Source organism: Xylophilus sp. (assembly GCA_009914555.1).
Classification (GTDB): domain Bacteria; phylum Pseudomonadota; class Gammaproteobacteria; order Burkholderiales; family Burkholderiaceae_C; genus WNDY01.
The window spans coordinates 1-112,073 of record WNDY01000004.1 but is presented as its reverse complement, the minus strand read 5'-3'; the positions used below and the strand labels follow the sequence as shown (position 1 = coordinate 112,073).

The window sequence follows — 112,073 nt, the reverse complement described above, 5'->3', positions numbered from 1 at the left end:
GGAAGGTGCAGTGGAAGCCCGAATGGTCCATCATGTTGCGCCCGACCTGGTCCGACGAATTGGCGATGCCGCGCGGGTTGGCCGCGTTGGCCGCCAGCAGCAGCAGCCGCGGCGTCTCCACGCCGTTGCAGGCCAGCACGAACATGCGCCCCCGGGCTTGGTGCGACTGCCGCCGGGCGTCGTACCAGTGCACGGCCGTCACGCGGTTGCCGGCGTCGGTGTCGAGCCTGTAGACCACCGCCTGGGCCAGCACCTTGGCCCCCTTCTCCTCGGCGTACTGCACATGGTGGATGCCGTTGTACATCGCGCCGATGGGGCAGATCGGCTGGCAGTTGTTGTTGCCGCAGCAGGTGGGCCGGCCGCGCCAGGGCCGCGTGCTGCGGCCCTGCGGAATCGGCACCGAGCGGTAGCCGTGCGGATTGACGATCTCGGCCACGCGCCGGTCGCCATGGTTCCACGGCACCATGTCCATCGGGTACGGCCTGCTGCGCTCGGCAGGCGACTGCAGCGCCGGGTCGTTCGGCCCGGCCACGCCCATTTCCTCCTCGGCGCGGCAGTAATAGGGCTCCAGTTCTTCGTAGCTGATCGGCCAGTCGCGCCCCACACCATAGGTGGAGCGCATCTTCAGGTCCACCGGCAGATGGCGCCAGCAGGATGCGGCCCAGTGCCAGGTGGTGCCGCCCACCGCACGCAGGTAGCCCTGCTGGAAGCCCGCGCCGTCCGGCCCCGACAGGCCGACGTAGTTGTTCTTGGGAAAGTAGAGCGGCGCCGGCGCCAGCGGCGACTGCGGATACAACCCCTGGTAATCGGAGCCGAGCCGGTTCTCGAAAGGCATGTTGCGCCAGTTCTCGACCACCTGGCCGCGGTCCAGGCGCAGCCCGTAATCGAGCATGAGCACCGCATGGCCGGCGCCTGCCAGCTGGTCGGCGATCATCGCGCCGACCACACCGGTGCCGACGATCACCACGTCGGCCTGCGCGTCGCCGTTGGCGTCGAACGTCACTGCGCGAGCGCCTGCCTTGCCTGCTGCCACGGTGTCACCTCTGCCTTGCGGCGGTCATGGGCGGGTTGAATTCTTCGGTTCGGGAATGCCGGTGGTCGCCGGCGGCGGCGCCTTGGACACCTCCGGCGCGGAGACGCCGGCCTCGGGCGGCGCCTTCGTCCACCACTGCGGACCGTAGTTGCAATAGGTGGGCACCACCTGGCCGTCCGCGACGGTGCGGTACATCAGCGCCTCGGCATACGACACCACGGCGGCATCCTTGCCGGCGCCTACCGTGCCCGTGTACCAGGCCGACACCACGGCCAGCGCCAGATCGCGCAGCCCCGCGTCGCCCGCGGCCGCGAGCAGCGCTGCGGCAGCAGGCAGCGGCTGCGTCCCGCCGGGCCCGGTCAGCGTGGCAAGGTGGTCGTCGAAGGCGGGGAATTGCCGCCGCAGCGCCGCCTCGATGCGCGCGCCGGTGACCGCATCGAGGTCGGCATGCTCGGTGATGCCCTGGGAGAAGCGCATGAACCTCGGCGATACCTCCCGAGTCGGCCATCCCGTCGCCGGGGCGGCCTGCGATGGCGTCTGGGCGATGCCTGCGGCCAGCGTTGCGCGCCACAGCGGAGTGCTCCACCACCGGCCCGTGGCGAGCACGGCCACGCCGGCCAGAAGCCGGCGGCGGTTGGCCGACGAAGGAGAGGGTTTGCGGGGCATTCTCGTTCTGTGCAAACGACAGCAGGGAGCATCCCCGCCGGCAGCCACCAGACGATCGGCGCCTGCCTGCACGCCTGCGGGCCGGGCCGGTTCCCTTGTCGATGTAGGACGGCGCGGATTCGCGCCGGCGTGCCGCGCGGCGAAAAGCAGCGTCGGAGGAAGCGGCGCGGCCAGCCGGCCCCGCCGCAGACCGGCTTCCTTCTTCTCTTCAGTAGATGGCGGGTTCGCCGGACGACGGCCTGCCGGCAGTCCGCAGGAAGTCCATGTCGCAGCCCTGGTCGGCCTGCAGGATGTGCTCGGTGAACATCGCGCCGTAGCCGCGTTCGAAGCGCGCCGGCGGTGCCTGCCAGCGGGCGCGGCGGCGCGCGATCTCCTCGTCGCTCACCGCCCAGTGGATGCGCCGGCCCGGCACGTCCACCGTGATGGTGTCGCCGGTCTCGACGAGCGCAAGGTTGCCGCCGACGAAGGCCTCGGGCGCGACGTGCAGCACGCAGGCGCCGTAGCTGGTGCCGCTCATGCGCGCATCGCTGATGCGCAGCATGTCGCGCACGCCCTGCTTCACCAGCTTCAGCGGCACCGGGACCATGCCCCACTCGGGCATGCCCGGCCCGCTCCGGGGGCCGGCGTTGCGCAGCACGATGACGTGGTCCTCGGTCACGTCGGCCTCGGGATCGTCGAGCATCGTTTTGAGGCTCGGATAGTCGTCGAACACCAGCGCCGGGCCGCTGTGGCGCAGGAACTTCTCGCTCATGGCGCTGGGCTTGATGACGCAGCCGTCGGGCGCGAGGTTGCCGCGCAGCACGGCCAGCGAGCCTTCGGCATAGACCGGCCGGTCCAGCGGCCGGATCACCTCGTCGTTGTAGACCGTGGCTGCCGCGATGTTCTGGCCGATGGTGGTGCCGGCCACGGTGCGCTCGTCCAGGTGCAGGTGCGGCGCCAGGCGCTGCATCAGCGCCGGCAGGCCGCCGGCGTAGTGGAAGTCCTCCATCAGATAGGCGCTGGTGCCGTTGGGCCGGATGTTGGCGATCACCGGCACCTCGCGGCTGAAGCGGTCGAAGTCCTCCAGCCCCACGTCGTAGCGCCCGGCGCGGCGGGCCATGGCGATCACGTGGATGATGGCGTTGGTCGAGCAGCCCATCGCCATCGCGACCGTGATGGCGTTGAGAAACGCGTTGCGGGTCTGGATGGCGGCCGGGCGCAGGTCCTCGCGCACCAGCGCCACGATGCGCCGGCCGGCCTCGGCGCTCAGGCGCTGGTGGCCGGCATCGACCGCCGGCACGCTCGAAGCGCCGGGCAGCGCCATGCCCAGCGCTTCGGCGATCGCGGTCATGGTGCTGGCCGTGCCCATGGTCATGCACGTGCCGGGGCTGCGCGCGATGCCGCTGATGACCGCGTCCCAGGCTTCCTCGGTCAGGATGCCGGCGCGCCGGTCGTCCCAGTGCTTGAAGGCGTCCGAGCCCGAGCCGAGCGTGGCGCCGCGCGCATTGCCGCGCAGCATCGGCCCGGCCGGCAGGAAGATCGCCGGCACGTCGGCGCTGGTGGCGCCGAGCAGCATGGCCGGCGTGGTCTTGTCGCAGCCGCCCATGAGCACCACGCCGTCGACCGGATAGCAGCGGATCATCTCCTCCACTTCCATCGCCATCAGGTTGCGGTAGAGCAGGGCGGAGGGTTTGACCAGCGCGTCGTTGAGCGACATGGTCGGCATCTCCAGCGGAAAGCCGCCGGCCTGCAGCACGCCGCGCTTGACGTCTTCCACGCGCTGGCGGAAGTGCATGTGGCAGGGGTTGTATTCCGACCAGCTGTTCATGATCGCGATGACCGGCTTGCCTTCCCAGTCGGCGCGGTCGTAGCCCATCTGCATGATGCGGCTGCGGTGGTTGAAGGTGCGGAAGTCGTTGTTGTCCAGCCAGCGCTGGCTGCGCAGTCGTGCGGGTGGGGCCATGTCTCGTTCCTTGTCGTGGGGATGAAAATGGATCAGGGGGTATGGGCCGCTGGTGCTTTCCATGCAACGACTGCCTGGAGCAGCCCCCGGGTGTATCCGAGCGCGAAGGACATGAAGCGTTCGCGGCCCTCGTCGATGTCGCTGACCGGCACGTGGTCGGGGCACAGCGGGCCGCGGTAGCCGCCGCGCTAGTAGGCGCGCAGGGCTTCGAGCATGTCCACGTCGCCCTCGTCGGGGAAGACCTCCTGGAAGTCGAGGTAGCCGCCGCGGATGTTGCGGAAGTGGACCATGAAGATCCGGCCGGTGGATGCGAACTCCTCGATCACCGGGACCATGTGGCGGCCCGGCTCGCGGAACATCTCGGCCACCGTGCCCTGGCAGAAGTTCAGACCGTGGTTCGGGCTGGACGACAGCGCGAGGAAGCGGCGGATGCCGTCGGCCGAGCCGACCACGTGCTCGATGCCGTTGAGCCCGCCGACGGGGTAGGCCGGGTCGTGCGGATGGCAGGCCAGGCGCACGCCGGCGGCATCGGCCGCCGGGACAAGGCCTTCGACCAGGAACTCGATCGCGTTCCACCCGGCCTGCGCGGTCACCGGAGGCACCTCGCGCGCCATCTTCTGGCCGCACAGCGCGGCCGATGCGCTGCCGCCCTCGTCCTGGTTGCTCGGGTAGCCGACGCCCCAGTACGAATGCTTGCGGTCGTCCTCGGGCCGGTACTCGGCATGGACGAAGCTGGAGTTGCGCGCGCCGCCGCGGCCCGGCTTGAGCGCGGTGCGGGTGATGCCCACCATCTGCACGTTGTACTTGAGGCAGGTGATGCCGGCGTCGGCCGCCTTGCGGATGTTGTCGGCCAGCACGTCGCGCTGGCGGCGCGCGCTGTCGATGTCGACCAGCGAGTCGAGCAGGATGGAGCCGACGTCGAGCGCGAAGACGTCGATCTTCAGGCCGAAGCCTTCGACCCATCGGCGGTAGTCGCGCAGCCTGGCGGCGTCCCAGGCGGTCACGCCGCCCTGGGCCGACACCAGTTCGGTGCCGCGGTTGTCGAGCACGACGTGCTCGACGCCCAGCTGGGTGGAGAGTCGCAGCCGGCGTTCATCGGGGTTGAGGAGTTGTTCGCTGATGTACACGGGCGATGTTTCGGGACATGTCGATGGACACGTGTCCATTATGGAGGCCGCGGCACCGGCGGCAAGCCGGGAAGCGCCGGCCCGGCCGCCTGCTGCGCCACAATTCCCACGGGCTGGAACAACCCGGGACCGCATGGCGCCCCTTCGGCCCGCGGCTTTCCGCCAGCGCCTACCGTTCGACCCGCCATGCCTTCCAACCCTTCTTCCGGCCGCGTCCGCATGAGCGACGTGGCCCGCGCCGCCGGCGTGGCCCGCGTCACCGTCTCGCGGGTGCTCAGCGACCCCGGCAGCGTGGCGCCCGAGACCCGCGCGGCGGTCCTCGCGGCCGTAGCGCGCCTGGGCTACGTGCCCAACCTCAACGCCGGCACGCTGGCGTCGAGCCGCTCGCGCATCGTCGGCGCGATCCTGCCCACGCTCTCCAATGCCTGGTTCGCCGAGACGGTCGACGGGCTGTCGGTCGCGCTGTCGCAGGCCGGCTACCAGTTGCTCGTCGGCCAGACCCGCTACGACGACGCGGAAGAGGAGCGGCTGGTCGGCGCCTTCGTCGGCCGCCGCGTCGAGGCCATGGTGCTGGTCGGCACGACGCATGCGCCGGCCGTGTGCGAACGGCTGCGGCGGGCCGCCGTGCCGGTCGTCGAATGCTGGGACCTGAGCGATGCGCCGATCGACATGGTGGTCGGCTTCTCCAACCGCGCCGCCGGCATGGCCGTGGGCCGCCACCTGTGGGCGCGCGGCTGCCGGCAGCTGGCCTTCGTCGGCTCGGAGGAGGGCCGCTCGCGCCAGCGGCTGCAGGGCCTGCGCGAGGCGGTCCGGGCCGAGGGCGGCGATGGCGAGGCGGTAGCGGTGCACCTGGTGCAGCCGCCGTCCTCCATCGCCGACGGTGCCGGTGCGGTCGCGCAGTTGCTCGCCGGGCGGCCCGGCATCGACGGGGTCTTCTGCAGCAACGACACGCTGGCGCTGGGCGTGCTGGACGCCTGCCGCCGCCAGGGCCGGGCGGTGCCCGACCGGCTGGCCGTGGTCGGCTTCTCGGACCTGCCGGTGGCGGCTGTCGCCGTGCCGGCGCTGACCACCGTACGGGTCAACGCCCGGGCGCTGGGCGAGCGCGCCGGCGAACTGCTGCGCGCGCGCCTGCTCGACGGCGGCGCCGCCGCGCCGGCGCCGCAGGTGCACGACCTGGGGTTCGAACTCGTGGTGCGCGAGAGCGCCTGAGCTAGATGGCCAGCTCGAACAGCCGCCCCGACAGCGGCGCATTGGCCAGCGCATCCAGCGCCACCGGCTGGCGCGCCGAGGTCACGTAGAGCCGCCGGCCGTCCGCACCGCCGACCTCCACGCCGGTGGGGCAGGGCACGGGCAGGCCGATCACGCCGTCGAGGCTGCCGTCGGCGGTGATGCGCACCACGCTCCAGCCGTCCTGCAGCGCGGTCCAGATGCCGCCTTCGGCGTCGAAGGCCAGGCCGGCGATGCGGCCCGAGCCCTTGGGCACGGTGGCGAGGCGCCGCACCGCCGTGCTGCCGGGGCGCAGCAACAGGATGCTGCCGGAGGCCGGGGCCGCGGCATAGAGCGTTTCTTCCGCCGCGTTCCAGCGCAGGCAGGAGGCGGGCTCGGCCAGCCGCCACTGCCCCTCCAGCCCCTCCTCCGGGCTCCAGGGGCCGATGGCGCTGCCGCCGTCGGGCGTGGCCGCTGCGATCCAGACGCGGCTGCCGCCGGCATCGGCGCAGACGGCCTGGACCGTGCCGTCGAACCAGCCTTCCACCGGCGCGGGAGACGCCGCGCCGCGCGGGTCGACCGTCGCCCGCCACGCCCTGGTCGTGCACCAGCCAGATGCCGCCGTCGGGCCGCGGCAGTAGCCCGGTGATCGGCCGCTCGGCCAGCGCCAGCTGCCGGTCGGCGCCGCCTTCGTCGCAGCCATGCAGCGACGGGGCGAGCGCGTCGGCCCAGAACACAGCGTGCGCCGCCGCGGGCACCAGTGCGGATGCGCGCCGTGGAAGGCCCACTGGCCCGGCACGGCCTGCACCACGGCATCGCCGTCCACCGGGCGGCTGGCCTGCAGCTGCGGGCCCACGCGCCGGGCGGCCTCGGCCACCTCGGGGCCCAGCAGCTCGACGCGCTCGGGCGTGAGCCGCCAGGCCGGGCCGGCCACGCTGATGGCGCCGCGCACGCGGCCCGCCGTGTCCACCACCGGCGCGCCGACACAGCCCACGCCGACCACGATCTCCTCGTCGTCAATCGGATAGCCGCGCGCGGCGGTGATCTTGAGCTCGGCCTGCAGGCGGCGGCGGTCGGCGATGGTGTGCTGCGTCAGCGGCTTGGGCGTGACGTCGCGCACGATGGCGTCGCGCTCGGCCGGGTCGAGCGCCGACAGGATCGCCTTGCCCTGGCTGGTGCAGTAGACCGGTTTGCGCTGGCCCAGCACCGCGTTGCTGCGCAGGCTGTGCGCGCCGTCGCAGCGCTCCAGGCTCACCACCTCGGCGCCGTCGAGCGCGGTCAGGTACGAGGTCTCGCCGGTCAGGTCGCGCAGCTCCAGCGCGGCGGCGGCCATCAGGTCTGGCATGGTGTAGACCTGGCCCGCCATCTCGAAGCGGCGGAACCCCAGGCAGTACACCCGCCGCAGCGAGTCGCGGCGCACCATGCCGCGGTCCACCAGCGTGGCCAGCAGCCGGTAGGCGGTGGTGCGCGGGATGGCCAGCCGTTCGGCCAGCGCGCTCTGGCTCAGGCCGTGCGGCTCCGAGCCGATGGCGTCGAGGATGTTGAAGGCTTTTTCCAGCGTGTGGCTGCTGTCGCTGGCGCGCGCGGCCGCTGCGGGGCGGGCGGAGGGGGTGTGCATGGCTTTGTCCCGGATATTGGGACTCGCATGGCGCGAGCCCGAGGGCCGCATTTTGATTTCGGAGCGTTTGAAATAGCATGCCTCTCGGTGTTGCGCATGGATATTCACGCCGCCGAAATCCCACTTCCCGGGAATACCTGATGGCCCCCGATGGTCCTGCTACCGCACCTCTGTCCCCTTCACTTCAGCTATTGCCATGACCGCCTCCCCGAACGCCCCGCTCAAGGCGATTCCCCAGCGCGCTCATGCGCCCTTCGTGCCGGATTCGGTGCTCGACCGCCTGGCCCGGGTGACCAGCGGCTCGCTGACCGCGCAGCTCTACACCAAGGGCTTCCGCCAGCCGGTGCTGCATGGCCTGAAGCCGCTCAACAGGAAGATCAAGCCCTTCGCCGGCCGGGCCTACACCATGCGCTTCATCCCGGCGCGCGAGGACGTCGACGTCTACGGCAACCTGACCGTCGAGCCCTCGGCCGACAACCTGCAATGGGTCGGCGTCGAGCAGCTCGAACCGGGCCATGTGCTGGTGATCGACAGCAATAAGGACGGCCGCGCCGCATCGAAGGGCAACATGCTCATCACCCGCATGATGATGCGCGGCGCCCGCGGCGTGGTGACTGACGGCAGCTTCCGCGACGGCACCGAACTGGCCGCGATGGACTTCCCCGTCTGGTCCACCGGCGTCACCGCGACCACCCGCCTGTCGTACCACCATGTGGCCGACCTGAACGTGCCGATCGGCTGCGCCGGCGTGGCCGTCTACCCGGGCGACGTGATCCACGGCGACGGCGACAACATCACCGTGGTGCCGGCGCACCTGGCTGAGGAAATGGCCGACCTGTGCGAAAAGCGCGACGACATCAAGGACTACCTCGCCCTGCGCGTGCAGACCGGCGAGGCGCTCTGGGGCCTGTACCCGCCGAGCGACGCCACGCGCCAGCAGTACAAGGACTGGGTGGCCGCCGGCCGCCCCCCGATCGCCCCGGCGAAGCCCGCCGGTTCGCACTGAACGCCCCCTCCGTCCGCAGGAGCCCTCATGAGCATCACCGACCACACTCGCCTACTAAGAGGCGCTGATCCGCCGCTACTTCGCCGCCTGCAACGCCGCCGACTACCAGGCGCTGGTCGACAGCTTCACGCCCGACGCGGTGCACTACTTCCCGACCGGCCTGCCCGAGGTGCCCTGGCGCGGCGCCGACACCATCGCCAGGAAGTTGATCTGGTGCGTCGAGACGCTGAGCTCGCAGTGGACCATCGAGCGCATCGTGGTCAGCCATGACAAGCCTGAGGCGGTGATCGAGTGGACCCACTGGAAGAACAAGTCCGGCACCGCGCTGCGCGGCGCCGAGTGGTACGAGTTCCGCGACGGCCGCATCGCCGAGATCCGCGCCTACTACGTGTCGCCGGCCGACAAGTCGGTCGCGATCAACGAGCTGGTGGACTTCGACTACGCCGGCCGCAACTTCCACCTCAAGAGCGAGTGAGCGATGGCCATCGATAGCAGCAACAGCAGCAGCCCGGCCGTGGCCGGCCGCATTCGCCACGTCGTGCTGTTCCGCCGCAAGCCGGACGTGCCAAAGAACGAGGCGCTGGAGAAGTCGCTGGCCGACCGCATGACCGCGCTCGGCGCGCAGATCCCGGCCATCCGCGCCTGGCTGGTGGCAGCCAACGAGCTGGTGCGCCCGATCAGCTGGGACTACGTGCTCGAATCGGAAGTGGACGACGCCAAGGCGCTCGACGCGTACCTGTTCCACCCGCTGCACCAGGCGCTGATCGCCGACCTGAAGCCGTACTTCGAATGGGCGGCCGTGGATTACACGACCTGATGGCCGCACGCCGTATCCATGGGGTATAAGCCCACAGTGCTTTGCAATCAAACGCACTGTAGGTATACCCTAATTGATGTCTTTTCTCCCATGCGGCGGGACAGACCAGAGGACTGCACTGCGAACTGGTGCAAACCCGATGTCCAGGGTGCAAAGGGCTGTTCTAAGGTGGCGGCGCTACCACGCCACCACCTGCGGCGCCGATGTGCGTCCGGGCTTGAAGAAAGGAGGCTTTCCATGCAACGTACGCTTCGGGCCGCAGCGGCGGCGGCCGTCGCTGCGGCCTGTCTGGCCGCACAGGCCGGCACCTTCGTCTACGTGTCCAATGCCGAGGACGGCACGATCTCCGGCTACCAGATCGACGGCGCAGCCGGCTGCCTGCTGCCGCTGGCCACCACGACCGCTGGCGCCCTGGTGATGCCGCTGGCGCTCAGTCCCAACGGCCGCTATCTCTATGCGGCGGTGCGGTCGCAGCCGTACTCGGCGGTCAGCTACCGCATCGATGCGCGCACGGGCGCGCTCGACCGCCTGGCCACGGCCTCGCTGCCCGAGAGCATGGCTTACCTCTCGATCGACCGCACCGGCCGCTGCCTGTTCGGCGCATCGTTCGGCGGCGATGTGGTCAGCGTCAGTGCGATCGGGCCGCAGGGGGTGGCGCAGGGGCAGGCGCTGCAGGTCATCCGCACCGGCCGCCATGCGCATTCGATCGTGCCGGATGCGACCAACCGCTTCGTCTACGTCGGCAACCTCGGCGTGCACCGCGTGCTGCAGTTCGCCTTCGACGAGCGCAGCGGCGCGCTCACGCCGATCGGTGAGGGCTTCGTGCCGGCGGTTGATGGATCAGGACCGCGGCATTCGGCGCCGTCGCCCGACGTCCGGTACCTCTACGTCCTGGGCGAGCTGTTCGGCACCGTCACGATCTATACCTTTGACCGGGCCACCGGCGCGCTCACGCGCGGCGCTTCGGCCGACGGCGTGCCCGAGCGCTACCGGCTCGAAAAGGGCCTCATCCGCCCGCCGCTGGGTCAGGGGGAAAAGGTGGACCACACGCCGCGCATCTGGGCGGCCGACATCAAGATCACGCCCGACGGCCGTCACCTCTACACCACCGAGCGCACCAGCAGCACCGTCACCGCCTACCAGGTCGACCCGGCCAGCGGCCGGCTCACGCGCCAGGCCACCATCGAGGTCGAAAAGCAGCGGCGCGGCATCGCCATCGATCCGCGTGGCCGCTGGCTCGTCGTGGCCGGCGAGAAGAGCGCCGAGGTCGGCCTCTACGCGATCGATCCGGCGACCGGCGCGCTGCGTCGCACCGCCGGCGCGCCGGCAGGCAAGTGCGCTAACTGGGTGGAGATCGTCGACACGGAGTGAGTGCAAACCACGCCGTCGTTGCACGCCGGGCGACGTGGTTTCGACCCTCGAACATCAACGCACGTGTTCACGGCTGCTTGCCGAACTCTACGAAGTCCGCGCGCCGGGCGACGGCCTGCTCGCTCAGCGAGAAGCCCAGGGCCGGCCGGTCGGAGATGTGCATGCGGCCGTCCTTGAGCTGCATCTGCTCGTTGAACAGCGGGCCAAGCCATTCGAAGTGCTCCAGCCACGGCTCGATCGGATAGGCGGCCGCGAGGTGCGGGTGGATTTCCATCGCGAAGTGCGGTGCCAGCTTGCGGCCCTTGAACGCACTCAGCGCCATGATCTCCAGGAACGGCGTGATGCCGCCCACGCGCGGCGCGTCGGGCTGGATGAAGTCGCTGCCCTCGGCCAGGATCAGCTGCGCATGCTCGCCGGCGCTGGTCAGCATCTCCCCGGTGGCGATCGCCGTGTCGAAGCGCGCGGCCAACTGGGCATGGCCATCGAAGTCGTAGGCGTCCAGCGGCTTCTCAATCCAGGTCAGGTCGAAGTCCTCGAACCGGCGGCAGGCGCGCGTGGCCTTCTGGCGGTCCCACTGCTGGTTGGCGTCGACCATCAGCTGGAAGTCGCCGCCGAGCAGCTTGCGCACCTCGCCCACGCGCTGGATGTCGATCGAGAGGTCGGGCTGGCCGACCTTGAGCTTGATGCCGCCGATGCCGCTGTTGGGCGAGATCTCGACGTTCTTGAGCACCTGGTCGAGCGGCGTGTGCAGGTAGCCGCCCGAGGTGTTGTAGCATTGCACCGAATCGCGGTGCGCGCCGAGCAGCTTGGCCAGCGGCAGCCCGGCGCGCCTGGCCTTGAGGTCCCACAGCGCGATGTCGAACGGCGCGATGGCCTGCGTCGTCAGGCCGCTGCGGCCCATGGATGCGCCGGCCCACAGCAGCTTGGTGAAGATGCGCGGGATGTCGCTCGGATCCTCGCCGAGCAGGTTGGGCGCGATCTCTTTGGCATGCGCGTACATGCCCGGGCCGCCGGCGCGCTTGCTGTAGCCGAAGCCGATGCCCTCGTGGCCGTCGCGCGTGCGGATCTCGGCAAAGATGAAGGCGATCTCGGTCAGCGGCTTCTGGCGGCCGGTGAGCACCTTGGCGTCCGACACCGGCGTGGCCAGCGGCAGGAAGACCAGCGACACCTTGACCCCTGCGATGCGGTCGCCGGCGTCGGCGGCGGTGCGGGCGCCCTGGGCAGCCTGGGCGTAGGAAACGATGTTGGATTCGACCCCGGAGGAAAGAGCCATGCGAACTCCAGTGGAAAAAAAGGGTAGGACCAAAGAGGCGTGGGGCGGCGGCCAGGCCGGCTGGCCGTTATTCGGATTTGAGGCCGCCGACGCGGATCACTTCGCTCCAGCGTGCGACCTCTTCGTTGACGAAGCGGGTGTAGTCGGCCGAGCGCGAGGTGCTCACCACGAAGCCGTTGCCTTCGAGCTTGGCCCGGGCCGCCGGATCGGCGAAGGCCGTGCGCATCGCGTTCTCCAGCTTGTCGATGATCGGCCTGGGCGTGCCCTTGGGCGCCGACAGGCCGGTCCACGACACGGCCGAGAAGCCGGGGTAGCCGGATTCGGCCACGGTCGGCACGTCGGGATAGAGCGGGTTGCGCTGCAGGCTGGTCACGGCCAGCGCGCGCAGCTTGCCGGCCTTGACGTGCGGCAGCGCCGCGTCCTGGTTGGTGAACATCAGCGGGATCTGGTTGGCCAGCACGTCGGTCAGGGCCGGGCCGCCCCCCGTGTAGGGGATGCCGACCATGTCGAGCTTGGCGACCTGCTTGAGGTATTCGCTCGTCAGGTGGCCGGAGGAGGAGGGCACCTGGCCGTAGTTCACCGTGCCCGGGTTGGCCTTCACGTAGTCGATGAACTTCTTGAAGGTCCTGGCCGGGAACTGCGGGTTGACGACCAGCACGTTGGGGCCGGCGGCCAGTTGTGAGATGTGGATGAAGTCCGACTCCTTGTAGCCGGACTTGGGCGAGCTGAAGCCGTGGATGATGGCGTTGCTGCCGATGCCCGACAGCAACAGCGTATAGCCGTCCGGTGCGGCCTTGGCGGCCTGGTCGGCACCGATGGCGCCGCCGGCGCCGCCCTTGTTGTCGACGATGAAGGGCTGCTTGAGCTGCTTGCCGACTTCCTCAGCGATCAGCCGGCCCATGATGTCGCTGGTGCCGCCGGCCGGGAAGGGCACGATGATCCTGACGGGGCGGTTCGGGTAATCGGCCTGGGCCTGGGCGGCCAGCGGCAGAAGGGTCTGGCAGGCGAGGGCGGCGGCGGTGAGAAGCAGGGTGCGCTTGTGCATGGAAGAAGTCTCCTGGCGATGCGTGGTCCGGGGCGCCGGCAGGCCGGCGGTGTAAGCGCTTCCATTTGAACCCGAGGTGCCCAGTCCGGCGATTCGGGGCTAACCCTGCAAAACCTGGTTGCGTCCCACGGAGCGGGACGCGAAGCGGCCCATCAGTCGGCCACGCCCAGCGGCCAGGGCACGAACTCGTTGAGGCCCACGCCGAGGGCCTCGCTCTTGGTCTTCTCTCCCGAGGCATGGCGCAGCACCTGCTCGAAGATGCGCCGGCCCATCTCGGCGATGGTGGCCTCGCCGTCGATCACCGGGCCGCAGTTGATGTCCATGTCGGCCGCCATGCGGGTGTACATCGGCGTGTTGCTGGCCAGCTTGACCGTCGGTGCCGGCACCGAGCCGAAGCACGATCCACGGCCGGTGGTGAAGCAGATCAGGTTGGCGCCGCCGGCGATCTGGCCGGTGGCCGACACCGGGTCGTAGCCGGGAGTATCCATGAACACCAGGCCGTGCTGGCGCACCTGCTGGGCATACTCATAGACCTCCATGAGCGGCGCGTTGCCGCCCTTCTTGGCGCCGCCGAGCGATTTCTCCAGCACGTTGGCCAGGCCGCCGGCATTGTTGCCGGGGCTCACCTGGCCGTTGATCTGGGTGTCGCGGCCGCGGTTGTATTCGAGCCACCAGTCGATGCGGGCCACGAGCTTCCTGCCGACCTCGGGCGTGACCGCGCGCGCGGTCAGTGTGTGCTCCACCCCGTAGATCTCGGAGGTCTCCGACAGGATCGCCGTGCCGCCGTGGCGGATCAGGATCTCCATCGCAGCGCCCAGTGCCGGATTGGCCGACAGGCCCGAGAAACCGTCGGAGCCGCCGCACTGCAGGCCGACCATGATGTGCTCGGCCGATACCGTGCTGCGCCGCGCCGTGTCGGCCTGCGGCAGCATGGCGCGCACCTTCTCGATGCCGGCGGCGATGGCCTTCCTGGTGCCGCCTTCTTCCTGGATCACCAGCGTCTGCAGCAGCGGGCCGGGCTCCAGGCCCTGGTGGGCGAGGAATGCGGGCAGCTCGTTGTGCTCCTGGCCCAGCGCGATCACCAGGGCGCCGGCGGTGTTGGGATGGCGGATGGTGCCGCCCAGCGTGCGGCGCAGCACTTCCATCGGCTCGCCGCTCTTTTCCATGCCCGAGCCCTGCTCGTGGATGTAGGGTACGACACCGTCGACGTGGGGGAAGGCGGCGAGTTCGTCCTCGTCGAAGAACTCGGCGATGCGGCGGGCCACGCTGGCCGCGCTGTGCGACACGACGAATACGCCCACGTAGTTGCGCGTGGCCACGCGGCCGTCGGCGCGCACGATGCCATGGAAGGTGGCGCGCTCGGCCGGCGGCAGCAGGTCGGTCGGCACGTAGTCCAGGCCGTGGCGATAGTCCTTCTTGAGATCCCCGAAGGCGATGTTGTGGCTGTGCATCCAGGTGCCGGGCGCGAGGTCCTCGGCGGCGAAGCCGATGACGGTGTTGTACTTGAGCACCGGCTCGCCCTTGGCGACGGCGCGCGCGGCGATCTTGTGGCCCGAAGGCACGTCCTGCTGCGTGGTCACGCCTTCTGACGCGACGGTCGTGCCGGCCGGCACGTCGATGCGGGCGACGACCACGTTGTCGAGCGGGTCCAAGCGGATGAAGGGATTGCGCAGCACGGCGTCCGACGGTTTCACCGTCGAGGCGAGCTTGGGCGTGATGGGCTTGGCTGTGGTGGTGGCGGTCATGGTGGAGAGATGTTCTGTCGTGGGGGTAGCGAAGTCGCCCGGTCAGGCCAGCACGCCGATCGGCCAGGGCACGAACTCGTTGTCGCCCACGCCCAGGTCTTCGCTGCAGGTCGGCTCGCCCGAGGCATGGGCCAGCAGGCGCTCGTAGACGATGCGGCCCATCTGCTGCGCCGTGAGCCTGCCGTCGAGCACCGGGCCGCAGTCGATGTCGAGGTCGTCGCGCATGCGCTCGAACGTGGCCGAGTTGCCGGCCAGCTTGACGGTGGGAACCGCGCCCGCGCCGAAGCCCGAGCCGCTGCCGGTCGTCACCGCTAGCAGGTTGGCGCCGCCGGCGATCTGGCCGGTGGCCGACACAGCGGCATACGCCGGCGCGTCCATGAAGACCAGCCCGCCTGCCGTGACCGGCGTGGCATAGCGGTGGACGGCCTGGACCGGCGAGCTGCCGGCGCGCTGCAGGCCGGCGTCGGCATCGGCCGACACGGTGGCTGCGCGCTGCACGCGCGTGTCGCGGCCGGCGGTATAGCCGCGCCACCAGTGGATGCGCTCGCCCAGTGCCGATGCCACCGCCGGCGTGGCGGCGCGGGCGAGCGCATCGGTTTCGGCGACGGCCAGGCCGGCGGTGTTCGACAGGATGGCGGTGCCGCCCTGCGCGACCAGCAGGTCGACGGCCGCACCCAGCGCCGGATCGGCCGACAGGCCGACGAAGCTGTCCGTCGCCGCCGACTGCAGGCCCAGCACCAGGCGCGATACCGGCACCGTCTCGCGCCGGTGGGCATCGACCAGCGGCAGCATGCCCTGCACCGCGGCGATGCCGGCTTCGATCGCGTTGGCGGTGCCGCCCACCTCCTGCAGCACGACCATGTGCAGCAGCGGGCCGACCTCCAGTCCTTCCTGCTGGAAGAAGCCGCGAATGTTGTTGCGTTCGCAGCCGAGCGCGATCACCAGCGCGCCTGCGATGTTGGGGTTGCGGATGGTGCCGGCGATCGTGCGGCGCAGCAGGTCCATCGGCTCGCCGGTCATTTCCATGCCGCAGCCCAGTTCGTGCAGGAAGGGCACGACACCGTCGACCTGCGGGAAGGCGGCCAGCCGCTTGCGCGTGAAGTGTTCCGCGACCTTGCGGGCCGCCGTGGCTCCACAGTTGCCGACGACGAAGACACCGATGTGGTTGCGGGTGCCGACGCGGCCGTCCGGGCGAATGAAGCCCTGGAAGGTGGTGGGGAGCGGGGACGCCGGCGTGGCGTCGGCGGAAGAAGTGGAGGTCAAGGTCATCGCGGACTCCAAGCGCTTTGAAAGCGCTTTCATTTCAATCCAAACAAAAAAGCCCGAAGGCTTTGTCACTGCATGCCGGGGCAGTTATATCCGACAGTGATCGACAGTATATGAAAGCGCTTACATCAAGGCAAGCCTGAGGCATACTGCTGACCGCGCGGGCGGGGCCCGCTTCCGCCCTTTTTCTTCGGCCGCCAAGCTTCTTCTTCCGCGTGATACGCAAGACCGAACCCGTTTCCAAGCCCTCGGCTTCCTCTCCGGGCCGTGCGCGCATGTCCGACGTGGCTGCGGCCGCAGGCGTCTCGCTGGTCACGGTATCGCGCGCCATCAATTCGCCGGACCAGCTGGCGTCCGAGACGCTGTCGGCCGTGCGCAATGCGATCGAACAGCTGGGCTATGTGCCCAATCTCACCGCCGGCAGCCTGGCCTCGAGTCGCTCGCGCATCGTGGGCGCGATGGTGCCGACCATCTCCAACGCGGTGTTCGCCGAAACCATCGAGGCGCTGACCCAGACGCTGGGCGAGGGCGGCTACCAGCTGCTGCTGGGCCAGACCTCGTACCGCGCAGACGACGAGCAGCGCCTGGTCGATGTGTTCCTGGGCCGGCGCGTCGACGGCGTGGTGCTCACCGGCATCACCCATGCGCCGGGCCTGCGCGACCGGTTGCAGCGCAGCGGCATTCCGGTGGTGGAAACCTGGGACATGACAGGCCGGCCCATCGACATGCTGGTCGGCTTCTCCAACCGTGATGCCGGCTACCTGGCCGGCGAGTACCTGCTGGGTCGCGGCCACCGGCAGCTGGCCTTCATCGGTGCGCAGGAAGACCGCTCGCGCCAGCGCCTGGAGGGCTTTCGGGCTGCGGCCGAAGCGGCCGGCGTCGGTGCCGTGCCGGCCCAGCTGATCGCGCCGCCGGCGGCCATGGTGGACGTGCGCCCGGCGCTCGACGCGCTGGTCGCGCAGGCGCCCGGTATTGATGCGCTGTTCTGCAACAACGACCTGCTGGCCGCAGGCGTGCTGTTCGAATGCGCGCGGCGCGGCTGGTCTGTGCCGGGCCGGCTGGCGGTGATGGGCTTCGGCGACCAGCCGATCGCCCAGGCCTCGTTCCCGCAGCTCACCACGCTGCGTGTGCACGGACGGCGCATCGGCGAACAGGCCGGCCAACTGCTGCTGGGGCGCCTGGCCGGCACGGGCGAGCCGCAGGCCGCCACGGCCGTGGATATCGGCGTCGAACTGGTCGTGCGTGACAGCGCCTGAACCAACGGCATCGATCCGTTACCCAAACGGTATCGGACGCAAGAAATTTGGAATTGGATATTTGACGCATGGCGATGGAGACTCCGCCCGCGCCACCGATGCGCCGCGGCCACAGGCGGCACGGAGCGCCGGCAACGGCGTCCATTCCAAGGAGACAACCATGACCCATCGCAGCGCGACCCCGTCGCGTGCGCTGTCCCTCCGGGGCAGCAGCTGAGGCCTTCCGGGCCTCGCCTTTTCCTTTCTCCCGCTTCGCTGACCCACCGCAGTTTTCTCACCGGGCTCGCCGCCCGGTGAAGCACGGCTGCGCGCAATCGATTCCTGCATACACCACCACTCGAGACATGACCATGCACACCGTTCGCTTCCTCTCCGCCTCGGCTCTTCTCTGCGCTGCTGCCTGCGCCCATGCGCAAAGCAGCGTCAGTATCTACGGCATGCTCGATGTCGGCATCGTGCGCGACAGCGGCATCGCGGGCGGCGGCTCGGTGCTCAAGGTATCGAGCGGCGTGTTCAACGGCTCGCGCCTTGGCTTCCGCGGCAACGAGGACCTGGGTGGTGGCCTGTCGGCCATCTACACGATGGAGATGGGCTTCCAGGCCGATACCGGCGCACTGGGGCAAGGCGGCCTGGCCTTCGGCCGCCAGGTGTTCGTGGGCCTGTCGAGCAAGGACTATGGCGCGCTGAAGTTCGGTCGCCAGTACAGCGCGATCGACCAGGTGGTCGGCAACTCCGATCCCTTCGGCTCCGGCGGCGCCGGCCGCAACGCCAGCCTGGTGGCCGCACGCTTCGTCAACGGCACCAAGTCCTACTACAACAACCGCATCAACAACTCGGTGATGTACACCAGCCCGGTCATCAACGGCTTCTCGGGTGACATGGGCTACGGCTTCGGCGAATCGGTCGACAGCACGCACAGCGGCCGCTACGTAGGCGCGTCGATCGGCTACGCCCAGGGCCCGCTGTATGCGCGCCTGGCCTCGCAGGACATCGTGAATGCCGCAGGCAACGGGTCGGTGCGCAACAGCATCTTCGGGGCCTCGTACAACTTCGGCCCGGTCACGGGCTACTTCTCGTATTCCTGGGGCGACGCACGCGAGGCCGGTGTGCGCCAGACGCACGACAGCGACGTGCTGCTGGGCGTGGCCGTGCCGGTGAGCGCATCGGGCCGCGTCATCGCCTCCTATGTGGCCAAGAACGACAAGCTCGCAGCCAACCGCGATGCGAACCTGGTAGCCATCGGCTACCTGCACGACCTGTCCAAGCGGACGACGCTGTACGCTTCGGGCGGCCGCATCCACAACAAGAACGGCGCAGGCTACAGCGTGAACACCTCCATCGACGTGGGCCCCGGCACGCGCTCGGCCGACATCGGCATCCGCCACACGTTCTGACGCCGCAAGGCGTCTTCTCGCCACCCTGGCGTTCGGGCATCGCATGACCACCTTTGTCTCCTTGAACGCCGGCGGTGCGACCGCCCGCATCGCCCCGGACTGGGGTGCACGCATCACGGCCTGCACGCTGGAGGATGCGCATGGTGCGCGGCAGGCCGTTCTCCATCCCTATCCCGAGAGCGAAGCCCACCGGCCCGACCACTGGGGCAAGGGCGGGCTCTATCCGCTGGTTCCCTTCAGCGGGCGCATCCGCGATGCGCGACTGCGCCGGCCCGACGGCGACCGCACGCTCGTGCCGCATCCGGGCGATGCGCACGCGCTGCACGGCATCGCCCAGCGCCGGCCCTGGGAGGTCGTGTCGGCGACCGACCGCCGTGCCGTGCTGCAGTACCGGCACGCGCCGGATGCGCACTGGCCGTGGGCCTTCGACGCCGGTATGGTGGTGCAGCTGGAGCCGCACCAGCTGCGCGTCGATATCTCCCTCACCAACCGCAGCGAGGAGCCCATGCCGGCCGGTATCGGCCTGCATCCCTATCTGCCGGGCGCCATGCCCCTGCACATCGCTTATGACGCAGCGGCCGCCTGGCCGACGGACGCGGATTTTCTGGCACTGCCTACGCCGCCTGCCGAGGCAATCCACACCCATGGGCTGGGCGGTTCAGACTTCGCTGGGCGCGACTGCACAGTGTTTCACCCTCGGTGGCAGCAGCGGGCAACCGTGCAGGGAATCACCGGCACGGCCATCGATCTCCGGGCCGAAGGAGCGCTGGATCAGTTGATCGTGCACCGCCCGCCAGACGGACCGTATGTCTGCCTGGAGCCGGTGAGCCACATGCCGGATGCTTTCAACCTGCACGATGTGCCGGGAACCGGCACCCGTGAGCTTCGGCCGCAGGGCCGGCTCGCCGGGGGCCTGGTGCTGTCGATCTAGGCCGCCTCAGGCCGCCAGCGCGCTTTTCAGGAAGTCGACGCCGGCCTGCGCACCGGCGTGGCCGAGCCGGTGGCCGGCGTTGGTATCGGCCACCAACTCCAGATTGCGGGCCAGACCCCGCCGTGTCATGTCGGCATGCAGGCGAGCCGCCTCGCTGAAGGAAACCACATCGTCGCGTACCCCGTGCCAGACCATGAGCGGCCGGCTTGCCAACTGCTCCAGCTTCGTGCTCGGGTCGTATGCGGCAATCGCATCCATGCGCGCGTCGTGCGCGGCTCGGGTGCTGTCCGAATAGCTGCCGCATGGCGGGTAGAGCGTGCGGGCCAGGTCGGTGAAGTAGGCCGAGCCCATCCACGACACGCCGGCGCGCAGCCATTCATACCGCGCCAGGCAGCCGAGTGCGACGAAGCCGCCGATGGACAGACCTGCGACCGCCACGCGATCGCCGTCGACCCAGCCGCGGGCCTGGAGGTCGTCACGCAGCGCCGGCAACTCGTCGATGCTGCTGCGCAGGGTCTCCCAGAAGCCGCCGATGCGGCTTGCCGCATCGCCGTCGAAGCGTGCGCCGTGGCGGTCGGCCTCGGGCAGTACAGCGCGCAGCCCGGCCTGCGCCAGCATCACGGCGATGTTGCTGTCCACTTCCTTCGACTGGGTAAAGCGGTGGTAGACCACCACGGTCGGCAGCGGTGTGCCGTGGCGATCCAGCGGTGCGGCGTGCAGCGCAGGCCATCCGCCGATGGCCTCGTCCCAGACGACGATGCGGGCCATGGTCAGCACACGGCGTAGCGTTCGAGCACGGCCGGGTCCGGCTCGAAGCCGATGCCCGGTCCACGCGGGATCGCCACCTCGCCACGGTGTGGCGTCAGCGGCTCGCCGCCGAACCAGGCTTCGGGCTCCACGTACAGATGCTCGAACAGACCGAAGTTCTCCAGTGCTGCCGCCATCTGCTGCGTGGCGTAGTGACCGGGGCCGAAGTAGGGCGAGTGCGGCATCAAGCCCCGGCCGGTCTGCGCGGCCAACCGAGCCACACGCAGGAACTCGCTCACACCGCCGACCTTGGTGATGCTCGGCTGCAGGTAGCGCGTTGCACGGGCCAGGTGGCCGAACTCCTGTGCGGTGCAGGCGTTCTCGCCCGCGGCGATGTCGACACCCAGCTGGCCCAGGCGGGCCAGCGTGTCCCAGTCTTCTGGAGGGAAGATGGGTTCCTCGACCCACAGCACGTCCAGCGCGCGCAGTTCGGGGATCAGGCTCATGGCCTGCGATTCGCTCCAACTGCAGTTCACATCCACCGTCAGGCTCACGTCCGGACCGATCGCGCTGCGGGCCGCCCGGATCTCGGGCAGCGTGACCTCGTGCAGCTTTACCGACCGAAAGCCTTCGTTCACCGCCTGGGTGCAGAAGCGGGTGACGAGTGCTTCGTCGCCGTAGCGCACTAGGCTGGCATAGGCCTGCACGTTTTCGCGGCGGCGCTTGCCGGCGATCAGCGTCGCCAGGTCCACGCCGGCGGCCTTGGCCTTCAGGTCCCACAGGGCGATGTCGATGCCCGAGAGGGCGAAGATGGTCAGCCCGCAGCGGCCGAACAGCGACAGCTTGCGCTGCACTTCCAGGTTCAGCGCCTCCACGTCGTCGAGCGTGCGGCCGATGAACTGCGCCGCGACCAGGTTGCGGATGTGCTCGCCCACGGCGTGGTGGCAGAAGTAGCCGAAGGCTTCGCCCCAGCCGACCAGCCCGTTGTCGGCCGTGACCTTGACCAGCACGGTGTCGAGCGTATGCCACCGGCCGGGTGTGCCGCCGGTGCCCGATCCGCCATCCTCGAACGGGATGGACAGCAGGATCGGTTCGACGCTTTGAACCTTCACGCCCACCTCACCACTCCTGGATGCGGGCCACGTCGCCCACATACTCGTTGTTGGCGCCCCAGCCGCCCATCGCATGCGTGCCCACGAGCGTCGTGTCTTCCGGCGGCACGGTCGAGAGGACCTCGGCCGCGAACTGCTCCGCATCGTCCTGAGGACGGTAGCCCAGGCGGAACGCTGCCTGGTTGTCGAAGAAGCCGCGGGTGTTGGCCGACACGCCGTAGACCACGGCATAGCGCAGCTGCGCGTGGGTGAGGCCGATGCGCACCAGCTGGGCCAGATCGCGCCAGCTCGACCAGATCGACAGGCGGCGGCGGTCCGCCGGCTGGTCGGCGACGAAGCCGATACGGATGCACAGCACCCGCAGGCCGTACTTGTCGGCGAACATCGCGCCGGTCTGCTCGCCGAAGGCCTTGGTCAGCCCGTAGCGGCTGTCCGGTCGCAGCAGCACGTCGGTGCCGATGCGGCGCTGGCGGGGGTAGTAGCCCACCGTGTGGTGTGAGCTGGCGAACACCACGCGCGCGACGCCAGCGTCACGCGCCGCCTCGAACAGACGGAAGACGCCGAGCACGTTGCCCTCGACCTGTTCCTCGATGGCCGCATCGGTGGTGCAGCCGGCCAGGTGGACGATGGCGCTGACGCCTTTCAGCGCTTCGCGCAGCACGGCCGGATCGCCGCTGTCGCCGACGATGGTTTCCTCGTGAGCCGCGAGGTCGGGCACGGGGATGCGGTCGAGCAGGCGCAGCCGGAGTCCGTCGTTTGCAAATTGCCGGCGCAGGCCGGTGCCGACGACGCCTGCGGCGCCGGTGATCAAGATCGTGGTCATGGCATCAGCCTTTCATCAACAACGTGGGCAAAGCCATCGAGAACGCTGGAACGTAGGTCACCAGCAGCAGGCAGATCAGCAGGGCTCCGTAGAAGGGCCAGATCGAGCGCATGACCTGGCCGACGCTGATGCCGCCGATCGCGCAGCCGACGAACTGGGTGGTGCCCACCGGCGGCGTGTTCAGTCCGAGAGCGCAATTGATCAGCATCACCATGCCGAACTGGGTGGCGTCCATGCCGTACTTCTGGGCGATCGGCAGGAAGATGGGCGTACAGATCAGGATGGTGCTGCCCATATCCATGAAGGTGCCGAGCAGGAACAGGATGATGTTGATCCACAGGAAGATCACCCATGGACGGTCCGACAGGCCGGACATGAACTCACCCGCCAGGTCCGGTACTTCGTACAGGCCCATCAGGTACTGGAACATGGTCGATGCGCCGATCAGCAGCAGGATCACGCCGGTGGTCTTGGCGGCCCGGGCGCAGGCATGCATGAAGGTGGCCCACTTCATCGTGCGGTAGATGAAGAAGGTCAGCACGATCGAATACAGCACGGCGATCGATGCGGACTCGGTCGCGGTGAACACGCCGGTGATGATGCCGCCCAGGATGATGATGATCACCAGGAGGCCGGGTGCTGCCGCGGCGACGGAACGCCACAGCACGTCGGCTGCCGGCCGTGCGAGCGCCGGGTAGCCGCGGCGCACCGCGACGAAGTAGGCCGCAGCCAGGTTGCAGACCGTGAGGATCAGCGCCGGCACGATGCCGGCCAGGATCAGCGAGCCAATGGACGCAGCACCGCCAGCGGCCAGCGCGTAGATGATCATGTTGTGGCTGGTGGGCATCAGTGCGCCGACCAGTGCTGCATGGGTCGTCACGTTGACGGCATAGTCCGCGTGGTAGCCCTCGCGCTTCATCATCGGGATCATCACCGAGCCCATGGCCGACACGTCGGCCACCGGCGAGCCGGCCACGCCGCCGAACAGTGTGCAGGACACCACGTTCGACAGGCCCAGGCCGCCGCGGATGTGGCCCACGGCATTTTTGGCCGCGGCGACGATCTTGTCGGCGATGCCGCCATGCAGCATGAGCTCGCCGTTGAACACGAAGAACGGAATCGCGAGGAAAGAGAACACGTTCATCCCGGACATCATCTGCTGGAACAAAACGCCGGTCGGCAGGCCTTCGTACAGGATGGTGCAGAGCGAGGAGAGCGCGATGGCGAACGCCACTGGCACGCCCATCACCAGGAATCCGAAGAAGGTGATGGCAAGAATGGTCAGTGCCATGATGGCTTCACCTCCAGGCTGCGCAACGACGCAATGATGTGTTCGATCGAGAAGAGGACGATCAGGGTGCCCGAGATGACCAGCGGCACATAGCGCAGGCCTTCCGACAGGCCGAGGCCCGAGATCTTGTAGTGCGCCACGGAGGCGCCGAGCAGCCAACCGTTGTAGACCATGGCGCTGCCGAAGAAGGCGACCATGGCGTGGATGACGCGCTCCAGCGCGACGCGGATGCGTTCGGGCGCAATGGCCAGCAGCGACTCCATGCCGATGTGGCCGGCATCGCGCACGCCGACGGCCGCGGCGATCAGCGTGACGTAGAGCACCAGCAGTAGCGCCAGGCTCTCGGCCCAGGTGGGCGGGTTGTGCAGCACGTAGCGGCCGAAGACCTGCCAGGCGACGGTCAGCACGATCAGCAGCAGTCCGAAGACGGACAGGTACATGCCGTAGCGTGCGAGCACGGCATTGAAGCTGGAGCGGGGACCTGTGAGAACGGCAGGCGCCGGCTCCTGCGCTTGCAGGACGTCCTCCACGATGGGGTCGAGGGCAGTGTTTGCAGACATGGTTCGCCATCGGGCGGGCCCCATGGCCCACCCGCCTTGCTTATTTCGTATCCTGGATCCGCTTGATCAGACTCTTGAGCTCGGGTGTCGGCGCGTATTGGGCATAGACGGGCGCGATGGCCTTGATGAACTCGTCGCGGTCCTCGATCTTGATCAGCGTCGTGCCCTTGGCCAGCACATCCGCGCGCGACTTGGCCTGGCGCTCCTTCGCCAGCTTGCGCCCGAAGGGAACGCTGTCCTTGGCGGCCTGGCGAATCAGGGTGCGTTCGGATTCGGACAAGCGGTCCCACACGGCCTTGGAGAACACCACGACCGAAGGCTGCAGCATGTGCTCGGTCTCGTTGTAGTACTTGGCCACTTCGAAGTGGCGCGAGGTCTCATACGACAGGACGCTGTTCTCTGCCGCATCGATGATGCCGGTCGTGATCGCCGTGTAGACCTCGCCGTAGGGCAGGGGAGTGGGACTTGCTCCGAGGGCTTCGGTCATCGCGACGGAGATGTCTGACTGCTGCACGCGCAGCTTCAACCCTTTCAGGTCAGCCAGGCGGCGGATCGGCTTCTTGGAGTAGATCGAGCGTGCTCCGTCGTCGTACCAGGCCAGTCCGATCAGGCCCTGCTTGGACATGGCTGCGAGGATGTCGTCGCCGATGGCTCCGTCGAGTACCGCATGCATGTGGTCTTCGTTACGGAAGATGAACGGCAGCGACGGGACGAGGCTCTCCGGCACCATGTTGTTGAGCAGCGGAAGGCTGATGCGGGCGAGGTCCAGTCCGCCGATCTTCAGCTGCTCCACCATGTCGCGCTCGCTGCCGAGCGTGCCGTTGGGAAATACCTTGAGCTTGAGCTTGCCGGCGCTGCGCTCGTCGAGCAGCTTGCCCATGTACTTGACGCCTTCGACCGTCGGATAGTCGGGCACCTGGCTTTCGGCGGCGCGCAGATTGCGAGCCTGTACGGGGAGGGTCAGCGATACGGCGAGTGCAATGGCGCATGCACGCAGAAGGTTCTGGATCATGAAGTATGTCTCCGGGAAGTGGATGGTCAGCCAGTGCTTGTTGCGAGCACCAACTGCCGGCACATGCAAGAAGGGCTCTGCATTGGGTTGGGCGATTCTCTGAAGTTCAGTGCAAAACATCCAATCCCAATTTGGTGTTGCGCCATACCTTTTTTATAAGAAGATGACTACCATCCCGACCTCATGGATCTACGTCAACTCAGTTACTTCATCGCAGTGGCGGAGGAAGGGCACTTGGGACGTGCCGCCGAACGGCTGTGCCTTTCGCAGCCGCCGCTCACGCGCCAGATCCAGGCGCTTGAACGTGAGCTTTCGGTAAAGATTTTCGAGCGCACGGCGAAAGGCATGGTGCTGACGCAGGCTGGAGATGCGCTTCTCAAGGATGCGTACACCATCCGGGATCTCGTGCGCCAGGCGGCAGAAAGAGCCCGTCGTGCAGGTCTCGGTCAGCTCGGACGGTTGGATATCGGCGTATTCGGGTCCAGCATTTTTGGCGTCGTGCCCAAAGTGCTGTCTCTATTCACCGCATCGCATCCCGATGTGGAGTTGACGCTGCACAACACCACGGCGACCGACCAGATCGTGGCATTGCATCAGGGCCGGGTGCTGTTGGCATTCGCGCGCTGGATGCCCGACGACGCAGATGTCGCCATGGAGCTCGTCGCGCACGAGCAATTGCTCGTTGCACTGAGTGAGAGGCATCCATTGGCCCAGCGGCAGGCGATCGACGTGTACGAATTGCGGAATGAGCAGTTCATCGTCGGGGTGGCACCCGTGCTCGCAGCCAGCGTGCTGGAACTGGGACGAAAGCACGGGTTCGAGCCGCGCCTGGCGCCGCCAACCAGCGACATCGTCATGGCGGCCCTCATGGCGGCGGCCGGGACGGGCATATCGCTGGTGCCCGCATCGATGAAGAACGTCCACTTCCCGGGCATGGTGTACCGCCCCCTCAAGGAAGAGGCCGTCGTGGACATCCGGTGCTACTACATGCGCAAGGAAACCTCGCCATTGCTGGCTGCGCTGCTGGAGACCATACGCACGTTCCGTGCGTCGGGCGGAGTCGATTTTCGCGGGTAAGGGTTAACTCTTACATGTGAACCCTCGTCCCGTCCTTTGGGACGAAGTCTACGGCTGGCGCCGCGGTGGGACGGCGCGCCTGCAACCAGCCCGGGACAATGGGCCCACCCTCCGATGGACCCCTCTTCTCTCGTCCCTGCAGGCATCGCAGCACTTGGCCGCACATGCCACCGGCGCTTGCCAGCGCTCGGCCGGGTCCTCATTTTTGTCGTCGCACGGCCCGCATGCCGGGAGTGCGTCGGCGACGGCCGGCAGTGCGGGGCACTTTCTCCAGGACTTTCCATGTTCGCTCACCGCAAGCGCTTCGTCATTCTTGCGCTCATCACCATCGTGCTGACCTTCAGCACCGGCGACCGCGCCACCCTGTCGGTCGCCGGCGCGGGCATGTCCAAGGAACTGGGCCTTTCGCTTATCGAGATGGGCTGGCTGTTCTCCTCGTTCGCCTGGGCCTACGTGCTTGCTCACATCCCTGCCGGTTGGCTGGTGGACAAGCTGGGCGCCAAGCGCACCGTGCTCTACGGATTGGTGCTCTGGTCGATCTGCACCATGCTGCAGGGCGCCGTCGGCCTCATCGGATCGGCTTTCGTCTCATTGCTGGCGCTGCGCTTTCTCATGGGCATATTCGAGGCGCCTGTCGGACCGGCTTCCGGGCGCGTGATCGCCATGTGGTTCCCCTCGAGCGAACGCGGCGTGGCCGGCGCGATCTTCAACAGCGCGCAGTACCTGTCGCTTGCGGTGTTCACCCCGCTCATGGGCTGGCTGGACCACCGCTTCGGCTGGGAGCACGTGTTCTCTGTCATGGGTGACCTGGGCCTGCTGCTGGCCTGCACCTGGATGGCCTGGTTCCACGTGCCAGCAACGCATCCCGGCGTGTCCGAGCAGGAACTGGAGACGATCCGTGCGGGTGGGGCACTGACCGATCTGAATGCCCGCACGGCAAGCGACAAGAGCCCGGATGCGCCGAGGATCCGCGACCTGTTTAAGAGCCGCATGCTGGTCGGCATCTTCATCGCCCAGTACTGCATCAATGCGATCACCTGGTTCTTTGTGTCGTGGTTCCCGACCTACCTGGTCAAGAAGCGCGGCTTCTCCATCCTGAACGCGGGCTTCGTCGCCTCGGTGCCCGCAATCGCCGGCTTCATCGGTGGCGTGACCACCGGCTTCGTGACCGACTGGCTGCTCAAGCGCTCGGGCTCGCTGACGCTGGCCCGTAAGGTGCCGGTCACCATCGGCCTGCTGCTCACGTCGGTGATGATCGGCTGCAACTTCGTCGATGCCGACTGGATGGTGATCGGCCTCATGGCGCTGGCCTTCTTCGGCAAGGGCTTCGGCTCGCTGGGTTGGACCGTGGTGGCCGACACCGCCCCCAAGGCGCTGATTGGCACGACAGGCGGCGTGTTCAACGCCATCGGCAACATGGCCGGCATCATCACGCCACTGATCATCGGCTACCTGCTGCAGGCTACTGGCTCGTTCCACTGGGCGCTGGTCTTCGTCGGCGCGCATGGCATCGTTGCCGTACTGAGCTACTGGCTGATCGTGGGACGCATCGAGCGGTTCGAACTGCCTGAGGCGGCCGGACGTGCAGCCGGTGCCCGCAGCCGGAAGGCCGCGGCTGTCGTGGCGGCACAGCGGACCTCCTGAGGGAGGCCGGTCGCCGGTAGTACGCTGCGGATCCCGCATCGATTCCGAAGAGCTGCATGTCCCGCCTCATGACCGTTCTTTCCATCGTCGGCGCCGTGGCCGCCGCCTACGCGGCCTGGCGGCTCGGAGTGCTCTGACTGGCGTCGTGCCGGTCGACGCCGGCTACACGCCTTCCTGTCGGCGCCGCTCTTCCCTGGCGACCTCGCCGCGGTCGAAGTCTTCGGTTGTCCGTTGTCCGGCCACGCCGGCTTTTGCCCGCTGCTGGGCGAGGTCGATACTCGGCGCATCGGTCGGATCGGATCTGCTGCGGGAAGGGCGGGCATCGCCGCCTGGATGCGTGGGAACGAATTCCCTGGTTTCATTTTCCGGCAGAGATGGCGCATCGCCGGGAGTGTCGACATTGCCGGGCAGACCCGTGGCGTCGGCGCGGACTTGCTGCTCGATGGCCGATTCCCTGCTCTGGGTGCCTGCGAGCCGTGTCTGAACGGGAAGAGGGTTCTGCATTGCCATGTCGGCCTCCATGTTGCGGGCGGGGCCGCCCGACGGAGGCATTGAGCGCCAGCCGGCCGTGAGGTGCGGTGCGCTGGCGTCGATCCCGACTGTAGGCGAGGATGCCGCACCCATGCGTCTGTGGGCCAAGTCGAGGCTCGGGCGGCGGGCGTCGTCCGTCGTCACCGCACCTTGCGTCAACTCCACATCCCAATCCTTGCGTCCACCTGCCATTTGCTCTCCAAAGTTGCCACGGGCATGGCGCCCGCAAGCACAGTGGGAGCCGTAGGTGTGCCGAATGGAGTCCGAGGCAGCTCTACGGTCGTGTAGGCCGATATGCCGCCATGTCTATCGACGACTCATCGGGCAATGCCGGCCGTATTCAAATATATCGAATATCCCCAGGACGGGAATAAAACGAAAAGGCGCCATAGCTTTGATAACTGTAGTCCATCGAATTCCTGTCTGTACATCTCGAAGGCCTATGGCACCGCGGTGCCGCCGATCACGGCACTGAGCACGGTGCGCGACGGCCGCCGAGTGGAGCTGGTCGCCGGTTGCTCGACGTACGAGCGGCTCCAGCACCGCGGCCAGCAAGGCCACCAGAGCGACACCAATCAGCAGGATCGTGAGCATCCCGACCATAAGATTCCTCTGATGCGATAGCTCCTGTGTACGCCTGAACGACTCCGCTCGCATCGGTGCTAGTCCGCACCGGATGTAGTCCGCCACCCGTCAAGTCGCCCTCCGTGGGTGGCTTTTCCATGGTTCATCGGGAAATTCCGTGGCCCCTGGCGGAAACCGCTGACGACCCTCGAGCCCGCGGCCTCACCTGCGTCCGAGCCTACGAGTCGCTGATTCCGCGATTCGACGGCATCAGCGACTCGTTACAGCGATCTGTGCCATCTTTCCCATACTCGGCAGACGTGCTGTCCCGAGATGAAAGGAGCCGTCATGTTCAGATTCGTCGCTGTTGTCGCTTTGCTGGCCTCGCTGGGAGGCTGCATTCTTCCGCCTGGCCCAGGAGGTCCTCAAGGCGGCCATGATCGTGGCTACGACCGCGACTATGACCGTCGAGGACGAGATGGTGGGCCTGACGGATACGGCCCGGGCCGGGACGGATATGACCAGCGCGGGCCGGACGGTCCGTCCGGCAGGGGCTGGTGATGTGCCGTAGCCAAGCCCATCGCCCGGCTTCGGCCTAGGATCGGCCTGCACGATTTCGCGGGGGCCGGGGAGCGGCTGAGCCGCCCGTCCCTCGGCCGTTTCGCGGACCCGGCGCAATTCCATCATGCCGGGTCCGCGTTCGGCCTCGGGATGGTACCTCTTGATGTCTCCCTCGGCGCGCTTGTATCGGGTCGGCGCATCTTGCCGATCCATAGGGGCGCCGCTACCAGACTTCTACGGCCTCATGCTGGATGAATGTAAGTATTCGGCCGAGGATCGCAACCTCCAGGGGGCATAGCCAGAAGGCAAAAAGCCCGCACATCGGCGGGCTTCATTTGTCTTTTGCGGAGTATCGCCAAGAATTGCGGAGCAGTAGTCTTGGCCATGATCCATGTAGGGGAAATGGTAGGACGTACAAGATTCGAACTTGTGACCAACGGATTAAAAGACCTACGAACGGGTCCTAAGCTATTGATTCACAAGGGAAATCTCCATGTACGCCGCCCTCACTCAAGAGGATCAATCACATGAACAGGGCACAGTTGTGGGCACACTGGACACAGCCATCCCGCAGGCCGCCGGAGCGCAAGACGCCGAGGCCCAGCGCCAGTGGGAGCAGTACGCCCGCGACCGTGGGGTCGTCCGGTATCGGTACTCGCTGGTCCGCACGACCCAGGACGGCAAGACGGCCCAGCGATCCCTGGCTGACCTGGAGCCCGGCCAGCGCCTGACCCAGGAACTGGTCGGCCCGCTGGTCGAGCGGGTCCTGGTCCTCCAGGATGAAGCCCACGCCCGGGTGGCCGACCCGAGGATGAAGAAGCTGCCCGACGAGACCGCAGTCCTCCTCCTGCTGGAGGCCGACGTGATTGCCGTGACCGCCGTGCTCTCGGCCCTCAGCCGGTGCGAGCCGGCACCCCTCCAGTCCTGCTGCCTGGAACTGGGCGGCCGCCTCCAGCGCGAGGTCGAGCTGTACGCCTGGAAGAAGCGCGAGAAGTCCGCCCAGAAGGAGCGCGAGGAGGGCGACGCCCCCTGGGAGCCCAACATGCACGAGCTGATGGTGAAGCGCAACGACACCGTGGACGAGCGGGTCTTCACCAAGTGGTCCAAGAAGGCCAAGCTGTTCGTGAAGGAGGACTGGAGCACCGCGACCCGCCTGCGCATGGGCATGGTCCTCCTGTCCGCCCTGGTCGAGCAGGATGCCTACTTCGAGGTCAAGCTGGTCCGCGACGGCGCGAAGACCCGCCAGATGTTCCAGCTCACCGACACCGCCCGGCAATGGGTGGCCCAGCGCCATCACCAAAACGAGCTGATGCGGCCGCTGATGCTCCCCATGATCTGCGAGCCCCGCGATTACCACTACCTGCCCCCGGCAGCGTCGGATGCCATTTCCGACGCCGACGAGTAGCACGAATCACCCACATTAACCCTGCTGACACTGCCATGACCAACGCAATCAAGACCTTTGAATTCCTCCCCGGCCACTCCCTGCGCATCATCGAGCGCGACGGCGAACCCTGGTTCGTCGCACGGGACGTGTGCAGGGCGATCCAGCACAGCAATGTGAGCGTGGCGGTGCAGACGCTCGACGCTGATGAGGAGGCTAAGTTCAACTTAGGCCCCACCGGGCCGCAAGTAAACATCGTCTCCGAATCCGGCCTGTACGCCCTGGTCCTCCGCTCCCGCAAGCCCGAGGCCAAGACCTTCCGCAAGTGGGTGACCTCCGTAGTCCTCCCGGCGATCCGCAAGGATGGCGCCTATGTGCAGGGCGAGGAGAAGGTGGCGACCGGGGAAATGTCCGAGGACGCCCTGGTCCTCAAGGCGATGGAAGCCCTCCAGCGCAAGGTCGCCCGGCTCACGCCGCAGGCGCGGGGGCTGGACCCGGCGGCCGAGCAGACCATGACCACACGGGAGTGGCTGGCCGCGCGAGGGCTGCGCGGACTACCCCGTGGCGTGAAGGTCCGCCTCGGACAGGTGGCGGGCTCCCTGAGTCTGGCCGCCGGCCGCGAGCGGTTGACCCGAACACAACCCACGGGCCTCGCCATCGGGCCGGCCTACACGGAAGCCCGCGTGTTCGCCCGCGAGACCCTGGACCGCGCGGCCGAGTCCATCGGACTGCGCTAACCCCTCCACCTCTCTCTCCCCTACCTGGGCGGGCGCCGCAAGGCCCCGCCCGTCTTTGTGCTGCCCGCTAGTAGCACGAATCACCTACTGCTCAACCGTATGACTCGCATCGCTGGTGGCTACCTGACCCTCCGCTCCGCAGCCGTGAAGGCCGCCGAGTTCCGCTCCGCGCACACCGCTCGCATCGAGCGCCCCCTGGATGGCGCGTCCCTGGAGGCGCTGAACTGGGTGCAGAAGACCCGGTGGACCATGAACAAGGACGTGCTGCGCACGGTGGAGGAGGCCGTGAAGATCGGCCGCCGCCTCGACTGCATCCCGCCGGCCAACAACCTACCCGAGCCGCTCCGCATGGACGACGATGCCTTCGCGGCGCTCAAGGCTCGCGCCAAGGCCGAGGACGCCACGCCCGAGGAGAAGGCGGCCTACGTCGCTTATATCCGCCCCCGCGCCGAGGTCTACTCGAAGAACAAGCAGATCGAGGGTGAGCGCTTCAAGCTGTTCCGCCTGCTCGACCTGGGCCAGCAGCTCGCCACGGCCCCGGTGCTATGGTTCCCCCACACCTGCGACTTCCGAGGGCGCTTCTACCCGACCGCCCAGGACATCCACACGCAGGGCGACTCGCTGGTCAAGGGCCTGCTGACCTTCGCCGAGCCCGAGCGCCTCGGCCCGAACGGGCAGTGGTGGCTCTACGTGGCGACCGCCAACGCCTTCGGCCAGGACAAGATCGCCATGCAGGCCCGGGCCGACTGGACCAGCGACAACCTCACGCAAATCCTGGCGACCGCCCGCGATCCTCTGGCCTGCCAGGACTTCTGGGCCGGCGCCGATTCGCCGTGGGAGGCCCTGTCCCTGTGCTTCGAGCTGGCGCGGCTGGCCGACTTCGAGGTCGCCAACGGCGAGCGGGCCGTGCCGTCGTTCCTGTCGCACATCCCGGTGCGCCTGGACGCGACGTGCTCGGGCATCCAGCACCTGTCCGCGATGATGAAGGACCCGCTCTCGGCCCGCGCCGTGAACGTGGAGCCGATCCCCGGTGTCCGCGCCGACATCTACACGGACGTGAAGGACGTGGCGAAGCAGCGGATCGCCCTGGATGCCACCTCGCACGCCGACGAGGCGGTGCGGGCCATCGCCGCGAAGTGGCTGGACCACATCGAGCGCAAGACCGTAAAGCGGGCCGTCATGACCACGCCCTACGGCGTCACGGCGCCCGGCATCAAGTCCCAGCTCATCGCCGACGGCTTCTGCAACCACTTCGAGAACGGCGCCGAGCGCTACCGCGCGGCCGAGTACCTCAAGGACGTGGTGGTCGCCGCCCTGGACGCGAACATCGGCGCCCCCCGCGCGGCGATGGGCTACTTCCAGGAGGTCGCCGCGTTCCTGGCCGACCGCGAGAAGCCCATGACCTGGACGACGCCGAGCGGGTTCACCGTGCGGCAGGCGTATGTCAAAAGCGACTCGAAGCGCGTGGAATGCCTGCTCGGGGCCGCGCTGGTCAAGTTCCAGACCCAGGTCCCGAACGAGACGGCCGGTATCGACAAGCGCAAGCAGAAGTCGAGCGCCGCGCCCAACGTCGTCCACAGCTACGACGCCGCCCACCTCGCCCTGACCGCCGTGGCGATGAAGGAGGAGGGCGTGCGCGACATGGCCTTCGTTCACGACTCGTTCGGCGCCCACGCAGGTGCCACCGACCGGCTGGCCCACCACATCCGCGACCAGTTCGTGCGGATGTATAGCGGCCCGGCGCTGGAGCAGTGGCGCGAGAGCGTCATCGCGCACTCCGGCGAGGCCGATGTGCCCGCCGTGCCGCCGCTGGGCTCCCTCGACGTGACCCGTGTCATGGACAGCGAGTTCTTTTTTTCCTGACAAGTAGCACGAGTTGCTCTCATAAAACCCCCGCAGGGTGACGACCCTAACGCCGTCGCCCCTCCACCCCTGACCTGAAAGCTGCCCATGTACGACTCCCCCGAACTGCAACGCGCCATCGCCCACCTGGAACAAGGCTACGGCCGGCTTCCCTTCGACCTCGTGGTCTCCCTGATCGACCAGGGCATCGACCCCGAGTCGCTTGTCCAGCACTTCGCCGCCGGCGCCCGTCCCTGATCCCCCGATCCCTCTCATACCTGACCCGAACACCATGACCAAGCTGACCTATTCCACCCCCGCCGAACTCATCGCCGACTTCGAGGCTGGTGCGGCGTTCACCATCCACGGCACCTCTGGCTCCTACCCGGTCACGGGTCTGCGGTACGAGCTTGACGGCGATGTGGCCGTCTACGCGGCGGCGTCTCTCGTGCCGGGCAATCCGTGGGGCGGCTTGAAGCCGGACGGGAGCCACCCTGCAATTCCGGGCCTCCGCCTGGAGAAGACCGCGCCGGCACCGGGCCTCACCGGCCTCACCGCGCACACCGTGATCCTGGACGACCTGGAACCTCAGCCGTTCCTCAAGTCCTTCGTGACCGGCACCCCCGCCTACTGCCCGAAGACCCGGGAGGTCGTGGACGGCATCGAGTTCCAGCAGGGCCGCCTTCTGGTGTTCCTGGCGAACGAGGACGGCGCCGTGCGCGATTCCGAGAGCTACCGCCACGATGGCACCCACAAGCACGACCCGGCCCGCTCGCTGGTCCTGGGCGACCTGCCGCCGCTGCCGGCGCCTGACGTGACGATCTACGTGTACGCCAACGACCTGATCGGCGCCGTCCAGGTCCACCGCAGCTTCGTGGGTCGAGTCCCGCACCTGCGGCTCCTGGGTTCCCTCCAGGTGCCGGCGGACGAACTGCCGTCGTGACCCACTTCCCCCGCCTGCGCCAGCAGGACCTCGGGGGTCTCGTGTCCCGCATGGGTGACGCAGCGCAAGCCGCGTGCATCCGTGCGTGGCGCGAAACCGGCCGGCCTACCGCCGACCTGCATGCGGCGGTCCTGCTGGCCGCCGCGTCGCTCGCCTCCATCGCCCGCGAAGCCGGGCACCTCCCCACCGAAGCCTGGGCCGAAGCCAACTGCATCGCCCAGGACCCCGCCTCCCTCATCAACACCGCGCCGGGCATCCCGGCCAACTGAAAGCAATCACATGGCTGACGTAAAGAAGAAGTCCAACATCGTGTTCAAGGGCATCACGCCCGCTGGCGTGTTCACCTGGGCCTGGATCGACAAGCCTGACAACAGCGAATACGGCAAGGGCAAGTACAAGTGCGCCCTCAAGCTGGAGAAGGGCGTCGAAGCCAACGACGCCTTCGCCCGCAAGCTCATCGACCTGCACAAGGCCGCCAAGGGCAAGCGCGACACCGTGCCGGTCAAGGACGGCGACACGCTGGCCGAGGAGAACGAGGAGAAGAACGGCAAGTTCCGTGGCTTCTGGCTCCTGACCGCGAAGTCGAAGAACAAGCCGGCCCAGATCGACGCGAAGAAGAAGCCCTTGGCCGCCACGGCCAAGTCGGGTGACTTTGGTCGCCTCGCCATCGCCGCCAGCGAGTTCGACACCGGTGCCAACAAGGGGGTGACCCTGTACCTCAACGCCCTCCAGCTCCTGGAGCGCCGCGCCGTGTCCGCCGTGGACGAGTTCGATGAGGTGGACGGGTTCGACGGCGACACCGCCCTGGCCGAGACGGCCGACCGTGGTGACGACGACAGCGGCAGCGACGCCGGTGACGACGAAGACTTCTGAGCACGTCCTGGACGTGGTGCCCGAGGTGGCGCCGCGTCCCAGGTTCTCGAAATGGGGGGCCTACGAGCCGGCGAAGTACACCGCGTACAAGAAGCTGCTCCTGTCCCTCCTGCCCCCGAGCCCGGCCACGCTCCTGGCCCCCCTGGTACTCGCCGCGACTTTCGTGTGCAAGCCCATCGCCAAGTCGAAGTTCGACACCCCGATGGGGGACATCGACAACTTCGCCAAGCCGCTGATGGATGTACTGACGAAGGCCGGGTGGTACGGGGATGACCGGCAGGTCGTGTCCGTGCGGCTCGACAAGCGCTTCCCCCAGCCCGGCGAACAGCCGCACATCCGTTTCACCCTCCAGCCCGCACCATGAGCCAACGATTCGTCGCATTCCTCGGCAAGGCCGAAGCCGTCCTGGAGAAGCTCTCCGACCGCGCCGCGCTCAAGGCCCAGGCCAAGCTGGCCCAGGCTTCCGCCCTGGTCACCGAGGCCAACGCGCTGCGCAAGTCCGCGAAGACCGGCCGCCGCGTGGCCCAGGCCCTGCGCGACCTCACCGCCGACACCGCGCCGGCCCCGGTCGCCAACGAGTCGCAGGCCGCCCTGGACCTGTGATTCCCGAGGGCTCCGGCCCTCCCTCTCAACCCCATACCCCGACACCATGACCCTCTCGTCCTACCAACGCTTCGCCCTGACTCCGCAGACCCGCAAGGTCCTCGCCCACCTGGAGACGGTCGGCTCCATCACCAACGTCGAGGCCCACGCGGTCCACGGCATCCGCTCGGTCTCGCGCCGCATCACCGAGCTGCGCGACGCTGGCGCCCCGATTCGCAAGGAGCAGAAGCGCGATCCCATCGGCCAGCGGTACGTGCGCTACGTGCTGGAGGGATTCTCCAAGCCAGCCAAGGCGTGACCGCTCGGCTCCTGGTGAGCCACTCGACCAACCCCCGCCCCTGAGACGCAAGTCCAGGGGCTTTTGCTTTCTGGACCCATGTCGAACTTCTACCCCACCACCCTCAAGTCGCGCGGCTACTACGCCACCTCCCGCCCGGACGGCCGCTGGCTGGTCAAGGGCCGTGGCATCCGCCGCGTCGTCACCTTCGAGGAACTCCAGGCCCTCCTGAACCCGCCGAAGAAGGCCAAGCCGCAGTGAGCGATGACAGCACGCTCCTGTCGAAGGGGCCGTGCGCCGACTGCGGCAGCAGCGACGCCTGCGCGACCTATGACGACGGTCACAGCTACTGCTTTTCCTGCGGCGCCTACACCCACGGCGACGGCACCAAAGGCGACGGCGCAACGCGGGTTCCTTCGGAGCTGATCCGGGGTACCTATCGGGACCTGGGCAAGCGCGGAATCACCGAGGCCACCTGCAAGCTCTGGGGCTACAGCGTCGCCGACCACGAGGGTCGCAAGGTCCAGGCCGCGACCTACTGCAACGCCTTGGGCGAGCCAGTGGCGCAGAAGGTGCGCACGGCCGACAAAGACTTCTTCGTCCTCGGCTCGCTCAAGGAGGCCGGCCTGTACGGCCAGCACCTGTGGCGCAGCGGTGGCAAAAAGGTCCTCATCACCGAGGGAGAGATAGACGCCCTATCCGTGTCGCAGGCCCAGGCCAACCGCTGGCCCGTGGTCTCGGTCCCGAACGGCGCCCAGGGCGCGAAGAAGTCGCTGGCCTCCCAGATGGAGTGGCTCAAGACCTTCGCCGAAATCGTCCTCTGGTTCGACAACGACGAACCGGGCCGCGCCGCCGCCGAGGAATGCGCCTCCATCCTGCCGCTGGGCAAGGTCAAGATCATCACGACGCCCCACGGGCTCAAGGACGCCAACGACCTCCTGCGCGAGCACGGGGCGCCAGCCGTCCTCGACGCCACCTGGAGCGGCCGGGCCTACCGGCCGGACGGCGTGGTCGCAGGCGAGGACCTGACCGTCGAGCGGCTCAAGGCCAAGGCCGCACCCGGCTGGCAAACCCCGTACCCGCTGCTCAACGAGAAGACACGGGGTATCCGCCCGCGCCAGCTCTGGCTGCTCACCGCCGGCACCGGCGTGGGCAAGTCCACCGATGCCCGCGAGTGGCTGTACGCCGCGCTGGTCGGGGGCAAGAAGGTCGGCGCCGTGTTCCTGGAGGAGTCCGTCGAGGACACCGCCAAGTACCTGATCGCGCTGGACAACAACCTGCTGGCCGAGGACCTGGAGGACGACCCGTCGATCCTGTCGGACGCCAAGTGGGCCGCGAGCCACGCCAAGCTGTTCGGCCGTGGCAACTACCAGGCATACGACCACTTCGGCGCCACCGACAGCGACGGGCTCCTGAACAAGATCGAGTACATGGCGCTCAACGGCGCCGAGCTGATCTTCCTGGACCACCTGACCATCGCCGCCACCGGGCTCGACCTGGACGGCACCGACAAGCTGATGGTCGGCCTGCGGGCGCTCATCGAGCGCACCGGGTGCAGCGTGGTCGCCATCGCGCACATCCGCAAGGCGCAGAGCGGCGCCAAGTCGGCCGAGGAAGGCGCCCAGATATCCCTGGACGACATCAAGGGCTCGGGCTCGCTCAAGCAGGTCCCGGACGTGATCGTCGCCAAGGAGCGCGACCAGCAGGCCGAAGGCCCCGAGAAGGACGAGTCGATGCTGCGGGTCCTCAAGGTCCGGCGCGGCGGCAAGACCGGCCCGGCCGACCACCTGCGCTACGACACGAAGACCGGGCGGCTCAAGCCCTTCGTGCCGGCGGACACCTCGGGCTTCGACAGCCCCGAGACCGATGGCAACACCGACTTCTGAGTCGGTGGCACGGGCGCTCCTCAAGTCCTCCCGCTACCGGGCCAAGCGCAACGGCATCCGCCACACGCTGGCCCTGTCCGACATCCACGTCCCGACCCACTGCCCCGTGCTCGGCATCCCGCTCCAGCCGGCACAGGGCCGGGCGGGGCCGGCCTCGCCGTCCCTGGACCGGCTCAACCCGCTGCGCGGCTACGTGCGCGGCAACGTCGTCGTCGTGTCCTGGCGGGCCAACGCCCTCAAGAAGGACGCCACGGCCGCCGAGCTGCGCCGCATCGCTGCCTTCTACACCCAACTCAAACCCCGACCATGACCACTATCCAAGCTGAAACCGTCTACGTGGACCCCGCTGCATTCGAGGGCTATGCCAACCTGCACAACCACGCCAGCGCCACCGACGCCGTGAAGGCTGCGTTCCTGCGGGCCGCCACGGGTGCCAACGCCGATGGCCGCAAGCCGGTCATGGTGCGCGTGCTGATCCACGTCGAGCCGCGCGAGCTGACCTTGGACGACGACACGCCCCTCAGCGGCGGCGTCTGCGACATGAGCGCCGGCTGCGAGGCATGCCAGTAGCGCCATGATCCCCTACGCCCAGGCACCTATCCTGGCGTGGGACCTGGAGACGAACGGCCTCCTCAAGGAGCTGGACCGCATCCACGTCCTCGCCATCGGCGACGTGTTCACGGGCATCGTGACCACCTACACCGACAACGACCCCCGCTACCCCTCCCTCAAGGAGGGCGTTAGGCGCCTCTCACACCACGTCAAGGCCGGCGGCCTGACCGTCGCCCACAACGGCATCGGCTTCGACCGCAAGGCACTCAGTAAGGTCTGCGGGGTCTCGATCCCGCCCGAGCAAATCCTCGACACCCTGGTCATGGGGCGCCTGTGCGACCCCGAGCGCCTGGGCGGCCACAAGCTGGAGAGCTACGGCATCGAAATGGGCATCCTCAAAGATGTCTACGACGGCGGCTGGGACACCTACAACGAGTCCATGCGCAGCTACTGCGGCCAGGACGTGGTGGTCACCATCGCGCTCTACCATAAGCTGGCCGGCGTGCGCCAGTGGGGCGAAAGCCTGCCGCTGGAGCTGGACGTGATGTTCCTCATCGACCTCCAGATGGACAACGGCTTCATGCTGAACGTCCGCGCCGGCATCAAGCTGGCGGCCGAGCTGGACGCCGAGCGGCAGGGCCTGATCGCCGAGCTGCAACGCACGTTCCCGCCGATCTTCGTGTCGGCCGGTACGACCAACCCCAAGCGGTCGATGAACCGCCAGGGCGTGGGCTACACGGCCGGCGCCGAGTACACCAAGATCAAGCTCCAGGACTTCAACCCGGGTAGCGAACACCACGTTGCCGCCCGGCTGCGGCGCCAGTACGGCTGGGTCGCCCCGCTCACCGAGAAGGGCAACCCGAACATCACCGAGGAGGTGCTCAAGAAACTGGACTTCCCCGAGGTCCAGCTCCTCCTCAAGTTCGCCCGGGCCGAGAAGCGCTACACGCAGCTCGCCGGGCCGCCCAGGATCAAGGAGGGCCGCAAGCTCGGCGGCGGCTGGATTCACCACACCGACGATGAAGACCGCGTGCATGGCTTCGTGAACCCCAACGGGGCCGTCACGGGGCGCATGACGCACCGCATGCCCAACAGCGCCAACATCGACAAGGACCCCGCGATGCGGTCCCTGTGGGTTCCGCGCGAGGGCTGGAAGCTGGTCGGCATCGACGCCGAGGGCCTGGAGCTGCGCGTGCTCGCGCACTACCTGAGCCGCTACGACGACGGCACGCTCACGTTCCAGCTCCTGGAGGGCGACAAGTCCAAGGGGACCGACGCCCACTCCGTGAACCGCAAGAACACGGAGCTGTACAGCCGCGACGGCGCCAAGACCCTGCTCTACGGCTCGCTGTACGGGGCAGGCGACGAGAAGGCCGGCCGCATCTGGATCGAGGACTGGCGCAGCAGCGGCAAGCCCGTAGCCGAGTGGCCGGCCTGGGCCATCGAGTGGAACAAGGACCGCAGCCGGTGCCGCCCGAAGACCCCCACGGCCATCGGCCGCGTGGTGAAGCAGCGGCTCATCAACGGTATCAAGGGCTTCCGGGAACTCAAGGAGGCCATCGCCGCCAAGGCCAAGGCCCAGGGCTGGGTGCGCGGCATCGACGGCCGGCGCATCCGCATCCGCCATGCCCACGCAGCGCTCAACACGCTGCTCCAGGGCACCGGCGCCATCGTGATGAAGAAGGCCCTCGTGATCCTGTACGAGTCCTTCTCGGCGGCCGGCTACCGCCACGGCGTGGACTACGGCTTCTGCGCCAACGTCCACGACGAATGGCAGATCGAGTGCCGGCCCGAGCTGGCCGAGCAGATCGGCGAGCTGGGCAAGCGGGCCATCACCCAGGCCGGCGAGCACTTCAAGTTCCGCTGCCGCCTCGACGGCGCCTACGACATAGGTGACAACTGGCACATGACGCACTAGCGACACGGGAGCACTACGTGGGAGCCGCCAGCGAGCACATCGCCGCTGCGTGGTTCCTGCGTCGTGGGCAGCAGGTCTTCTGGCCGGCGTGCCAGCAAGGCGCTGTCGATTTCGTCGCCGACTTCCAAGCCGAAGGGCTCAAGAAGGTACAGGTCAAGACCGCCACATGGAACAGGTCCTCGCCCCCGTGGGCTTACCTCCAGTGCCGGACTCAACTCACAAACAAAGGCCAGGCGCTTCTCCCCGCCGACCTCTACGACCTCCTGGTGATCGTCGCACCTGATGGTCGCCGGCTCTGGTCTATCCCCGCACCCCTCATCAAGTCAACCAACCTCTGCCTGGACGGCACGCGCCCAGGCCGTAAGCCCTCACCGTGGGCTGCGTTCCAGCACGAACTATGACCCTCAACGACCTCCAAGACCTCATCACCTTGGCGTCGCCCCTGTTCCCGTACTCCGTCATCGGCGGCGGGGCGGTGCGCGATGCCTTCCTCGGCGCCCCCATCAAGGACGTGGACCTGTTCGTGGACGTGCGCAGCACCTCCGCGCTGGAGTTCGACGTGCAGGCCGAGCGCTTCGCCAAGCTGCTCGGCGGGCCACTGCTCACGCACGCCGCCGGCAGCGTGACCGGGCACCTCTCGACCTACCACATCCCCCGCAAGGACCTCCCGACCGTCGAGCTGCTGCCAGTGGTGCGGGATGTCTACCAGGACGTTCACGACTACGACTTCGCGCTGTCGCAAATCCTGATGACCCCGACCGGACTGCTGTACACGCCGGCCTTCCAGCTCGACGTGCGCAACCTGGACATCACCTACACGAAGAAGGTGCGCCAAGAAAAGAGCGCGTCCCGGCTGGTGCGACTGCGCAACAAGTACCCGAACTACCGCCCGAAGAACTGCGAGGTGCTCCTGTGACCGGCGCCGACCTCATCGCGGCCGTGGCCCTGGTGAGCGTGGCGGCCTTCATGGGCTACCTGGAGCACCGCCACGCCAAGGGCGAGGGGCGGGATTGACCGTCGCCCTCATCGACGGTGACGAAGCCATCTACAAGGCTTGCGTCATCAAGCGCGAGGAGGTGGACTGGGACAGCGGCGAATGCGCGACCCGCCTGCCGACGCTGGAGGAGGCCCAGGAAACCCTGGTCTCCCTGGTCGAATCCTGGCGTGACTCGGCCGGCGCGGTGGACCTGACCTTCGTGGTCTCGCCTCCCGAGCGCGGCCTGTTCCGCCGGGGCCTGTTCCCCGCCTACAAGTCCGGGCGCGGCGAGAAGCCCGTGATCTACGCCGGCCTCGAAGCCTGGGCCATCGAGCGCTGGGACGCCGTGTGGTATCGCGGCCTCGAAGCCGACGACACCCTGGGCGTCCTGGCCGGCAAGGGGGCCGTCATCTGCTCGTCCGACAAGGACATGAAGACGATCCCAGGCCGGCTCTACAGTCCGAAGGCCGGCCGCTCCGTGACCATCACGCCCGACCGCGCGGACCACTGGTGGATGACCCAGACCCTCATGGGCGACTCCACGGACGGCTTCGCCGGCTGCATCGGCTGCGGCCCCAAGGGCGCCGAGGACACCCTGCTCGGCGGCTCCCGCATGAGCGAGTGGTGGCCCGAGGTCGTCCGGCGCTTCGAGCGCCCGAAGGCCGGCAAGCACCGCGACGTGGCCCAGACCGCCCAGGACGCCCTGGTGCAGGCCCAACTCTCCCGAATCCTCCGACCTGGGGAGTACGACCCCAGCACCGGGGACGTGCGCTACCGCGTCGCCCACCACCGAATCGAGTTCAACGCACATGACATCGCACGTTAAGGCATTCCCCCTGATCGGCCTTGCCGGCCGCGCCCGCACGGGCAAGACCACGGTCGCCGACCGGCTGACCGCCGAGTACGGCTACTCCAACCTGTCCTTCGCCGCCCCGATCCGCGAATTCGTCGCCCAGCTCACCGGCATCACCCTGGCCGAGCTGGAGAATACCGAGGTCAAGGAGGCCGTGATCCTCTGGATCGGCAAGTCGCCCCGCCAGCTCATGCAGACGCTGGGCACCGAGTGGGGCCGCCAGCTCGTCCGCGAGGACTTCTGGGTGCGCCGCGCCCTGGCGGCCGCCGAGACGATTCCGGGCGGCCGGGCCGTCATCAGCGACGTGCGCTTCGACAACGAGGCCGAGGCGATCCGCGCGGCCGGCGGCGTGGTGCTGCACATCGTGCGGCCCGATGCCCTGGAGGTCTCCTCGCATCCGAGCGAAGCCGGTGTAGCCCGGGACCCCCGGGACTTCATCATCTTCAACGACCTCTCGCTGTCGGCCTTGCACAAGGAGGTCGAGCACTTCCTGTACGGCCTGTGGCGCCGGGCCGAGAAGGCAGACACCGCGCTGCTGGAGTCGTTCCGCGCATGACCACGCTCTCCCGTGCCGTCCTGGCCGTCCTCGCCTCCCTGGCCGTCCTGGCCGGGGGCTGGGCCTACCGCTCCCACCTCATCGACCTCGGCGCAGCCCAGGAGGCCCAGGCCGCCCAGGTGCGCCAGGACGCTGCCGTCAAGGCGGCCCGCGCATCCGACGCCAAGGTCTCGGCCGCTGCGGTGGCCTCCCTCCAGACCCAACTCACCAACCAGAAAGCTGAACATGACCGTGTATCCCGTGACCTCCAGGCCGCGCTGGCTGCTTCCGATCTTCGTGCTGCTCGTCTTGATGCTCGCGTTGCCGGGCTGCTCGACCAAGCAGCCGAGCTTCGTGAGCGAGCTGCCGGAGCTGCCGGCGGAACTGGCAGCGCCCCCGGAGAAGCTGGTGGCGATCAAGCGGACGCTTCCGTCGCCGACCTTGTCGAATCCGTCGAGGTGAACTATGGGGTTTGCAACCGCAATGCGACGCGCCTGGAAGCGCTTCAAGCGTGGTACGCCAAGCTCCGCGTGGGTCGCCAGGAATAAACCCCCGCAGAATGATGCCGGTCCTAACCCTATACCTAAGACTCTCAGGATAGGCGACGACGGCCTGCCGCCGGACCTGCCGGGCGCCACCGAGATTCGCCTGCTGGCGGACTACCTCGCGCAGCTCGTGCCACTGACGGACATCACGACCCTTGTGGGCGCCCGCGACTACACGGCGGCCCACGAACTCACCGGGTTCCATGAAGCCATCCAATCGCTGCGATCCATCGCAGACGACGTGGACGCGGCCAACGGCCGGCCGAGCCCGCAGGAGGCGAGCAGCGCGTGACGCGGCTCGTGTCCTCCGGCTGGTGGGTCACCCATTCGCTGCGGAGTGGACTCAGCCTCTACTTGCGCGATCTGCGGTCTGCCTGCTTCGTGGCGTGGCTGGCCCTGTCGGGGCCGTCTGGTTCGAGCCGCGCCCCTTCCGCACCGTCCGTCTTCACGTCGCCATAGACCCGGCCTTCCACGGCCGCTGGGTCACCCCGCGAACCCTCCGTTTTCTCGCCGCGTCAGCGCGAGCCACCGGCGCCATCGGCGTCTGGGCCGAGCCCTTGCCCGAGCACGCACCGCTGGTGCGGCGCCTCGGCTTCCAGGAGGCCGGCTCGCACCACTACCTCCCCCTCTATGTCCAGTCCAAAGACGACGACGGTGCAGCCCACGCAGCCTGACGCCCCGGCCGCCAAGGCCATCTTCGGGGCCGAAGACTCGGCCACCGACACGGCCGCCAAGCGCAAGGCGAACCGCAACGCCCTCCGCGCCACCTACCTCACGGCCCCGGCCACCAGCACCGCATCGTCGGGCGTGGGCGTGCAACTGTGAGGCTCGCCGACCGCTACGCCGAGCTGTCGGCCGAGCGCGAGCCGTTCCTCAGCCGCGCCCGCGCCGGCTCGGCGCTGACCGTGCAGAGCGTGTGTCCGCCCGAGGGCCAGAGCCCGTCCGTGGTCCTGCCCCAGACGTACCAGTCCTTCGGCGCCCGCGCCGTGGTCAACCTCGCGGCCAAGCTCCTCATGGCGCTCCTGCCGCCCGGGACCTCCTCGTTCAACCTCAAGGTCCCCGCGACCGTCCTGATGCAGCAGCAGACGATGGACGTTCCGCCGGACGTGACCCTCGGTCTCGCCAAGTGCGAGAAGCTCATCAACGACAAGATCGAGGCGCTCCACTGGCGCCGGCCGACCTACACGTCGCTGCTGCACCTGATCGTGGCCGGGAACATCTGCGAACACATCCTGCCTGACGGCACGATCAAGCAGTTCCGCCTGGAGCAGTACGTCTGCGTGCGCGACTGGCAAGGCACCGTGATCGAACTGGTGACCGCCGAGAAGCTCAAGGTCCGGGCGCTCCCCGAGGAACTCCGTGGCTACACGGACCTCAAGGAGACCGCCGATGTGGTCCTGTACACCCGCTTCGTCCGCAAGGACGAGCGGCGCTACACGGTGCAGCAGGACCTGGGCCATGCGCCCGTCCTGCCGGAGACCGAGCACCACGGGCTGATGCCGGCCAACGCCCTGGCCTGGGAAATCGTCCCGGGCGAGAACTATGGACGCGGCCATGTCGAGGCGAACTACTCGGACCTCCTGGGCCTCGACGCGACCTCCCAGCAAATCCGCGAACTCGGCGCCCTCGCGGCCCGCAACCTGATCTTCGTCGCACCCAACGCGGCCGGCGGCAACCTGCGCAAGCGGATCGCTGAGGCCCGCAACGGCGCTGTGCTCTCGGGTCGCGGCGGCCAGCAGGGCGACATCCAGCCGTTCCAATTCAACAACGGCAACGCCGTCCAGACGCTGAGCGCCGAGAAGCAGGACCTCCAGCGTGGCCTCGCCCAGGCGTTCCTGCTGACCGGGGACCTCCGGCGCGACGCCGAGCGGGTCACGGCCTACGAACTCCAGATGCTGGCCTCGGAAATCGAGCAGGCGCTGGGCGGGGTCTATTCCCTGCTGGCCGTGGAACTCCAGGCGTGGCGCATCAAGAAGCTCATCGCGCAGATGCAGTCCCGCCAGGAACTGCCCGAGATTGGCGACAAGACCGTGATCGAGGTCACCACCGGCCTCGAAGCGCTGGGCAAGGACGCCCAGGTCAACAAGGCTCGCGCCTTGTTCGGCCTGTTCGCCGAGGTGCCCCAAGCCTTCCAGGCCGAGGCCGCCTCCCGCATCGACTTCAACACCATCCTCACGCCCACCGTGGCGGCCCTTGGATTCCCTGGCGGCGTCAAGTCCGAGCAGCAGGTCCAGGCCGAGAAGCAGGCGGCGCAGGAGCAGGCGATGCAGCAATCCATTGTCGATAGGGGCACCGCCCCGGCCATCAACGCGATGGCCCAACAACAACCTGAACCCCAATGAGCGACACCCCCCAAGAGCCCGGCACGGGCGCCCCCGCACCAGCCGAGACGCCTGCGGTCACGCCGCCCTCGCCAGGCTCTCCCGAGCACCGGGCCGCCATGATCGCGGCCTACGACGCCCAGTTCGCCAAGCACGAGCCTGCCGCTGCGACGCCCCCGGCCACCCAGGCCCAGACGGCGCCGCCGGCCGAGCCCGCTGCGACGCCCCCAGCCGTTCCGAAGCTCACCGACCCACCGGCCGATACACCTACGGCCCCGGGCGACACGACCCAGCCGGGCGGTGAGACCGAGGGCACCGCGCCCTCACTGGACTACGACGCCTTCACCGCCGGGTTCTCGGCCGAGGCCCTGGACGACACCGTGGCCCAGGCGTTCGCCCAGCAGACCGGCTGGTCTGCCGAGCAGGTCGCCGAGGCGCACAAGCAGTTCCTGGCCGGCCAGCAGGCCCTGGCCCGCGAGCAGACCCGCTCGCTGCACGAGGCCGCCGGTGGTGCCGAGCAGTTCAACGCGCTCGTCGCCTGGGGCCAGAAGAACCTCACCTCCGAGCAGCGCTCGTTCTATGACCGCGAGCTGAACGGCCCGAACGCCGCCGACGCCATCGCGCTGCTTCGGCAGCGGATGACGGCTGGCTCCGAGCCGCGTCTGCACCAAGTCAACGGCACTGCTGCGCCCCAGCCCGTGGGCTTCCGCGACAAGTCCGAAATGACCGCCGCGATGCTCGACAAGCGCTACCAGACCTCCGAGGCGTACCGCGCCGACGTGGCCGAGAAGCTGCGCCACTCGCGCTTCTGAACACGGCCGGCCCCTCTGCGCCCACAAGGCGCACGGGTCGGTTCTCGCCTCTCCCCCTCCCTCCGCTGATCCCGTCCGTCCGCCATTCCCAGGCGGCGGGGGTCGGCTCGTCCCTACCTTCCAAGGAAAGAAGCTGCAATGGCTTTCTCTAGCAATCCCGGCAACCCCACCGCATTCGGCCAGGGTACCTCCACGACCGACGACCGCAACCTGTTCCTCAAGCAGTTCGGCGGCGAAGTCCTCACGGCCCTGACGGCCAACACCCTGACCGCCGGCAAGACCCGCGAGAAGTCCATCGGCGCCGGCAAGAGCTGGCAGTTCCCGCGCACCGGCGTGTCCACGGCCGAGTACATCACGCGCGGCCAGGAACTCCTGGGCAACGGTTTCCTGACCGATGAGGTCACGGTGACCGTGGACGGCCCGCTGACGGCCAGCCACGCGCTGTGGGACCTGGACGTTCTGATGTCGCACTTCGACATCCGCAGCCCCATTTCCACCGAAATGGGCGCGGTCCTGGCTCGCGCCATCGACCAGAACGTCTTCCGCAGCATCGCGCTGGCGGCCCGCGACACCGGCTCGGCCAACATCCCGCACTCGGGCGGCACCGTCATCACCGACGCCGGCCTCGTGAATACCTCGGCCGCTGACGGCGTGACCTGGGTGGACGGCATCCGCGCCGCCAAGCGTGCGCTGTTCGCCAAGAACGTGCCCATCGGCGCCACCATCTACGGCGTGGTGAACTACAACGTGTTCGACGCGATCAAGTACGCGAAGAACACGAACGGGGTGTACCTGAACCTGAACAAGGAAATCACCCTGGCAGAAGCCGGCGTGGGCTCGACCCCGACCGAAGCCATCCGCTTCGAGGGCGTGACGATCTTCCCGTCCAACCTCCTGCCGAACACCAACGAGACGGCCGTGACCAGCGTGTACCCCAAGTACCGCTCGGACTACTCGAAGACCACGGGTCTCCTGTGGCTCCCGGACGCCGTGGCGACCCTGAGCCTGCTGGACGTGACCGTGGAAACCGCCCGCGACGTTCGCCGCCAGGAGGACTTCCTGGTCGCCAAGACCATCAAGGGCCACGGCACCCTGCGTAGCGAATACGCAGTGGAGTTCCGCCTCCCCCCGCCGGTTAAGCGGTAACCCCCAGACCCAGCCCTCGCCCGGCTGGGTTTTTTCTTCGCCCTTCGGGGCGCCTCTCACATGCTCACACGACTCCAAGCCATCAACCAGATTCTCGTGGCCGTAGGCGAACAGGTCATCCTCGTGGAGGTGGCTGGAGCCGGCGACTACGCCAATGCCGGTGCCGTCCTGGACGCCGAGACCATCAAGGTCCTCGCCAAGGGTTGGGACTTCAACACCGACAACGGCTGGAAGACCGGACCCGACTCGGACGGTCATGTCCTGATCCCGGCCAGCGTCCTCCACGTCGCGTCCTCCGACCCCAACCGCAACATCGTTCAACGCGGCGACCGCCTGTACGACGTGGACCGCAAGAGCGACGAATTCGACGCGGACCTTGAGGTCAACCTCATCCGGTCCTTCGCCTTCGAGGACTGCCCTTACCACGTTCAGCGCGAGGTCGTGGGCCGCGCCATCAAGGCGTACCAGCGCTCCTACGTCGGCTCCTCGCAGCTCGACCAGTTCGCGCAGGAGGAGCAGTACGAGGCCCAGGGCGACGCCCGGGACGCCGAGTCCGTCATTGACGACTTCAACATGCTCGACAACCCCGACCTGTACTACCTGCGCCGCCGGGTCCACCGGAGGCTCGTCTGATGGACGGGCTGCTCCAGCCGCGCATCGGCGGCCTGTACCACGGCGTGAGCCGGCAGGCGTACCTCCAGCGCTCGCCGAGCCAGATGCAGGAGCTGGAAAACTTCCTGCCCTCCGTGGACTACGCAGGCTTCGTGGACCGTCCCGGCACCCGGCTGGTGGGCGCCCTGCAAGGCGCCAACTACGCCACCAGCGGGCACCACTTCTTCCGCACCACGGACGGCCAGCGCTGGGTCGTGCTGCGCCGCGCCGAGGCTGGCAGCATCGAGGTCTGGAACGTCGAGTCCGGTATCCAGGCCAGCCTGACCGTCGGCCCCTACGTGCAGAGCTACATCGGCTCGACCACCGAGGGCCTGCGCTACCTGAGCCTGTCGGACACCACGCTGATCCTCAACACCGAGGTGACGGTGGGCTCTACGGTCACGGCCGTGACCGACCTGACCGCTGTCTACCTCGTGGTCCGCAAGACCTCGACGGCCGCCCAGATTTACCGGGTGACCTCCGAGGTTGGCACGGCGTCCGTGACGGTCGCGTCCAACACAAGCATCGGCCGCGACAGCATCGCACTCCAGCTCGCTACCGGGATCACTTCCTCGCTCCCCGGCGCCACAGCGACCCTGGTGGCCCCGAACGTCATCAAGGTCACGGCCTCGGCCTCGATCCTGTCGAGCATCGTGTTCGCCAACAACTGGGACGAGGAGGCCGCCTACACCATCAAGGGGCGTGTCACCGCGACCTCGGACCTGCCGGCGACCTTCGAGACCGGAGTGCCGATCCTGGTGGACCTGGGCTCCGGCTCCACGAAGTCGTCCTACTACGTCCGGTACGACTCGGCGAAAAACGCCTGGATCGAGTGCAGCTACGCGCCCAACGGCGCCACCACCGGCAGCCTGACCGCATCGACGCTGCCCATCCGGCTGCACCAGACCGCGACCAACGCCTTCGAGCTGCAACCCTGCGCCTGGGTGGCCCGCGAGACGGGCGACGACGACTCCAACCCGTTCCCGGACTTCGTGGGCTACAAGCTCACGGCCCTGGCGAACTGGAAGGGCCGGCTCTGGCTGGCCGCCGACGACACCGTGTACTCCAGCCAAGCCGACGACCTGTTCAACTTCTTCCGCCAGAGCGCCCGCGAGGTGCTGCCGGCGGACCCGGTGACGCTGCCCATCGAGACCCAGGACGTGGCGAAGGTGGCCTGGATGGTCGGCTTCCGCTCGAAGCTCATGGTCCTGTGCGACAACGCCCAGCTCGAAATCCCCGGCGACGACGCCGTGACCCCGACCGACGCCGTGATCGGCGTGGTGACCAAGTACCAGCTCGACACCGTGTGCCCGCCCCGGGTGCTCGGCGACAGCCTGTACTACACCGGACCATCGAGCGGACGCTCGGCGCTCTGGGAGTACCAGTACGACCAGCAGACGGCCAACAACACGGCCGAGGACCTGAGCAAGCACGTCCCGGGCTACCTGAGCGGCAAGGTGCGGCGCATCGAGGGCGCGGCCCAGAGCGGCCGGGTCTACCTGTGGGACCAGAGCGAGCCGGGCAAGCTGTTCGTGCAGACCTCCTACTGGAAGGACGGCCAGCGGGCGCAGAACGCCTGGAGCAGCATGAGCTTCCCCGGCGTCGAGCGCATCCTGACCTACTGGGTCCACGAGGACACCCTTTACCTGCTTGCGACCTCCGGCGGGCTGCTCAAGGTGCTCACCATGCTGGCCGAGGCCGGCCTGGGCGGCGACCTGGACGCCGACAAGCGGCTCGACCATGCGGTGGCCGTGGAGGTAGCCTGGAACACCGCGCGGCAGCGCAGCGAGGTGATCCTGCCCACGGCGTTCGCCGCGTTCGCCGAGGTCGTGATCCTGGTCAACCAGGGCGACGGCTGGTGGCGCGAGTACACCGGCACCGTGGTGACGGACGGCTCGCAGTGGCTCGCCCACTTCCCCTACCAGCTCGCCCAGACCACGGGCTATGCCGGCCTGCGCTACACCCGCACCGCGACGTTCTCACCGTTCTACCCCACGGTGGACGAGAAGACGACGCCGCTGGGCCGGCTCCAGGTCGCCCGGGTCACCGTGGACTGCATGGTCTCCTGCGACTACACCGCCACCGTCACCCGGCCCGACCGGGTGGACATGGTGACCGGCGTGTCGCCCCGGCTGGTCAACAGCGTCCCGGTTCCCGAAATAGCCCACGACGTGAGCCTGAGCGTGCCGTTCAACTCGCGCGGCGACGCGGCATCGCTCACCGTCACCACGACCAGCACCGGCCCCCTGTGCATCACCGGGCTGACCCTCCAGGCCCGCTACACCAACCCACGACGATGAACCTCCGACCCGCCACCATTGACGACTGCTGGACCCTCGCAGACAGCCTGCGATCCAAGGACCTCCAGGAGCTGTCCCTGGTGGCGGACGGCGCATCGCCGCTCGACAAGGCGCTCCGCGCCTGGGCCGGCTCCGAAGTCTGCGAAGCCTTCGAGACCGACGCAGGGCAGCTCGTGTGTGTCTGGGGCGTCCAGCGCTTCCCCGGCCGCCTGGGCTCCATCTGGATGCTCGGCACCCCTCGGATCGAGGAGGTGCCCCTCTCATTCCTCCGCGCCTGCCGGCCCGTCATCGCACGGGCCTCGGCCGGCTTCGACGTTCTCGGCTGCGCCCCCTGGCGCGAGAACGCGCTCCACCTCCGCTGGCTGTCCTGGCTGGGCTTCACGCCCCGCGACACCGGCCACCCTGTCTTCCTCCCCCATTACCTCCATGTGTGAACCTGCCACCCTGACCATGCTGGCTGTTTCCGCCGCCGGTGCTCTGGCGCAGCGGCAGGCCAGCAACGCGGCGCTCTCCCAGCAGGCCGAGACCGCCAACAACAACCTGCGCCTGACCTACGCCGCCAACCAGGAGCAGTCCCGCGCAGCGGACGCCCAGGCATTCGAGCAGCAGACCGACCGCGCCCGCAAGGCGGCGCAGCAGCTCTCGATGGCCCGCGTGATCGCGGCCCAGGGCGGCGGCTCCCTGACGGCCCGCGCTATCAACATCCAGGCCGGCGCCGCCGAGGACTACTCGCGCATCGACGCGGGCCTGCGCAACACGCGCTCGTCCATCCAATCGTCCAACGCCGCCGCGATCACGTCCACGCAGGACAAGCTCGACCAGATCAACGCCGGCTATTCGGCCAGCAACCTCCAGTTCTTCACCTCGCTCGCCGGTGGCGCTGCCAACGCCTACACGGGTGAACACGCCCGCACGACGCAGAAGAACCTCGCCAAGAACTACAAGCAGGACTGACACATGGCCGAAGGCTCCCAGAACTCGCGGCAGTTCGCCGCGACCTCCGGCCGCCTGCCGGCGGTCGGCTCCCAGGCCGAGGCCCCCTCGGTCAACACCACGCCGTACCGGGTCTCCCAGCCCCAGCTCACCAACAAAGGCGCGGCTATGTCGGCCATCGGCACGGCCCTGGGGTCGTTCTTCAACACGGCCGCGCAGACCGTGAACAAGATCGCCGATATCGACGCCTACGAGGAGCGGGCGAAGATCGAGCGCGAGAACCAGAACATCGCGCTCCAGGGCGCCGTGGATCACAAGGCCGGCCGCCCGATGGCCCCGGAGTACGCCAACCGGCAAGCCTACGCCGGCGCGTACCAGCAGTCCGCAGCCGACGCCCAGGCGTTCGCGTTGACCCAGAAGTTCAAGGAGCACCTCGCTGCGCTGCCGCGCGACGGGACCCAGGACCCCACGGCGACCGCCGAGGCGTTCTGGCAGTCCGAGGTCGGCCACGGCACGGGCGACCGGGACTTCGACTCCCGCCTGATGGGCGCGTTCATGAACAGCGCCCGGCAGATGGTGGCCCAGGCCGACACGCAGCGCCTGGACGACCAGGAACGCACGGCGACCAACACGATCATCCAGGCCCAGACGGCGAAGCTCCAGGCCCAGGGTGGCTTCACCGTGGGCAATGTGGCCGACATGCGCGGCCAGCTCCTCACCGTGACCAACGGTGACGTGACCCGGGCCGACAAGCTGATGGTCGCCATCATGGGCACCGCGCAGAACGAGAGGCAGGCCCTGTCGTTCCTCAACGCCCTGGACTCGCTGCCTGTCGGCACGGACGCCGAGGGCAAGCCAGTCACCTGGGCCGCGCGGAACGCCGAGGCGTACCAGCGCATGAGCGAGCAGGCCCTGCACCGGGTCACCCAGGTCAAGACCATCCAGGCATACAACGAGGTCTCCCAGTGGCAGACCCGCGCCGCCGCGATCAAGGGCGACCCCAACGCCACTGCCGATGACTTCATGGGGTTGGTGGCCCAGGGCGTGGACATCGACGCACGGCACGGCGTGGGCAAGGACAAGTTCAACGCCATCGACGGCGACATCCGCGCGTTCCTCAAGCAGAAGGCCAACGTCAACCGCTACTTCATGGCGCTCACGGGCCAGGGCACCAACGGCTCCCACTTTGGCATCGACGCAGTGAACGCCACCGGCGGCAAGGTCATGACCGAGCTGGAGCAGGAGCAGGGGATCGCCATGGCAGCACAGCAGCTCCCGGGCTTCGAGGACCTCGCCGCGAGCGCCCAGCAGACCGGGCTGGTCAACCCGCAGTACAGCGACGCTGCCATGCTCCAGACCGCGCGGCTGCTCGCGTCCCGGCCCAACCAGGAGGCCATGATGGGCGAGGCCGCCCCGAAGTCCCTGCGGGTCAAGATGTTCGGCGCCCTCGGCGGCCAGGACGTGAAGGCCGCCGCCCGCGCATTCCGTGGGGCGCAGGAGCTGGAGCGCCAGGGCGTGACCGACGGGCTGCTGTCCAAGTTCTTCCCGGACGCCAACACCGAGCAGTGGTATCGGTCGCTCAAGGCCAACGGCGTGGACGGCCAGGACACGGAGTCCAGCTACGCGGACTTCCTTGCGGACCCCCGCTCCCGGGACGCGATGGCCCAGGGCGAGAAGTCCGCCTACTGGAACCTTCCGCAATTCGCCGGCAAGCACGGCACCGAGGCCGCCGACTTCCAGAAGAAGGTGGACAAGGGGCTGATGATGCTCGGCCGCCAGAGCGCCGGCCGCGAGGGCTGGTTCTTCAACAAGGACGTGGGCATGGACAGCATGGTGCGCTCGGAAATCGAGGGCCTGCTGCGCAAGGACTTCGCTATCCAGCGCAGGCGCAACGGCTCCATCGACCTCGATGCGGCGTTCAAGAACATCGGCCCGACCATCGAAGGCCGATACCTCCTGATCCCGTCGCAGAGCGGCGCCCTCCAGCTCGTGAAGAACCAGTTCGACACGCGCGGCCAGACGGTGGGCGATCCGCTCAACGCGAACCCGAACTCCCCGGTCTCCAGGGCCAAGGGCTACCCGCCGATCTACGCGGGCGTGCCCATGAAGAACGCCCTGGGCCAGCGGGAGGACCCGCACGCCACGATGTCCTCCGACCTGGAGGCGCTGGCGCGGGCGCTGCCCTCGGCGTTCCCGGACACCAAGGCCGTCTGGACCAACCGGCCCGACGACAACGGCCTGATGCTCCTCAAGACGCGCGGGATGCCGGTGCAGTTCGCGGTCGGCCAGACCATCGACGTGCCGGGCACGGTGACCACCCCGGACAAGTGGACGGGCGTCGGTACCTACGAGGCGCCCACCGTGCGCAAGGAGACCGTGCCCAGCGATCCCCGCGAGGCGCAGAAGTTCTTCCAGCGCATCCTGCCGCCCGGCTTCATCGCCGTGCCCAGCGGGATCGACGGGGCCTACCAGCTCCACTACGGCTTCCGGCTGCTGGGGGACAAGGAAAGGGCCGACGCAGCTGCCAAGGCCGCAGAGACCGCCATCGACAAGCGCAACGACGCATCGGCCGACCGCCAGCAGTTCCTGCACGGCACGACGACCGAGGGCGGCGCCGCGATCCGCTTCCGCAAACCTTTCTGACCCATGACCCCTGATCCGACCAACCCGGACTACCTGGAGCACCAAGCCATCCAGGCGCAGATCGACAAGCTCACCATGCAGGGCGAGCTGCGCATGGACAGCACGGTCGGCCCGGCCGGCAGCGCGTCCTACGTTCCCAAGAGCTGGAACCTGGACGCCTACCGGGACTTCCTCGCACGCAACCGAGCCACCATGCCCCAAATGAACGGTGCCCTCCCCACGGGCACGAAAAGCATTCTCGACCTCGCCAAGTCCACCATCGACGGCGCCGAGGGCTTCTACCCGACCGCCTACTACGGCTCGAAGAACCCGAAGCGCACGGACCCGAAGAACATCACCGTGCGCCCCGGCGACTTCGATGACAACGCGCCGGCCCAAGCCAGCAACGAGGTCGCCATCGGCTACGGCTTCAACCTGAACGCCCACAAGAACTGGCGCAGCCTGTTCTCGCAGATGTTCGGGTTCACCGACGCCGACAACCATGCCATCGCCAACGGCCAGAAGGGCCTGACCCAGGAGCAGGGCGGACAACTGCGGGATCACCTGATCCTCCAGTTCAACGCCGACATCGACCGCATGCTGCCCGGCACCGTCCTCAACGACGGCGAGCGGGCCGCGCTCATTTCCCTGGCCTACAACGCCGGGGCCGGTGGCCTGCGCCGCTCGGGCATCCCCGACGCGATCCAGCGCGGCGCCAAGCCGCAGGAGGTCGCCCAGATGATCCGGTCGTTCAACACGCTCGGCGGCCAGCTCCAGAACCGGCGCAACCACGAGGCCGCCGTGTACCTGGGCGCCAAGGCGCAAGCCTTCTTCGACAACGGCTCCAACCGTCTCCCACCTCAGTGACCCTCAACGCAAAGAGTATCGAGCGCCTCACGGGCGTCCACCCCCATCTGGTCGCCATCGTGCAGCGCACGGCGGCCGCCAGCGCCATCCCCTTCCAAGTCTCCGAGGGTCTGCGCACCCCCGAGCGCCAGCGCGAGCTGGTCGCCAAGGGCGCCAGCCAGACCCAGAACTCCCGGCACCTCACCGGCCACGCCGTGGACGTGGTGCTGCTAAACCCGGACGGCTCGGCCAACTGGGACTTCGCCAAGTACCGCGAGTTCTCCAAGGACTTCCTGGCCGCTGCGGCGGCCCTGAGCCACCCCGTGATCTGGGGCGGCGCGTGGACCACGCTGCGCGATGGCCCGCACTTTGAACTGGACCGCAAGGTCTACCCCTGATCCCCCTGGAACCAATGGACCCATCGACCAACCCGACCGCTCCTGCGGTTCCCCTCTCGAACTACACCCCCACGTTCTCCGAGCCTGTCCAGGCCCCCGCCATGACCAAGGCGGACGGCGGTGATACCTTCGGCCGCCCGACGGCCCAGGAGGTCGCCGAGGCGCACTGGTCGCGCTACAGCATCCTCGGCCAAGGCGTGATGCACCTTGCGGCCGGCGCACTGGACGAAGGCGACCAAGCGGTGGACCTGAGCTTCAACGCCCGCCGCTACGCCCGCGAGGCCGGCCTGAGCGGCCTGGACGAGGAGCTGGCCTCCGGCTGGTTCGACGGCGCCCGCAACCGCGCCCAGTTCGACCGGCTGGCCCAGGTCGCCCGGTGGAACCAGGACCTCAAGCAGACGATCATCGACGGGCATGACGGCTCGGCCGTCCTGAACTTCGCCTACGGCCTGCTGGACGTGACCTCCCTCCTGTCCGTCGCCGGCCTGGGCCGGGGCGCCCTCGGCGGCGCCGCTGTCGGCCTGACCGACGCCCTGGCGCAGAACGCGGTGCTGCACAAGCTCCAGCCGCTGCGCGAGCGCGAGGACGACTTCATGAACATCGGGGTCTCCACGTTCCTCGGCGCCGGCCTGGGCGCGGTGTTCAACCGCCTGCCGCACGATTCCCCGCTGCGGCCCGGCCACCCGGACAACCCGCTGCACCCGGAGAACCTGGACAAGACCCCGCTGCGCGAGCAGGGCCTGGGGTCGTCCAGCGGCGCCGAGCTGCGCGGCGACTCCATCGGCGCGGCCCGCGTGGCCCAGGGCTACGACGACGCCGGCAACCCGGTGTACCGGCCGCGCATGGCCGGCGACGACTTCAAGATCGCCCAGGGCGGCAAGGCCCAGCAGTGGATTGACGACACGCTGTTCGGCGGGCTGACGCCCATCGGGCGCATGACGCACTACGACGGCCCGGGCCTCGAAGCGATGGCTCGCCTGACGGACATCCCTGGCCTGAACCTACGCGGTCATCTGGAGGGCCGGGTGCAGGGACCGGACGCCGAGTCGCTGCGCACCCTGTACACGCTCGAAGGCCAGAAGGCCGCCGAGGACGTGGTGGGCCTGTTCCGCAAGGCTAACGAGGACCTGGGCGACAGCGCCTCCGGCCTGCTGCACGACGCGAAGGACATGGTTCACAGCCTGTCCACCGGCACCGTGGACGTGGGCTCCGTGTCGCGCCGGGACTTCATGGCGGCCGTGGACGACCTCAACATCGCCGCCGCCACCGCCCGGCAGACGCAGGGCGACATCTACGCCCCGATCATCGCCAAGCTCAAGGACTCCCTGGGCGGCGACGAGGCCAAGGCCACCAAGGTCTTCGGCCGCGTGAAGGAGGCGGTCGAGCGCCAGCAGAAGTTCTACAACGACTTCTGGGACGAGGCCGTGCGCCACGGCGCCGCCGATCCCCGGCTGGCCCAGGACGGCCACTACACCCCGGTGCTCTACAACAAGAAGGGGATCGACAAGAACCCCGCCGAATTCGAGACGATGCTCCTGGAGCACGTCGCCGACAAGCCGCAAACCGAGTTCCTCCAGGCCCAGGGCTACATCGCGCAGGGAGGCCCGCCCAAGCCCGTCAAGCCGGGTGAGAAGGCCGAGGCCCTGCCGGCCGACTGGGAGGCCCTCAAGGCTCAGGACCCCGCACGCGCCGCCAAGGCGATCCGCGAGTGGGCCGGCGACCAGGAACTGGCCCGCACCCTCGTGGCCGAGGGCCGGGTGGCTGCTGCCGAGACCCGGCAGGCCGCTGCCCAGGAGGCCGCAGCCGACGTGCTGGACGACTTCCGGGGCGCCTCGAAGGACTACCGCAAGGCGTCCCTCAAGGAGCTGCGGGCCGAGGCGGCCGAGCAGACCCTGGCCGCCAACGTGCGAAACCTGGGCGCCGCGCAGCGGGCCGCCGAGAAGGCCGAGGCCAAGGTCAACGCCGCCCTGGCGAAGGTCAAGGACCCCTACGCGCTCGCGGAGGACCTCCAGGAACAGCTCGCCCGTGGCGGCCACGACCTGGACGCCCACGCCCGCGCGGTGCGTCAAGCCGAGCGTTCGGCCGATGACGCCCAGGGCTTCGTGGGGTTCCTCCGCGACGAGAAGACCCCGCACCTCGACGCACGCAAGGACCTCGCGCCCCTCAAGGACGAGGACTGGCGGGCGGCCCGGGACCTGGAGCACGCCCAGACCCAGATTGCCGAGGTCAACCGCGAGCTGCGCGAGGCCCTGGAGAACCGCAAGACGGCCCAGGACCACCTGCGCGAGGCCCGCGCGGTCTTCGAGGACACCGCCTCCCGCCAGCGCAACGCCGCCGACTGGAAGGCCGCCGTGGACAAGGAGGTCCGCACCCTGCTCCAGCACGAGGACCACGCCGACCTCGCCCCCGGATTCCGGGAGCGCATGGCGCGTGACACCGAGCGCCTGGACAAGCTGCGGATCGCCCTGGAGGACGCCCAGGCCGCCCGGCAGAAAGCGCTCATCATGAAGCGCCTGCTGCGCCAGGACCTGACCGCCGCCGCCAAGGAGGTGCGCGACAGCGCCCATGCGCTGCGCAAGGCCCAGTGGGCCGCCTCGCGCAACGCGAAGCAGACCCCGGCGGCCAAGTGGGCGCAGCAGCTCACCAACCACCTTCGGGGCGGCCAGCGTGCGCCCGGCGGCCTGCTGCTGGACAAGGCGCCCATGACGGGCCGGCTCAAGCAGAAGACGCTGAACTGGTCCTTCGAGGAAATGCAGAAGCTCAAGGCCATGGAGTTCCGCGAGTCGGACCCGCTGCACCAGATGGACCGCTACACGTCCGACCTGGGCGGGCAGGTCGCCGCGCACCGCGCTTTCGACGGGGCATCCCGCGACGAGGTGCTGCGCGAGGCGATGGGCCACTACGACACCCTGATCGCCGGGGCCAAGTCCGAGAAGGAGAAGGCCGCGATCCGCACGGTGCGCGACAAGAACCTCAAGGACGTGGAGGCCATCTGGGACAAGGTGCTGGGGCGCCACGAGGTCAAGGACGACGACGCCCTGACCTGGACCATCGACCGGCTCAAGCAGGCGACTCTGCTGCGCTACCAGGGCGGCTTCATCTTCGGGGCGGTCAACGACATCGCCACCGGCATGTACGCGGCACGCGGCTTCGCGCCGGGGCTGGTCGCCATGCGCGGCAAGACCGGCAAGCTGATCGCCGAGGCGGCCAAGGGCCACGAGGGCGCCAAGGAACTCTCGACGTTCCTCCAGTCCCTGGAGCACGGCTCGCACATGGCGTTCTCCGAACGCGCCCTGGCCTCCGGGGCCGGCGAGGACCTCGCAGGCTTCGGCTCGGGTCTGACCCGGCAGGTGACCGGGAAGGTCGAGGCCGTCATGAACGCGACGGCAGACGCCACCGGCAAGCTCTCTGGCCTCAAGGGGTTCTCGGACATCATGCGCCGCACGGCCGCCTGGGTGCAGCTCACCAACATCCGGCGGTGGGCGAAGGACGGCTGGGACAAGCTCCCGGCCGGCAAGCGGGCCGACCTCGCCAAGCTGGGCATCGGCAAGACCGAGCTGACGCAGATCGGCCGGCTCATGGACAAGCACGGCGAGGACGTGAAGGACCTGTTCATCCCGAACACGCACAAGTGGATCGCGGACTCGCAGGGCAACACGGACCCGCTGGGCGCCCACATGGCCGACGTGCTCAACCTCGCGCTCGTCAAGACCGCCAAGCGGGCCTCCATCGTCTCCGGATTCGGCAACCAGCCGCTGCTCATGAGCAAGCCGATGGGCCGCCTGTTCCTCCAGTTCCAGAGCTACGCCGCGACGTTCTACCAGGGCTTCCTGCGCAGCGCGGTGCAGCACGGCGCCCTCACGGGCGAGTACGGCCGCTCGGCGATGGCGCTGGGATGGGCGCTGGCCGCCGGGGAAATGTCCGCGCAGATCGCCGCCTTCCGCAAGGAGGGCACGGCCGGCCTGGGCAACTACAACGACCCGGACAAGAAGGCCGCCCACGCGGTGGAGGTGATCCAGCGCAGCGGGTTCCTCGGCATGGCCGGGGCGCCCCTGCAAGCCGGGGTCAACCTGCTGTCGCCGGTGCTCAACGCGAGGACCGGGGTCACCCTGACCGGCAGCACCAGCAAGTACAGCCAGAACGGCTGGCTGGCGAACCTCGCCGGCCCGTGGTCGCAGACCCTTGCCGATGTGTCCCAGATGGGCGCCGACGCCGCCAACGGCGAAGGCTCCCGCGTGTGGAAGAAGGCGCACACCCTGATCCCCCTCAACCAGCAGGCGAAGGTGCTCATGCACCTAGCCGGCGTAGACAGTTTCTAGGCGACGGAGGTCGCCGCCAACCTCATGACGACGACCTACCAACCCTGGAACGACTACACGGCCGACGGCGCCACCAAGCGCTACACCTTCGGGTTCCCCTACCTGTCCCGCAGCCACATCGTGGTCACGCGGAACGCCGGGGCGCCCGCTCTATTCAAGTTCATCGACGACCACACCGTCGAGGTACACACCCTGTTCGGCGAGCCCATCCCGGCCGGCGAACCCCTCAAAATCTTCCGCGCCACCCCTGACCTCGACGCCTTCGCCGACTTCAAGGACGCGGCCCTCATGACCGCGACGGACCTGAACCGTGCGCGGCTCCAAGTCCTGTATCTGGTGCAGGAGCGCAGCGGCGGTCTGACCGGCTCCGTGTCCACGGTCATCACCAACCTGACCTCGGAAATCGAGACTATCTCGGGCGCACTGGACAGCCTCGCGTACTCGCAGGCGATCCTCACGGCCGGCCTTCGGACCCTGGACGAACTCGGCGCCCGCGCCGTGGCCTTGGAGTCCGGCCAGAAGGCGATCCAGGAACTGGTGGACAAGACCATCGCGGACGTGCAGGCCGCCAACGGGGCCGTCGTCACGCGCCTGGATACCGTCGAGGCCCAGCAGGCCAACCTGTCCGCCTCAGTGAACCAGAGCATCGCCACGCTGGTCAGCGCCGACCTCGCGTTCTCCAGCCGCCTGGATTCGGTCAAGGCCGAACTGGATGCCCTGGGCGATCCCGACACCGATGATCGTGAGGTCGAGCGCATCGCCGCGTCCATCCTTGGGTCGGCCGTGGCTGAGGCCACCTCCACCTACACCCAGGCCCGCCAGCTGGAGACCCTGGAGGCCCGCTTCAAGGACGTGGACGCCCTGATCGAACAGGAGAGCAAGGTCCGCTCGGATGCTGATGGCGCCCTTGCCAAGGACATCCTGACCCTCCAGACCCAGATCGGCGAGAACCTCGGCCAGATCATCCAGGACCTGGAGACAAGCATCGACCGCGTGGGCGACCGCGTGGTCAAGGTCGAGTCGCAGTACAGCCTCAAGACCATGGCGCAGCGGGCGGACGGCAAGCAAGTCTTCGCCGGCATTGGCCTCAACGCCACGGCCAGCGACGACTACACCGGCTCGGAAATCGTCCTGGCCGCCCAGCGCCTCGTGTTTGTGGACAGCGCCGCCCCCAACGGGACCCTGCAACCCATGTTCGTCGCCGGGAGCGTGGACGGCTCGCCGACCTTCGTAGTCCCCTCCAACCGCGTGGGCGACAAGACCTTCCCTGGACGTGTCCTGGTGGACGGCGCAGTGGAGGCCCGGAGCATCGCCGCCGACGCGGTGACCACGGACAAGCTCAAGGCCGGCGCAGTGACCATTGGCAAGCTGGACGTGAGCCTGGGCACCAACCTGCTCAAGTCCTCGACCTTCCTGGACGGCCTGAGTGGCTGGACCTACAGCGACAACCTGGGTGGCATCACGACCTCCGTGAACGGCGCGGGCGCGACCTGGAAGCCCGAGGCCATGGACGCGGCCAGCATGTTTCAGGGCAACCAGAACTACAACGGCCAGGACATCGCCTCGCGCTTCTCGGAACTGACCAGCGCCAATTTCCCGGTGATCGGGGGTGAGCGCTACGAATTCTCCTGCTACACTGGGCTACACCGGGCGGTCGGCCGCATCCTCCTCGTCTTCGTGGACGCAGCGGGGAACGCCGTGGGCGTCTTCAACTCCGTGGAAGACAACGCCGCCGCCGCCACTGGCGGTGCGCTGCTGTCCAACTGGAAGCGGCTGTACGGCTTCGGGGTCGCCCCGACTGCTGCGGCCTCGGCGCGGCTTCTGATCCGCAAGGGTCCCACCCAGGCCGGGCAGAGCGACAGCTGGCTGTTCGCCACCATGCCCTTTGTGGCCGTGGCGGGGCCGAACCAGACCCGTCCGAGTCCCTGGACCACGAGCGGCCTGGGCACCACCATCACGCCGGCTGGCATCACCACGCCGTCCCTGAGCGCCCTGAGCGCCAACATCGGCACGGCGACCGCTGGTCGCCTTCAGAACGCCGCGAACACGACGTGGATTGACCTGAGCGCTTCTTCGTTGAGCTTCGGTGGCGACCTGACCTATGACCCCGCCAACGGCCTGCGGGTTAACAAACTCGCTGTGATCGACACGGCGCAGATCGCAGGCAACGCGCTGTCGAAGACGAGTTCGGCTACTTCTGCTTCCGGCACGGCCACCCTGGCCCTGGGCCTCACTGAGCAGTCCACGGTGATCTGCATGGGCTCAGTCGATTCGCCCAGCCCGCACCAGGATTGGGCCGCCGGTACTTCGACCATCGCCCTGTCGGTAAACGGCGTGCAGCAAAGCACCGGGAGCGGTATCGGGTCGGGCTGCTCCACGATGGCCTGCGTAACGCTCCCAGCTGGGACCCACACGGTCACCGGCAGCCGGGCCGGCAGCGTCGGCACCGTGAGTCTCGCAACCATTCAATTCAAGCGGTAAGCCGCACAACCACCAAAGGAACCAATGACTTGGTATCGCACCGGGACCGTCAAAGTCACCTCCGGTAGCGCCGCTGTGTCCGGCTCGGGCACGCTGTGGAACAGCAAGGCGTGGAAGGGCGATGCCCTGATGGCCCCTGATGGGAACCTCTATGAGGTCACCAACATCGGCTCCGACACCGCGCTTACCCTCGCTACCCCCTACACCGGGACGGACGCCGCTGCCGCTTCCTACGTCCTGGTGCCCACCCAGAGCATCAGCCGCTTCCTGGCCGGTCAGGTCTCCGACCTGATTGCCCTGTACCAGTCCATCCCGGAGTCGGTCCAGGGCGACATCGACGCCGCCAAGGCTGCGGCCACCACGGCCACCCAGGCTGCTGCCGGCGTCACCGCTGGCGTCACCACGGCCACCGAGAAGGCAGCTGCGGCTGCTGGGTCTGCCACGGCTGCTGCCTCCTCGGCGTCGGCTGCTGAGGGCTCTGCGACCACGGCGAACACTCGGGCCACCAATGCCAGCAACAGCGCCACCGCTGCCGCAGGATCGGCCACCACCGCAGGCACCAAGGCTGGCGAGGCCTCGACCTCCGCGACCAACGCCGCTAACTCGGCGACGGCTGCGGCCGGCTCGGCCAGCACTGCCAGCACCAAGGCGACGGAGGCGTCCAACAGCGCCAGCACTGCCAGCACCAAGGCGGGCGAGGCCAGCACGTCCGCGACCAACGCGGCGAACTCTGCTGCCGCTGCCGCCAACAAGGAGCCGACCATCGCTGCTGGCACCACCGCGCAGTTCTGGCAGGGCAACAAGACGTGGCAGGACTTCGGCACTGCCGCCCGTGGCACCGCCTTGACCGGGCTGGTCACCACGACCAACGCCGTACTCGCCACGACCGATTCGATTCTGACCGGCCTCGGCAAGCTCCAGGCCCAGATCAATGCCCGGGCGATCCTCAGCACCACCACCACCCAGACGTTCGCCGGGCCTATCTCTATGAGCAGTTCGCTCACGGTGGCCGGCCAGTTGACGCTGAACAACGGCTGCTTCGCCGTGGGCTACCGCTCCCGCAACGGCACCAGTGGCACCTACGGTGGCAACTGGATGAACCTGGAATGGAACGGCAGCAACACATGGCTGTGGGTCGATGCCACGGGCGTCGGCCAACTCCAGATGGCCTCGGACGAGCGGGTGAAGCAGGACATCGCGCCTCTCGCCGCCGACCGTGAAGCCTACCTGGGCATCAAGCCCATCGTCTTCGACTACGCGAACGTCGGGGTGTTCAAGCCCGCAGGGAAGCTCTCCACCGGCTTCTCGGCCCAGAACCTCACCAAGGTCTTCCCGGCCGCCGTGGACGGCGACGTGACCGCCCTGACGCCCAAGGGTGACCCGCAACCCGCCATCGTCCTGGACCGCCCCCTGATCGCCCTGACGGTCCTGGAAGTCCAGGCGCTCATCCGCGAGGTGGAAGACCTCCGCACCCGCGTCACCGCAATCGAGAAGACCTAACCTGTCTCGAAGTAACCCATGACCACCAAGTACCGCATCTTCGCCCACAACGGGCAAGTCACCGCCATCGCCTTCGGCCCCGAGAGCCCTCACGTCAACGGCATCGAAGTGTCGGCCGGCGAGTCCGAGGACCTCGGCACGACCCTGGCAGTCCTGGCGCCTTCCGGCGTCGGCTCGCCCTGGCCGGCCAAGGTTGCCCCCGTGCCGCCTGCCGCCGCCGACGCTTCGATGGCCCCGAAGTCCAAGGTGACCCGCAAGACGGGCACGGCCGCTGCTGTGGCTGACGGGGCCGCATGAACGACCAAGACAGCCTCTGGCGCCCCCTGGCCGTCCTGGCCGGCGTCGGGGCTTTCATTGCCCTCGGCAAGCTCTTGATGAGCGACGAGAAGTTCTCCTGGCGGCTGGCCTTCGGACGCACGATCATCAGCGCAGGGCTCGCCGTTGCGGCCGGCTCCATCCTGGCCTTCGTCCCAGGCGTCCCCATGCTGGGCGTCATCGGGCTCGCCTCGGCCGTCGCCGTGCTGGGCGAGCAGTTCCTGGAGCGCCTGATCCACGAGAAGGTCACAGGCGGCGCGTGACCCTGCGTTGCCGCCGGGCTCGGGCCAGTGATGCCGAGACCCTGCGGGCGCTGCACGTCCTGACGTTCCCCTGCGACGACCACGAGGACTACCTCGCGGGCGCATGGTGGATCGTCTGGGACGGCGCAAGGCCCATCGCCTTCGCCGGCTGCCGGCCGGCCATCACCGAAGACACCTCCTTCTATTTCAGCCGCTGCGGCGTCCTGCCCGACTACCGGGGCCGGGGCCTCCAGCGCGTCCTGCTGGGCAAGCGCATTCGCTACGCCCGCAAGCGCGGCCTCGTTGCCGCCATCACCACCACCTACTGCCACACGACCAGCGCGAACAACTTGATCGGCGCTGGCTTCCGCCTGTACGACCCGGTGCGCCCCTGGGGCGTCGAGGGGACCCTGTACTGGCGCAGGACCATCCAATGACCGAACCTATCAACGAGCCGGTGATCCGCTCGGCCTTCGAGGCTGCGCTGATCCAGGGTCTCAAGGGTCAGCCCCTGACCAACAAGGACGGCGCCATCGTGGACCCGGGGACCGGCGAGGTCCTCCTGGGTGCCCCGGACGCCTCATTTCTCTCCGTGGTCCGCGCGTACCTCAAGGACCTCAAGGACCCGGCCGGTGCCGCCAAGGTGCCCCAGACGGGCAAGCCCCGCGAGGGCGGGATGCTGGACCAGTTCATGAAGACGCAGGGCAAGGGCCTGCCGTTCGGCCGGCCGCAGTGATCCTGGCCGTCCTGTTCGCGCTGGCCCTCCTGGGGCTTGCGCTGGTCGGCGCGGGGTATCCGAAGTGAGCATCCCCGGCCGACCGTGGTGGCACGACCACGAGGACCCCGTGCTTGCGGACTACCGCAACATGGCGTTTCTCATCTGGGACCACCTCGCTCTGCCTGCGCCCACGCCCGCGCAGTACGAGATTGCCTACTTCCTCCAGCACGGCTGGGCCGGCTACGGCCTGGACCCCCAGGGGCGCTATGCCCACTGGTTCGGCGAGGAAGACGCAGAGCCTGATCGCGCCGGCTGGACCCGGCTGGCCGAGCCCCATGTCTTCCGCGAGGATGTCCTGGAAGCCTTCCGGGGCATCGGGAAGTCCTACCTGACCTCGGGCTTCGCGCTGTGGCGTCTGGAGCGCCGGACCTACGACGAGACGGTCTTGGTGGTCTCGGCCTCGGGCACGAAGGCCAAGGAGTTCGTCTCGATGACGAAGACGCTCCTCAACACCATGGAGCGCTTCGCGCACCTGCGGCCACGCGAGGACCAGCGGGACACCGCCTACGCCTTCGACGTGAACGGGGCCTCAATCTCCCAGTCCCCGTCCATCAAGGCCGTGGGCATCACCGGGCAGATCACCGGCTCCCGGGCAACGCTCATCATCGCGGACGACATTGAGGTCACGGACAACAGCCGCACCGTCGAAGCGCGTGAGCGGCTGCTGCACAAGACCAACGAGTTCTCGGCGATCAAGGTGACCGGCGGGGCGGACGTGATCTGCCTGGGCACGCCCCAGACCGAGGAGTCCATCTACACCAAGCTCATCCGCGAGCAGGGGTACATGGGCTGGATTCTTCCGGCCCGGTTCCCCACGGTGGACAAGCGCGACAGCTACAAGATCACCCGCGAAGGCGGGCAGGTTCTGGACTGCCTGAGCCCCTGGGCGAGGCGCGTGGACGCCAACCCCGGCCTCGCCTGGACGCCGACCGACCCCGAGCGCTTCAACGAGTTCGAGTTGCAGAACCGCGAGAGCAAGGGCCGGGCGTACTTCGCGCTCCAGTTCCAGCTCGACACGTCCCTGAGCGACGCGGAGCGCTATCCGCTCAAGCTGCGCGACCTGATCGTAATGCACCTGGACAGCGGCAAGACCCCCAAGGCGCCCCGTGGCGTCGTGTGGGGGCCGGACAGCCAGGGCAAGAACCGCAGGGACGACCTGCCGGTCGCCGGGTTCTCCGGGGACCACTGGCTCGGCCCGCTGTTCGTGGACCCGGAGTGGGCCGGCTTCGAGCAGTCCGCGATGTTCGTGGACCCCTCGGGTCGCGGCGCCGACGAGACGGCCTGGGCCGTCGTGAAGGTCCTCAACGGGCTGATGTACGTCGTCTCCGTGGACGGCTTCGATGGCGATCCCGCCGAGGCGATGGTCCGGCTGGCCCTGGCCGCCAAGGAGCACAACGTCCACGAAATCGTGGTCGAGCCGAACTTCGCCGGAGGCGTCTGGGTGAATGCCTTCCAGCCTGTCCTGGCGAAGCACTGGCCGGCCTCGAAGCCCGGGGAGACCGCAGGCTGCTCGGTGCTGGAGTCCAAGTGGGCCAAGGGCCAGAAGGAGCAGCGGATCATCGACACGCTGGAGCCCGTGATGACCGGCCACCGGCTGATCTTCAACGACTCCGTGGCCCGCGACGAGAAGCTCTGCTACCAGCTCACCCACATCAGCCGCGAGCGAGGCTGCCTCACCCACGATGACCGCATCGACGCCCTGGCCGGCGCGGTGTCCCACCTCCAGCAGGCGCTGGCGCAGGACGTGCAGCAGGCCATCAACGACATGGAGGAGGAGTGGAAGGAGGAGGAACTGGCCCGCGTGCTGCGAGCCCATGAGCGCATCGGGTCTGCCCCGCGCGGCACCATCTGGTCCGTGGAGGAGGACGAAGACGGCGAGCCGGTGCCGGTGTACCGGGTGACGTTCTAAGAGGGCGCAGGAGGGGCTGGGAGGTCCTGTGGCTACGTGGCTATCAACCGCGTGGCTGCGGTGGCTCCTGGGCCTCTCAGGGGCTTAGAGCGGCTTACACGGGAATGCTTCGGAGAGAGCTACGCGCACCAGCCCGGATGCGTTGTAGCGACGCTCTTGCGGGTGCCCATCCAGCCACTGCGACACGACGGACGTGAGCTGCGCCACGGTTACCTCACCCGGTAGGTTGAAGCACAGCCCGTCCGGGGTATTGTTGGACAGGCGCGTGACCGCCCGCGACCTGTCCACGACGCCCGCTATGTAGCCGTCTGCAAAAGGAAGCGCCTGCGGGTCCCGGAGGGCACGGAGAAGCTGGGTGCCATCCAGGAAGTCCGCAGAGGCGCTGGAGGCACAGAGGGCGATCAACAAGGTCGCCGCGAGTTTCTTGAGCATCCCGGGATCATAGTGACGCCCTGGGACCTCCGGCCTCATTTTCTTCCCAGAAATCCGTGACCACTGCTGGCGCACCCCCGGCCGCGCGAGGCGCCCCCGTGGCCCCCGGCCTCGTCCTGTGGATCGTGGCGAATCGCCGTGTGGACAAGGGGCGGCCGGGGTGGCGCCGGGCGGCCTGCGTCGGGCGCATCGGACACACAGACAGGGCACACAGTGCCATCGGACGCAGGGCTTTCCCTCGAAGAATGGGATGCAACCATAGGATTGCGAATCCCATAGGGCGCCCATGCGGGCCGATCCCGTGGGCGCAGGCCGGCCCGGTAGGCGAGGGCGATCCCGTGGGCGTAGGGGTGCGCAGGCCGTCCCTGCCGGCTTTCGGCCGCACGTGCGCACTTTCGGGCTGCTGTTTTTTCGTCCCATGCGTCCCAGAACGTCCCATGCGTCCCGTGCGCACTCCTACCTGAGCACGGCGCATCCCGCGTCCCTTCCTGCGCCCGTGGCGCCGTCTAGGACGTTCCTGCGCCCGTGGCCTATCCCTGCGCCCGTGGCGCCGTCTAGGTGCCATTGCCGGCCGCGTAGGGGCATCCCTGCGCCCGTGGCGAGCCCTGCGCATCCCTACGATTCCCGCGCCCGTTAGGATGCGTTGCTTTTTTGCCTAATTTCAATAGCGTTAGATAAACTAGTTGACGCATGCTACTTTTGCCATTACATTTCAACCCATGCCCTCATCGGCACCCGGACAAACAGTAAAGCGTGGTAGACCTGCCGGGGTCAATGAAGTCTAGGCGCCGCTGGTGCCGACCAAAAAAGCCCGAGACACTGCGGCGCTTGACAAGCTAAGCAAGTCATGCTACAGTTCACCACATCGCAGTCATCGCACTGCGGCACGACATAAAGGCAAGGGCATTGATCGCAATGCCATGCGAACGGCTCAGGCCGGCTCCTGAAAAATTGAGAGATTCTTTTTTTTTGGCTCTCGGGTAGCACAAGTTACCCGGGTTCCCAAAGCGTCTAAGCAAAGGGCGCTTTGCAAACCTTTGTCCATTGGAGCTAAACATGCAAATCACGGAAAACATGCTGTCCGGCGCCCGTAAAGCGCTGTCGCGGTGGACGCTGGATCGGGCGCACCGTCTGGCGAAGGACGTGGGCTTCAGCTATGAACCCGTGTCCGAAGGGTATCCCGAGACCTACGAGGCGGTAGCCGAAGAATTCCGGCAGTGCAATGCTGCCCGGCGCGGGTTCCGTGTATGGGCCGGCGCATCGGACAAAACGATCTACACGTCGGCAGAAGCCAACTGGGCATTCCGCTACATCCACGACGTGTATCACGCCGCATTCCGCCATGACTTCACCACGGCCGGCGAGTTCGCCACGGCAGTGCGCCACGTAGACGAAGTGTCCAAAGCGTTCGGCGCCGATTCGCTCGAAGCGCGGCTAATTTGGATCGACACAGTAGGGCAGGTGCAGCACTTCGCCGAGACCGGCGGGTTCATTGACGATCAATTGCAGTACGCAAGGGATCGGCTCGCCTCCTTGGTCCTTTTGTAGCACGAATCACTTACGCGACAGAGCATCAGCTACTGGCAGTGCATCGCGCAGCCAGTGTCGGGCGCTTTGACCCGCAACCCTCAAGGGAAACACCATGACCCGCAGTCATTTCTACGGCCGCGTCGCCTTCGTCGGGGGCGCCGGCTACTTCCACGCCGTCAACGTCCGCATCGTGCGCCGCCGCCGCGTCCTGGGGGCCTGAGCCATGCCGACCGTTTACCCGTCCCTGCGAGTCCCGGCCTCCCGGCGCCTCGCCATGTTCCGCAAGGAAGCCGCGCAGCCCAACTGGGTCGGCCCCATGACGTGGCGCGATGTGCGCTTAGCCAAGCCGACCAGCCACACCGGCCTGTCAGGCGGTCGCAATGGCGTGGAGCCCGTATGGGTCACCCATGACGGCCCGGCATTCGACCGGGAGCGCTACGCCGACGAAGTGGTGAACCTGCGCCACACCGGATGGTTCACCGACAACCATTGCAACGGCAAGGCGCGGGGCATCGTGGTGGCACTGCCACACGGTCGCTTCCTCGCCGGCTACCACTGGGACGACAACGGGGAGCGCTGCTACTTCGGTGACCTCTACGACGACGAAGACGACGCGACCCGCGCTGCTGACAGTCTCGCCGAACGCTTCGCGGAGGACGCCCGCGCCGACTCCGAACGCTTCGACGCGATGCAGGATGCCGAAGGGCACTGCGAGGCAGTCGCCAGCGACGTGGACATGGCCTATCAGGCCCGCAACGTCAGCGCCCGCCATCGTGAACACGCACGGGGCCGCATCGAAGAACTGCGGGCTGCCCGCCGGGACTTTGAGGAAGCCCGCGCCGCATACGAGGGGGCCTGAGCGTGTCCCGCATCGTCGCCTACACCTACGAAGCAGCCGCGCACTGCCCCGCCTGCGCCCGGCGCCGCTTCGCGTCCCTCGCAACGGGCCGCGCCGATGAGGGCCTAGACGGCCACGGAATTCCAGTGGACGCCGAGGACCGCGAAGGGAACCGGCTGCATGCCGTGTTCCGCTGGGACGACCTCCCGGACACGCACTGCGACACCTGTCGCGCCCCGCTTTGACAGCACGAATGCCTGCCGCTTGCGGGTCAGACCGTAGGCGGCATGCGTGGGCGCTGTTGCCCTTTCCCTGCATTGCACCGCCATGCCCTTCAACCCTGAATTCCCGGACCTCCCGGGGCTACTGGAGACCCTCGAATGACCCGCCCGTCCACATCGCCCTATCTCGTCCGCTGCGCCTTGAAGTACCTGCACCAGTTGATCCGCGAGGGATGGGAGTACCCAGACGCCCACCCTAAAGCAGCGCGGCACCTCGGTGTCTGCCCGGATGCTTTGCAGGAAGCCTATGACGAGGCCCACACATGAGATACCGCGAGGACCAAATCAAATACGAGACCCGCGACTTTTGGGTGCTCGACGTAGGGGCCCGGGGCTTCGAGGTGTACCGCACTGGCATCACCCACTCGGCTCGCTGCGCCTCCATAGGCCGTGGCCCGACCCTGGGCCTTGCCCGCGCCATCGCGGAGGCAGATCGCCGACAGGCGGCGCTGGACGAAGGCCGCTAATGAATCCGTACCAAGCCCGAATTGAGGCAGCGTGGTGCGCTATGGACCACGAACACTTTGTCGCCGCGCAGCACATGGCTTTCAAAGGTCTGGACCTGTTGACCTGCGGCTGTCTCGACGCCCCCGAACTGCTGCCGGCCGGCTCTACGTACTACCCGGTTTGCGCTGCGTCTCCCATGCCTGCGTGGCGCGACGAGGAAACCAAGCGACTACATGAGGCCCGCGCGGCGCTCGCGGACCGGCTTATCGCGGAGCTGCTTGCAGAGGAAGGCCGCGCGTAAACCCCTACACCGCCCGGCGCATCCGTAGCGCCCTCATCGAACTCGCGCAGGCCGCGTGCATTGCGTTCCTGTTCACCGCGCCCCTGTTCGCGCACCTGCTGGACCACCCCTGACAGCTCGAATGCCTGCGGCTTTGCAGAAAGGCCGTAGGCGTGGGCGCTGTTGCCCTGACATCCCTTGGAGACCCCTATGAACGACACCCGCCGCAAGGCCATCGCCGCGCACCTGGAGGCGCTTTCTGAACTGCGCTCGCGCTTGGAGTCCTTCCGCGATGAACTGGACGACCTGCGCACCGAGGAATCCGACGCTTTCGAGGCCATGCCCGAGAGCCTGCAAGCCTCCGAACGGGGCCAAGCCAGCGAGGAGGCCGCCAGCAAGCTGGAGGACGCCAGCAGCGAACTAGACGACGCCATCAGCGCCATCGAGAGCGCCGAGAGCGGCCTGGAGGACGCCCAAGCATGAGCCGCCGCACCAATACCGAAGTTGTCACCGACCTGATGGGCTTCGCCCGCAGCGGGCCGCTCATGCAGGCGTTCGTGCTGGAGGCTATCTCCCGCTACGCCAAGCAGGTGCAGGCCGCCGACCCTCGGTTGCTGGATTCGCCCTTCCTGTCTGGTGCAGCGTGGCAAGCCTGCGCCGACGAGGCCGTGGCCGCGATCAACAAACACCTGGGTGCAGCGCCATGACCTTCTTCGTGCTCGGGTACGACCCGAACGGCACCGTCCTGCTGCTGACCCGCAGGGGCTTCCTGAGCCGGCAGGACGCCGAGGACTACGCCGCGACCTGCAACCCGCTTTATCGGGCGTTCGTGGTGCAAATGGTGGACGTGCAATGAAGCGCATCCGCCACGCCCTTATCGAACTGGCGCAGGCGGCCATCCTGGCTGCGCTGTTCACCGGCCCGCTGTTCGCCCACCTGCTGGACAACCCATGACCGCCACACACCTGACCATCACCTGGACGACCTCGCGGGCGCGGGACACCTATGGCTACCCGATCTGCCGCCTGACCGACCCCACAACCGGCCGGCGCTGGCGCTGCTACGGCGGCGGCTACGACATGCTCGGCACCGTCGTGGCCGATTGGCTGGAGGAGGCCCACCAAACCCGCCTCGCGGCCCTGTACCGATCCGCGCCCTATGGGAAGTGGCACAGCCGACCCGTGGGCATCCCGGGCTACTACCACAAGGACCACCGCGCCATGACGTGGCGCCCGCTGCGGGATCGCATCGTCCTCGACGGCGGCCAGGGCCTCGCGTCGATCCAGCGCATCGCTGAGGCCATCGGCCTGCACCTGCAACCCGTTGCCGATGCCAAGGGCCGCAGCGTCGCCTTCACCGTGACCGACCACGGCAGCGCCGAGGCCCTCATTGCGTCCCGGACCTAGCACGGGTCACCCGCTACCTGACAGCACGAGTGCATGCCCCTACTAACGCGGGGCCATGCGCGGGCGCTGTTGCCCGTTCACTGCATTGCATCCCCATGCCTTCCTGCACCAAATGCGGCGCCCTGGTGGCGCCCTCGCTGACCCTGGAGCCCGTCTGCACCGACTGCGGCGGCGTGGCGCCCCTGTACTGCCGCCCGGTCTATGCCGAGCAGGCCCGTAGCTACCGCCGAATCGGCGCCGACCTGCAACCGAACTGCCGGGACTGCCTGCGCCTCATCGCGCACGGCCAGCGGGTCTGCGACGACTGCGACAAGGCCCGGCGCCAGCGTGGTGCGGTCGAGGCCGTCGCCGATAGCCACCTCAGCAACGTCGCCATGCCCACCTACACGGAACTGGTGGAAGCGCTGCGCGGCCTGGAGGCCATGAACTGGCTCGACCACGACCCCTGCGACTCCGAGGGGCTGGACGAGGCCAAGGCCACCGCCTCGACCGCGCTGGAGCGTCTGAGGGGCCTGCTGTGACCCGCATGCCGCTGCACCTACACGGCGCCCTGGTGGACGCCGGACGACCCATGACCCGCAGCGAGGGCCTGCGCCTCACCCGCACCGCCTACGGCCCTGCCGCCTGGGTCGTGCGCACCACGGACAGCGAGGGGCGACGGGAGTGGAGGGCGCTGGTATGACCGATGCCGAACTGCACGCTCTGGCCGACAGGGCGGACCCCGTGGTCGCCGAGACCATCAAGGCCGTCGCCGGCTGGTCCCCGCTGACCTTCGACCGCTATGCGGCCTGCGTCCTCCTGGGATTCGCGGATCGCGCGGTGGACCTGGAGGATGCTTCGATCCCGTCCCGCGAATAAAACCCCCGCAGGATGAGAGCAGGACCCTCTAAGTATTCATAGAGATACACGGTACTCGCCGTGAATCAATGTGATCCCAGGTTACAACGTGGGGCCAGCGAGTCGGCTGTCCCCTGTAGGGCTCGCTGGGCGTTTAGTTGCGTTTTGTAGTAGCATTTGTCACTTAGGCGTCTTCTACTCTCGTACTCCCGCTCTGCCTACCCTCCAAAACACGAAAGGTGCCTTATGACTGTTCCCACATCCAACACGGCCCGAGTTCTTCGCAAGCGCTTCGGGGCGTGGCTCAAAACGGCCCGAGAAGCCACCGGGTTGACCCAACTGGACCTTGCGATACAACTTGACTACAGCTACCCGACAACGGTGTCACAAATCGAGCGAGGTGTGTCCGCGCTCCCACCCGGAGAACTGGCCCGATGGGCTGATGCCATTCGGGTGCCAGAAGAAAAGCTGGCCCAGACATACCTCTACTACGTGGAGCCCTTCCTGTACCTCGCCCTCTACGGCAAAAACCCCTATGCAATCGAACGCCTCCCTCGCCCTGATCCAGTTCTCGCACGCCGCACCTCCCGAGTCCCTTCTGTACCGGCAAAGGGCGATGCCGACGCTGCTGGGCGACTTGCAGACGCTCGGCGCCGTAGTTGAGGACCAGGACCTGCTGGACATCAACCCCTGGGTCCACTTCACCTACGACGGCGAGGACTACCTGACGCTGACGCTGTACGCCGAGCGGTGCGTCTTGACATCCTATGCGGGCCGCGAACTGCTGGTGCTGCCACTGGACCAGACCCTGCGGGCACCGCTGGCGGCTAAAGCCCTCTGCACCCCCATCACCCACGCCATCCAATGACCGTCTACAAGCGTAACGAATCTGCCGTCTGGCAGTGCAAGTTTTCCCTGGGCGGGGTCACCGTCCGGGAGTCCACGGGAAAGACCACGAAGGCCGAGGCGCAGGCGTGGGAAGTCGAGCGTCGCCGGCAGGTTGCCGAGGACCTCGCAGCCCGGCGGCGGGGCCACAAGCGGCTCACGCTGCACGCGCTGGCGCAGGAGTGGCTGGCCGCATCGGAGGTCACGCACCGCGATCACCGCACCAACCTCAGCCGCGTGCGCAAGCTGTTCGGCGACGAACTGCAACAGCAGGGCACGGCCTGGGTGATGGCCGAGGGCGCCCGGTACGGCCTCTCGAAGGAACTGGTCGTGCATGAACTGGCCCAGGCCGACCTCGTGGCCCTCAAGGCGGCCCGACTCAAGGAGGGCAACGCGCCGGCCACCGTCAACCGCGAAATGTCCCTCATCCAGACGCTGCTCGGCTACGCCAAGGCCGCGTCCGTCGTGGTCCCGAGCCCGCCCCTGATCTTCACCGCCGGCCGCAACAAGGCGGCGTCCCTGAAAATGAAGGAACGCAAAGGCAAGCTGCGCTGGCTCAGGCCGGAGGAGGAGGCCGCGCTGCTGGCGTCCCTGCGCGAGGAGGCCGACCAACGGTCGTTCGACCAGTCCGCCATCGACGCCTACGACCTCACGATGTTCCTGCTGGACACCGGCGCCCGCTACAAGGAGGTCGCCGAGGTGTGCTGGTCACAGTGCAACCTCGCCGCCGGCATCGTGAGCCTGTACCGGGGCAAGGTGGACAACGAAGGCGTCCTCACGCTGCCGCAGCGCACGCTGGCGATGCTCCGCGCCCGCGCCGAGGCTATCGCCGAGGCAGGACTCGCCACGAGCTACGTGTTCCCCGCGCTCCTCGGGCGGTCCTGGAACCTGCGGGTGAACAAGCCGCGCGGGCACGCCACTCGCTCGATTCAACGGCACATCGACCTCGTGGGGATCAACAGCGACCAGAACGAGGACAGGGCCACACCCCACACCTTCCGCGACACCTTCGCCGCCCGGCTGGTGCAGGCTGGCGTGTCGATCTACAAGGTCTCGAAGCTCCTGGGCCACGCCAATGTGACCATGACCCAGAAGTACGCCCACCTGTCGCCCGAGGCGACCGGCCAGGAGGCGGCGAGGGTGCTGGATCGGCTTCACGGGAATAAACCCCCGCAGGGTGACGACCCTATCGTCCCGACCCCCGGTCACAGTTCTGGTCGCAGTAGCATCGGATACACCAAGCAATTCATGCTACATATCGTGCCGAAAAATCCCCAAGTAATTGATTTACAAGGGGATTTTGAGGAGGAGGGTGGTGGGACGTGCGGGGATCGAACCCACGACAAACGGATTAAAAGTCCGCTGCTCTACCAACTGAGCTAACGTCCCGGCTGCTGTCCGAATGCCGATGGGCGACTGGCAGCAAAGCCCATGATTATACGACAGCTTTTCGGGCAATCTGGTCCAAAACCCAGCCTGCGGCACACTGGCCGAAGGTGGCCGTCACGCTCACCGCCGATCCGTAACCGCTGCAATTGAGCGAGCCGTCGCCGGCATCCAGCGCGCAGGACGCATCGGGCGGCGCCACAGGCTCGCGGCTGAAGACGCAGGTGACGCCGATGCGCTTGCCGTCCCGAGACGCGCCGTGTTCGCTGCGCAACTGGTTGCGGACCCTGGCGAGCAGCGGATCGTGCGACGTGGCAACCAGGTCGTCAATCTCGACCTTGTGGGCCAAGCGCTTGCCGCCGGCGGCGCCCACGGTCGCGAACAGTATCCGCTTCTTCTCGCGGCGTGCCCATGCGGCCATGGCCGTCTTGGCGCGAACCTGGTCGCAGCAGTCGATGACGGCCTGCACATCGGCGGGAAGGATCCGGGGCCAGTTGCCAGATCCGACGAAGTCGTCGATGCAGGTCACGGTGCAACCTGGGTGGATCAGGGCGATGCGCTCGCGCATCGCCTCCACCTTGGCCTGACCCACGGTCGTGGTCAGCGCGTGAATCTGGCGGTTGATGTTGGACTCGGCGATGTGGTCCAGGTCGATCAGCGTGAGCCGGTCGACGCCGCTGCGGGCCAGGGCCTCCGCAGCCCAGGAGCCGACGCCCCCGATGCCGACCACGGCCACGTGGCTGGCCCGGATCCGGGCGGCGCCTGCAACGCCGTAGAGGCGCTGCAGGCCGCCGAAGCGGCGTTCCTCATCGACGCTGTCGCCCGCGCCGGAGGCCGCGGCTGTCACTTACCTGAGGCGCGCGAGGCGTTCCTTGGCAGCCGCCGCCGCCTCGGATTGCGGATACGCCTTGACCAAGTCTTCCAGCGTCTTCTTGGCAGCCCGGGCATCCTTCAGTTCGATCTGGCAGTTGGCGATCGACAGGGCCGCCTCCGGGGCGCGTCCGTGGTCGGGCGCCTGCGCCAGCAGGGTGCGGAAGTTGCCGATGGCGTCCTGGTACTTGCGGATCGCGTACTGCGCATTGCCGAGCCAGAACAGGGCAGAGGGGTTGTAGCCGCTCTGTGGGTAGCGGCGGGTGAAGTTCTGGAAAGCGTCCTGCGCGCCGGCGAAGTTGCCGCTGCGGAACACGGCCAGCGCCGCTTCGAAGTCGCGCTTCTCGTCAGGCGAGGCCTGGAACTCGCGGCCGTCCACCGTCACCTTGGCAGGCTCGAACTGGCGAAGTCGGTCGTCCACGCCCTGGGCGATGTCCTTCTGGCGGCGCTGCAACTCGCTTACGTCGCGCAGCAACTGCTCGTTCTGGCCGCGCAGCGTGGCCTGATCGCTGCGCAGCGCCTCGATCTGGCCTTGCAGGTCCAGCAGACTGCGGCGCAGTTGGGCCGAATCCTCGGCCGCGCGGCGCTGGTCCTGCTGGAGTGCGTCGAATCGGCTGCGCAGTTCGATGATGGCACGGCGGGCCTCGTCGTCATCGAACAGCGCGGCCTGCGCCGGGCCGCCGAGCAAGCCGGTGCAGGCCACTGCGGCCGCCGCGACGGCCGCGCGCAGGCGGTTGCGGCGAAACGGGGAGGGCTGCGGCAGGCGCATCAGCGGTAGGAGAATTCGACGCGGCGGTTCTGCGCGTAGGCCGACTCATCGGAGCCTTGCACAGCTGGCTTTTCCTTGCCGAAGCTCACTGCTTCGATCTGGCCGTCGTTCACGCCCAGCAAGGTCAGCGCGCGACGCACGGCCTCGGCGCGCTTCTGACCCAGCGCGAGGTTGTATTCGCGGCCGCCACGCTCGTCGGTATGGCCTTCGAGGGAGACGCGGCGGTTCGGGTTGGCCTTGAGAAAGCGGGCGTGGGCATCGACCACGGACTGGTACTCGCCCTTGACGACAGAACTGTCGAAGTCGAAATACACGATGCGCGCCACGCCGACCGGGCCGGCCGCGCTGTTGGCGTCCTGGTTCAGATTGACGCCTGCCACGCCGCTCTGGCCGGCGGCGCCGCTGTTGGCGCCGGCCGACGACGACGGGATGCTCGACCTGTCTTCGACCGGGGTCTCGTTGAGCTTGGTGCCGGAGCTGCAACCGGCAATGAGGGCTGCAACGGCCAGGGCCAAGGAAATGCGCTTGATCATCGGAAACTCCTGAAAGGAAAGTGCTGGACTGACGTTGGTAGGAAAAAGGAAACGGAACACGCTCGGCTCACTGCTGCTTCTGGAACGGACCCCAGTCGGGTTCGCGGATGTCGCCGCCCCGACCGGCGAGACGGGCCTTGATCTTTCCGTCCAGCGTTGTCGTCATGAGGGCTTCCCGCCCTCCCTGGCGCGTCGCGTAGACGAGCAGCTTGCCATTCGGTGCAAAGCTCGGGCTTTCGTCCGAGGTGGTGTCGGTGATCGAGTTCACCGTTCCCGTGGTCAGGTCCATCACCTGGAGCTTGAAGGCGCCTCCGATGCGGGAGACGTAGGCCAGCCAGCGCCCATCGGGGCTGATGGCGGGGGAGATGTTGTAGCTCCCGTTGAAGGTCACGCGTTCCGCGCTGCCGCCCGAGGCCGGCACGCGGTAGATCTGTGGCGCACCGCCGCGGTCGCTGACGAAGTAGATGCTGCGGCCGTCGGCGGAGTAGGCCGGCTCGGTGTCGATGCCGCTGCTCTGGACGAGCCGGCGGGGCTCGCCGCCCGACGCATCGATGGTGAACAGCTGGGAGCCGCCGTCACGGCTCAGCGTGACGGCCAGCGTGCGGCCGTCGGGCGACCAGGCCGGCGCGCTGTTGGATCCGCGGAAGTTGGCGACCAGCCGCCGGCGGCCGGAGGAGACGTCATGCACATACACCACCGGCTTGCGCGATTCGAACGACACGTAGGCCAGCTGGCCGCCGTCGGGCGACCAGGCCGGCGAGATGATCGGCTCGGGGCTGGTGAGGGCCGACTGGGCGTTCTCGCCGTCGGCATCGGCCACCCAGAGGCTGTAGCGTGAACCGCCCTTGGTCACGTAGGCGATGCGCGTGGAGAACACGCCCTTCTCGCCGGTGAGCTTCTCGTAGATGAAGTCGGCGATGCGGTGCGAGGCCAGGCGCAGATCGTTGGTCACGACGGCATAGCTCTGGCCGCCGAGGTCTTGGTTGCGCACCACGTCCCAGAGGCGGAAGCGCACGTCGTAGCGGCCGTCGGACAGGCGGGTGACGCTGCCGGTGGCTAGCGCGTCGGCCGTCTTCTGGCGCCAGAGAGCGACGTCGGGGCGTGCCGTCTCGTCCAGGCTCGCGCCCGAGGCGTCAACGCCGCAGAACTGGCCGCTGCGCTCCAGGTCGGCTTGCACGATGGCCGAGATCTTCTGGGGGCTCTGCGCCTCGCCGCGGAACGGGGCGATGGCGATGGGAATTTGGGTCAGGCCGACACCCGTGATTTCCACCCGGAACTGGGCCAGGGCCGGAAGCGCGGGAACTGCCAGTGCGGCAGCGACCACACGGCGGCGGTTGAGCGTGGTCGGGAAAAGGGCGCGGCGATCAGTATCCATCAGCATCCGTGGTGACAGCTCGACCTTGCGAGCTAGCTCCAATTGACAGGATGCGGATGTTACACACTTGCCCGTGACCCTGGTGACAAACTGTGCGCTTGTTTGCGGGATGGATACGTCCGACGCCCGCCTGGGGAAACCTCTCTGCACGAGTGGTCGCGCCGCATGCACTTGCGGATCGGGTGGTCGGCGGCGTTGCAAAGCCTCGCGATACCCCAGCCATCGCTTCGTTTTGCCCTTGCAGAGCGCTGCCCGACCAGAGGCCGGGCTTGCGCACGCCGTCCCAAGCTGCGCAGGCAGCCTTGAAGCCGCGGCGCTCGCCCTCGCAGCCTTCCCGATCCGCAGCACCCGCTTTCCGCTCGATTCGTGCAGAGGTTCCCTAGAATGCGCGCTTGATGCATACCCCCTCAGGACCTTCCCCGTCCGACGCTTCCGCGCCGCCTCCACAACGCACCATTTCCGGACGCCTGGCCCGCTTGTCGCGCTACTTCACCGGCCCGGGCCAGCGCCTGTCGTGGACTGCCGCCGTGCTGGCCGCAGCCGTGGCTGCGGTGACCGAGCCGCTGATCCCCGCGCTGCTCAAGCCGTTGCTCGACAACGGCTTCACCCAGGGCGACCTGCCGCTGTGGGCCGTGCCGGTCGCCATCATCGGGCTGTTCGCGGTGCGCGGCCTGGCGCAGTTCGTCTCGCAGTACGGGCTGGCCCGCATCTCCAACGAAGGCATGCAGACCCTGCGGCGCGGCATCTTCGAGCGGCTGCTGTCCGCCGAACTGGGGCTGTTCTCGCGCCAGTCGGCCAGCGCGCTGTCGAACACCACGGTTTACGAGGTGCAGAACGGCGCCAACCAGTTGGTGCAGGCGCTGCTCGGCATCTCGCGCGACGGCTTCACGCTGGTTGCGCTGCTGGGCTACCTGCTGTACCTGAACTGGCAGCTCACGCTGATCGTGGGCGTCATGGTCCCGGGCGTGGCGTGGATCATGAAGACGCTGTCGCGCCGGCTCTACGGCATCACCAAGGCCAGCCAGCAGGCAACCGACGACCTCGCCTACGTGGTCGAGGAGAACGTCCTGGCCCATCGCATCGTGCGCCTGCACCAGGCGCAGGCCGGCCAGGCCGGCCGCTTCGACGAACTGAGCCAGCGGCTGCGCCGGCTGGCGCTGAAGGCGACGATCGCCTCGTCGGCCATGACGCCGCTGACCCAGCTGCTGGCCGCCGGCGCGCTGTCGGCCGTGATCTGTGTGGCGCTGTGGCAGGGCCGCGCCGGCATGGCCGCGCATGGCGGCACGGTCGGCGGCTTCGTGGCTTTCATCGCCGCAATGCTGATGCTGATCGCGCCGATCCGCCGGCTGGCCGACCTGGCCAATCCGCTGACGCGTGGCTTGGCCGCGCTGGAACGCGGCCTACAGCTGATCGAGGAGACCGCACCCGAGACCGATGGCACGCTGGAGCCGGCCCTGAGCCGCGGCGCCATCGCGCTGCGCGGTGTGCAGGTGCAGTATCCCGGCGCCGCGGCGCCTGCCCTGCAGGGAGTGGACCTGTCCATCGCGCCGGGAGAGGTGGTCGCGCTGGTCGGCCCGTCGGGCTCGGGCAAGACCACGCTGGCCAACCTGCTGCCGCGCTTCGTGCTGCCCTCGGGCGGCGCGGTGGAGCTCGACGGCACCGACATCGCCGAATGGAAGCTTTCCCATCTGCGCGCCCAGTTCGCGCTGGTGAGCCAGGACGTGGTGATGTTGAGCGACTCCATCGCCACCAACGTCGCGCTGGGGCAGACGCCCGACCCGGCACGGGTGCGCGCCGCGCTGGAGGCAGCCAACCTCGGCGACTTCCTCGCCGCGCAGCCGCAAGGCATCGACACTCCCGTGGGCCACAACGCCGGCCGGCTCTCGGGCGGGCAGCGCCAGCGCCTGGCGATCGCGCGGGCGATCTACAAGGACGCGCCGATCCTCATCCTCGACGAAGCCACCTCGGCCCTCGATACCGAATCGGAGCGGCTGGTGCAGGAGGCCCTCCAGCGCCTGATGCAGGGCCGCACCACCATCGTCATCGCGCACCGCCTGTCGACTATCGAGCATGCCGACCGCGTCGTGGTGATGGAGCGTGGACGCATCGTGGAGCAGGGCACGCATGCCGAGCTGCTGCACGAGGGCGGGCTGTACGCGCGCTTGCAGTCGCATGCAGGATAGGTGCATATACCCCGGGATAGAAGGTTCTGGCGCTGGCCATTCGCTCGCCATCCAGTCCCACTGCCGCGGCCTGGTCGACAGCTCCAGCGTTGGCGGCCGGCTGTTTGTGGAGGTGACCCATGCCCAGCACTTCGACACCTCTTTGCTACAAACCGGGCGTGCCCTTGCCCGCCCGGTTTCTACTTTTCCGCCGCTCGATCGCCCTGGCCCTGGCCGCCGCCGTGCTGCCGGCTGTGGCCCTGCCGAGCTTCGACGAGGTGCGGCGCGACTTCCGCTCGTCCGAGACGGTGATGCAGCGCGTGCGCAGCCGCGGCCAGTGGACGGCCCTGGCCGACGTATCGCCGGCGCTGCGCACCGCCCTGGTCCTCAGCGAGGACCGGCGCTTCTGCGAGCACAGCGGCGTGGACTGGCGCGCCGCCACGGCCACCGCCTGGGGCAGTCTGTGGCACGAGCGCACCGCGGCGCATCGACCATCACCATGCAGCTCGCCCGCCTGCTCGACGGCGACTGGCGGGCCGCGGCCGACGAGATACGCATCGAAGTGCGCGGCGCCGGTGTGAAATAGCGAATGCGGCCATCATCGGCGGCTCCGCGTTCCTCCGTCCCCCCTTTTTGCAGCCATGCGCAGCTTCGCTCCCTTCGCCTTCATCCTGATCTGGTCCACCGGTTTCCTGGTGGGACGCGGCGCCATGCCGCATGCCGATCCCTACCTCTTCCTCGGTCTGCGCTTCGCGCTGGTGGCTGCGGTGTTCGCCATCGCCGCCGGGGTCGCACGTGCGGCCTGGCCCACGGGCGGGCGGAGCATCGGCACGCACCTGCTGGCTGGTGCGCTGATGAGCGGCTTCTACCTGGGCCCGAGCTGGTGGGCCATGGAGCATGGCCTGCCGGCCGGCGTCCTGGCGCTGCTGGGCGCGCTGCAGCCGCTGTTCACCGCGCTGATCGCCGTGGCTGTGCTGCGCCAGCGGTTGGCGCCTCGCACCTGGGGCGGGCTGGCGGTGGGATTCACCGGCGTGGCGCTGGTCATCTTGCCCCGGCTGCTGGCCACCGGTGCGGGCGCGCTGCCGGTGCCCGTGGTGCTGGTGGCCGTTGCCAGTATCCTGTCTCTGACCATCGGCGCGATGGTGCAGAAGACGCCCTCGGCCGCGGGCGACATCCGCTGCGTCAGCGCCCTGCAGAACCTGGGCGCCGTGGCCGTGGTGCTGGCGATGGCGGCCGCGTTCGGCTCCGGCCGCTGGGACCACTCGCTCACGCTCTGGGCCTGCCTGGCCTGGGCCACGGTCGGCCTTTCGCTGGGCGCCACCACGCTGCTGATCCGGCTGATGCGCAGCGGCGAGGCTACGCGCACCGCTGCGCTGCTGCTGGCCGTGCCGCCGCTGGCGGCGGTGCAGGGCTGGCTCATCTTCGGCGAGACGCTGTCCGCTGTGCAGCTGCTGGGCTTCGTGCTCGCGATCGGCGGCGTGGCGCTGGCGCGGCGCTGAGCGTGAAAGGAGAACGTCTGCGCGGCGCAGGAAGATTTTTCATCCACCGCGCAGCATTCCTCACGCCGGCGCGCGGCGCGGCGACTACCATGCTGGCCCTTCAAGCAAGCAAGTACGACGAGGAGCCAGCCGTGCCCGACCTCTCCAGGATCACCACCATCGAAGACCTGCGGGTGATCGCCAAGCGCCGCGTGCCGCGCATGTTCTACGACTATGCGGACTCCGGCTCGTATACCGAGGGCACCTACCGCGCCAACGAGAGCGACTTCCGGAAGATCCAGCTGCGCCAGCGCGTGGCCGTCGACATGGAAGGCCGCAGCACCCGCACCACGCTCGTCGGGCAGGATGTGGCCATGCCGGTGGCGCTCGCGCCCACCGGGCTCACCGGCATGCAGCATGCCGACGGCGAGATCCTGGCGGCACGCGCGGCCCGGGCTTTCGGCGTGCCGTTCACGCTGTCGACCATGAGCATCTGCTCGATCGAGGACGTGGCGCAGCACGCCGGGCCGGGCTTCTGGTTCCAGCTCTATGTGATGCGCGACCGCGACTTCATCGAGCGGCTGATCGACCGCGCGAAGGCCGCGGGCGTGACCGCGCTGCAGCTCACGCTGGATCTGCAGATCCTCGGCCAGCGGCACAAGGACATCAAGAACGGCCTGTCGACGCCGCCCAAGCCGACGCTGGCCAATCTGCTGAACCTGGCGACCAAGCCGACTTGGTGCTGGCACATGCTGGGCACGAAGCGCCGCAGCTTCGGCAACATCGTGGGCCATGCCCGGGGCGTGGGCGACCTGTCGTCGCTCTCCAGCTGGACGGCCGAGCAGTTCGACCCGCGTCTGAACTGGGGCGACGTGGAGTGGATCAAGAAGCGCTGGGGCGGCAAGCTGATCCTGAAGGGGATCATGGACGCCGACGATGCGCGGCTCGCGGCCGACAGCGGCGCCGATGCGCTCATCGTGAGCAACCATGGCGGCCGCCAGCTCGACGGCGCGCCGTCGTCGATCAGCGCGCTGCCGGCGATTGCCGAGGCGGTCGCGGGCCGCGGCATCGAGGTCTGGATGGACGGCGGCGTGCGCAGCGGGCAGGACGTGCTCAAGGCCCGGGCGCTCGGCGCGCGCGGCGTGCTGATCGGCCGCGCGTTCCTCTACGCGCTCGGCGCCTTCGGCGAGGCCGGCGTGGCGCGGGCCCTGCAGATCATCCACAAGGAACTGGACATCACGATGGCCTTCTGCGGCCGCACGCAGATCGACACGGTGGACCGCAGCATCCTGCTGCCGGGGACGTATCCGCGGTAAGGGGCCTCACTTTGTCCCGGTGAAACACTCGGAGGGAGCAGCCTCATGCACCGTACGCGGTTCCACCGCCCCGTCATCGTCACCCGGCACGCGCGCATCCGCATGGCCGAGCGCGCGTCAGCGACGTGCAGCTGTTGGGGGTGATCGACACGGGCGAGGCCCGCTACCGCGACGACAAGCACCTGTGGGCCAGATCGTCATGCACCCTTTCGACACCCAGGAATGAGCCGTGAAGATCACCCATTTCGACGACGGCACGCTGCTCATCCGCCTTTCGGACAAGCCCATCGTGCGCGAGGTATCGCAGGACTGGAACACCCATATTGGGTCGTGCTTGAAGCGCGCGCGCACGGCGCGCTGCCCGTGGAGGTGGCCGGCGCGTCTGCACCGGCATGGGCCGCCGGACGTTGTTTCGGGGGTATATGCCCGCTTCGCTTGTCTGATTGGCGCTACAGGGCTATCTACTGGGGGGTATCTGAACCGGTTTCCCGATATCCCTGCGGCCATGCCGGCGCGCCGGCGCAGCATTCCCCATCGCCCCATCCGCGCAGCTTCGACGTGTGCCCGATGCCCGGGTTGAGCGTGTTGGTCGGGTCCAGCGCGCGGTAGAAACCCGCCAGCGCCGGCTTGGCCACGTAGAGGTGGCCGACGTTGTGCTCGGCCGGGTACTCGGCGCGGCGGGCGTCGAGCAGCGTCCACATGCGGTGCTCCATCGCGACCGGGTCCACGCCCTTCTTCACGATGTAGTCCTGGTGGAACACATGGCAGAAGAAGTGGCCGTAGTAGAGCTTGTGCACCACGTCGGCCTCGATCTCCGCCGGCAGCTGCTCGACCCAGTCGCGGTCGTTGCGGCGCAGGGCCACGTCGAGCGCGACGATGTCCTCCACGTCGCGGCGGTGGGCCTCGCGGTAGCGGATCGCGGCGCCGGCGATCGCGAAGCGGTGCAGGAACGCCTTGCGGCCTTCCTCGGCGTCGCATTCGAAGTACCCGCCGCTGGCGCTGCCGCCGAAGTGTTCGGACAGGAAGGCGCGCGTGGCATCGGCCGTGTCGTCGGAAACGCGCACCAGCAGGTGGTGCTCATAGCGGTCGCGCCACTGGCGCATGCGCGCGGGCAGGTGGCTGGGCAGCAGGCCGGTGGCCGCCTGGATCAGCCGGTCGCTCACGCCGCGCAGGCCCAGGCGCTCGAAGAAGCCGTCGATGCGGCTCTTGAAGGCGAAGGCCGCCGGCACCCGCGCGGTGCCGAAGCGGTCGATCAGCAGGAACGTGTCCTTGCCGTATTTCTCGCCGATGTCGTAGGCCGTGCGGTGGATGTATTCGCCCGCGATCGGCAGCCGGGGCAGGGCGGTCAGCAGGTGGCGGCGCACGGCGGTCAGGTCGCCGGGGTCGTTGCTGCCGAGGTAGAAGACCGTGCTCGGCTCCTTCGGGAAGGTGTCGAGCCGCACCGCGAACAGGCAGAGCCGGCCGGCCGAGCCCGAGGCCTCGAACAGCCGCGACGGGTCGGCGTTGAAGCGCGCCGGCGTGTCGGCATCGATCGCGCGCACGTGCTCGCCGTAGTTCGGGTCGGAGGCGGCGCGCTGCGGATCGTGGGCGATGTCGGCTTCGGCATAGTCGCCGCTCTGCAGCCGCGTGAGGATCTCCTCGGGCGTACTGCCGAGCGCGATGCCGAGGTGGTTCACGAGATGCAGCGAGCCGTCCTCGCGCACCTGCGCATAGAGCGCGAGCTGCGTGTAGGCCGGCCCGCGCCGCACCAGCGCGCCGCCGGAGTTGTTGCAGATGCCGCCGAGCACCGAGGCGCCGATGCACGACGAGCCGATCACCGAATGCGGCTCGCGTCCGAGCGGCGCCAGCGCCTGCTCCAGCCGGTCGAGCGTGGCGCCGGGCAGGCAGACCACCTGCGCGCCGTCGGCGATGACCTGCACGCCGGTGATGCGCAGCGTGCTCACCAGCACGATCTCGCGGTCGTAGCCGTCGCCGTCGGGCGTGGAGCCGCCGGTCAGGCCGGTGTTGGCCGCCTGCAGGATGACGATGCGCCCGGCCGCCACGGCCGCCTGGAGCACGCGCCACTGCTCCAGCAGCGTGCCGGGCCGCACGACCGCGAGCACCGGGCCTTCGCCGGTCCGGTGGCCCTTGCGGAAGCGGCGCGTGGCCTGGTCGCCGGTGAGCACGTGGGCCGCACCGACGGCTTCGCGCAGCTGGTCGAGCAGCGCCTCGCGTGAGACGGCAGCGGCGGTCATGCGTTGGGGACGAGCAGGTCGCCGGTGATGTCGGCGACTTTGGAGACGCTGGTGAGCGTCATCGCCACGCGCATTTCCTTTTCGAGCAGCGCGAGCACGTTCTCGACGCCGGCCTGGCCCTCGGCCGCGAGCGCGTAGATGAAGGCGCGGCCGATCAGCGTTGCGTCGGCCCCGAGCGCGATCGCGCGCACCACGTCAAGGCCGTTGCGGATGCCCGAGTCGGCCAGGATCTTGATCTGGCCCTTGACCGCGTCGGCTATTCGCGGCAGCGCGCGCGCCGACGACAGCACGCCGTCGAGCTGCCGCCCGCCGTGGTTGCTCACGATGATGCCGTCGGCGCCGAAGCGCACCGCGTCCTTCGCGTCCTCGGGGTCGAGGATGCCCTTGATGAGCATCGGCCCCTTCCAGAACGCGCGGATCCATTCGAGGTCCTTCCACGCGATCGACGGGTCGAAGTTGGCGCCGAGGTAGCCCATGTAGTCGGCCAGGCCGGTGGGCTTGCCGAGGTAGGTCGAGATGTTGCCCAGGTCGTGCGGGCGGCCGAGCGCGCCCACGTCCCACGACCAGCGCGGGCGGGTCAGCGCCTGCACGTAGCGGCGCAGCGCGGCGTTGGGGCCGCTCATGCCCGAATGGGCGTCGCGGTAGCGCGCGCCGGGCACCGGCATGTCCACCGTGAAGACGAGCGCCGAGCAGCCCGCGGCCTGCGCGCGCTCCAGCGCGTTCTGCATGAAGCCGCGGTCCTTGAGCACGTAGAGCTGGAACCACATCGGCCGCGAGAGCTTCGGCGCGACTTCCTCGATCGGGCAGACCGAGACGCTCGACAGGGTGAACGGCACGCCGCGCGCATCGGCCGCGCGCGCGGCCTGCACCTCGCCGCGGCGGCGGTACATGCCGGTCAGGCCCACGGGCGCGAGCGCGACGGGAATGGACAGCTTCTCGCCGAACAGCTCGATGCCGGTGTCGAGCCGGCTCATGTCCTTGAGCACGCGCTGGCGCAGCGCCACGGCGGCCAGGTCCTCGACGTTGCGGCGCAGCGTCTGCTCGGCATAGGCGCCGCCGTCGATGTAGTGGAACAAAAAGGGCGGCAGCCGCCGGCGGGCGGCCTCGCGGTAGTCGGCGGTGGAGGAGATGATCATGGTTGTCGTGTGGTATCGGCGATCGGCAGCCGCATCGACCGCTCGCGCCGCGCGCGGTCCTCGTCGAGGCGCTGGATGGTGGTGCGCACATGCTCCAGGTGCTCGCCGATGCACTCGCGCGCGCGGCGCATCGCCGTCGGCGATGGCCTGCATGAGGGCCTGGTGCTGCACCGTCAGCGCCTGCATGGTGATCGGCTCGCTCAGGCGGAACATGTCGTGGCGGTTGCGCTCCACGGTCGAGAGCACCACGGCGAAGAGGCTGTGCATTACCTGCACCAGCACCACGTTGTGCGAGGCCTCGGCGATCGCGAGGTGGAACTGCGCATCGGCCCGCGCGGCCAGCTCGGCATGGCCGCTCTGCTGGTGGCCGATCATCACGTCGAAGCTGCGGCGGATGCGGTCCTTGTCGGCTGTGGTGGCGCGCTGCGCGGCGAGCCAGGCGGTGCTGGTCTCCAGCGCATGGCGCGTCTCCAGCACGTCGTAGCGGTAGTGCGGGTCGGCGTCGATCAGGCGGCCAGCGGCGCCAGCGCGTCCTGGAGCCATTCGGCCGGCGCGGTCGATTGCAGGTAGGTGCCGTCGCCGCGCCGCGCCGCGAGCACGCCCTGGCTGGCCAGCTTCTGGATCGCCTCGCGCACCGAGGTGCGCGACACGCCCAGCTCCTCTGCCAGCTGCCGCTCGGCCGGCAGCCGCTGGCCGGCTTGCAGCCCGCGGGACTGCACGAGTGCCAGCAGTTTTTCGACGACGTGATCGGCCAGGCGCATCGGGGGGACTCTCAGGTTTTCAATGACCCGGGATCATCCACGGAAGCACGTACGCTTGTAGCGTCGTCAGCGCGCCGATCACCGCCGCGAAGATCAGGCTGTGCTTGACGGTGAAGCGGAACAGTTCCGACTCGCGCCCGGCCAGGCCCACGGCGGCGCAGGCGATGGCGATCGACTGCGGCGAAATCATCTTGCCGCTCACGCCGCCGGTGGTGTTGGCCGCCACCGTCAGCACCTGCGGCAGGCCCAGCTGCTGCGCGGTGGTGGCCTGCAGCGCGGCGAACAGCGCGTTGGCCGAGGTGTCGGAGCCGGTCAGGAACACGCCGATCCACCCGAGGAACGGCGAGAAGAAGGTGAACGCGGCGCCGGTGTGGGCCAGCGCCAGGGCCAGCGTGGCCGACAGGCCCGAGTAGTTGGCGATGAAAGCGAAGGCCAGCACCATGCCGATCGAATAGATCGGGATGGCCAGTTCGCGGAAGGTCTCGCCGAGCGTGGCCACGGCCTTGCCCACGGGGAAGCGCAGCAGGGCGATCGTGATGATGGCCGCGATCAGGATCGCGGTGCCGGTAGCCGACAGCCAGTTGAACGAATACACCGCGCCGTACGGCGTGGCCGCGGCCACCACCGGCGGCCCCTTCTCCACCAGGTTGTGCAGGAAGGGCACCGGGATGTTGAGGACGGTGGAGGCCAGCGCGCTCTTGGCGGCGAACAGCGCCTTGAACGGCTGCACGCTCCAGACCGTGACCACGATGGTCAGCAGGATGAACGGCGACCAGGCCTTGACGATGGTGCCGGCGGTCAGCGGCACGGCGGCGGTCGGCGCGCGGGTGGCGGCGGCGGTGGTGCTGGTGGTGGCTGCGCCTTCGTTCTCGAAGCGGAAGATGCGTTTGGGCTGCCAGACCTTGAGGAACAGCGTGAGCGCGATCAGCGACACGATGGCCGAGGTGATGTCGGGCAGCTCCGGGCCGATGAAGTTGGCGGTGAGGAACTGCACCAGCGCGAACGAGCCGCCGCCCACCAGCACCGCGGGCCATGTCTCCTTCACGCCGCGCCAGCCGTCCATGATGGCCATGAGCCAGAACAGCACGAAGATGGTCATGAAAGGCAGCTGCCGGCCGGCCATCTGGCCGATGGCGAACGCGTCCACGCCCGAGACCTGCCCGGCCACGATGATCGGAATGCCCATCGCGCCGAACGCGACCGGCGCGGTGTTGGCGATCAGGCACAGGCCCGCGGCATGGAGCGGCCTGAAGCCCAGGCCCACGAGCAGCGCGGCGGTGATGGCCACGGGCGCGCCGAAGCCGGCCGCGCCTTCGAGGAAGGCGCCGAACGAGAAGCCCACGAGGATGAGCTGGAGCCGCTGGTCCTCGGTGACCGACAGGATCGAGGAGCGGATCACGTCGAACTGCCCGGTCTTGACCGAGATCTTGTAGAGGAACACCGCGGCCACGATGATCCAGGCGATCGGCCACAGGCCGTAGAGGAAGCCGTAGACCGCCGAGGCCAGGGCGGACGCGACCGGCATCCTGTAGAAGAACAGCGCCACGCCGAGCGCCAGCAGCACCGTGACGGTGCCGGCCTGGTAGCCCTTGAGCCGCAGCCGGGTCAGCGCCAGGAAGAAGAAGACGATCGGAATGAGCGCGACCAGCGCGGAAAGCCAGATGTTTCCGGCCGGGGCGTAGTTCTGTTGCCAGACGGGTTGCATGGCCTGGTGTCGTGTGTGGATGGGACGGCCCTGCCCGGGATCGCCGGACGGCCGCGGAGGCCCGAGCGCTTGGCTGCCGCCGCCTGGGACAGGCTGGCGGTTTATTGGTCGTACCAATATGGCGGATTGCTGCGGTAGGGCAGGATTCTGGCGGCGGACAGAGGGCGATGCAGTAGATATAAACCCTGTGATTCGCTGGATGCATGCGCCAATTTTCCTATTGGTATGACCAATTTGGAGAGGCGGTGCGACGACTGCCTGTGGAGGCAGAGGGGCGCCGCCGACGCCGGCGCGCGGCCAGGTCGGCAGGCGAAGCCGCCCCGCATCCTGCGCATGAATCGGGGGGTATAGTTCTGCAGCGCTTGAAAGACGAGAGCGATGAAGCTATAGGATGCCTAGTATTTGTACGACAGCGTGGCCGTCACGGCGCGCGGCTCGCCGTAGTAGTTCAGCCGCCCGCTGGCCACGACGCGGTCCCAGTAGTGGCGGTCGAACAGGTTGTTGACTGTCACGGTCACGCGGGTCTTCGGATTGATCTGGTAGCCGCCCTGCAGCGCGAAGACCGTCACGCCGCCAGCCGTCCAGCGCACCGTTCCGCTTTGGGCATAGATGGCGCTGCGCACGCGCGCACCGGCACCCAGGCTCCAGCCGCCGTCTGCGCGCCAGTCGCTCCACAGTGAGAACAGGTGGCGCGGATAGACCGTGGTGAACGGCTGGCCCTGCTGCGCCGCGCTGGCGCGCAGGTACTCCGTCGTGTTGTAGCCGTAGCCGGCCGTCAGGTTCCAGCGCGGCGAGAGGCGGCCGGTCAGCTCGGCCTCCAGCCCCTGGCTGCGCACCTTGCCGGCGGCGACGGAGGCGTTGGGGAAGTCTGGGTCGGTCATCGCGCGGTTGATGTCCTCGATGCGGTAGAGGCCGATGCTGCTCTGCAGCCGGCCGTCGAGGTGTTCGCCCTTCACGCCGGCCTCGACCTGGTTGCCTTCGCGCGGCTTCAGGTAGGCGCCGGTGCGGTCGGTGGAGGTCTGCGGATTGAAGATGCGGGTGTAGCTGCCGTAGGCCGACCACTGCGGCGTCAGTTCGTAGACCACGCCGGCATACGGCACGGCCTTCGCGTCGATCTTGGCGTCGAGCGCGCGGTTGAGCAGGTTGCGGTTCTCGTACCAGGTCACGCGCGCGCCGGCCAGCAGCACCAGCGGCAGCCAGGGGCGGATGCGGGCCTGGCCGAACAGGGACTCCTGGCGCACGTCGGACGATGCGGTGGTCTGCGTGGCGATGGCGGGCTGCGCCGTGCCGTAGGCCGGCGCGAAGGTGTTCTGCACGAAGCCGTTCTGGCCCCAGGTGGCCGCGTTGTAGGTGGACTGCGAGCGCAGGCGCTGGTGGCTGGCGCCGAGCACGAATTCCTGCTTCAGCCCGCGCCACTGCGTCGGCAGCGTGGCCACGGCCTGGAAATTGGCCTCCTGCTCGTCGGTCGTGCCGATGTAGGGGATGAGCGTCTCGTTGCCGGTCGCGCGGTCGATGAAGGTGTTGCCCCAGGCATACGCCTGATCGTTGGTGCGGTCGAGGTAGCTGGCGCTCAGCACCAGCCTGCCGCCGCCGGCGAGCCGGTGCTCCAGCTCGGCGAAGCTGCGGTTGGCAGTCTGCCGGCGGCGGTTCCAGAGCGCGCCGACGAAGGTCGAGCGGTCGATGTCCGGCAGCGTGCCGTCGCTGTAGGTGGAGTAGCCGTAGAACGGCCGCATGTGCAGGCGCTGCGTGCTGTGGCCGACCGACAGCGTGGTGTCGGCATCGACGTCGTATTCGAGCGTGCCGTAGACCATCGGCTGGCGCGAGAAGGTGTAGTCGGTGAAGTAGTGCTGGTCCTGGTACGCGGCGACCAGCCGGCCGCGCAGGCTGCCGTCGGCGTTCAGCGGGCCGGTCACGTCGGCCTCGCCGTAGTAGTTGTCCCAGGAGCCGACGGAGGTGCGGGCGTTGAAGCCGAAGGTGTTCTGCGCGCGCTTGCGCACGAAGTTCACCGTGCCGCCCGGGTCGCCCGCGCCCTGCAGCAGCCCGGCCGGGCCGCGCCAGACCTCGACGCGGTCGTACATCGCCAGGCCGAAGTTGTTTTCGTAGGTGCGCGCGGAGGACGAGACGCCGTCGACCTGGTAGCGGTCGATGCCGTAGCCGCGCGATTCGATCTGGTAGTTGTTGGTGCCGTAGGTCGTCACCTTCATCGCGGTGGTGTAGCGCATCGCGTCCTCGACCGTCAGGAAGTTCTGGTCCTCGATGCGCTGGCGGGTGACGACGCTGACCGAGTTGGGCGTCTCGCGCAGCGAATGCTCGCCCAGGCCGATGGCGGCGGCGCGCGCGGCGTACTCCGGCAGGCCCTCGGTGGTGGCGCCGGTCTCGGCCGCGGCGGTCACCCTGACCTCGCCGAGCGTGGAGGTGGTGGCCGCGGCGCCCGGCGCCGGCGCGGCGGCCCGCTCGACCACCCAGGTGCGGCCGCCGTCGGCCACGTGGGCAACGAGCCCGCTGCCGGCCAGCAGCCGGGCCAGCGCGTCCTGCGCGCTGAGCATGCCGCGCACGGCCGGCGCCTGCCGGCCGGCGGCCAGCGGGCTGGCGAAGACGATCTGCACGCCGGTGGCCCGCGCCAGCTGGTTGAGCGACTGCTCCAGCGGCGCGGCCGGCAGGTCGATCGCCACGGCCTGCTGGGCCTGGACGCCGAGCGGGATCAGGGCTGCGGCCAGCACGGCGGACAGGCGCGTGCGCCGCGGAAGGCGGGATGGATGCATCGGAACGTTCTCCTCGTCGATGGATGGATGGCGACGAGGGGATAGCCGTATGCCGCAGCGCCGGACCCTACCTGCCGAGCGGAGATGTTTCCGATGGAGGGGTATAGGGCTGTAGCGGGCAAAATAAAAGCGCTACAGAAGGGTTCAGGCGGGGGTATATGAACTACGGCCGCAGAGCCACCGTGGCCGAACCGTCGGCCGCGCGGTCCACGCGCACCGGCAGCACGTGCGGCAGCAGGTCGAGCAGGGCGCGGGCGTTGTCGGTGCGGTAGACGCCCGAGAGCCGCAGGCCGGCCAGGGCCGGGTCGTCCGCAGGCCGCACGCCCAGGCCGCCGTAGCGTTCGATCTCGGCCAGCACCTGCGGCAGCGGCGTGTGCGAGAAGACCAGCCGCCCCTCGCGCCACGCCGTGGCGGCCTGCGCATCGACCCGGGCCGGCGCCTGCCAGCGGCCGGCCTCCAGCCGCGCCTGCCAGCCCGGCGTGAGCTGCGCGACCAGCGCGCCGGCGGCGTCCTCCACCGCCACGCGGCCGCGCAGCACGGTCACCGCGACGCGGCCGCCGTCCTGCCGGCCGACGCTGAAGGCCGTGCCCAGCACGCGCACGCGCGCGGCGCCGGCATCCACGGTGAAAGGCCGCCAGCGCGAATGCGCCACATCGAACAGCGCCTGGCCGCGCAGCAGTGCCACGCGGCGCGAGCGCAGGTGGCGCGACACGGCGATCTCGGTGGCGGTATCGAGCGTGACCTCGCTGCCGTCGGCCAGCTGGACCTGGCGGCGCCCGGCGGCGGCGGTGGCGGTGGCGATGCGTTCGGTGCGCCAGGCCGGGTCGGCCCACAGCACGCCGGCGATGGCGACGGCCGCGGCCACGCCGGCGGCCGCCCTGGCGCGCCTGCGCGGCGCGGGAGGCAGCGGGCCCAGGGCTTCGGGCGGCAGCGCAAAGCGCTCCCGCAGCGCCTGGCGGTGGCGGTCGAGCGCGGCCTGGGCCGCGTCGGGCTGTGCAGGCGGGCGCGGCGCGGCCGCGCGGGGTTCAGCGGCCACGGCGCATGTCCTCCAGATGCCGCAGGCAGGCGGCTACGCCGTTGCGCAGGTGCTTCTCGACCGCCTGGCGCGAGATGCCCAGGCGCAGCGCCACCTCGGGTTGCGGCATCTCGTGGATCTTGTGCATCACGAACACGGTCCGGCAGCGCGGCGGCAGCGCCTCGATCGCGTCCGACAGCCATTGCAGCTCGCGCTGCGCATCGAGCGCGCGGCCGGCGTCGGGCGCGCCGCTGTCGGCATTGGGCGGCGCGTCGGCCGACCCGACCCGCGCGCGGTAGGCGTCCTCGGCGCGGCAGCGGTCCACCGCGAGGTTGTGCGAAATGCGCCGCAGCAGCGCCAGCGGCAGCCGGACCGGCGCGGCGGGCGGCTTTTCGATGATCTGCACGCAGACGTCGTGCACCACCTCGCGCGCGAAGCCGGCATCGCCGAAGCGCCGCCGCACCTGGGCGACCAGGTCGTCATAGTGGCGCACGAGCGTGTCCAGCAGGGGGAGGGGGGTCACGGGCAGCACGGTATCGGGCGGCGGGCAGCGCGCGATTAGGATGAGAATTGTTTCTTTTGAAGCCGCCATGACGCCACTCGCCGGGCCACGGCTGCGGCTGGGGCGGTTGGCGGCCTCGTCAGCCCGTCGGCGATCCCTCGGCCGCGCGGGCCGCCGCGGCCGGCTCGGTGCGGCCCCGCGTGTGCTCGGCGTATCTCCGCAGGGCGTCCGCCAGCGTCGGCATGATGCGGCCCCGCTCGCTTGCCAGCGCGGACCACCGCGGCCGCGTCGCCCGCTGGCCCAGTGCCGCGGCCGGCACGGCGCGGACCAGCCCGGCATCGAGGCCGGCCGCCGCGGCGGCCTGTGCGGCGAACTCCGCCCAGCTGACGGCGCCCTCGTTCGCCAGGTGCCATACCCCGCTTTCTCCATCGATGAGCAGGTCGAGGGCGGCATGCACCAGATCGGGCAGGTAGGTCGGAGACACGACCTGGTCGCAGGCGACGGTCCAGAGCAGGCCGCCGCGCAGCCTCTCCAGGCCCGCCGCGATGAAGTCGTGCGCTTCCCGCAGCCCGAAGAATGCTGCCGTGCGGACCACGAGCGCGCCGGGCAGGGCGGCCAGCATGCGGCGCTCCGCCTCCTGCTTGGCACGGCCGTAGGCGTTGAGCGGCTGGGGGCGGTCCGACTCCACGTAGGGGCGGCTCTGGAAGCCGTCGAACACCAGATCGCTGGAAAATCCCACGAGCTGTACGCCGTGGCGCGCGCAGAGGCGGGCCAGGGTGTCCGGTCCGCCCACGTTCTCGCGCCAGTGCGCCGCCGCCTCCTGCTCGGCCGCATCGACCCGCATGAAGCCGGCCGCGTTGACGACGGCCCAGGGCCGCCACCGTGCCAGGGCGCCGGCGACCGAAGCCTCGTCGGCGATGTCCATGTCGGAGCGGCCGAGCGGGCGGTGCGACAGGCCACGCTGCGCGCAGGCCCTCGCGAACGCCCGGCCCAGCGTGCCGGTCGCGCCCGCGATGACCAATGGCCGCCCGGTGGCCGGCACGGCCTCCAGCCGGCCGACGGGGCCGTAGGCGATGCGCTCGCCGCGCTGCCACCATCCGGCATCGGCGGCGACCGGATGGATGGCGCCTTCGCCCGACGCGAGCTGCCGGGCCAGGCGCCCCAGCGCCGTGGGGCGCGGCGGGGACGATCTGCCGTCCCAGAGGCCCGGCTCGTAATGGCCGTCCCACCGGGTGACGAGGCTGTCCCAGTCGACGCTGCCATGGCTGGCCCAGCAGGTCACCGCGCGCACGTCGTGCCCCTCGGCACGCACCGACGAAGTGGCCCGCCATGCCTGGTAGAGCCAGCGCAGCTGGTCCTCGCGCGCGCAGCCCAGATGGACTTCGGAGAGCGCGACGGGGCGGCCGTAGCGGCAGGAGGTTTCGCGCAGCCGCTCGGCGAAGCCGCCGGCGAGAGGCCCCCGCACGCGCACCGCCTCGACGTCCGCATAGCGCTGCCGCGCGGTGCCGCCGACGCGCTGCGGCGGATACAGCCAGGTGCGATCGTCGAGGTGCCGGTCGCTGGTCAGGTAATGGTTGATGCCTAGGATGGCCGGGGGGCAGGGGTCGCGGCAGAGCGCGTCCAGCTCCGCCTCGCTGGCGCCGGCGTCGCGCAGGTACGGCCGCAGGGGGTGCGCGCGGTCCACATGGCCGCCCAGCAGGTCGAACGTGAGCCAGCGCCGCAGGTTCTCGAAATCGGCCTGGTACTGGAGCGCCGGCGAGGCGGTGGCGAAGCCGAGGTCCTCGGTCTGCACCAGGGCGGCGGCCGGCTGGTGCCGGCGGATGGCCCGCATCGCGAGCACCGTGGCCTGCACCTGGTTCAGCAGCGCCCGCACGAAGCTCGCGTCGTCCGCGCGGTGGGGATGCCACACGCCGTAGAGCGCGCCGAAGCGCGCGGTGGTCAGCGGTTCGTTGACCGGCGTCCAGTCCCGCACATGGGGGTACCGTGCCGCCACGGCGCCGGCATAGGCGGCGAGCAGCTGCGGAAACGCCGGGTCCAGCAGATCGGTCCAGGCCGGCCCGCTGCCGTGGTGCAGCAGGCCGACGATGGGCTCGACCGCCAGCGCACCCAGCCGGGCGATCGCCTGGTCGCCCCATGACCAGTCGTGCCGGGCCGGTGCCGGCTCGGTGCGCTCCCACAGCAGGGGCAGCCGCATCCTGCGGATGCCGAGCGAGGCGAGATCGTCCAGGCACTGCAGCCGCGCCGCGAAGCCGCTCGCAGCGAGCTGGTCGTGGAAGCGGTCGCCCACCCGGTTGACCGTGCACTCCGGCCCGGCCCAGAGTTCGAGCGTCATGCCGGGCGGCCGGGTTCCGGCGCGGTTGCCTCGCCGGGCTCCAGGCGCCGGAACGCCGCGAGCGCCTGGGCGACCACCTGGTCCATGTTGTAGTAGCGGTACGTCGCGAGCCGGCCGACGAAGGTGACGTGGCGGGCGGCCTCGGCATCGGCTTCGTACAGCCGGTACAGCGCGGCATTGGCCGGACGCGGGATCGGATAGTAGGGGTCGCCGTCGGCGCACGGGTATTCGTGCACGATCGACGTGGCGCGGTGTGCCTGCCCGGTGAGGTGCTTGAACTCCGTGATGCGCGTATAGGCCTGGTCGTTGGGATAGTTCACCGTGCCCACCTCCTGGTAGCGTTCCTGCGCGAGCGTGGAATGCTCGAAACGGATGCTGCGGTACGGCAGCCTGCCGTGCCGGTAGCCGAAGAACGCATCGACCGGACCGGTGGAGACCATGCGCTTCCACGGCACCAGCTCCTGCACCTCGCGGTAGTCGGTGTTGAGCATCAGCTTGATGTTCGGATGGCTCAGCATGCGTTCGAACATGCGGGTGTAGCCGTGCAGCGGCATCGCCTGGAACCGGTCGGTGAAGTAGCGCGGGTCGCGGTTGGTGCGCGTCGGCACGCGCGCGGTCACGCTGGCATCGAGCTCGCGCGGCTCCAGCCCCCACTGCTTGCGGGTGTAGCCGCGGAAGAACTTGTTGTAGAGCTCCCGGCCCACGCGGGCGACCACCACGTCCTCGGAGGTCCGCACCGGCTCCACCCGCTCCGCCACCCTCCCGATGAATTCCTCGACCTCGAACGAGGTGAGCCGCAGGCCGTAGAGCCGGTTGATCGTGTCGAGGTTGATCGGTATCGGCAGCAGCTGGCCGTCGACGCTGGCGAGGACCCGGTGCTCGTAGGGACGCCAGGCCGTGAAGCGCGACAGGTAGTCGAAGATGTCGGCCGAGTTGGTGTGGAAGATGTGCGGGCCGTAGGGGTGCACCAGGATGCCGGCATCGTCGTACCGGTCGTAGGCGTTGCCGCCGATGTGCGGGCGCCGGTCCACGACGAGGACGCGCCGGCCGGCCTGGCTCGCGCGGCGCTCGGCGAGAACGCTGCCCGCGAAGCCGGCGCCGACGATCAGGTAGTCGAATCCCGCCGCGGATGCTGCTGCGTCCATGGCGCCACCGCTTCAGGACGCGGCCATGCCGGTCGCCGTGCCCGCGGCGGCCGCGACCGCCGGCGCCGGCCGGCGACGCGCGGTGCGCAGGCGCGATTGCAGGAGGCCCTCCACCAGGCTGCGCATCGCGCCGGCCGTCGCGTCCCACGAGGTGCGCGCGAGAATCGCGTCCACCGCCCGGCCGTCGGCGCGGCGGCGTGCCGCATCGCGGTGCATGAGCATCTCGCAGGCCTGCACGAAGCCGTCCGCGTCGGAGCGTATCTGCACGACCTGGCCATAGCTGTCCACCACGTCGCGCACGGCAGTGCTGACCGACGGTCTGCCGCTGGCCATGTACTCCAGCGTCTTGGTCGGGCTGAGGAAGCGCGTCGAATCGTTGAGCGCGAAGGGCAGCAGGCACACGTCCCAGCCCTGGATGAACGACGGCAGCGCCTGGTAGTCCTGCTGGCCCAGCCAGTGGATGTTGGCCATCCGGGGCAGGCCGGCCGGATCGATCTTGGCCGTGGGCCCCACCATGACCAGTTGCCAGTCGGGCCGCTGCGATGCGATGCCGGCCACCAGCCCGGTATCGATGCGCTCGTCGATCACGCCGCAGTAGCCGATCCGCGGCCGGCCGAGCGCCGCCTGCAGCGGATGATCGGCCACCGGCGTGCTGAAGTGGGTACGGTCGACGCTGCTTGGAAAGCAGTGGACGTTGCGGTGCAGCGTCCGCTTGGACTGGTACAGGCTGCGGCCGCCGGTGAACACGATGTCGGCATGGCCGAACAGCGCCTTTTCCTGCTCCACCAGCTCGGCGGGGGCGCCGCGGAACATCGACAGCTCGTCCATGCAGTCGTAGACGACGCAATCGGGGCGCAGCGCTGGCGCCATGAACAGCGCCATCGGCGTGTAGAACCACAGCACCTGCGGCGTGACGTTGCGCGCATGCATCGCCGCCAGCACCAGGCTGCGCATCGCAGCCGCGTTGGCACCATGCATGCCGTGCTCGGCCGTGCGCAGATGGGGGCGCCAGACCTGCACGCCGCCGGCCACGTCGATGCACTCCAGCCGGTCCACCGCGGCGCCCGGCACGGGCTCCTCGACATACACCACCGGCCACCGCGCGGCGAGCCGGCTCAGGAGATGCTGGGGACGCTGGTAGACGAAGTCCCAGCGGAGATGGGAGAAGACAAGGAGTGCGTGCATCGACCCATTGTGGGCAGCCGATCGGCCGATGGCGCGCGTTGCATTCGTTGTCGGGCGGTCCTCCTACGTGCATGGCGGCCACTGCCGGGCTGCGGACGCTCGAGCGTTGGCCTGCAGCCACTCGACCGTGCGGGCGGCACCGCTCGCCGGCGCCGTCAGGGCGTCGGCGTACTCCGCACGGTCGAGCGGGGCGGTGCGTCCCCGGCCAGATCGAGCGTGCAGCTGTCCCCGATGGCGTCGCGCCAGACGCGCACCTGTGTCGGTGCCGGCCGCAGGTCGGCCAGCGCGGCGGCGATGAAGACGCAGAGGTTCTCCAGCGTCGGCGCGCCCAGGCCCGGCACCTCGTCGAGCAGGCGGTGGTCCAGCGACTCGCGCAGCACGCCCAGCCGCTGGCGCAGCAGGCCCAGGTCCACTACCATGCCGGTCGCCGGATCGCGCGGACCGGCCACCGCCACCTCGGCCCGGTAGGTGTGGCCGTGGATGCGGCGGCTGCTCTCGGCCTCGATCTCGCGGTGCAGCGTGTGGGCCGCGTCGAAGAAGAAGCGCTGGCGGACGGTGAACAGCATCAGCGGATCCCGGTGAGCTTGTGGGTCTGCAGGCTCAGCCGCCATGCGGGGCGGGCCAGGCAGTCGGCGATGCAGCGCGCGGTGTTCGCGGCCGCATCCGGGCCGTCCATCGGTTGGAGGAAGCGCAGCGCGAAGTCGGTGCCGGCCGCGATGGCGTCGAGGTCGAAGCCCGGCTGCGGCCAGACCAGCTTGAGCTCCTGGCCGGCCTTCTGCACCCAGGGTGCCCCGGCCTTCGGGCTCACGCAGAGCCAGTCGATGCCGGCCGGCGCGGCGAGGGTGCCGTTGCTTTCCACCGCGATGCGGAAGCCTCCAGCATGCAGCGCGTCCACCAGCGGCGTATCGACCTGCAGCAACGGCTCGCCGCCGGTCAGCACGACCAGCCGGTGCGAGGCGTCTCCAGCGGGCCAGAAGCCGGCGATGCGGGCGGCCAGCGCCAGCGCCGTCGCGAACTTGCCGCCGTCCGTGCCGTCGGTGCCGACGAAGTCGGTATCGCAGAAGCGGCAGACGGCCGCCGCGCGGTCCTCCTCGCGTCCGCTCCAGAGATTGCAGCCGGCGAAGCGGCAGAACACCGCCGGCGTGCCGGCCTGGCCGCCTTCGCCCTGGAGCGTGTAGAAGATTTCCTTGACGGCGTAGGTCATTGCGGGAGGACAGGACGCCTGCGCAGTGCAGGCGGCCGAATGCGGGGAAACCCGCGATTTTAAGTCGCGGCCCTGTGTGCCCGTTATCGGCGGGGTGTTTTCCCGCCGCCTGGCGGTGCCCTCCCATATACTGCACCCCAGTACCCGCTCCGTATCCCGCCATGCCCCATTCCCCCGCCGAGAAGAAGCGCGTGCTCGCCCGCGTGCGCCGTGTGCGCGGCCAGCTCGACGCGCTCGAACGCGCGCTCGAAGCCGGCGCCGACTGCGGCCCGGTGCTCCAGCAGATCGCCGCCGTGCGCGGTGCGGTCAACGGGCTCATGGCGGGCGTGCTCGAAAGCCACCTGCGCGAAGAGCTTGCGCAAGGCGGCGAGGGCGCGATCGACGAGGCCGTCGGCCTCGTGCGGTCCTACCTGCGCTGAACACCATCCCATCTCACCCCAGGAGCACACACCATGAAATCACGCGCCGCCGTCGCCTTCGGACCGGGCCAGCCCCTCCAGATCGTCGAGATCGATGTCGCCCCGCCGAAGAAGGGCGAAGTGCTTGTCAAGATCACCCACACCGGCGTCTGCCACACCGATGCGTTCACGCTCAGCGGCGACGATCCGGAAGGCATCTTCCCGGCCGTGCTCGGCCACGAGGGCGCGGGCATCGTGGTCGAGGTGGGCGAGGGCGTCACGAGCGTGGCGCCCGGCGACCATGTGATCCCGCTCTACACCGCCGAATGCGGCGAATGCCTGTTCTGCAAGAGTGGCAAGACCAACCTCTGCGTCGCGGTGCGCGCCACCCAGGGCAAGGGCGTGATGCCCGACGGCACGACGCGCTTTTCGTACAACGGCGAGCCGGTCTACCACTACATGGGCTGCTCGACCTTCAGCGAATACACGGTCGTGGCCGAGGTCTCGCTGGCCAAGGTCCACCCTGACGCGAACCCCGAGCAGGTCTGCCTGCTCGGCTGCGGCGTGACCACCGGCCTCGGCGCGGTCAAGAACACGGCCAAGGTGCAGGAGGGCGACACGGTGGCCGTGTTCGGCCTTGGCGGCATCGGCCTCGCGGTGATCCAGGGCGCGCAGCGGGCCAAGGCTGGCCGCATCATCGCGATCGACACCAACCCGTCGAAGTTCGATCTCGCGCGCACCTTCGGTGCCACCGACTGCGTGAACCCGAAGGACCACGACAAGCCAATCCAGCAGGTCATCGTCGAGATGACCGGCTGGGGCGTGGACCATTCGTTCGAATGCATCGGCAACGTCAACGTGATGCGCGCCGCGCTCGAATGCGCGCACCGCGGCTGGGGCCAGTCGGTCGTCATCGGCGTGGCCGGCGCGGGGCAGGAGATCTCCACGCGGCCGTTCCAGCTCGTCACCGGCCGCCGCTGGCTCGGCACCGCGTTCGGCGGCGTCAAGGGCCGCTCGGAGCTGCCGGGCATGGTCGAGGACGCGATGAAGGGCGACATCCGGCTCGCACCGTTCGTCACCCACACGCGCGACCTCGACGGGATCAACGAAGCCTTCGACCTGATGCACGAAGGCAAGTCGATCCGCACGGTCATCCACTACTGAGCCGGGCCATCATGGAACGCATCGAACAGCATGCGAGCTTCGGCGGCCGGCAGGAGGTGTGGAAGCACGCCTCCGCCGTGCTCGGCACCGAGGCCCGGGTCGGCGTCTACCTGCCGCCGGCGGCGCTGGCAGGCGTTGCCTGCCCGGTGCTCTACTGGCTCTCGGGCCTGACCTGCACCGAGCAGAACTTCATCACCAAGGCCGGCGCGCAGCAGCATGCGGCGCAGCACGGCCTGATCCTGGTCGCCCCCGACACCAGTCCGCGCGGCGAGGAGGTCGCCAACGATGCGGCCTATGACCTGGGCCAGGGCGCGGGCTTCTACCTCAATGCCACGCAGGCGCCGTGGGCGCCGCACTACCGCATGGAAGACTATGTGGTGGAAGAGTTGCCAGCGGTGGTCGAGCGGTGGTTCACGACGTCGGCCCGGCGCGGCATCTTCGGCCATTCGATGGGCGGCCACGGTGCGCTGACGCTGGCGCTGCGCCATCCGGGCCGGTATGCGAGCGTGTCGGCGTTCTCGCCGATCGTGGCGCCAAGCCAGGTGCCCTGGGGGCAGAAGGCGTTCGCCGCCTACCTCGGCGACGACCGCACGGCCTGGGCCGCGCACGATGCGGTGGCGCTGGTAGCCGGTGCGCAGGAGCGCCTGCCGCTGCTGGTGGACCAGGGCGAGGCCGATGCATTCCGCGCCGCGCAGCTGAAGCCCGAACTGCTGCGCGCGGCCTGCGACGCGGCTGGCCATCCGCTCGCGCTGAACCTGCGGCCGGGCTACGACCACAGCTACTACTTCATCGCGAGCTTCATCGGCGAGCACGTCGCGCACCACGCGCGGGCGCTGCGCGGCTAGATCGTCAGGCTCAGGCCACGTCCTCGTGCAGCGCCTCGTTGAGCTGGTCCACCACGATGGCCCAGGCGGCGTCGGCCTTGAACTGCTCCGCGAGGAACTGGCGCTGGGCTTCGTTCCAGAACGGCGCCTCGTGGATGCGCACGTCGGCGGCGAGCTGGTGCGTCCTGATGAACTGCCGGATCGACGCTTCGCCGGCTTCGAGGCCGAGCTGCTGGAAGAGTTCGTCCATGCGGGGGATGACGTTGCTCATGCGGGGCTCCTGAAATGATGGGCTGGGTGCATTGTCCACCGCGGGCGCGGCGCATCTGGTGACTGCGCGTTGCAGCTGCGCCGGGCACCGTGCGGCCGTCAGCCGAGTCCTTCGGCGGCCAGCGCCTTGCGCACCGCGGGCCGCTCGCGCACGCGGGCGTACCAGGCGGCGAGGTGGTCGAGGCCGTCGAAATGGATGCCGGCCCGGTAGACCGATTTCAGCCAGGATGCCTGGCCCCAGCCGGTCAGCGCGAAGAGATAGGCGTCGGCCACGGTGAAGGCATTGCCCAGCAGGTAGGGCCGCCCGGCCAGCTGGGCATCGATCCAGCGGAAGCGCTCTGCCAGCCTGGGCGTGGCGGTCTCCACGTAGCGGCCGGCCAGCACCGCATAGAGCAGCGGGATGAAGCCCTTGTGGATTTCCGACGTGAGGAAGTTGAGCCATTCCTGCAGCTGGTAGCGCGCGAAGGTCCCGTTGGCCGGCGCCAGCCCGTGCCCGGGTTTCAGGTCTGCCAGGTACTGCACGATGGCCGGCCCTTCGCGCAGCGTGCGGCCGTCCTCCAGCTGCAGCAGTGGCACGTAGCCGAGCGGATTCAGCTGCGTGTAGTCGTCGCCGTGCTCGGTCAGGTGGGTCTTGTGGTTGACCTGGACCAGCGTGGCCTCGATGTCCAGTTCGTTGAGCACGATGTGCGGCGACAGGGAGCAGGCCCCGGGGATGTAGTACAGCGTGATGCCCATGCAGTCCTCCTGATGCAGTCGATGAAATAGCTGCATGCTAGGGAGCCGGCTGTCACGGGGAAGAGGGCACAATTTCCGCCCATAGGTTAAAAAACGATACCTGTCCTCCGCTTCGCATGGATGTGCTATGAAAACCAGTGTCTCCGGCTGCTCGGTCGAGGAAACGATGCGCGTGCTCGGCGGGCGCTGGCGGCTGCTGCTCGTATCCTTCCTCGTGGATGGGCCGCGCCGGTTCAACGAACTGCGGCGCGACGTGCCCGGCATCTCGCAGCGCTCGCTCACGCTCGACCTGCGGGCGCTGGAAGCCGCGGGGCTGGTGCGCCGCACGGTTCATGCCGGCACGCCGGTGCGGGTCGAATACGCCCTCAGCGAGGACGGCGAGCGCCTGCGGCCGGTGGTGCGGGCGATGATGGATTTCGGCCTCTGGCTCAAGGCCCGGGCCGAAGCCTGACGCCGATCAGGCCAGGTTCGGCGCCGCGTCCGGCGCGGCGGGCGGCAGCAGCGGCTCGGCCTGCCAGCGGCCCTGCGGCGTGCGCGCGAAGCGTAGCGGCTGCGCGTTGGCCAGCAGCGCACCGGTGACCGGAATTCCGAGCAGCGCGGCCAGCACATAGAGCGTGCCGCCGTGGGCCACCACCAGCACCGGCGCCGGCCCGCCGGACAGCGCCGCGGCCAGCGCGTCGCGGGTGCGGTGCACGAACTGCTGCAGGGTCTCGCCGCCCTCGGGCGCGCAGTCCCAGTCGATCAGGGCCGAGGAGGTGCCGATGAGCGCGCCGAAGTGGCGCTCGCGCAGGTCGGCCACCGTGCGCAGTTCGAGCGCGTGGTGGGCCTGGGCGACGATGCGGGCGGTGTGGTGCGCCCGGTCGGCATCGCTGGCGACGATGCGCGCGAGCGGCTCGCCGGCCAGCGCCGCGGCCGCGCGGCGGGCCTGGGCGATGCCGGTGTCGTCCAGCGGCTCCGCGGGACTCTGGAAGATGCGCCGCGCATTGCCCGCGGTCTGGCCGTGGCGCAGGAAATAGAACGCGGCTTCGGGCGCTTCCAGCGCCAGCGCGGCGGCGATCCGTTGCAGCCGGTCGAGCCCGCGCGCGGGCTGGCCCGGGATCGGCGCGGGCGGCTGCAAGGCTTCGGCGATGTCGGGGCCCTGGGCGCGTTCGGGAAAGGCGGGCGCGCCGGGCGCGGAAGCAGGCGAGGTCATGGCGGTCTGTGGAGAAAGGGCCGGAAGGGCGATCCTAGCCGCACGTCCGGCAACGCTCCGTGCGCCCTCCACGCATTGCACACAATGGCCTTCCATAATGCCGCCGGCCCGCGAGCGTTCTTCGGTCGCGGGCGGCATGCACCATGCACTTCCTTCTCGATTTCCTGGTCCGGGGTTGGAGCCGCGCCATCGACGGCCTCGCCTCCCACGTCGTCGTTCCCGTCGTCGGTGCGCTGCACATCGCCGATGCCGCGGGCGACCCGCGCGGGATCGCGCAGGCCGCGCTGATCGCGGCGCTGCAGCTCTTCCTGATCGCCGGCGTGATGCGGCCGCTGGAAAGCCTGTGGCCGGCCGAGCGCTGGGGGGACCGGCGCTGCACCGTGGTCGACCGCAACTTCACGCTGCTGATGCTGACGGGGCTGTTCCCGCTGTTCAGCTTTCTCGTGCTCACGCCGTTCGCGCACCTGCTGGGCGGCGGCTCCACGGCCGATGGGCCCGGCGGGCTCCGGGCCTGGGTGCCGTGGTTCGATGGCCATCCCTACCTGCTGTTCGCCGTGTACTACGTGGTCTACGACGGCGTGTACTACTGGATGCACCGGGCCCAGCACGCGATCCCGTGGTGGTGGGCCATGCACAGCATGCATCACAGCCAGCGCCAGATGAGCTGCTGGACCAACGACCGCAGCAACTACCTCGACGGCATGCTCCAGTCCCTCGTCCTGGCCACCGTGGGCCTGGCGATGGGCGTGGAGCCCGCCGAATTCGCGCTGCTCGGGCTGCTGAGCGAGCTGGTGCAGAACTTCTCGCATGCCAACGTGTCGCTGCGGCTGGGCGCGCTCGGCCGCGCCGGCGAGCGGCTGCTGGTGGGCCCGCGCTTCCACCGCAACCACCACATGCTGCGCGACCCCGACCGGCCCGAGCGCCACAACTGCAACTTCGGCCAGGTGCTGCCCTGGTGGGACCAGCTGTTCGGCACGGCGCTCTACCATGCCGAGCCGCTGCGGCCCACGGGCGTGAGCGATCCGCGGGTCGATGCCGATAACGAGCGCGGCGTCATCGCCATGCAGTGGCACAGCCTGCGGCGCTTCTGGGGCGCCTGCACCTGCCGCGCGGGCTGGCGGCCGGGCGACGTGTCGTTCGGGCCGGACTACCGGCCGGTGCACGACGCCGACGCCGCCGCGGCGCTCGCGCCATGACGGATGGCCTGAGCCGCCGCCGCCTGCTCGCCGTGTTCGCGGCGGGCCTGTGGCTGAGGTGGGCCACTGCGGCGCCGGCCCTGCTGCTGGCCGGCGTCTACCGCCGCGGCATGCCGCTGGCGGACTACTGGGTCAGCGAGAAGTACGACGGCGTGCGCGGCTACTGGGACGGGCAGCGCCTGTGGACGCGCGGCGGCGAGCCGGTGGCCGCGCCCGCATGGTTCACCGCGCCGCTGCCGGCCGTGCCGCTCGACGGCGAACTGTGGGCCGGGCGCGGGCGCTTCGAGCAGGCGGCCTCGACCGTGCGCAGCCAGACGCCGGACGATGCCGCATGGCGCGCGATGCGCTTCATGGTGTTCGACCTGCCGGCGGCGCCCGGCGGTTTCACCGAACGGCTCTCGGCGCTGGAGGCCCTGCTGCCGCCGCGCGATGCGCCCTGGGCGCAGCCGGTGGCGCAGCACCGGGCGACCACGCATGCGGCGCTGCAGGCCGAGATGGAGCGGGTCGTGCGTGCGGGCGGGGAAGGGCTGGTGCTGCATCGTGGCGGCGCACCGTACCGCGCCGGCCGCAGCGACGACCTGCTGAAGTTCAAGCCGTATGACGATGCCGAGGCCCGCGTGGTGGGCCACCTGCCGGGCAAGGGGCGGCATGCGGGCCGGCTCGGCGCACTGCTGGTCGAGTTGCCCGACGGCCGGCGCCTGCGCATCGGCGGCGGCTTCAGCGACGTGCAGCGGGACGATCCGCCACCCGTAGGCAGCACGATCACCTACCGCTACAACGGCACCACGGCCGCCGGCCTGCCGCGGTTCGCCCGCTTCCTGCGCGTGCGGGCGGACCAGGGTCTGTAGGAATACTCCGGGGGGGAGGTGCCTCTAACGGGCTTGCAATGCCGGCTCAGGGCGTATACCCAAGGCATGGCGCCGGGGGCTTGCCATCAGCGGTAGCCGCCGCCGCGACCACCACGGCCGCCGCCACCACCGCGGTTGCGGTTGCCGCGGCTGGTCATCATGTCGACGCTGGTGCGCAGCGGATCGGGCTGACCGCTGGGCGTGCCATAGGATTCGGCGCGGCGGTGCGCGACGACGTTGGCCAGCGAGGGGCTCTGGGCATTGCCGTGGTGGCGCGGCTGGCGTTCCTCGCGCTCCTCGCGCGGGACGAAGTCGTCGCGGTCCGGCTGGCGCGGACGACCCTGGTTCTTCTGGCCGCCGCCATTGGGGCCGCGCTTGTGCTGTTGCTGCGGCTGGCCGCCGCGCGCGCCGCCGCCCTGGCCGCGCCCGGCGTTCGCATTGCCGTTGCCGCCGCCACCGCCCTGGCCCGCGTTGCGGCGGCCGCCCTGGCCGCTGCCGCCGCCGGGCTGGGCGCCGCCGCGCGGCGCAGCATCGCCCTGCTTGGCCTTGTTGGTGCGGATGCGATCCATCATCTCCTGGCGCGCGGCCTTGGCCGCGGCGGCCATGACCTCGCGGCTCGGCGGCTTGCCGGCGCCGCCCCAGATGGTCTGGCGGCCCATGGCGATCGGCTCGGCGCGCTCGCCTTCCTCGGGGCCGAAGCCGTCGAGGAACTGCACCGGGATCTCCTGCCTGGTGAAACGCTCGATCTCCTGCATGAAGCCTTCCTCGTCGAGGCAGACCAGGCTCACCGCCTCGCCGCTGTTGCCGGCGCGGCCGGTACGGCCGATGCGGTGGACGTAGTCCTCCGGCACATTGGGGATCTCGTAGTTGACGACGTGCGGCAGCTCGTCGATGTCGATGCCGCGCGCGGCGATGTCGGTGGCCACGAGCGCGCGGATCTCGCCGCTCTTGAAGCCAGCGAGCGCCTGCGTGCGCGCCGACTGGCTCTTGTTGCCGTGCAGCGCCATCGCGGTGATGCCGTGCTTGGTCAGGTATTCGGCCACGTTGTTGGCGCCGAACTTGGTGCGGGTGAAGACCAGCACCTGGCTCCAGTTGTGCTGGTTGATGATGTGGGCCAGCACTTCCTTCTTCCTGCCGCGGCCCACGGGGTGGATCACCTGAGTGATGCGCTGCACCGTGGTGTTGCGCGGCGTGACCTGGATGCTCTGCGGGTTCTTGAGCAGGCCGCCGGCCAGTTCTCGGATCTCGTCGCTGAACGTGGCCGAGAACAGCAGGCTCTGCTTGTCCTTCGGGACCAGCGCGAGCACCTTCTTCACGTCGTGGATGAAGCCCATGTCGAGCATGCGGTCGGCCTCGTCGAGCACCAGCACCTGCACGGTCGACAGGTCGAGGAAGCCCTGCTGCTGCAGGTCGAGCAGGCGGCCCGGCGTGGCCACGAGGATGTCCACGCCGCGCTTGATGCGGTCGATCTGCGGGTTCATGCCCACGCCGCCGAAGATGACGGTGGAGCTGAGGTCGAGGTACCTGCCGTACTCGCGCACCGATTCCTCGACCTGGGCGGCGAGTTCGCGCGTGGGGGTGAGCACCAGGGCGCGCACGCCCTTGCCGCCGAAGCGGCTCCTGGCCGGCTCGCCGCGGCTCAAGGCGTCGAGCAGGGGCAGGGTGAAGGCGGCGGTCTTGCCGGTGCCGGTCTGTGCGCCGGCGAGCAGGTCGTGCCCGGCGAGCACGGCGGGGATGGCCTGGGCCTGGATGGGGGTGGGCGTCTCGTAGCCCTGTTCGCGAACGGCTTTCAGAATGGCCGGAGCCAGTTGGAGGTCGTCGAATTGCATGCGTATGCGTGGTTTTCTTGCGCCCTACCGGGCGCTGGGTGGTGGCGGTATCGGCCCGTCTCGGCAACTCCTCGTCACGGGAGGCGCCGAACCAGTCGGGGGCAGATGGGTCAGGATGGGAGCGCAGCGATGCCGCGGCGGTGGCGGGCTAGCCGGTCCCCAGCAGGCTTGCTGGCGCCACGGCAACTGGAGCCGTGGCGAGGAGGCATTGTCGCACGGTTGGCGCGCGCGTGCCGCGACCCGGGGCCGATGTAGCCGATAATCGGCCCATGCGCGACCGGCCGTGCCGCACGCCGGCTCCTGCGGGATCCGCATTTCGCGCCTGCGTGCCGTGCCGGCCGCATCACCCCCCATCACTCGCATCCTGGAAATACCACGCACATGGCCCAGTACGTCTACACCATGAACAAGGTCTCCAAGATCGTGCCGCCCAAGCGGCAGATCCTGAAAGACATCTCGCTGTCCTTCTTCCCCGGCGCCAAGATCGGCGTGCTGGGCCTGAACGGCTCGGGCAAGTCCACGCTGCTCAAGATCATGGCCGGCGTGGACAAGGAGATCGAGGGCGAGGCCCTGCCGATGCCGGGCCTGTCGATCGGCTACCTGCCGCAGGAGCCGCAGCTCAATCCCGAGAACACCGTGCGCCAGGAAGTCGAGGAGGCCCTCGGCGAAGTCAACCGGGCCAAGGCCCGGCTGGAGGAGATCTACGCCGCCTATGCCGAGCCCGACGCCGACTTCGATACGCTGGCGGCCGAGCAGGGCGAACTCGAAGCCGTGATCGCCGCGGCCGGCACCGATTCCGAGCACCAGCTGGAGATCGCCGCCGACGCGCTGCGCCTGCCGCCCTGGGACGCGAAGATCGGGCTGCTCTCCGGCGGCGAGAAGCGCCGCGTGGCGCTGTGCAAGCTGCTGCTGTCCAAGCCCGACATGCTGCTGCTCGACGAACCCACCAACCACCTGGACGCCGAATCGGTCGACTGGCTCGAACAGTTCCTCCAGCGCTTCCCGGGCACCGTCGTGGCCATCACCCACGACCGCTACTTCCTCGACAACGCGGCCGAGTGGATTCTCGAACTCGACCGCGGCCACGGCATCCCCTACAAGGGCAACTACAGCACCTGGCTCGACACCAAGCAGAGCCGGCTCGAAGCCGAGCAGAAGGGCGAGGAAGCCCGCGCCAAGGCCCTCAAGAAGGAGCTGGAATGGGTGCGCCAGAACGCCAAGGGCCGCCAGGCCAAGAGCAAGGCCCGCATCGCCCGCTTCGAGGAACTGAGCGACTACGAATACCAGAAGCGCAACGAGACGCAGGAGATCTTCATCCCCGTGGCCGAGCGCCTGGGCACGCAGGTCATCGAGTTCCACAACGTCACCAAGAGCTTCGGCGACCGCGTGCTGATCGACAATCTGTCGTTCACCATCCCGGCCGGCGCCATCGTCGGCATCATCGGCCCCAACGGCGCCGGCAAGTCCACGCTCTTCAAGCTCATCGCCGGGCGCGAGCAGCCCGACAGCGGCCAGGTCGTGATCGGCTCGACCGTCAAGATGGCCTACGTCGACCAGCACCGCGACGTGCTGGCCAACGACAAGACCGTCTGGGAGGACATCTCCGACGGCCTGGACATCATCAACGTCGGCAAGTTCCAGATGGCCAGCCGCGCCTACGCGGGGCGCTTCAACTTCAACGGCAGCGACCAGCAGAAGAAGGTCGGCACGCTCTCCGGCGGCGAGCGCGGCCGCCTGCACCTGGCCAAGACGCTGATCGCCGGCGGCAACGTGCTGCTGCTCGACGAACCGTCGAACGACCTCGACGTCGAGACGCTGCGCGCGCTGGAAGACGCGCTGCTCGAATACGCCGGCACCGTGCTCGTCATCAGCCACGACCGCTGGTTCCTCGACCGCATCGCCACCCACATCCTCGCGGCCGAGGGCGACAGCCAGTGGACCTTCTTCGACGGCAACTACCAGGAGTACGAGGCCGACAAGAAGAAGCGCCTGGGCGACGACGCCGGCCCGAAGCGCATGCGCTACAAGGCGTTGAAATAAGCACATCCCTCCGAGCAACTTCGTCGCTCCCCCCTTCTCTGCACTGCGCTGCGCGCAGCGGGAGGGGGCGGCGCCAGCGCGGCGGGGCGGCCCTTGCGCGGCGTCTGCCGGCCTGGGCCGATGGAGCATTGACCGGCGCTTGCCCTGCCAGCCCTCGGTTACGCTACGGCCCCAGCATGCCCGACAACCCCTCTTCCGCCGGCGCCACGCGGTCCGACAGGCTGGCCGCACTCTACCGCGGCGGCATCGACGAAGCCGTCGCCGGCAGCGTATCGCTGGCGGGCCGTCTGGCGCGGGCCGCGCGCGCAGCGCTGCTGGAGCGCGAGCGCAGCGCCCGGCTGCCGGCCGAGCGCGACGCGGCCGTCGGCGCGCTGCGCCAGCTGGTCCAGCGCGAAGCCGACTTCGCCGCCGCGCTGCCGGCGGCCCTGCGCCAGGCCATCGAGGAAGGCCCCCAGCCGCCGCGCGCGCGGCCGGCGGGCGGCGGCGTGATGGAACTGAGCTTCGACCAGCTCGAACTGATGGACGAGAGCGAGGTGCAGAACCGCGTCGAGCTGGCCCGCGCCCAGCAGCTGGCGATGCACGCGGCCGAGCATGCGCTGGCCGAACTCAATCCCTACATCTGCGCCGCCCAGGGCCTGCCCAGCGTACGGCCCGAGCGCAACCCGCTGCGCCCCGACATCTATATCCGCGCGCTGCAGGACGCCGTGGCCCGCACCGCCGTCGCGCAGGTCGTGCGCCTGGCCTGGCTGCGGCCCATGTACGACGCCCGCGGCCCGGAGCTGGCCGGCATCTACGAACGCGAGGCCCGCCGTCTGGCCGGGGCCGGCGTCGAGCCGGTCGGCTATGCGATGGTGCCGCCGGCCGGCGGCCTGGCGCGCACTGCGGCCAACGGCCTCGACAGCCTCGCGCCGGCCGTGGACCTGGGTGACGAGGCGCTCCTGACCGTGGGCCGGCTGCGCCAGCTGCTGGCCGGCGAACTGGACGCGCCGCACGCCGCCCCGCCGCGTTCCGAGGCGGTGCTCGGCACGGCCAGCCTGCTGGCCGGCCTGTCGGGCGCACTGCCTGCCGCCGATGCCGGCGCGCCGGCCGCCGACTTCGCGCCGACTGCGCCGGCCGCCTACGACCTGCTCGGCGACCTCGACCGCATCGGCGATGCCATCGGCCGCCTCGCGCAGCGCCAGGGCGGCCAGCCGGCGCCCGCCTCCGCGCGCGGCGCCGGCCAGTCGCTCGGCGTGGAAGTCGTCGCGCTGATGATGGAGTGATCTTGCCCCCGTTTCACGGACACCCCTATAAGCGATTAACTATCGCAATAGGAGGTGGACGATGACCAAGAGCAAGGCAGGCAGAAAGGGGCAGGAGTTCAGCCTGGAGTTCAGGCAGCAGGCACTGTTGCGAGCGGCCACAGAAGGGGTAACCACGGTGGCTCGTGATCTGGGGTTGCAGCCTGCCCAGCTGTACAGTTGGCGCGCCCAGGCGCGGCGGCACGACCAGGACGATCAGGCACAACGCTTGGAGCTGGCCGAACATGCACGGCTCAAACGTGAAGTGGCGCGGCTGGAGGAGGAGAACGCTTTCCTAAAAAAAGCGGCGGCGTACTTCGCCAAACAGCCCAAGTGAAGTACGCAACGATGAAAGCGCACGAAGGCACATTCAGGG

General features: G+C 68.9%; 111 protein-coding genes, 1 tRNA gene and 4 pseudogenes (1 of these 116 running past the window's edge). 78 read left to right on the top strand and 38 right to left on the bottom strand.

What is annotated here, in order from left to right; all coding sequences use genetic code 11:
- From GAK38_RS04160 to GAK38_RS04145, 4 genes are all read right to left on the bottom strand, one after another.
- On the bottom strand, window positions 1-934 hold the 5' portion of the coding sequence (locus GAK38_RS04160) for a GMC family oxidoreductase (RefSeq protein ID WP_325341744.1). The gene continues 647 nt to the left of window position 1, outside the view; only the first 934 of its 1,581 coding nucleotides appear in the window; the start codon lies at window positions 932-934; its stop codon lies off the left edge, out of view.
- A gap of 123 nt (window positions 935-1,057) precedes the next feature.
- A complete protein-coding gene (locus tag GAK38_RS04155; protein WP_325341701.1) occupies window positions 1,058-1,699 on the bottom strand; it encodes a sugar dehydrogenase complex small subunit in 642 nt (213 codons plus the stop codon).
- A gap of 208 nt (window positions 1,700-1,907) precedes the next feature.
- Window positions 1,908-3,641, bottom strand: a complete 1,734-nt coding sequence (gene araD / locus GAK38_RS04150; protein ID WP_325341699.1) for an L-arabinonate dehydratase — start codon at window positions 3,639-3,641, stop codon at window positions 1,908-1,910.
- Between the two features lie 188 nt (window positions 3,642-3,829).
- Window positions 3,830-4,768, bottom strand: coding sequence for a mannonate dehydratase (locus GAK38_RS04145; protein ID WP_325341697.1), 939 nt, complete (start codon window positions 4,766-4,768; stop codon window positions 3,830-3,832).
- A 186-nt stretch (window positions 4,769-4,954) separates the two neighbouring features.
- On the opposite strand from GAK38_RS04145, the gene GAK38_RS04140 reads away from it, so the two are divergent.
- Window positions 4,955-5,977 (top strand): LacI family DNA-binding transcriptional regulator, encoded by a 1,023-nt coding sequence (locus tag GAK38_RS04140; protein ID WP_325341695.1) that lies wholly within the window; start codon window positions 4,955-4,957, stop codon window positions 5,975-5,977.
- A 1-nt stretch (window position 5,978) separates the two neighbouring features.
- Here GAK38_RS04140 and GAK38_RS04135 read toward each other — a convergent pair whose 3' ends face one another.
- Complete coding sequence (locus GAK38_RS04135; protein WP_325341693.1) at window positions 5,979-7,592, bottom strand: IclR family transcriptional regulator domain-containing protein; 1,614 nt, start codon at window positions 7,590-7,592, stop codon at window positions 5,979-5,981.
- A gap of 196 nt (window positions 7,593-7,788) precedes the next feature.
- Between GAK38_RS04135 and GAK38_RS04130 the strand changes: the two genes are divergently transcribed.
- From GAK38_RS04130 to GAK38_RS04115, 4 genes are all read left to right on the top strand, one after another.
- The gene (locus GAK38_RS04130) at window positions 7,789-8,598 is read left to right on the top strand and encodes a ribonuclease activity regulator RraA (protein WP_325341691.1); all 810 of its coding nucleotides are present in this window, start codon (window positions 7,789-7,791) and stop codon (window positions 8,596-8,598) included.
- Between the two features lie 64 nt (window positions 8,599-8,662).
- Window positions 8,663-9,073, top strand: coding sequence for a nuclear transport factor 2 family protein (locus GAK38_RS04125; RefSeq protein WP_325341743.1), 411 nt, complete (start codon window positions 8,663-8,665; stop codon window positions 9,071-9,073).
- 3 nt (window positions 9,074-9,076) lie between these two features.
- Entirely contained in the window at window positions 9,077-9,415 is a 339-nt protein-coding gene (locus GAK38_RS04120) for a Dabb family protein (RefSeq protein ID WP_325341689.1), read from the top strand.
- Between the two features lie 237 nt (window positions 9,416-9,652).
- Window positions 9,653-10,786, top strand: coding sequence for a lactonase family protein (locus GAK38_RS04115; RefSeq protein WP_325341687.1), 1,134 nt, complete (start codon window positions 9,653-9,655; stop codon window positions 10,784-10,786).
- A gap of 67 nt (window positions 10,787-10,853) precedes the next feature.
- On the opposite strand, the gene GAK38_RS04110 is transcribed toward GAK38_RS04115, so the two are convergent.
- From GAK38_RS04110 to GAK38_RS04095, 4 genes are all read right to left on the bottom strand, one after another.
- A complete protein-coding gene (locus GAK38_RS04110; RefSeq protein ID WP_325341685.1) occupies window positions 10,854-12,059 on the bottom strand; it encodes an L-talarate/galactarate dehydratase in 1,206 nt (401 codons plus the stop codon).
- 67 nt (window positions 12,060-12,126) lie between these two features.
- On the bottom strand, window positions 12,127-13,104 hold the full coding sequence (locus GAK38_RS04105; protein WP_325341683.1) for a Bug family tripartite tricarboxylate transporter substrate binding protein: 978 nt from the start codon (window positions 13,102-13,104) through the stop codon (window positions 12,127-12,129).
- Between the two features lie 152 nt (window positions 13,105-13,256).
- Complete coding sequence (locus GAK38_RS04100) at window positions 13,257-14,849, bottom strand: UxaA family hydrolase (protein WP_325341681.1); 1,593 nt, start codon at window positions 14,847-14,849, stop codon at window positions 13,257-13,259.
- Between the two features lie 42 nt (window positions 14,850-14,891).
- Window positions 14,892-16,118 (bottom strand): UxaA family hydrolase, encoded by a 1,227-nt coding sequence (locus GAK38_RS04095; RefSeq protein ID WP_325341678.1) that lies wholly within the window; start codon window positions 16,116-16,118, stop codon window positions 14,892-14,894.
- 272 nt (window positions 16,119-16,390) lie between these two features.
- On the opposite strand from GAK38_RS04095, the gene GAK38_RS04090 reads away from it, so the two are divergent.
- The 3 genes from GAK38_RS04090 (at window position 16,391) to GAK38_RS04080 (ending at window position 19,696) form a co-directional block, all read left to right on the top strand.
- Window positions 16,391-17,371 carry a LacI family DNA-binding transcriptional regulator gene (locus tag GAK38_RS04090; RefSeq protein ID WP_325341676.1) on the top strand — a complete coding sequence of 327 codons (981 nt, stop codon included), beginning with the start codon at window positions 16,391-16,393 and terminating at the stop codon, window positions 17,369-17,371.
- A gap of 344 nt (window positions 17,372-17,715) precedes the next feature.
- Window positions 17,716-18,765, top strand: a complete 1,050-nt coding sequence (locus GAK38_RS04085) for a porin (protein WP_325341675.1) — start codon at window positions 17,716-17,718, stop codon at window positions 18,763-18,765.
- 43 nt (window positions 18,766-18,808) lie between these two features.
- The gene (locus GAK38_RS04080) at window positions 18,809-19,696 is read left to right on the top strand and encodes an aldose epimerase family protein (protein WP_325341673.1); all 888 of its coding nucleotides are present in this window, start codon (window positions 18,809-18,811) and stop codon (window positions 19,694-19,696) included.
- A gap of 6 nt (window positions 19,697-19,702) precedes the next feature.
- On the opposite strand, the gene yjfP is transcribed toward GAK38_RS04080, so the two are convergent.
- From yjfP to GAK38_RS04050, 6 genes are read right to left on the bottom strand one after another with little or no spacing between them, the layout of a single operon-like run.
- Entirely contained in the window at window positions 19,703-20,464 is a 762-nt protein-coding gene (gene yjfP / locus GAK38_RS04075; RefSeq protein WP_325341671.1) for an esterase, read from the bottom strand.
- A 2-nt stretch (window positions 20,465-20,466) separates the two neighbouring features.
- Window positions 20,467-21,555 (bottom strand): mandelate racemase/muconate lactonizing enzyme family protein, encoded by a 1,089-nt coding sequence (locus GAK38_RS04070; RefSeq protein WP_325341669.1) that lies wholly within the window; start codon window positions 21,553-21,555, stop codon window positions 20,467-20,469.
- A 7-nt stretch (window positions 21,556-21,562) separates the two neighbouring features.
- Window positions 21,563-22,378 carry an NAD-dependent epimerase/dehydratase family protein gene (locus GAK38_RS04065; RefSeq protein ID WP_325341667.1) on the bottom strand — a complete coding sequence of 272 codons (816 nt, stop codon included), beginning with the start codon at window positions 22,376-22,378 and terminating at the stop codon, window positions 21,563-21,565.
- 4 nt (window positions 22,379-22,382) lie between these two features.
- Window positions 22,383-23,669, bottom strand: coding sequence for a TRAP transporter large permease (locus tag GAK38_RS04060; RefSeq protein WP_325341665.1), 1,287 nt, complete (start codon window positions 23,667-23,669; stop codon window positions 22,383-22,385).
- Window positions 23,660-24,229, bottom strand: a complete 570-nt coding sequence (locus GAK38_RS04055; RefSeq protein WP_325341663.1) for a TRAP transporter small permease — start codon at window positions 24,227-24,229, stop codon at window positions 23,660-23,662. Before GAK38_RS04055 ends, GAK38_RS04060 begins: the two co-directional genes overlap by 10 nt.
- A gap of 40 nt (window positions 24,230-24,269) precedes the next feature.
- The gene (locus GAK38_RS04050; protein ID WP_325341742.1) at window positions 24,270-25,304 is read right to left on the bottom strand and encodes a TRAP transporter substrate-binding protein; all 1,035 of its coding nucleotides are present in this window, start codon (window positions 25,302-25,304) and stop codon (window positions 24,270-24,272) included.
- A gap of 120 nt (window positions 25,305-25,424) precedes the next feature.
- Here GAK38_RS04050 and GAK38_RS04045 point away from each other — a divergent pair, with 120 nt between their 5' ends.
- Window positions 25,425-26,318 carry a LysR family transcriptional regulator gene (locus GAK38_RS04045; RefSeq protein WP_325341661.1) on the top strand — a complete coding sequence of 298 codons (894 nt, stop codon included), beginning with the start codon at window positions 25,425-25,427 and terminating at the stop codon, window positions 26,316-26,318.
- Window positions 26,319-26,600: 282 nt separating this feature from the next.
- Window positions 26,601-27,962, top strand: coding sequence for an MFS transporter (locus GAK38_RS04040; protein WP_325341660.1), 1,362 nt, complete (start codon window positions 26,601-26,603; stop codon window positions 27,960-27,962).
- 162 nt (window positions 27,963-28,124) lie between these two features.
- Here GAK38_RS04040 and GAK38_RS04035 read toward each other — a convergent pair whose 3' ends face one another.
- Window positions 28,125-28,472, bottom strand: coding sequence for a hypothetical protein (locus tag GAK38_RS04035; RefSeq protein ID WP_325341658.1), 348 nt, complete (start codon window positions 28,470-28,472; stop codon window positions 28,125-28,127).
- A 348-nt stretch (window positions 28,473-28,820) separates the two neighbouring features.
- Between GAK38_RS04035 and GAK38_RS04030 the strand changes: the two genes are divergently transcribed.
- The 41 genes from GAK38_RS04030 to terL all read left to right on the top strand — a co-directional run bounded on the left by GAK38_RS04030 (window position 28,821) and on the right by terL (window position 67,115).
- Window positions 28,821-29,117 (top strand): hypothetical protein, encoded by a 297-nt coding sequence (locus GAK38_RS04030; RefSeq protein WP_325341656.1) that lies wholly within the window; start codon window positions 28,821-28,823, stop codon window positions 29,115-29,117.
- Between the two features lie 994 nt (window positions 29,118-30,111).
- Window positions 30,112-31,023, top strand: a complete 912-nt coding sequence (locus GAK38_RS04025) for a hypothetical protein (RefSeq protein WP_325341654.1) — start codon at window positions 30,112-30,114, stop codon at window positions 31,021-31,023.
- A 35-nt stretch (window positions 31,024-31,058) separates the two neighbouring features.
- Window positions 31,059-31,739: a BRO-N domain-containing protein gene (locus tag GAK38_RS04020; RefSeq protein WP_325341653.1), complete on the top strand. Its 681-nt coding sequence runs from the start codon at window positions 31,059-31,061 to the stop codon at window positions 31,737-31,739.
- Between the two features lie 99 nt (window positions 31,740-31,838).
- The gene (locus GAK38_RS04015) at window positions 31,839-33,602 is read left to right on the top strand and encodes a DNA-directed RNA polymerase (RefSeq protein WP_325341652.1); all 1,764 of its coding nucleotides are present in this window, start codon (window positions 31,839-31,841) and stop codon (window positions 33,600-33,602) included.
- An 87-nt stretch (window positions 33,603-33,689) separates the two neighbouring features.
- The gene (locus tag GAK38_RS04010; protein ID WP_325341650.1) at window positions 33,690-33,839 is read left to right on the top strand and encodes a hypothetical protein; all 150 of its coding nucleotides are present in this window, start codon (window positions 33,690-33,692) and stop codon (window positions 33,837-33,839) included.
- Between the two features lie 34 nt (window positions 33,840-33,873).
- Window positions 33,874-34,524 (top strand): hypothetical protein, encoded by a 651-nt coding sequence (locus tag GAK38_RS04005; protein WP_325341649.1) that lies wholly within the window; start codon window positions 33,874-33,876, stop codon window positions 34,522-34,524.
- Complete coding sequence (locus GAK38_RS04000; RefSeq protein ID WP_325341647.1) at window positions 34,521-34,793, top strand: hypothetical protein; 273 nt, start codon at window positions 34,521-34,523, stop codon at window positions 34,791-34,793. The genes GAK38_RS04005 and GAK38_RS04000 overlap by 4 nt, the downstream gene beginning before the upstream one ends.
- A 10-nt stretch (window positions 34,794-34,803) precedes the next feature.
- Window positions 34,804-35,397, top strand: coding sequence for an ssDNA-binding protein (locus GAK38_RS03995; protein ID WP_325341646.1), 594 nt, complete (start codon window positions 34,804-34,806; stop codon window positions 35,395-35,397).
- A complete protein-coding gene (locus tag GAK38_RS03990; RefSeq protein ID WP_325341645.1) occupies window positions 35,378-35,761 on the top strand; it encodes a RusA family crossover junction endodeoxyribonuclease in 384 nt (127 codons plus the stop codon). Before GAK38_RS03995 ends, GAK38_RS03990 begins: the two co-directional genes overlap by 20 nt.
- Window positions 35,758-36,000 (top strand): hypothetical protein, encoded by a 243-nt coding sequence (locus GAK38_RS03985; RefSeq protein WP_325341643.1) that lies wholly within the window; start codon window positions 35,758-35,760, stop codon window positions 35,998-36,000. Before GAK38_RS03990 ends, GAK38_RS03985 begins: the two co-directional genes overlap by 4 nt.
- 46 nt (window positions 36,001-36,046) lie before the next feature.
- Window positions 36,047-36,298 carry a helix-turn-helix domain-containing protein gene (locus GAK38_RS03980; RefSeq protein ID WP_325341641.1) on the top strand — a complete coding sequence of 84 codons (252 nt, stop codon included), beginning with the start codon at window positions 36,047-36,049 and terminating at the stop codon, window positions 36,296-36,298.
- Window positions 36,299-36,376: 78 nt separating this feature from the next.
- Window positions 36,377-36,538, top strand: a complete 162-nt coding sequence (locus GAK38_RS03975; protein WP_325341640.1) for a hypothetical protein — start codon at window positions 36,377-36,379, stop codon at window positions 36,536-36,538.
- Window positions 36,535-38,163, top strand: a complete 1,629-nt coding sequence (locus GAK38_RS03970) for a toprim domain-containing protein (protein WP_325341639.1) — start codon at window positions 36,535-36,537, stop codon at window positions 38,161-38,163. Before GAK38_RS03975 ends, GAK38_RS03970 begins: the two co-directional genes overlap by 4 nt.
- 4 nt (window positions 38,164-38,167) lie before the next feature.
- A complete protein-coding gene (locus GAK38_RS03965) occupies window positions 38,168-38,473 on the top strand; it encodes a hypothetical protein (RefSeq protein WP_325341637.1) in 306 nt (101 codons plus the stop codon).
- Entirely contained in the window at window positions 38,470-38,733 is a 264-nt protein-coding gene (locus tag GAK38_RS03960) for a hypothetical protein (protein WP_325341635.1), read from the top strand. Before GAK38_RS03965 ends, GAK38_RS03960 begins: the two co-directional genes overlap by 4 nt.
- A gap of 4 nt (window positions 38,734-38,737) precedes the next feature.
- Entirely contained in the window at window positions 38,738-40,633 is a 1,896-nt protein-coding gene (locus tag GAK38_RS03955) for a DNA polymerase (protein ID WP_325341634.1), read from the top strand.
- Between the two features lie 17 nt (window positions 40,634-40,650).
- Window positions 40,651-41,034 carry a group I intron-associated PD-(D/E)XK endonuclease gene (locus tag GAK38_RS03950; RefSeq protein ID WP_325341632.1) on the top strand — a complete coding sequence of 128 codons (384 nt, stop codon included), beginning with the start codon at window positions 40,651-40,653 and terminating at the stop codon, window positions 41,032-41,034.
- The gene (locus GAK38_RS03945; protein ID WP_325341631.1) at window positions 41,031-41,549 is read left to right on the top strand and encodes a hypothetical protein; all 519 of its coding nucleotides are present in this window, start codon (window positions 41,031-41,033) and stop codon (window positions 41,547-41,549) included. Before GAK38_RS03950 ends, GAK38_RS03945 begins: the two co-directional genes overlap by 4 nt.
- 94 nt (window positions 41,550-41,643) lie before the next feature.
- Window positions 41,644-42,435 (top strand): hypothetical protein, encoded by a 792-nt coding sequence (locus tag GAK38_RS03940; protein ID WP_325341629.1) that lies wholly within the window; start codon window positions 41,644-41,646, stop codon window positions 42,433-42,435.
- Complete coding sequence (locus tag GAK38_RS03935; protein ID WP_325341627.1) at window positions 42,419-43,018, top strand: deoxynucleotide monophosphate kinase family protein; 600 nt, start codon at window positions 42,419-42,421, stop codon at window positions 43,016-43,018. The genes GAK38_RS03940 and GAK38_RS03935 overlap by 17 nt, the downstream gene beginning before the upstream one ends.
- On the top strand, window positions 43,015-43,545 hold the full coding sequence (locus tag GAK38_RS03930) for a hypothetical protein (protein ID WP_325341625.1): 531 nt from the start codon (window positions 43,015-43,017) through the stop codon (window positions 43,543-43,545). Before GAK38_RS03935 ends, GAK38_RS03930 begins: the two co-directional genes overlap by 4 nt.
- 127 nt (window positions 43,546-43,672) lie before the next feature.
- Entirely contained in the window at window positions 43,673-43,834 is a 162-nt protein-coding gene (locus GAK38_RS03925) for a hypothetical protein (protein ID WP_325341623.1), read from the top strand.
- Between the two features lie 338 nt (window positions 43,835-44,172).
- Window positions 44,173-44,367, top strand: coding sequence for a hypothetical protein (locus tag GAK38_RS03920; protein WP_325341621.1), 195 nt, complete (start codon window positions 44,173-44,175; stop codon window positions 44,365-44,367).
- Window positions 44,364-45,884 carry a portal protein gene (locus GAK38_RS03915; RefSeq protein ID WP_325341619.1) on the top strand — a complete coding sequence of 507 codons (1,521 nt, stop codon included), beginning with the start codon at window positions 44,364-44,366 and terminating at the stop codon, window positions 45,882-45,884. Before GAK38_RS03920 ends, GAK38_RS03915 begins: the two co-directional genes overlap by 4 nt.
- Window positions 45,881-46,675: a capsid assembly protein gene (locus GAK38_RS03910; protein ID WP_325341617.1), complete on the top strand. Its 795-nt coding sequence runs from the start codon at window positions 45,881-45,883 to the stop codon at window positions 46,673-46,675. The genes GAK38_RS03915 and GAK38_RS03910 overlap by 4 nt, the downstream gene beginning before the upstream one ends.
- 138 nt (window positions 46,676-46,813) lie before the next feature.
- Window positions 46,814-47,821, top strand: coding sequence for a hypothetical protein (locus tag GAK38_RS03905; protein WP_325341615.1), 1,008 nt, complete (start codon window positions 46,814-46,816; stop codon window positions 47,819-47,821).
- 60 nt (window positions 47,822-47,881) lie between these two features.
- Window positions 47,882-48,454: a hypothetical protein gene (locus GAK38_RS03900; RefSeq protein ID WP_325341613.1), complete on the top strand. Its 573-nt coding sequence runs from the start codon at window positions 47,882-47,884 to the stop codon at window positions 48,452-48,454.
- On the top strand, window positions 48,454-50,772 hold the full coding sequence (locus GAK38_RS03895) for a phage nozzle protein (RefSeq protein ID WP_325341611.1): 2,319 nt from the start codon (window positions 48,454-48,456) through the stop codon (window positions 50,770-50,772). Before GAK38_RS03900 ends, GAK38_RS03895 begins: the two co-directional genes overlap by 1 nt.
- Window positions 50,769-51,206, top strand: a complete 438-nt coding sequence (locus GAK38_RS03890) for a hypothetical protein (protein ID WP_325341609.1) — start codon at window positions 50,769-50,771, stop codon at window positions 51,204-51,206. Before GAK38_RS03895 ends, GAK38_RS03890 begins: the two co-directional genes overlap by 4 nt.
- Before the next feature lie 16 nt (window positions 51,207-51,222).
- On the top strand, window positions 51,223-51,726 hold the full coding sequence (locus tag GAK38_RS03885) for a virion core protein, T7 gp14 family (protein WP_325341607.1): 504 nt from the start codon (window positions 51,223-51,225) through the stop codon (window positions 51,724-51,726).
- Window positions 51,727-51,729: 3 nt separating this feature from the next.
- Window positions 51,730-54,348, top strand: a complete 2,619-nt coding sequence (locus GAK38_RS03880) for a hypothetical protein (RefSeq protein ID WP_325341605.1) — start codon at window positions 51,730-51,732, stop codon at window positions 54,346-54,348.
- 3 nt (window positions 54,349-54,351) lie between these two features.
- On the top strand, window positions 54,352-55,194 hold the full coding sequence (locus tag GAK38_RS03875; protein ID WP_325341603.1) for a glycoside hydrolase family protein: 843 nt from the start codon (window positions 54,352-54,354) through the stop codon (window positions 55,192-55,194).
- Window positions 55,191-55,571 (top strand): M15 family metallopeptidase, encoded by a 381-nt coding sequence (locus GAK38_RS03870; protein ID WP_325341601.1) that lies wholly within the window; start codon window positions 55,191-55,193, stop codon window positions 55,569-55,571. The genes GAK38_RS03875 and GAK38_RS03870 overlap by 4 nt, the downstream gene beginning before the upstream one ends.
- 101 nt (window positions 55,572-55,672) lie before the next feature.
- The gene (locus GAK38_RS03865; RefSeq protein ID WP_325341599.1) at window positions 55,673-59,890 is read left to right on the top strand and encodes a hypothetical protein; all 4,218 of its coding nucleotides are present in this window, start codon (window positions 55,673-55,675) and stop codon (window positions 59,888-59,890) included.
- Between the two features lie 24 nt (window positions 59,891-59,914).
- Complete coding sequence (locus GAK38_RS03860; protein ID WP_325341597.1) at window positions 59,915-62,371, top strand: phage tail fiber domain-containing protein; 2,457 nt, start codon at window positions 59,915-59,917, stop codon at window positions 62,369-62,371.
- Window positions 62,372-62,395: 24 nt separating this feature from the next.
- Window positions 62,396-63,871: a tail fiber domain-containing protein gene (locus GAK38_RS03855; protein ID WP_325341595.1), complete on the top strand. Its 1,476-nt coding sequence runs from the start codon at window positions 62,396-62,398 to the stop codon at window positions 63,869-63,871.
- A gap of 18 nt (window positions 63,872-63,889) precedes the next feature.
- On the top strand, window positions 63,890-64,168 hold the full coding sequence (locus GAK38_RS03850; RefSeq protein ID WP_325341593.1) for a hypothetical protein: 279 nt from the start codon (window positions 63,890-63,892) through the stop codon (window positions 64,166-64,168).
- The gene (locus tag GAK38_RS03845) at window positions 64,165-64,449 is read left to right on the top strand and encodes a holin (protein ID WP_325341591.1); all 285 of its coding nucleotides are present in this window, start codon (window positions 64,165-64,167) and stop codon (window positions 64,447-64,449) included. Before GAK38_RS03850 ends, GAK38_RS03845 begins: the two co-directional genes overlap by 4 nt.
- Window positions 64,446-64,865, top strand: a complete 420-nt coding sequence (locus GAK38_RS03840) for a GNAT family N-acetyltransferase (RefSeq protein WP_325341589.1) — start codon at window positions 64,446-64,448, stop codon at window positions 64,863-64,865. Before GAK38_RS03845 ends, GAK38_RS03840 begins: the two co-directional genes overlap by 4 nt.
- Window positions 64,862-65,164 (top strand): hypothetical protein, encoded by a 303-nt coding sequence (locus tag GAK38_RS03835; protein ID WP_325341587.1) that lies wholly within the window; start codon window positions 64,862-64,864, stop codon window positions 65,162-65,164. The genes GAK38_RS03840 and GAK38_RS03835 overlap by 4 nt, the downstream gene beginning before the upstream one ends.
- A 109-nt stretch (window positions 65,165-65,273) precedes the next feature.
- Complete coding sequence (gene terL, locus GAK38_RS03830) at window positions 65,274-67,115, top strand: phage terminase large subunit (RefSeq protein ID WP_325341585.1); 1,842 nt, start codon at window positions 65,274-65,276, stop codon at window positions 67,113-67,115.
- Between the two features lie 84 nt (window positions 67,116-67,199).
- On the opposite strand, the gene GAK38_RS03825 is transcribed toward terL, so the two are convergent.
- Window positions 67,200-67,547 (bottom strand): Rap1a/Tai family immunity protein, encoded by a 348-nt coding sequence (locus GAK38_RS03825; RefSeq protein ID WP_325341583.1) that lies wholly within the window; start codon window positions 67,545-67,547, stop codon window positions 67,200-67,202.
- Between the two features lie 1,056 nt (window positions 67,548-68,603).
- Here GAK38_RS03825 and GAK38_RS03820 point away from each other — a divergent pair.
- From GAK38_RS03820 to GAK38_RS23820, 14 genes and pseudogenes are all read left to right on the top strand, one after another.
- Window positions 68,604-69,095: a hypothetical protein gene (locus tag GAK38_RS03820; RefSeq protein WP_325341581.1), complete on the top strand. Its 492-nt coding sequence runs from the start codon at window positions 68,604-68,606 to the stop codon at window positions 69,093-69,095.
- Between the two features lie 256 nt (window positions 69,096-69,351).
- Window positions 69,352-69,936: a hypothetical protein gene (locus GAK38_RS03815; RefSeq protein WP_325341579.1), complete on the top strand. Its 585-nt coding sequence runs from the start codon at window positions 69,352-69,354 to the stop codon at window positions 69,934-69,936.
- Between the two features lie 359 nt (window positions 69,937-70,295).
- Window positions 70,296-70,463: a hypothetical protein gene (locus GAK38_RS03810; protein WP_325341577.1), complete on the top strand. Its 168-nt coding sequence runs from the start codon at window positions 70,296-70,298 to the stop codon at window positions 70,461-70,463.
- A 241-nt stretch (window positions 70,464-70,704) separates the two neighbouring features.
- On the top strand, window positions 70,705-70,944 hold the full coding sequence (locus GAK38_RS03805) for a hypothetical protein (protein ID WP_325341576.1): 240 nt from the start codon (window positions 70,705-70,707) through the stop codon (window positions 70,942-70,944).
- A 189-nt stretch (window positions 70,945-71,133) separates the two neighbouring features.
- Entirely contained in the window at window positions 71,134-71,406 is a 273-nt protein-coding gene (locus tag GAK38_RS03800) for a hypothetical protein (RefSeq protein WP_325341574.1), read from the top strand.
- A complete protein-coding gene (locus GAK38_RS03795) occupies window positions 71,403-71,630 on the top strand; it encodes a hypothetical protein (RefSeq protein WP_325341572.1) in 228 nt (75 codons plus the stop codon). The genes GAK38_RS03800 and GAK38_RS03795 overlap by 4 nt, the downstream gene beginning before the upstream one ends.
- Entirely contained in the window at window positions 71,627-71,779 is a 153-nt protein-coding gene (locus tag GAK38_RS03790; protein ID WP_325341570.1) for a hypothetical protein, read from the top strand. The genes GAK38_RS03795 and GAK38_RS03790 overlap by 4 nt, the downstream gene beginning before the upstream one ends.
- A gap of 94 nt (window positions 71,780-71,873) precedes the next feature.
- Window positions 71,874-72,329 carry a hypothetical protein gene (locus tag GAK38_RS03785; protein ID WP_325341568.1) on the top strand — a complete coding sequence of 152 codons (456 nt, stop codon included), beginning with the start codon at window positions 71,874-71,876 and terminating at the stop codon, window positions 72,327-72,329.
- A gap of 95 nt (window positions 72,330-72,424) precedes the next feature.
- Entirely contained in the window at window positions 72,425-72,850 is a 426-nt protein-coding gene (locus tag GAK38_RS03780) for a hypothetical protein (protein WP_325341566.1), read from the top strand.
- Between the two features lie 5 nt (window positions 72,851-72,855).
- On the top strand, window positions 72,856-73,011 hold the full coding sequence (locus tag GAK38_RS03775) for a hypothetical protein (protein WP_325341564.1): 156 nt from the start codon (window positions 72,856-72,858) through the stop codon (window positions 73,009-73,011).
- Window positions 73,008-73,187, top strand: a complete 180-nt coding sequence (locus GAK38_RS03770; protein ID WP_325341562.1) for a hypothetical protein — start codon at window positions 73,008-73,010, stop codon at window positions 73,185-73,187. The genes GAK38_RS03775 and GAK38_RS03770 overlap by 4 nt, the downstream gene beginning before the upstream one ends.
- 225 nt (window positions 73,188-73,412) lie before the next feature.
- A pseudogene (locus GAK38_RS23825) lies at window positions 73,413-73,628 on the top strand (helix-turn-helix domain-containing protein); the annotation flags it as partial.
- Between the two features lie 73 nt (window positions 73,629-73,701).
- A complete protein-coding gene (locus GAK38_RS03765; protein ID WP_325341560.1) occupies window positions 73,702-74,034 on the top strand; it encodes a hypothetical protein in 333 nt (110 codons plus the stop codon).
- Window positions 74,031-75,152 (top strand): annotated as a pseudogene (locus tag GAK38_RS23820) (tyrosine-type recombinase/integrase); the annotation flags it as partial. The gene GAK38_RS03765 and the pseudogene GAK38_RS23820, both read left to right, overlap by 4 nt.
- 212 nt (window positions 75,153-75,364) lie before the next feature.
- Here the strand turns inward: GAK38_RS23820 and GAK38_RS03760 are convergent.
- The 5 genes from GAK38_RS03760 to tolB all read right to left on the bottom strand — a co-directional run bounded on the left by GAK38_RS03760 (window position 75,365) and on the right by tolB (window position 78,984).
- Window positions 75,365-75,440 (bottom strand) — tRNA-Lys (locus tag GAK38_RS03760).
- A 46-nt stretch (window positions 75,441-75,486) separates the two neighbouring features.
- Window positions 75,487-76,284 (bottom strand): tRNA threonylcarbamoyladenosine dehydratase, encoded by a 798-nt coding sequence (locus GAK38_RS03755; RefSeq protein ID WP_325341558.1) that lies wholly within the window; start codon window positions 76,282-76,284, stop codon window positions 75,487-75,489.
- Window positions 76,285-77,076: a tol-pal system protein YbgF gene (ybgF, locus tag GAK38_RS03750; protein WP_325341557.1), complete on the bottom strand. Its 792-nt coding sequence runs from the start codon at window positions 77,074-77,076 to the stop codon at window positions 76,285-76,287. It abuts the gene before it with no gap.
- Entirely contained in the window at window positions 77,076-77,609 is a 534-nt protein-coding gene (pal, locus tag GAK38_RS03745) for a peptidoglycan-associated lipoprotein Pal (RefSeq protein WP_325341556.1), read from the bottom strand. The genes ybgF and pal overlap by 1 nt, the downstream gene beginning before the upstream one ends.
- Before the next feature lie 67 nt (window positions 77,610-77,676).
- Window positions 77,677-78,984, bottom strand: a complete 1,308-nt coding sequence (gene tolB, locus GAK38_RS03740; RefSeq protein WP_325341555.1) for a Tol-Pal system beta propeller repeat protein TolB — start codon at window positions 78,982-78,984, stop codon at window positions 77,677-77,679.
- Between the two features lie 395 nt (window positions 78,985-79,379).
- On the opposite strand from tolB, the gene msbA reads away from it, so the two are divergent.
- The 4 genes and pseudogenes from msbA to GAK38_RS03720 all read left to right on the top strand — a co-directional run bounded on the left by msbA (window position 79,380) and on the right by GAK38_RS03720 (window position 83,940).
- Window positions 79,380-81,167 (top strand): lipid A export permease/ATP-binding protein MsbA, encoded by a 1,788-nt coding sequence (gene msbA / locus GAK38_RS03735; RefSeq protein WP_325341554.1) that lies wholly within the window; start codon window positions 79,380-79,382, stop codon window positions 81,165-81,167.
- A 119-nt stretch (window positions 81,168-81,286) separates the two neighbouring features.
- A pseudogene (locus GAK38_RS03730) lies at window positions 81,287-81,681 on the top strand (transglycosylase domain-containing protein); the annotation flags it as partial.
- 106 nt (window positions 81,682-81,787) lie between these two features.
- Entirely contained in the window at window positions 81,788-82,645 is an 858-nt protein-coding gene (locus GAK38_RS03725) for a DMT family transporter (protein ID WP_325341553.1), read from the top strand.
- A 131-nt stretch (window positions 82,646-82,776) separates the two neighbouring features.
- A complete protein-coding gene (locus GAK38_RS03720; RefSeq protein ID WP_325341741.1) occupies window positions 82,777-83,940 on the top strand; it encodes an alpha-hydroxy acid oxidase in 1,164 nt (387 codons plus the stop codon).
- 461 nt (window positions 83,941-84,401) lie between these two features.
- On the opposite strand, the gene dld is transcribed toward GAK38_RS03720, so the two are convergent.
- From dld to queE, 12 genes and pseudogenes are all read right to left on the bottom strand, one after another.
- Window positions 84,402-86,174 (bottom strand): D-lactate dehydrogenase, encoded by a 1,773-nt coding sequence (gene dld, locus GAK38_RS03715; protein WP_325341552.1) that lies wholly within the window; start codon window positions 86,172-86,174, stop codon window positions 84,402-84,404.
- Window positions 86,171-87,310, bottom strand: coding sequence for an FMN-dependent L-lactate dehydrogenase LldD (gene lldD / locus GAK38_RS03710; RefSeq protein WP_325341550.1), 1,140 nt, complete (start codon window positions 87,308-87,310; stop codon window positions 86,171-86,173). The genes dld and lldD overlap by 4 nt, the downstream gene beginning before the upstream one ends.
- Window positions 87,307-88,071: pseudogene (lldR, locus tag GAK38_RS03705) on the bottom strand (transcriptional regulator LldR). Before lldR ends, lldD begins: the two are co-directional and overlap by 4 nt.
- Window positions 88,072-88,090: 19 nt before the next feature.
- Complete coding sequence (lldP, locus tag GAK38_RS03700; protein WP_325341549.1) at window positions 88,091-89,776, bottom strand: L-lactate permease; 1,686 nt, start codon at window positions 89,774-89,776, stop codon at window positions 88,091-88,093.
- A gap of 395 nt (window positions 89,777-90,171) precedes the next feature.
- Entirely contained in the window at window positions 90,172-92,538 is a 2,367-nt protein-coding gene (locus tag GAK38_RS03695) for a TonB-dependent siderophore receptor (protein WP_325341548.1), read from the bottom strand.
- A 163-nt stretch (window positions 92,539-92,701) separates the two neighbouring features.
- A complete protein-coding gene (locus tag GAK38_RS03690) occupies window positions 92,702-93,574 on the bottom strand; it encodes a FecR family protein (RefSeq protein WP_325341547.1) in 873 nt (290 codons plus the stop codon).
- Entirely contained in the window at window positions 93,564-94,076 is a 513-nt protein-coding gene (locus GAK38_RS03685; RefSeq protein WP_325341546.1) for an RNA polymerase sigma factor, read from the bottom strand. The genes GAK38_RS03690 and GAK38_RS03685 overlap by 11 nt, the downstream gene beginning before the upstream one ends.
- Before the next feature lie 118 nt (window positions 94,077-94,194).
- On the bottom strand, window positions 94,195-96,387 hold the full coding sequence (locus GAK38_RS03680; RefSeq protein WP_325341544.1) for a dTDP-4-dehydrorhamnose reductase family protein: 2,193 nt from the start codon (window positions 96,385-96,387) through the stop codon (window positions 94,195-94,197).
- Complete coding sequence (glf, locus tag GAK38_RS03675; protein WP_325341543.1) at window positions 96,384-97,532, bottom strand: UDP-galactopyranose mutase; 1,149 nt, start codon at window positions 97,530-97,532, stop codon at window positions 96,384-96,386. Before glf ends, GAK38_RS03680 begins: the two co-directional genes overlap by 4 nt.
- 12 nt (window positions 97,533-97,544) lie before the next feature.
- Window positions 97,545-98,717: a glycosyltransferase gene (locus GAK38_RS03670; protein ID WP_325341542.1), complete on the bottom strand. Its 1,173-nt coding sequence runs from the start codon at window positions 98,715-98,717 to the stop codon at window positions 97,545-97,547.
- 155 nt (window positions 98,718-98,872) lie between these two features.
- Window positions 98,873-99,283, bottom strand: a complete 411-nt coding sequence (locus tag GAK38_RS03665) for a 6-pyruvoyl trahydropterin synthase family protein (protein ID WP_325341540.1) — start codon at window positions 99,281-99,283, stop codon at window positions 98,873-98,875.
- Window positions 99,283-99,921 (bottom strand): 7-carboxy-7-deazaguanine synthase, encoded by a 639-nt coding sequence (gene queE, locus GAK38_RS03660; protein ID WP_325341539.1) that lies wholly within the window; start codon window positions 99,919-99,921, stop codon window positions 99,283-99,285. Before queE ends, GAK38_RS03665 begins: the two co-directional genes overlap by 1 nt.
- Window positions 99,922-100,082: 161 nt before the next feature.
- Here queE and GAK38_RS03655 point away from each other — a divergent pair, with 161 nt between their 5' ends.
- The 3 genes from GAK38_RS03655 to fghA are packed head-to-tail and all read left to right on the top strand — an operon-like array spanning window position 100,083 to window position 102,328.
- Entirely contained in the window at window positions 100,083-100,340 is a 258-nt protein-coding gene (locus GAK38_RS03655; RefSeq protein WP_325341538.1) for a metal-sensing transcriptional repressor, read from the top strand.
- A gap of 33 nt (window positions 100,341-100,373) precedes the next feature.
- A complete protein-coding gene (locus GAK38_RS03650) occupies window positions 100,374-101,483 on the top strand; it encodes an S-(hydroxymethyl)glutathione dehydrogenase/class III alcohol dehydrogenase (protein ID WP_325341536.1) in 1,110 nt (369 codons plus the stop codon).
- A gap of 11 nt (window positions 101,484-101,494) precedes the next feature.
- Window positions 101,495-102,328 (top strand): S-formylglutathione hydrolase, encoded by an 834-nt coding sequence (gene fghA / locus GAK38_RS03645; protein ID WP_325341534.1) that lies wholly within the window; start codon window positions 101,495-101,497, stop codon window positions 102,326-102,328.
- A 10-nt stretch (window positions 102,329-102,338) separates the two neighbouring features.
- Here fghA and GAK38_RS03640 read toward each other — a convergent pair whose 3' ends face one another.
- Both GAK38_RS03640 and gstA read right to left on the bottom strand, forming a co-directional pair.
- Complete coding sequence (locus GAK38_RS03640; protein WP_325341532.1) at window positions 102,339-102,578, bottom strand: DUF2789 domain-containing protein; 240 nt, start codon at window positions 102,576-102,578, stop codon at window positions 102,339-102,341.
- A 98-nt stretch (window positions 102,579-102,676) separates the two neighbouring features.
- Entirely contained in the window at window positions 102,677-103,306 is a 630-nt protein-coding gene (gene gstA, locus GAK38_RS03635; RefSeq protein ID WP_325341740.1) for a glutathione transferase GstA, read from the bottom strand.
- Between the two features lie 133 nt (window positions 103,307-103,439).
- Between gstA and GAK38_RS03630 the strand changes: the two genes are divergently transcribed.
- Window positions 103,440-103,763 (top strand): winged helix-turn-helix transcriptional regulator, encoded by a 324-nt coding sequence (locus GAK38_RS03630; protein ID WP_325341531.1) that lies wholly within the window; start codon window positions 103,440-103,442, stop codon window positions 103,761-103,763.
- Between the two features lie 6 nt (window positions 103,764-103,769).
- Here the strand turns inward: GAK38_RS03630 and GAK38_RS03625 are convergent, their stop codons facing one another.
- Window positions 103,770-104,504, bottom strand: coding sequence for a histidine phosphatase family protein (locus GAK38_RS03625; RefSeq protein WP_325341529.1), 735 nt, complete (start codon window positions 104,502-104,504; stop codon window positions 103,770-103,772).
- Window positions 104,505-104,647: 143 nt separating this feature from the next.
- On the opposite strand from GAK38_RS03625, the gene GAK38_RS03620 reads away from it, so the two are divergent.
- The gene (locus tag GAK38_RS03620) at window positions 104,648-105,700 is read left to right on the top strand and encodes a sterol desaturase family protein (protein ID WP_325341528.1); all 1,053 of its coding nucleotides are present in this window, start codon (window positions 104,648-104,650) and stop codon (window positions 105,698-105,700) included.
- The gene (locus GAK38_RS03615) at window positions 105,697-106,548 is read left to right on the top strand and encodes a DNA ligase (protein WP_325341526.1); all 852 of its coding nucleotides are present in this window, start codon (window positions 105,697-105,699) and stop codon (window positions 106,546-106,548) included. The genes GAK38_RS03620 and GAK38_RS03615 overlap by 4 nt, the downstream gene beginning before the upstream one ends.
- Before the next feature lie 86 nt (window positions 106,549-106,634).
- On the opposite strand, the gene GAK38_RS03610 is transcribed toward GAK38_RS03615, so the two are convergent.
- On the bottom strand, window positions 106,635-108,377 hold the full coding sequence (locus tag GAK38_RS03610) for a DEAD/DEAH box helicase (protein WP_325341524.1): 1,743 nt from the start codon (window positions 108,375-108,377) through the stop codon (window positions 106,635-106,637).
- Between the two features lie 381 nt (window positions 108,378-108,758).
- On the opposite strand from GAK38_RS03610, the gene ettA reads away from it, so the two are divergent.
- The 3 genes from ettA to GAK38_RS03595 all read left to right on the top strand — a co-directional run bounded on the left by ettA (window position 108,759) and on the right by GAK38_RS03595 (window position 112,034).
- Complete coding sequence (ettA, locus tag GAK38_RS03605; protein WP_325341522.1) at window positions 108,759-110,417, top strand: energy-dependent translational throttle protein EttA; 1,659 nt, start codon at window positions 108,759-108,761, stop codon at window positions 110,415-110,417.
- 176 nt (window positions 110,418-110,593) lie between these two features.
- Complete coding sequence (locus GAK38_RS03600; RefSeq protein WP_325341520.1) at window positions 110,594-111,679, top strand: DUF1631 family protein; 1,086 nt, start codon at window positions 110,594-110,596, stop codon at window positions 111,677-111,679.
- A 61-nt stretch (window positions 111,680-111,740) separates the two neighbouring features.
- On the top strand, window positions 111,741-112,034 hold the full coding sequence (locus tag GAK38_RS03595) for a transposase (protein ID WP_291780923.1): 294 nt from the start codon (window positions 111,741-111,743) through the stop codon (window positions 112,032-112,034).
- Window positions 112,035-112,073 lie beyond the last annotated feature (39 nt).

Coding starts and splice junctions, on each gene's coding strand:
- GAK38_RS04155 (WP_325341701.1), bottom strand. CDS start 1,699: ATGCCCCGCAAACCCTCTCCTTCGTCGGCCAACCGCCGCCGGCTTCTG.
- araD (WP_325341699.1), bottom strand. CDS start 3,641: ATGGCCCCACCCGCACGACTGCGCAGCCAGCGCTGGCTGGACAACAAC.
- GAK38_RS04140 (WP_325341695.1), top strand. CDS start 4,955: ATGCCTTCCAACCCTTCTTCCGGCCGCGTCCGCATGAGCGACGTGGCC.
- GAK38_RS04135 (WP_325341693.1), bottom strand. CDS start 7,592: ATGCACACCCCCTCCGCCCGCCCCGCAGCGGCCGCGCGCGCCAGCGAC.
- GAK38_RS04130 (WP_325341691.1), top strand. CDS start 7,789: ATGACCGCCTCCCCGAACGCCCCGCTCAAGGCGATTCCCCAGCGCGCT.
- GAK38_RS04120 (WP_325341689.1), top strand. CDS start 9,077: ATGGCCATCGATAGCAGCAACAGCAGCAGCCCGGCCGTGGCCGGCCGC.
- GAK38_RS04115 (WP_325341687.1), top strand. CDS start 9,653: ATGCAACGTACGCTTCGGGCCGCAGCGGCGGCGGCCGTCGCTGCGGCC.
- GAK38_RS04110 (WP_325341685.1), bottom strand. CDS start 12,059: ATGGCTCTTTCCTCCGGGGTCGAATCCAACATCGTTTCCTACGCCCAG.
- GAK38_RS04105 (WP_325341683.1), bottom strand. CDS start 13,104: ATGCACAAGCGCACCCTGCTTCTCACCGCCGCCGCCCTCGCCTGCCAG.
- GAK38_RS04100 (WP_325341681.1), bottom strand. CDS start 14,849: ATGACCGCCACCACCACAGCCAAGCCCATCACGCCCAAGCTCGCCTCG.
- GAK38_RS04095 (WP_325341678.1), bottom strand. CDS start 16,118: ATGACCTTGACCTCCACTTCTTCCGCCGACGCCACGCCGGCGTCCCCG.
- GAK38_RS04090 (WP_325341676.1), top strand. CDS start 16,391: ATGTCCGACGTGGCTGCGGCCGCAGGCGTCTCGCTGGTCACGGTATCG.
- GAK38_RS04085 (WP_325341675.1), top strand. CDS start 17,716: ATGACCATGCACACCGTTCGCTTCCTCTCCGCCTCGGCTCTTCTCTGC.
- GAK38_RS04080 (WP_325341673.1), top strand. CDS start 18,809: ATGACCACCTTTGTCTCCTTGAACGCCGGCGGTGCGACCGCCCGCATC.
- yjfP (WP_325341671.1), bottom strand. CDS start 20,464: ATGGCCCGCATCGTCGTCTGGGACGAGGCCATCGGCGGATGGCCTGCG.
- GAK38_RS04065 (WP_325341667.1), bottom strand. CDS start 22,378: ATGACCACGATCTTGATCACCGGCGCCGCAGGCGTCGTCGGCACCGGC.
- GAK38_RS04060 (WP_325341665.1), bottom strand. CDS start 23,669: ATGGCACTGACCATTCTTGCCATCACCTTCTTCGGATTCCTGGTGATG.
- GAK38_RS04055 (WP_325341663.1), bottom strand. CDS start 24,229: ATGTCTGCAAACACTGCCCTCGACCCCATCGTGGAGGACGTCCTGCAA.
- GAK38_RS04045 (WP_325341661.1), top strand. CDS start 25,425: ATGGATCTACGTCAACTCAGTTACTTCATCGCAGTGGCGGAGGAAGGG.
- GAK38_RS04040 (WP_325341660.1), top strand. CDS start 26,601: ATGTTCGCTCACCGCAAGCGCTTCGTCATTCTTGCGCTCATCACCATC.
- GAK38_RS04035 (WP_325341658.1), bottom strand. CDS start 28,472: ATGGCAATGCAGAACCCTCTTCCCGTTCAGACACGGCTCGCAGGCACC.
- GAK38_RS04030 (WP_325341656.1), top strand. CDS start 28,821: ATGCCGGCCGTATTCAAATATATCGAATATCCCCAGGACGGGAATAAA.
- GAK38_RS04025 (WP_325341654.1), top strand. CDS start 30,112: ATGTACGCCGCCCTCACTCAAGAGGATCAATCACATGAACAGGGCACA.
- GAK38_RS04020 (WP_325341653.1), top strand. CDS start 31,059: ATGACCAACGCAATCAAGACCTTTGAATTCCTCCCCGGCCACTCCCTG.
- GAK38_RS04015 (WP_325341652.1), top strand. CDS start 31,839: ATGACTCGCATCGCTGGTGGCTACCTGACCCTCCGCTCCGCAGCCGTG.
- GAK38_RS04010 (WP_325341650.1), top strand. CDS start 33,690: ATGTACGACTCCCCCGAACTGCAACGCGCCATCGCCCACCTGGAACAA.
- GAK38_RS04005 (WP_325341649.1), top strand. CDS start 33,874: ATGACCAAGCTGACCTATTCCACCCCCGCCGAACTCATCGCCGACTTC.
- GAK38_RS03995 (WP_325341646.1), top strand. CDS start 34,804: ATGGCTGACGTAAAGAAGAAGTCCAACATCGTGTTCAAGGGCATCACG.
- GAK38_RS03985 (WP_325341643.1), top strand. CDS start 35,758: ATGAGCCAACGATTCGTCGCATTCCTCGGCAAGGCCGAAGCCGTCCTG.
- GAK38_RS03980 (WP_325341641.1), top strand. CDS start 36,047: ATGACCCTCTCGTCCTACCAACGCTTCGCCCTGACTCCGCAGACCCGC.
- GAK38_RS03975 (WP_325341640.1), top strand. CDS start 36,377: ATGTCGAACTTCTACCCCACCACCCTCAAGTCGCGCGGCTACTACGCC.
- GAK38_RS03960 (WP_325341635.1), top strand. CDS start 38,470: ATGACCACTATCCAAGCTGAAACCGTCTACGTGGACCCCGCTGCATTC.
- GAK38_RS03955 (WP_325341634.1), top strand. CDS start 38,738: ATGATCCCCTACGCCCAGGCACCTATCCTGGCGTGGGACCTGGAGACG.
- GAK38_RS03945 (WP_325341631.1), top strand. CDS start 41,031: ATGACCCTCAACGACCTCCAAGACCTCATCACCTTGGCGTCGCCCCTG.
- GAK38_RS03935 (WP_325341627.1), top strand. CDS start 42,419: ATGACATCGCACGTTAAGGCATTCCCCCTGATCGGCCTTGCCGGCCGC.
- GAK38_RS03930 (WP_325341625.1), top strand. CDS start 43,015: ATGACCACGCTCTCCCGTGCCGTCCTGGCCGTCCTCGCCTCCCTGGCC.
- GAK38_RS03920 (WP_325341621.1), top strand. CDS start 44,173: ATGTCCAGTCCAAAGACGACGACGGTGCAGCCCACGCAGCCTGACGCC.
- GAK38_RS03910 (WP_325341617.1), top strand. CDS start 45,881: ATGAGCGACACCCCCCAAGAGCCCGGCACGGGCGCCCCCGCACCAGCC.
- GAK38_RS03905 (WP_325341615.1), top strand. CDS start 46,814: ATGGCTTTCTCTAGCAATCCCGGCAACCCCACCGCATTCGGCCAGGGT.
- GAK38_RS03900 (WP_325341613.1), top strand. CDS start 47,882: ATGCTCACACGACTCCAAGCCATCAACCAGATTCTCGTGGCCGTAGGC.
- GAK38_RS03895 (WP_325341611.1), top strand. CDS start 48,454: ATGGACGGGCTGCTCCAGCCGCGCATCGGCGGCCTGTACCACGGCGTG.
- GAK38_RS03890 (WP_325341609.1), top strand. CDS start 50,769: ATGAACCTCCGACCCGCCACCATTGACGACTGCTGGACCCTCGCAGAC.
- GAK38_RS03885 (WP_325341607.1), top strand. CDS start 51,223: ATGCTGGCTGTTTCCGCCGCCGGTGCTCTGGCGCAGCGGCAGGCCAGC.
- GAK38_RS03880 (WP_325341605.1), top strand. CDS start 51,730: ATGGCCGAAGGCTCCCAGAACTCGCGGCAGTTCGCCGCGACCTCCGGC.
- GAK38_RS03875 (WP_325341603.1), top strand. CDS start 54,352: ATGACCCCTGATCCGACCAACCCGGACTACCTGGAGCACCAAGCCATC.
- GAK38_RS03865 (WP_325341599.1), top strand. CDS start 55,673: ATGACCAAGGCGGACGGCGGTGATACCTTCGGCCGCCCGACGGCCCAG.
- GAK38_RS03860 (WP_325341597.1), top strand. CDS start 59,915: ATGACGACGACCTACCAACCCTGGAACGACTACACGGCCGACGGCGCC.
- GAK38_RS03855 (WP_325341595.1), top strand. CDS start 62,396: ATGACTTGGTATCGCACCGGGACCGTCAAAGTCACCTCCGGTAGCGCC.
- GAK38_RS03850 (WP_325341593.1), top strand. CDS start 63,890: ATGACCACCAAGTACCGCATCTTCGCCCACAACGGGCAAGTCACCGCC.
- GAK38_RS03845 (WP_325341591.1), top strand. CDS start 64,165: ATGAACGACCAAGACAGCCTCTGGCGCCCCCTGGCCGTCCTGGCCGGC.
- GAK38_RS03835 (WP_325341587.1), top strand. CDS start 64,862: ATGACCGAACCTATCAACGAGCCGGTGATCCGCTCGGCCTTCGAGGCT.
- GAK38_RS03825 (WP_325341583.1), bottom strand. CDS start 67,547: ATGCTCAAGAAACTCGCGGCGACCTTGTTGATCGCCCTCTGTGCCTCC.
- GAK38_RS03820 (WP_325341581.1), top strand. CDS start 68,604: ATGCAAATCACGGAAAACATGCTGTCCGGCGCCCGTAAAGCGCTGTCG.
- GAK38_RS03815 (WP_325341579.1), top strand. CDS start 69,352: ATGTTCCGCAAGGAAGCCGCGCAGCCCAACTGGGTCGGCCCCATGACG.
- GAK38_RS03810 (WP_325341577.1), top strand. CDS start 70,296: ATGACCCGCCCGTCCACATCGCCCTATCTCGTCCGCTGCGCCTTGAAG.
- GAK38_RS03805 (WP_325341576.1), top strand. CDS start 70,705: ATGGACCACGAACACTTTGTCGCCGCGCAGCACATGGCTTTCAAAGGT.
- GAK38_RS03800 (WP_325341574.1), top strand. CDS start 71,134: ATGAACGACACCCGCCGCAAGGCCATCGCCGCGCACCTGGAGGCGCTT.
- GAK38_RS03795 (WP_325341572.1), top strand. CDS start 71,403: ATGAGCCGCCGCACCAATACCGAAGTTGTCACCGACCTGATGGGCTTC.
- GAK38_RS03790 (WP_325341570.1), top strand. CDS start 71,627: ATGACCTTCTTCGTGCTCGGGTACGACCCGAACGGCACCGTCCTGCTG.
- GAK38_RS03785 (WP_325341568.1), top strand. CDS start 71,874: ATGACCGCCACACACCTGACCATCACCTGGACGACCTCGCGGGCGCGG.
- GAK38_RS03780 (WP_325341566.1), top strand. CDS start 72,425: ATGCCTTCCTGCACCAAATGCGGCGCCCTGGTGGCGCCCTCGCTGACC.
- GAK38_RS03775 (WP_325341564.1), top strand. CDS start 72,856: ATGCCGCTGCACCTACACGGCGCCCTGGTGGACGCCGGACGACCCATG.
- GAK38_RS03770 (WP_325341562.1), top strand. CDS start 73,008: ATGACCGATGCCGAACTGCACGCTCTGGCCGACAGGGCGGACCCCGTG.
- GAK38_RS03765 (WP_325341560.1), top strand. CDS start 73,702: ATGCAATCGAACGCCTCCCTCGCCCTGATCCAGTTCTCGCACGCCGCA.
- ybgF (WP_325341557.1), bottom strand. CDS start 77,076: ATGCGCCTGCCGCAGCCCTCCCCGTTTCGCCGCAACCGCCTGCGCGCG.
- pal (WP_325341556.1), bottom strand. CDS start 77,609: ATGATCAAGCGCATTTCCTTGGCCCTGGCCGTTGCAGCCCTCATTGCC.
- tolB (WP_325341555.1), bottom strand. CDS start 78,984: ATGGATACTGATCGCCGCGCCCTTTTCCCGACCACGCTCAACCGCCGC.
- msbA (WP_325341554.1), top strand. CDS start 79,380: ATGCATACCCCCTCAGGACCTTCCCCGTCCGACGCTTCCGCGCCGCCT.
- GAK38_RS03725 (WP_325341553.1), top strand. CDS start 81,788: ATGCGCAGCTTCGCTCCCTTCGCCTTCATCCTGATCTGGTCCACCGGT.
- dld (WP_325341552.1), bottom strand. CDS start 86,174: ATGACCGCCGCTGCCGTCTCACGCGAGGCGCTGCTCGACCAGCTGCGC.
- lldD (WP_325341550.1), bottom strand. CDS start 87,310: ATGATCATCTCCTCCACCGCCGACTACCGCGAGGCCGCCCGCCGGCGG.
- lldP (WP_325341549.1), bottom strand. CDS start 89,776: ATGCAACCCGTCTGGCAACAGAACTACGCCCCGGCCGGAAACATCTGG.
- GAK38_RS03695 (WP_325341548.1), bottom strand. CDS start 92,538: ATGCATCCATCCCGCCTTCCGCGGCGCACGCGCCTGTCCGCCGTGCTG.
- GAK38_RS03680 (WP_325341544.1), bottom strand. CDS start 96,387: ATGACGCTCGAACTCTGGGCCGGGCCGGAGTGCACGGTCAACCGGGTG.
- glf (WP_325341543.1), bottom strand. CDS start 97,532: ATGGACGCAGCAGCATCCGCGGCGGGATTCGACTACCTGATCGTCGGC.
- GAK38_RS03670 (WP_325341542.1), bottom strand. CDS start 98,717: ATGCACGCACTCCTTGTCTTCTCCCATCTCCGCTGGGACTTCGTCTAC.
- GAK38_RS03665 (WP_325341540.1), bottom strand. CDS start 99,283: ATGCTGTTCACCGTCCGCCAGCGCTTCTTCTTCGACGCGGCCCACACG.
- queE (WP_325341539.1), bottom strand. CDS start 99,921: ATGACCTACGCCGTCAAGGAAATCTTCTACACGCTCCAGGGCGAAGGC.
- GAK38_RS03655 (WP_325341538.1), top strand. CDS start 100,083: ATGCCCCATTCCCCCGCCGAGAAGAAGCGCGTGCTCGCCCGCGTGCGC.
- GAK38_RS03650 (WP_325341536.1), top strand. CDS start 100,374: ATGAAATCACGCGCCGCCGTCGCCTTCGGACCGGGCCAGCCCCTCCAG.
- fghA (WP_325341534.1), top strand. CDS start 101,495: ATGGAACGCATCGAACAGCATGCGAGCTTCGGCGGCCGGCAGGAGGTG.
- GAK38_RS03640 (WP_325341532.1), bottom strand. CDS start 102,578: ATGAGCAACGTCATCCCCCGCATGGACGAACTCTTCCAGCAGCTCGGC.
- GAK38_RS03630 (WP_325341531.1), top strand. CDS start 103,440: ATGAAAACCAGTGTCTCCGGCTGCTCGGTCGAGGAAACGATGCGCGTG.
- GAK38_RS03625 (WP_325341529.1), bottom strand. CDS start 104,504: ATGACCTCGCCTGCTTCCGCGCCCGGCGCGCCCGCCTTTCCCGAACGC.
- GAK38_RS03620 (WP_325341528.1), top strand. CDS start 104,648: ATGCACTTCCTTCTCGATTTCCTGGTCCGGGGTTGGAGCCGCGCCATC.
- GAK38_RS03615 (WP_325341526.1), top strand. CDS start 105,697: ATGACGGATGGCCTGAGCCGCCGCCGCCTGCTCGCCGTGTTCGCGGCG.
- GAK38_RS03610 (WP_325341524.1), bottom strand. CDS start 108,377: ATGCAATTCGACGACCTCCAACTGGCTCCGGCCATTCTGAAAGCCGTT.
- ettA (WP_325341522.1), top strand. CDS start 108,759: ATGGCCCAGTACGTCTACACCATGAACAAGGTCTCCAAGATCGTGCCG.
- GAK38_RS03600 (WP_325341520.1), top strand. CDS start 110,594: ATGCCCGACAACCCCTCTTCCGCCGGCGCCACGCGGTCCGACAGGCTG.
- GAK38_RS03595 (WP_291780923.1), top strand. CDS start 111,741: ATGACCAAGAGCAAGGCAGGCAGAAAGGGGCAGGAGTTCAGCCTGGAG.